This window comes from Arthrobacter sp. D3-18 (assembly GCF_054408525.1).
Map to the genome: position 1 here is coordinate 2,105,513 of NZ_CP096440.1, position 115,343 is coordinate 2,220,855.

General features: G+C 60.8%; 103 protein-coding genes (2 of these 103 running past the window's edge). 75 read left to right on the forward strand and 28 right to left on the reverse strand.

Annotation, left to right across the window (positions count from 1 at the left end):
- Positions 1 to 1,919, reverse strand: the 5' portion of a protein-coding gene (locus tag M1D89_RS11950) for a M3 family metallopeptidase (RefSeq protein WP_498650740.1). 94 nt of this gene lie to the left of the window's left edge; 1,919 of the gene's 2,013 nt are visible here — the first part of the coding sequence; the start codon lies at positions 1,917 to 1,919; its stop codon lies beyond the left edge, outside the window.
- A 73-nt stretch (positions 1,920 to 1,992) separates the two neighbouring features.
- On the opposite strand from M1D89_RS11950, the gene M1D89_RS11955 reads away from it, so the two are divergent.
- Entirely contained in the window at positions 1,993 to 3,258 is a 1,266-nt protein-coding gene (locus tag M1D89_RS11955) for a CapA family protein (protein WP_498650741.1), read from the forward strand.
- A 3-nt stretch (positions 3,259 to 3,261) separates the two neighbouring features.
- On the opposite strand, the gene M1D89_RS11960 is transcribed toward M1D89_RS11955, so the two are convergent.
- Together M1D89_RS11960 and M1D89_RS11965 are read right to left on the reverse strand one after the other, a co-directional pair.
- On the reverse strand, positions 3,262 to 4,020 hold the full coding sequence (locus M1D89_RS11960; RefSeq protein ID WP_498650742.1) for a type 1 glutamine amidotransferase: 759 nt from the start codon (positions 4,018 to 4,020) through the stop codon (positions 3,262 to 3,264).
- On the reverse strand, positions 4,017 to 5,348 hold the full coding sequence (locus M1D89_RS11965; protein WP_026005304.1) for a Mur ligase family protein: 1,332 nt from the start codon (positions 5,346 to 5,348) through the stop codon (positions 4,017 to 4,019). Before M1D89_RS11965 ends, M1D89_RS11960 begins: the two co-directional genes overlap by 4 nt.
- Before the next feature lie 101 nt (positions 5,349 to 5,449).
- Here M1D89_RS11965 and pdxT point away from each other — a divergent pair, with 101 nt between their 5' ends.
- From pdxT to M1D89_RS12010, 9 genes are all read left to right on the forward strand, one after another.
- On the forward strand, positions 5,450 to 6,151 hold the full coding sequence (pdxT, locus tag M1D89_RS11970) for a pyridoxal 5'-phosphate synthase glutaminase subunit PdxT (protein ID WP_498650743.1): 702 nt from the start codon (positions 5,450 to 5,452) through the stop codon (positions 6,149 to 6,151).
- A 3-nt stretch (positions 6,152 to 6,154) separates the two neighbouring features.
- Positions 6,155 to 6,910, forward strand: a complete 756-nt coding sequence (locus tag M1D89_RS11975; protein WP_091467853.1) for a YebC/PmpR family DNA-binding transcriptional regulator — start codon at positions 6,155 to 6,157, stop codon at positions 6,908 to 6,910.
- A gap of 65 nt (positions 6,911 to 6,975) precedes the next feature.
- Positions 6,976 to 7,554 carry a crossover junction endodeoxyribonuclease RuvC gene (gene ruvC, locus M1D89_RS11980; protein ID WP_498650744.1) on the forward strand — a complete coding sequence of 193 codons (579 nt, stop codon included), beginning with the start codon at positions 6,976 to 6,978 and terminating at the stop codon, positions 7,552 to 7,554.
- A 103-nt stretch (positions 7,555 to 7,657) separates the two neighbouring features.
- Positions 7,658 to 8,302 (forward strand): Holliday junction branch migration protein RuvA, encoded by a 645-nt coding sequence (ruvA, locus tag M1D89_RS11985; protein ID WP_498650745.1) that lies wholly within the window; start codon positions 7,658 to 7,660, stop codon positions 8,300 to 8,302.
- A complete protein-coding gene (gene ruvB, locus M1D89_RS11990) occupies positions 8,295 to 9,371 on the forward strand; it encodes a Holliday junction branch migration DNA helicase RuvB (protein ID WP_178992609.1) in 1,077 nt (358 codons plus the stop codon). Before ruvA ends, ruvB begins: the two co-directional genes overlap by 8 nt.
- A gap of 143 nt (positions 9,372 to 9,514) precedes the next feature.
- Positions 9,515 to 9,898, forward strand: coding sequence for a preprotein translocase subunit YajC (gene yajC, locus M1D89_RS11995; protein WP_026005306.1), 384 nt, complete (start codon positions 9,515 to 9,517; stop codon positions 9,896 to 9,898).
- A 114-nt stretch (positions 9,899 to 10,012) separates the two neighbouring features.
- The gene (gene secD, locus M1D89_RS12000) at positions 10,013 to 11,764 is read left to right on the forward strand and encodes a protein translocase subunit SecD (RefSeq protein WP_498650746.1); all 1,752 of its coding nucleotides are present in this window, start codon (positions 10,013 to 10,015) and stop codon (positions 11,762 to 11,764) included.
- The gene (secF, locus tag M1D89_RS12005; RefSeq protein ID WP_178992610.1) at positions 11,764 to 12,753 is read left to right on the forward strand and encodes a protein translocase subunit SecF; all 990 of its coding nucleotides are present in this window, start codon (positions 11,764 to 11,766) and stop codon (positions 12,751 to 12,753) included. Before secD ends, secF begins: the two co-directional genes overlap by 1 nt.
- Positions 12,754 to 12,914: 161 nt before the next feature.
- Positions 12,915 to 15,308 (forward strand): RelA/SpoT family protein, encoded by a 2,394-nt coding sequence (locus M1D89_RS12010; protein ID WP_498650947.1) that lies wholly within the window; start codon positions 12,915 to 12,917, stop codon positions 15,306 to 15,308.
- Here M1D89_RS12010 and M1D89_RS12015 read toward each other — a convergent pair.
- The 3 genes from M1D89_RS12015 to M1D89_RS12025 all read right to left on the reverse strand — a co-directional run bounded on the left by M1D89_RS12015 (position 15,305) and on the right by M1D89_RS12025 (position 18,469).
- Positions 15,305 to 15,913: a hypothetical protein gene (locus M1D89_RS12015; RefSeq protein WP_498650747.1), complete on the reverse strand. Its 609-nt coding sequence runs from the start codon at positions 15,911 to 15,913 to the stop codon at positions 15,305 to 15,307. The genes M1D89_RS12010 and M1D89_RS12015 overlap by 4 nt on opposite strands.
- A gap of 102 nt (positions 15,914 to 16,015) precedes the next feature.
- Positions 16,016 to 17,608 (reverse strand): DUF349 domain-containing protein, encoded by a 1,593-nt coding sequence (locus tag M1D89_RS12020; protein ID WP_498650748.1) that lies wholly within the window; start codon positions 17,606 to 17,608, stop codon positions 16,016 to 16,018.
- A 66-nt stretch (positions 17,609 to 17,674) separates the two neighbouring features.
- Entirely contained in the window at positions 17,675 to 18,469 is a 795-nt protein-coding gene (locus M1D89_RS12025; RefSeq protein WP_498650749.1) for a peptidylprolyl isomerase, read from the reverse strand.
- A 206-nt stretch (positions 18,470 to 18,675) separates the two neighbouring features.
- On the opposite strand from M1D89_RS12025, the gene hisS reads away from it, so the two are divergent.
- The 3 genes from hisS (at position 18,676) to M1D89_RS12040 (ending at position 22,835) form a co-directional block, all read left to right on the forward strand.
- On the forward strand, positions 18,676 to 20,034 hold the full coding sequence (gene hisS / locus M1D89_RS12030) for a histidine--tRNA ligase (protein ID WP_498650750.1): 1,359 nt from the start codon (positions 18,676 to 18,678) through the stop codon (positions 20,032 to 20,034).
- A 110-nt stretch (positions 20,035 to 20,144) separates the two neighbouring features.
- The gene (aspS, locus tag M1D89_RS12035) at positions 20,145 to 21,938 is read left to right on the forward strand and encodes an aspartate--tRNA ligase (RefSeq protein WP_498650751.1); all 1,794 of its coding nucleotides are present in this window, start codon (positions 20,145 to 20,147) and stop codon (positions 21,936 to 21,938) included.
- A 69-nt stretch (positions 21,939 to 22,007) separates the two neighbouring features.
- Positions 22,008 to 22,835: a GNAT family N-acetyltransferase gene (locus M1D89_RS12040; protein ID WP_498650752.1), complete on the forward strand. Its 828-nt coding sequence runs from the start codon at positions 22,008 to 22,010 to the stop codon at positions 22,833 to 22,835.
- Here the strand turns inward: M1D89_RS12040 and M1D89_RS12045 are convergent.
- Positions 22,832 to 23,431, reverse strand: coding sequence for a Vms1/Ankzf1 family peptidyl-tRNA hydrolase (locus M1D89_RS12045; protein WP_498650753.1), 600 nt, complete (start codon positions 23,429 to 23,431; stop codon positions 22,832 to 22,834). The genes M1D89_RS12040 and M1D89_RS12045 overlap by 4 nt on opposite strands.
- Positions 23,432 to 23,472: 41 nt before the next feature.
- Here M1D89_RS12045 and M1D89_RS12050 point away from each other — a divergent pair, with 41 nt between their 5' ends.
- The 14 genes from M1D89_RS12050 (at position 23,473) to nusB (ending at position 37,090) form a co-directional block, all read left to right on the forward strand.
- Positions 23,473 to 24,969 (forward strand): replication-associated recombination protein A, encoded by a 1,497-nt coding sequence (locus tag M1D89_RS12050; RefSeq protein WP_498650754.1) that lies wholly within the window; start codon positions 23,473 to 23,475, stop codon positions 24,967 to 24,969.
- Positions 24,970 to 25,174: 205 nt separating this feature from the next.
- A complete protein-coding gene (gene rpsD / locus M1D89_RS12055) occupies positions 25,175 to 25,795 on the forward strand; it encodes a 30S ribosomal protein S4 (protein WP_011774968.1) in 621 nt (206 codons plus the stop codon).
- Between the two features lie 158 nt (positions 25,796 to 25,953).
- Positions 25,954 to 26,328 carry a DUF948 domain-containing protein gene (locus tag M1D89_RS12060; protein WP_017197541.1) on the forward strand — a complete coding sequence of 125 codons (375 nt, stop codon included), beginning with the start codon at positions 25,954 to 25,956 and terminating at the stop codon, positions 26,326 to 26,328.
- A 54-nt stretch (positions 26,329 to 26,382) separates the two neighbouring features.
- On the forward strand, positions 26,383 to 26,613 hold the full coding sequence (locus M1D89_RS12065; protein WP_208295800.1) for a hypothetical protein: 231 nt from the start codon (positions 26,383 to 26,385) through the stop codon (positions 26,611 to 26,613).
- A gap of 115 nt (positions 26,614 to 26,728) precedes the next feature.
- The gene (gene alaS, locus M1D89_RS12070; RefSeq protein ID WP_498650755.1) at positions 26,729 to 29,407 is read left to right on the forward strand and encodes an alanine--tRNA ligase; all 2,679 of its coding nucleotides are present in this window, start codon (positions 26,729 to 26,731) and stop codon (positions 29,405 to 29,407) included.
- 2 nt (positions 29,408 to 29,409) lie between these two features.
- On the forward strand, positions 29,410 to 30,000 hold the full coding sequence (gene ruvX, locus M1D89_RS12075) for a Holliday junction resolvase RuvX (protein WP_498650756.1): 591 nt from the start codon (positions 29,410 to 29,412) through the stop codon (positions 29,998 to 30,000).
- The gene (mltG, locus tag M1D89_RS12080) at positions 29,997 to 31,721 is read left to right on the forward strand and encodes an endolytic transglycosylase MltG (RefSeq protein ID WP_498650757.1); all 1,725 of its coding nucleotides are present in this window, start codon (positions 29,997 to 29,999) and stop codon (positions 31,719 to 31,721) included. Before ruvX ends, mltG begins: the two co-directional genes overlap by 4 nt.
- Complete coding sequence (locus tag M1D89_RS12085; RefSeq protein ID WP_498650758.1) at positions 31,718 to 32,572, forward strand: shikimate dehydrogenase; 855 nt, start codon at positions 31,718 to 31,720, stop codon at positions 32,570 to 32,572. Before mltG ends, M1D89_RS12085 begins: the two co-directional genes overlap by 4 nt.
- A gap of 26 nt (positions 32,573 to 32,598) precedes the next feature.
- Positions 32,599 to 33,798, forward strand: a complete 1,200-nt coding sequence (aroC, locus tag M1D89_RS12090; RefSeq protein ID WP_498650759.1) for a chorismate synthase — start codon at positions 32,599 to 32,601, stop codon at positions 33,796 to 33,798.
- Positions 33,798 to 34,355, forward strand: coding sequence for a shikimate kinase (locus M1D89_RS12095; RefSeq protein WP_498650760.1), 558 nt, complete (start codon positions 33,798 to 33,800; stop codon positions 34,353 to 34,355). The genes aroC and M1D89_RS12095 overlap by 1 nt, the downstream gene beginning before the upstream one ends.
- Positions 34,352 to 35,443, forward strand: coding sequence for a 3-dehydroquinate synthase (gene aroB, locus M1D89_RS12100; protein ID WP_429329989.1), 1,092 nt, complete (start codon positions 34,352 to 34,354; stop codon positions 35,441 to 35,443). Before M1D89_RS12095 ends, aroB begins: the two co-directional genes overlap by 4 nt.
- On the forward strand, positions 35,440 to 35,961 hold the full coding sequence (locus M1D89_RS12105; protein ID WP_498650761.1) for a tetratricopeptide repeat protein: 522 nt from the start codon (positions 35,440 to 35,442) through the stop codon (positions 35,959 to 35,961). Before aroB ends, M1D89_RS12105 begins: the two co-directional genes overlap by 4 nt.
- A gap of 155 nt (positions 35,962 to 36,116) precedes the next feature.
- Complete coding sequence (efp, locus tag M1D89_RS12110; protein WP_011774957.1) at positions 36,117 to 36,680, forward strand: elongation factor P; 564 nt, start codon at positions 36,117 to 36,119, stop codon at positions 36,678 to 36,680.
- Complete coding sequence (gene nusB / locus M1D89_RS12115; RefSeq protein ID WP_018777735.1) at positions 36,680 to 37,090, forward strand: transcription antitermination factor NusB; 411 nt, start codon at positions 36,680 to 36,682, stop codon at positions 37,088 to 37,090. The genes efp and nusB overlap by 1 nt, the downstream gene beginning before the upstream one ends.
- 73 nt (positions 37,091 to 37,163) lie before the next feature.
- On the opposite strand, the gene M1D89_RS12120 is transcribed toward nusB, so the two are convergent.
- A complete protein-coding gene (locus M1D89_RS12120; protein ID WP_498650762.1) occupies positions 37,164 to 38,447 on the reverse strand; it encodes a PrsW family intramembrane metalloprotease in 1,284 nt (427 codons plus the stop codon).
- A gap of 110 nt (positions 38,448 to 38,557) precedes the next feature.
- On the opposite strand from M1D89_RS12120, the gene pyrR reads away from it, so the two are divergent.
- From pyrR to M1D89_RS12185, 13 genes are all read left to right on the forward strand, one after another.
- Entirely contained in the window at positions 38,558 to 39,142 is a 585-nt protein-coding gene (gene pyrR, locus M1D89_RS12125) for a bifunctional pyr operon transcriptional regulator/uracil phosphoribosyltransferase PyrR (protein ID WP_014921974.1), read from the forward strand.
- The gene (locus M1D89_RS12130; RefSeq protein ID WP_498650763.1) at positions 39,139 to 40,146 is read left to right on the forward strand and encodes an aspartate carbamoyltransferase catalytic subunit; all 1,008 of its coding nucleotides are present in this window, start codon (positions 39,139 to 39,141) and stop codon (positions 40,144 to 40,146) included. Before pyrR ends, M1D89_RS12130 begins: the two co-directional genes overlap by 4 nt.
- Positions 40,146 to 41,471: a dihydroorotase gene (locus M1D89_RS12135; RefSeq protein WP_498650764.1), complete on the forward strand. Its 1,326-nt coding sequence runs from the start codon at positions 40,146 to 40,148 to the stop codon at positions 41,469 to 41,471. The genes M1D89_RS12130 and M1D89_RS12135 overlap by 1 nt, the downstream gene beginning before the upstream one ends.
- Positions 41,471 to 41,992, forward strand: a complete 522-nt coding sequence (locus tag M1D89_RS12140; RefSeq protein WP_498650765.1) for a PH-like domain-containing protein — start codon at positions 41,471 to 41,473, stop codon at positions 41,990 to 41,992. The genes M1D89_RS12135 and M1D89_RS12140 overlap by 1 nt, the downstream gene beginning before the upstream one ends.
- Positions 41,973 to 43,220: a glutamine-hydrolyzing carbamoyl-phosphate synthase small subunit gene (gene carA / locus M1D89_RS12145; RefSeq protein WP_498650766.1), complete on the forward strand. Its 1,248-nt coding sequence runs from the start codon at positions 41,973 to 41,975 to the stop codon at positions 43,218 to 43,220. Before M1D89_RS12140 ends, carA begins: the two co-directional genes overlap by 20 nt.
- On the forward strand, positions 43,220 to 46,528 hold the full coding sequence (gene carB / locus M1D89_RS12150; protein WP_419203425.1) for a carbamoyl-phosphate synthase large subunit: 3,309 nt from the start codon (positions 43,220 to 43,222) through the stop codon (positions 46,526 to 46,528). The genes carA and carB overlap by 1 nt, the downstream gene beginning before the upstream one ends.
- A complete protein-coding gene (gene pyrF, locus M1D89_RS12155) occupies positions 46,521 to 47,396 on the forward strand; it encodes an orotidine-5'-phosphate decarboxylase (protein WP_498650767.1) in 876 nt (291 codons plus the stop codon). The genes carB and pyrF overlap by 8 nt, the downstream gene beginning before the upstream one ends.
- A 97-nt stretch (positions 47,397 to 47,493) precedes the next feature.
- Positions 47,494 to 47,820, forward strand: a complete 327-nt coding sequence (gene mihF / locus M1D89_RS12160; RefSeq protein ID WP_309075522.1) for an integration host factor, actinobacterial type — start codon at positions 47,494 to 47,496, stop codon at positions 47,818 to 47,820.
- A gap of 21 nt (positions 47,821 to 47,841) precedes the next feature.
- Positions 47,842 to 48,414 carry a guanylate kinase gene (gmk, locus tag M1D89_RS12165; RefSeq protein ID WP_011774946.1) on the forward strand — a complete coding sequence of 191 codons (573 nt, stop codon included), beginning with the start codon at positions 47,842 to 47,844 and terminating at the stop codon, positions 48,412 to 48,414.
- Positions 48,415 to 48,453: 39 nt separating this feature from the next.
- Positions 48,454 to 48,714: a DNA-directed RNA polymerase subunit omega gene (gene rpoZ / locus M1D89_RS12170; RefSeq protein WP_017197559.1), complete on the forward strand. Its 261-nt coding sequence runs from the start codon at positions 48,454 to 48,456 to the stop codon at positions 48,712 to 48,714.
- Between the two features lie 27 nt (positions 48,715 to 48,741).
- Positions 48,742 to 49,998 carry a bifunctional phosphopantothenoylcysteine decarboxylase/phosphopantothenate--cysteine ligase CoaBC gene (coaBC, locus tag M1D89_RS12175; protein ID WP_498650768.1) on the forward strand — a complete coding sequence of 419 codons (1,257 nt, stop codon included), beginning with the start codon at positions 48,742 to 48,744 and terminating at the stop codon, positions 49,996 to 49,998.
- 76 nt (positions 49,999 to 50,074) lie between these two features.
- Entirely contained in the window at positions 50,075 to 51,304 is a 1,230-nt protein-coding gene (gene metK, locus M1D89_RS12180) for a methionine adenosyltransferase (protein ID WP_017197561.1), read from the forward strand.
- Between the two features lie 161 nt (positions 51,305 to 51,465).
- Positions 51,466 to 53,562, forward strand: coding sequence for a primosomal protein N' (locus tag M1D89_RS12185; protein ID WP_498650769.1), 2,097 nt, complete (start codon positions 51,466 to 51,468; stop codon positions 53,560 to 53,562).
- A 40-nt stretch (positions 53,563 to 53,602) separates the two neighbouring features.
- On the opposite strand, the gene M1D89_RS12190 is transcribed toward M1D89_RS12185, so the two are convergent.
- From M1D89_RS12190 to M1D89_RS12205, 4 genes are read right to left on the reverse strand one after another with little or no spacing between them, the layout of a single operon-like run.
- Entirely contained in the window at positions 53,603 to 54,685 is a 1,083-nt protein-coding gene (locus tag M1D89_RS12190; RefSeq protein ID WP_498650770.1) for a glycosyltransferase family 4 protein, read from the reverse strand.
- Positions 54,682 to 55,626 carry an alpha/beta fold hydrolase gene (locus tag M1D89_RS12195; RefSeq protein ID WP_498650771.1) on the reverse strand — a complete coding sequence of 315 codons (945 nt, stop codon included), beginning with the start codon at positions 55,624 to 55,626 and terminating at the stop codon, positions 54,682 to 54,684. The genes M1D89_RS12190 and M1D89_RS12195 overlap by 4 nt, the downstream gene beginning before the upstream one ends.
- Positions 55,627 to 55,636: 10 nt before the next feature.
- Positions 55,637 to 56,533, reverse strand: a complete 897-nt coding sequence (locus M1D89_RS12200) for an aldo/keto reductase (RefSeq protein WP_498650772.1) — start codon at positions 56,531 to 56,533, stop codon at positions 55,637 to 55,639.
- 34 nt (positions 56,534 to 56,567) lie between these two features.
- On the reverse strand, positions 56,568 to 57,530 hold the full coding sequence (locus M1D89_RS12205; protein WP_178992641.1) for a sugar-binding transcriptional regulator: 963 nt from the start codon (positions 57,528 to 57,530) through the stop codon (positions 56,568 to 56,570).
- Between the two features lie 122 nt (positions 57,531 to 57,652).
- Here M1D89_RS12205 and M1D89_RS12210 point away from each other — a divergent pair, with 122 nt between their 5' ends.
- The 5 genes from M1D89_RS12210 (at position 57,653) to M1D89_RS12230 (ending at position 65,825) form a co-directional block, all read left to right on the forward strand.
- Positions 57,653 to 59,434: a glycerol-3-phosphate dehydrogenase/oxidase gene (locus tag M1D89_RS12210; protein ID WP_498650773.1), complete on the forward strand. Its 1,782-nt coding sequence runs from the start codon at positions 57,653 to 57,655 to the stop codon at positions 59,432 to 59,434.
- Between the two features lie 169 nt (positions 59,435 to 59,603).
- Positions 59,604 to 60,356 (forward strand): MIP/aquaporin family protein, encoded by a 753-nt coding sequence (locus M1D89_RS12215; protein ID WP_498650774.1) that lies wholly within the window; start codon positions 59,604 to 59,606, stop codon positions 60,354 to 60,356.
- 81 nt (positions 60,357 to 60,437) lie between these two features.
- On the forward strand, positions 60,438 to 61,952 hold the full coding sequence (glpK, locus tag M1D89_RS12220) for a glycerol kinase GlpK (RefSeq protein ID WP_498650775.1): 1,515 nt from the start codon (positions 60,438 to 60,440) through the stop codon (positions 61,950 to 61,952).
- Positions 61,953 to 62,253: 301 nt separating this feature from the next.
- On the forward strand, positions 62,254 to 64,782 hold the full coding sequence (leuS, locus tag M1D89_RS12225; RefSeq protein WP_498650776.1) for a leucine--tRNA ligase: 2,529 nt from the start codon (positions 62,254 to 62,256) through the stop codon (positions 64,780 to 64,782).
- 59 nt (positions 64,783 to 64,841) lie between these two features.
- Positions 64,842 to 65,825, forward strand: a complete 984-nt coding sequence (locus M1D89_RS12230; protein WP_498650777.1) for a DegV family protein — start codon at positions 64,842 to 64,844, stop codon at positions 65,823 to 65,825.
- A gap of 32 nt (positions 65,826 to 65,857) precedes the next feature.
- Here M1D89_RS12230 and M1D89_RS12235 read toward each other — a convergent pair whose 3' ends face one another.
- Positions 65,858 to 67,441, reverse strand: a complete 1,584-nt coding sequence (locus tag M1D89_RS12235; RefSeq protein ID WP_498650778.1) for a ComEC/Rec2 family competence protein — start codon at positions 67,439 to 67,441, stop codon at positions 65,858 to 65,860.
- A 49-nt stretch (positions 67,442 to 67,490) separates the two neighbouring features.
- Positions 67,491 to 68,306, reverse strand: coding sequence for a helix-hairpin-helix domain-containing protein (locus M1D89_RS12240; protein WP_498650779.1), 816 nt, complete (start codon positions 68,304 to 68,306; stop codon positions 67,491 to 67,493).
- 280 nt (positions 68,307 to 68,586) lie between these two features.
- Here M1D89_RS12240 and ocd point away from each other — a divergent pair, with 280 nt between their 5' ends.
- From ocd to M1D89_RS12310, 14 genes are all read left to right on the forward strand, one after another.
- Positions 68,587 to 69,615 carry an ornithine cyclodeaminase gene (gene ocd, locus M1D89_RS12245; RefSeq protein ID WP_498650780.1) on the forward strand — a complete coding sequence of 343 codons (1,029 nt, stop codon included), beginning with the start codon at positions 68,587 to 68,589 and terminating at the stop codon, positions 69,613 to 69,615.
- A gap of 91 nt (positions 69,616 to 69,706) precedes the next feature.
- Positions 69,707 to 70,984, forward strand: a complete 1,278-nt coding sequence (locus M1D89_RS12250) for an ABC transporter substrate-binding protein (protein ID WP_498650781.1) — start codon at positions 69,707 to 69,709, stop codon at positions 70,982 to 70,984.
- Positions 70,981 to 71,736, forward strand: a complete 756-nt coding sequence (locus tag M1D89_RS12255) for an ABC transporter ATP-binding protein (RefSeq protein ID WP_498650948.1) — start codon at positions 70,981 to 70,983, stop codon at positions 71,734 to 71,736. The genes M1D89_RS12250 and M1D89_RS12255 overlap by 4 nt, the downstream gene beginning before the upstream one ends.
- Positions 71,733 to 72,512 carry an ABC transporter ATP-binding protein gene (locus M1D89_RS12260; protein WP_498650782.1) on the forward strand — a complete coding sequence of 260 codons (780 nt, stop codon included), beginning with the start codon at positions 71,733 to 71,735 and terminating at the stop codon, positions 72,510 to 72,512. The genes M1D89_RS12255 and M1D89_RS12260 overlap by 4 nt, the downstream gene beginning before the upstream one ends.
- Entirely contained in the window at positions 72,505 to 73,374 is an 870-nt protein-coding gene (locus M1D89_RS12265) for a branched-chain amino acid ABC transporter permease (RefSeq protein ID WP_498650783.1), read from the forward strand. The genes M1D89_RS12260 and M1D89_RS12265 overlap by 8 nt, the downstream gene beginning before the upstream one ends.
- On the forward strand, positions 73,374 to 74,423 hold the full coding sequence (locus M1D89_RS12270) for a branched-chain amino acid ABC transporter permease (RefSeq protein WP_498650784.1): 1,050 nt from the start codon (positions 73,374 to 73,376) through the stop codon (positions 74,421 to 74,423). Before M1D89_RS12265 ends, M1D89_RS12270 begins: the two co-directional genes overlap by 1 nt.
- On the forward strand, positions 74,413 to 75,807 hold the full coding sequence (locus M1D89_RS12275; RefSeq protein WP_498650785.1) for a M20 family metallopeptidase: 1,395 nt from the start codon (positions 74,413 to 74,415) through the stop codon (positions 75,805 to 75,807). Before M1D89_RS12270 ends, M1D89_RS12275 begins: the two co-directional genes overlap by 11 nt.
- Positions 75,804 to 77,102 (forward strand): type I glutamate--ammonia ligase, encoded by a 1,299-nt coding sequence (locus tag M1D89_RS12280; RefSeq protein WP_498650786.1) that lies wholly within the window; start codon positions 75,804 to 75,806, stop codon positions 77,100 to 77,102. Before M1D89_RS12275 ends, M1D89_RS12280 begins: the two co-directional genes overlap by 4 nt.
- Positions 77,092 to 78,246, forward strand: a complete 1,155-nt coding sequence (locus M1D89_RS12285) for an amidohydrolase family protein (RefSeq protein WP_498650787.1) — start codon at positions 77,092 to 77,094, stop codon at positions 78,244 to 78,246. Before M1D89_RS12280 ends, M1D89_RS12285 begins: the two co-directional genes overlap by 11 nt.
- Positions 78,247 to 78,263: 17 nt before the next feature.
- On the forward strand, positions 78,264 to 79,445 hold the full coding sequence (locus M1D89_RS12290; protein ID WP_498650949.1) for a M20 metallopeptidase family protein: 1,182 nt from the start codon (positions 78,264 to 78,266) through the stop codon (positions 79,443 to 79,445).
- A gap of 109 nt (positions 79,446 to 79,554) precedes the next feature.
- Positions 79,555 to 80,448: a MurR/RpiR family transcriptional regulator gene (locus M1D89_RS12295; protein WP_498650788.1), complete on the forward strand. Its 894-nt coding sequence runs from the start codon at positions 79,555 to 79,557 to the stop codon at positions 80,446 to 80,448.
- A 97-nt stretch (positions 80,449 to 80,545) separates the two neighbouring features.
- On the forward strand, positions 80,546 to 82,114 hold the full coding sequence (locus M1D89_RS12300; protein WP_498650789.1) for a zf-HC2 domain-containing protein: 1,569 nt from the start codon (positions 80,546 to 80,548) through the stop codon (positions 82,112 to 82,114).
- 436 nt (positions 82,115 to 82,550) lie between these two features.
- A complete protein-coding gene (locus tag M1D89_RS12305) occupies positions 82,551 to 82,868 on the forward strand; it encodes an Lrp/AsnC family transcriptional regulator (RefSeq protein ID WP_498650790.1) in 318 nt (105 codons plus the stop codon).
- Between the two features lie 278 nt (positions 82,869 to 83,146).
- The gene (locus M1D89_RS12310; RefSeq protein WP_498650791.1) at positions 83,147 to 83,686 is read left to right on the forward strand and encodes a nuclease-related domain-containing protein; all 540 of its coding nucleotides are present in this window, start codon (positions 83,147 to 83,149) and stop codon (positions 83,684 to 83,686) included.
- Between the two features lie 30 nt (positions 83,687 to 83,716).
- On the opposite strand, the gene M1D89_RS12315 is transcribed toward M1D89_RS12310, so the two are convergent.
- Positions 83,717 to 84,019, reverse strand: coding sequence for a hypothetical protein (locus tag M1D89_RS12315; RefSeq protein WP_498650792.1), 303 nt, complete (start codon positions 84,017 to 84,019; stop codon positions 83,717 to 83,719).
- 707 nt (positions 84,020 to 84,726) lie between these two features.
- Between M1D89_RS12315 and M1D89_RS12320 the strand changes: the two genes are divergently transcribed.
- Positions 84,727 to 85,416 carry a penicillin-binding transpeptidase domain-containing protein gene (locus M1D89_RS12320; RefSeq protein ID WP_498650950.1) on the forward strand — a complete coding sequence of 230 codons (690 nt, stop codon included), beginning with the start codon at positions 84,727 to 84,729 and terminating at the stop codon, positions 85,414 to 85,416.
- A 103-nt stretch (positions 85,417 to 85,519) separates the two neighbouring features.
- Here M1D89_RS12320 and M1D89_RS12325 read toward each other — a convergent pair whose 3' ends face one another.
- The 4 genes from M1D89_RS12325 to M1D89_RS12340 form a co-directional block, all read right to left on the reverse strand.
- Positions 85,520 to 86,251: a hypothetical protein gene (locus M1D89_RS12325; RefSeq protein WP_498650793.1), complete on the reverse strand. Its 732-nt coding sequence runs from the start codon at positions 86,249 to 86,251 to the stop codon at positions 85,520 to 85,522.
- Between the two features lie 93 nt (positions 86,252 to 86,344).
- Complete coding sequence (locus tag M1D89_RS12330) at positions 86,345 to 87,088, reverse strand: matrixin family metalloprotease (RefSeq protein WP_498650794.1); 744 nt, start codon at positions 87,086 to 87,088, stop codon at positions 86,345 to 86,347.
- Positions 87,089 to 87,825: 737 nt separating this feature from the next.
- The gene (locus M1D89_RS12335; RefSeq protein ID WP_498650795.1) at positions 87,826 to 88,266 is read right to left on the reverse strand and encodes a hypothetical protein; all 441 of its coding nucleotides are present in this window, start codon (positions 88,264 to 88,266) and stop codon (positions 87,826 to 87,828) included.
- 224 nt (positions 88,267 to 88,490) lie between these two features.
- Positions 88,491 to 88,823, reverse strand: coding sequence for a PadR family transcriptional regulator (locus M1D89_RS12340; protein ID WP_498650796.1), 333 nt, complete (start codon positions 88,821 to 88,823; stop codon positions 88,491 to 88,493).
- 648 nt (positions 88,824 to 89,471) lie between these two features.
- On the opposite strand from M1D89_RS12340, the gene M1D89_RS12345 reads away from it, so the two are divergent.
- The gene (locus tag M1D89_RS12345; RefSeq protein ID WP_498650797.1) at positions 89,472 to 89,921 is read left to right on the forward strand and encodes a hypothetical protein; all 450 of its coding nucleotides are present in this window, start codon (positions 89,472 to 89,474) and stop codon (positions 89,919 to 89,921) included.
- Positions 89,922 to 89,995: 74 nt separating this feature from the next.
- A complete protein-coding gene (holA, locus tag M1D89_RS12350; RefSeq protein WP_498650798.1) occupies positions 89,996 to 91,012 on the forward strand; it encodes a DNA polymerase III subunit delta in 1,017 nt (338 codons plus the stop codon).
- A gap of 92 nt (positions 91,013 to 91,104) precedes the next feature.
- Here holA and rpsT read toward each other — a convergent pair whose 3' ends face one another.
- Together rpsT and M1D89_RS12360 are read right to left on the reverse strand one after the other, a co-directional pair.
- Positions 91,105 to 91,365 carry a 30S ribosomal protein S20 gene (gene rpsT, locus M1D89_RS12355; protein WP_011774926.1) on the reverse strand — a complete coding sequence of 87 codons (261 nt, stop codon included), beginning with the start codon at positions 91,363 to 91,365 and terminating at the stop codon, positions 91,105 to 91,107.
- Between the two features lie 178 nt (positions 91,366 to 91,543).
- Positions 91,544 to 92,071 (reverse strand): type II toxin-antitoxin system PemK/MazF family toxin, encoded by a 528-nt coding sequence (locus M1D89_RS12360; RefSeq protein ID WP_498650799.1) that lies wholly within the window; start codon positions 92,069 to 92,071, stop codon positions 91,544 to 91,546.
- Positions 92,072 to 92,230: 159 nt separating this feature from the next.
- Between M1D89_RS12360 and lepA the strand changes: the two genes are divergently transcribed.
- Positions 92,231 to 94,084, forward strand: a complete 1,854-nt coding sequence (gene lepA / locus M1D89_RS12365) for a translation elongation factor 4 (RefSeq protein ID WP_026005317.1) — start codon at positions 92,231 to 92,233, stop codon at positions 94,082 to 94,084.
- Entirely contained in the window at positions 94,085 to 95,314 is a 1,230-nt protein-coding gene (hemW, locus tag M1D89_RS12370) for a radical SAM family heme chaperone HemW (protein ID WP_498650800.1), read from the forward strand.
- A gap of 33 nt (positions 95,315 to 95,347) precedes the next feature.
- On the opposite strand, the gene M1D89_RS12375 is transcribed toward hemW, so the two are convergent.
- Together M1D89_RS12375 and M1D89_RS12380 are read right to left on the reverse strand one after the other, a co-directional pair.
- Complete coding sequence (locus M1D89_RS12375; protein WP_026005318.1) at positions 95,348 to 95,761, reverse strand: DUF4870 domain-containing protein; 414 nt, start codon at positions 95,759 to 95,761, stop codon at positions 95,348 to 95,350.
- A 122-nt stretch (positions 95,762 to 95,883) separates the two neighbouring features.
- On the reverse strand, positions 95,884 to 96,735 hold the full coding sequence (locus tag M1D89_RS12380; protein WP_498650801.1) for a DUF3097 domain-containing protein: 852 nt from the start codon (positions 96,733 to 96,735) through the stop codon (positions 95,884 to 95,886).
- 192 nt (positions 96,736 to 96,927) lie between these two features.
- On the opposite strand from M1D89_RS12380, the gene hrcA reads away from it, so the two are divergent.
- From hrcA to M1D89_RS12395, 3 genes are read left to right on the forward strand one after another with little or no spacing between them, the layout of a single operon-like run.
- Entirely contained in the window at positions 96,928 to 97,935 is a 1,008-nt protein-coding gene (gene hrcA, locus M1D89_RS12385) for a heat-inducible transcriptional repressor HrcA (protein ID WP_498650802.1), read from the forward strand.
- A gap of 50 nt (positions 97,936 to 97,985) precedes the next feature.
- On the forward strand, positions 97,986 to 99,113 hold the full coding sequence (gene dnaJ / locus M1D89_RS12390; RefSeq protein WP_017197584.1) for a molecular chaperone DnaJ: 1,128 nt from the start codon (positions 97,986 to 97,988) through the stop codon (positions 99,111 to 99,113).
- 2 nt (positions 99,114 to 99,115) lie between these two features.
- Positions 99,116 to 99,889, forward strand: a complete 774-nt coding sequence (locus M1D89_RS12395) for a 16S rRNA (uracil(1498)-N(3))-methyltransferase (protein WP_498650803.1) — start codon at positions 99,116 to 99,118, stop codon at positions 99,887 to 99,889.
- A gap of 46 nt (positions 99,890 to 99,935) precedes the next feature.
- Here M1D89_RS12395 and M1D89_RS12400 read toward each other — a convergent pair whose 3' ends face one another.
- A complete protein-coding gene (locus M1D89_RS12400; protein WP_498650804.1) occupies positions 99,936 to 100,808 on the reverse strand; it encodes a GerMN domain-containing protein in 873 nt (290 codons plus the stop codon).
- 426 nt (positions 100,809 to 101,234) lie between these two features.
- Between M1D89_RS12400 and M1D89_RS12405 the strand changes: the two genes are divergently transcribed.
- The 5 genes from M1D89_RS12405 to M1D89_RS12425 all read left to right on the forward strand — a co-directional run bounded on the left by M1D89_RS12405 (position 101,235) and on the right by M1D89_RS12425 (position 106,727).
- The gene (locus M1D89_RS12405) at positions 101,235 to 102,317 is read left to right on the forward strand and encodes a PhoH family protein (RefSeq protein WP_402932868.1); all 1,083 of its coding nucleotides are present in this window, start codon (positions 101,235 to 101,237) and stop codon (positions 102,315 to 102,317) included.
- A complete protein-coding gene (gene ybeY / locus M1D89_RS12410) occupies positions 102,314 to 102,787 on the forward strand; it encodes an rRNA maturation RNase YbeY (RefSeq protein WP_498650805.1) in 474 nt (157 codons plus the stop codon). The genes M1D89_RS12405 and ybeY overlap by 4 nt, the downstream gene beginning before the upstream one ends.
- Positions 102,784 to 104,115: a hemolysin family protein gene (locus M1D89_RS12415; RefSeq protein WP_498650806.1), complete on the forward strand. Its 1,332-nt coding sequence runs from the start codon at positions 102,784 to 102,786 to the stop codon at positions 104,113 to 104,115. The genes ybeY and M1D89_RS12415 overlap by 4 nt, the downstream gene beginning before the upstream one ends.
- Complete coding sequence (era, locus tag M1D89_RS12420) at positions 104,099 to 105,061, forward strand: GTPase Era (RefSeq protein ID WP_498650807.1); 963 nt, start codon at positions 104,099 to 104,101, stop codon at positions 105,059 to 105,061. The genes M1D89_RS12415 and era overlap by 17 nt, the downstream gene beginning before the upstream one ends.
- 106 nt (positions 105,062 to 105,167) lie before the next feature.
- Positions 105,168 to 106,727: an LCP family protein gene (locus M1D89_RS12425; protein ID WP_498650808.1), complete on the forward strand. Its 1,560-nt coding sequence runs from the start codon at positions 105,168 to 105,170 to the stop codon at positions 106,725 to 106,727.
- A 73-nt stretch (positions 106,728 to 106,800) separates the two neighbouring features.
- Here M1D89_RS12425 and M1D89_RS12430 read toward each other — a convergent pair whose 3' ends face one another.
- A complete protein-coding gene (locus M1D89_RS12430; RefSeq protein WP_498650809.1) occupies positions 106,801 to 108,753 on the reverse strand; it encodes a M13 family metallopeptidase in 1,953 nt (650 codons plus the stop codon).
- A gap of 249 nt (positions 108,754 to 109,002) precedes the next feature.
- Between M1D89_RS12430 and leuA the strand changes: the two genes are divergently transcribed.
- From leuA to M1D89_RS12445, 3 genes are all read left to right on the forward strand, one after another.
- Positions 109,003 to 110,742 (forward strand): 2-isopropylmalate synthase, encoded by a 1,740-nt coding sequence (gene leuA / locus M1D89_RS12435; RefSeq protein WP_498650810.1) that lies wholly within the window; start codon positions 109,003 to 109,005, stop codon positions 110,740 to 110,742.
- An 84-nt stretch (positions 110,743 to 110,826) separates the two neighbouring features.
- Positions 110,827 to 111,579, forward strand: coding sequence for a DNA repair protein RecO (gene recO, locus M1D89_RS12440; protein ID WP_498650811.1), 753 nt, complete (start codon positions 110,827 to 110,829; stop codon positions 111,577 to 111,579).
- A gap of 2 nt (positions 111,580 to 111,581) precedes the next feature.
- Positions 111,582 to 112,406 carry an isoprenyl transferase gene (locus M1D89_RS12445; protein ID WP_498650812.1) on the forward strand — a complete coding sequence of 275 codons (825 nt, stop codon included), beginning with the start codon at positions 111,582 to 111,584 and terminating at the stop codon, positions 112,404 to 112,406.
- 15 nt (positions 112,407 to 112,421) lie between these two features.
- Here M1D89_RS12445 and M1D89_RS12450 read toward each other — a convergent pair whose 3' ends face one another.
- The 3 genes in view from M1D89_RS12450 to M1D89_RS12460 are tightly spaced (at most 9 nt apart) and all read right to left on the reverse strand, a layout consistent with a single transcriptional unit that may run on beyond the window.
- Entirely contained in the window at positions 112,422 to 113,495 is a 1,074-nt protein-coding gene (locus M1D89_RS12450) for an alpha/beta hydrolase (RefSeq protein ID WP_498650813.1), read from the reverse strand.
- Positions 113,492 to 114,517, reverse strand: coding sequence for an alpha/beta hydrolase (locus M1D89_RS12455; protein WP_498650814.1), 1,026 nt, complete (start codon positions 114,515 to 114,517; stop codon positions 113,492 to 113,494). Before M1D89_RS12455 ends, M1D89_RS12450 begins: the two co-directional genes overlap by 4 nt.
- A 9-nt stretch (positions 114,518 to 114,526) precedes the next feature.
- Positions 114,527 to 115,343, reverse strand: the end of a protein-coding gene (locus M1D89_RS12460; protein ID WP_498650815.1) for an FAD-binding dehydrogenase. 866 nt of this gene lie beyond the right edge of the window; only the last 817 of its 1,683 coding nucleotides appear in the window; its start codon lies beyond the right edge, outside the window — the gene reads right to left on this strand; its stop codon occupies positions 114,527 to 114,529.

The following is a 115,343-nucleotide window of genomic DNA, read 5'->3' on the forward strand; positions in this document are numbered from 1 at the left end:
CTCGACAGCAGCTCGGATCTGAACCGGTCTCCGTTGGGGCGGGTGAGGCCGCCGTTTTCCTTGAACCACTCCACGGTGTCCGCATCCAGCACCTCGCTCCAGATGTAGGAGTAGTAACCGGCCGCGTAGCCCGCGCCAGCGAAGATGTGCTGGAAATAGCCGGTGCGGTACCGCGGCGGGATCAGTGGGTGCGCGATTCCCGCGTCCGCCAAAGCCTTGGCCTCGAAGGCGAGAATATCGTCCGGAACTTCGGACCCGGGCAGCACGTGCCACGCCAGGTCGAGGAGCGCCGCGCCGAGGTATTCGGTCGTTGCGAAACCTTCTCCCCACAACAACGACTCATTGAGTTTGTCCACCGTGTCCTGGGGGAGAGCTTCCCCGGTGGAGTAATGACGTGCGTAGTTGGCCAGTACCTCGGGCCACATGATCCACATTTCGTTGACCTGGGACGGGTACTCCACGAAGTCACGCGGCACGGACGTCCCGGAGAACCGGGGATAGGTGACATCGGAGAAGAGGCCGTGCAGGGCGTGGCCGAATTCATGGAAAACGGTACGGACCTCGTCCAAGGACAACAGTGCAGGCTCGCCGGGCGCAGGCTTGGTGATGTTGAGGTTGTTAATGACTACGGAGCGCGTTCCCAGGAGGTTGGACTGGTCCACGAGGGAATTCATCCAGGCACCTCCGCGCTTTGATTCCCGCGTGTAGTAGTCGCCGAGGAAGAGGCCGAGGCCGCTGCCGTCTTCATTCCGGACCTCCCAGATTCGGACGTCGGGGTGATAGCCGTCCAAGTCTTCGCGCTCATGGAAAGTGACCCCGTAAAGCTGCGTTGCCGCATGGAAGACACCGTGGTTGAGCACGGTTTCGAGGCTGAAGTAGGGCAGGAGTGCCTGCTCGTCCACTTCGAACTTTTCCTTTCGGACAAGTGCAGAATAGTACGCCCAATCCCATGGTTCGAGTTCGTGGCCGGCGGATTCCGCCAAGGCGTCGGCCTCCGACTGGGCGTTTCGCACAGCAGCGGGTGCCAACTGGCCGAGCATGGCCTGTACGTCGCTGAAACCGGGCGCCGTCTGTTGGTCCACCATCAGCTCAGCGAAGTTGGCAAACCCCAGAAGAGTTGCTTTCTCGGCCCGCAAACGTGCAGTGGCCTTCACGAGGTCACTGACGTCCCGGTCGCCGCCATCCGTGCCGCGCGCCAGGGACGCTTCGAACAGACGACGGCGGATGGTCCGGTTCTCCAAGGACGCCATGGCGGGTTGGTTACTGGGTTGGATCAGGGTCAGTAGGTACTTGCCGTCATGCCCGGCCAGCTTGGCTGCTTCCGCGGCGCCTGTGACCACTTCCGGCTGCAGGCCGGCAAGATCATCGGCGTCGTCAAGAAGCAGGGCGGCGGACTTCATGGCTTCCTTGACGCGCTGGCCAAACTCGGTGCCCAATCGGGACAGCTCGGCGTTGACTTCACGCAAGCGTTCCTGCCCGGTGTCATCCAGTTGAATTCCGGACTGCCGGAATTCCTTGAGGTACTCCTGCACCAATCGGGACGATTCTTCATTCAGGCCGGTTGTGTCGATGTCGGCGAACCGGTGGTAGAGCGCGCGGTTCATATAGACGGCATCCTGGTGCGCTGAGAACTTGGGCGACAATTCTGTCTCCAGCGCCTTTATGGCGTCGGAAGCATCCGCTGAAACCAGGGTAAAGAATGCCGCAGCCGCCCTGTTGAGGAGAAGCCCTGACTGCTCCATGGCCATTGCCGTGTTCTCAAAGGTAGCCGGCTCCTGATCGGCCACGATCCGGGAGATTTCCTCGAGGTGCGATGCCAAACCTGCCTCGATGGCCTCCGCATAGTGCTCTGCTGAGATGCCGGCGAAGGGCGGCAGCCCATAGGGCAGGGGGCTGGGGCTCAGGAGTGGATTAGTCATGAAGTGACTCTTTCACGTAAGAATCGTGTCCTCAAGAGCGGCACGCCCGCTTCCGCAAAGCTTCCACCGTAGGATGAAAGCCATGGGCAAAATCACATTTTCCGGGAGATGGATCCGTCCTCGCAAGGCGGTACTCGTGCTGAGTGCCGTGGTCATGTCCCTATCGGTGAACGCCTGCGGTGTCATCGCGGAAAATGATGACGCGAACCGCAACAGCGCTACTTCTGTCCCGTCAACCGAGATTCCAAGCCCAACTCGAACCCCTGCACCCAACCCAACCCCAGGCAAGGGACCCGCTTGCCCCGAGTTACGGTGCACCTCCATCACGGTGACAGGTGACATGTTGGTGCATACACAGCTCTGGCAACAAGCGAGAGCGGACGCTGCGGCAGCTGGTCAACCCGGCTACACATTCGTTCCGCTTCTCGAGGGGCAGCGTCGGTACATTCGTAACAGCGACCTCGCCATCTGCCACCAGGAAACCCCCGTTGCTACCCCGGAAGGGCCGTTCTCCGCCTATCCATCCTTCAACGTGCCACCGCAGATCATCACAGCATCGAAGGATGTCGGCTACCAGGCCTGCACAACGGCGAGCAACCACACCATTGATCGCGGTACCGAAGGTTTGCTTAGGACGCTGGACGCGTTGGACGCGGCGGGCCTGAAGCACACGGGTTCCTACCGGACGGAAGCGGAGTCCAAAGAGATACTCATGCTCCAAACGGACGCTGCCAAGGTGGCGGTGATTATTGGAACGTACGGCCATAACGGGCAGATCCCTGAGTACCCGTGGTTGGTTGACGAACTGGATCCAGCGGCCATGATTGCCAAGGCAACACAGGCGAAGGCGTTGGGAGCCGACATTGTCCTGGGCGTCATGCACGCCGGCGACGAGTACGCCAGCGAAGCCAACGCCCAGCAGCAGGAAGTTGCTCACGCATTGGTGGACAGCGGCCAGTTCACCATGATCTACGGGCACCACACGCACTCGGTGCTGCCGATCGAGAATTACAAAGGCACCTGGATCGTGTACGGGCTGGGCAACGGTGTCACCGAACTGTCCCCGTGGTACGTCCTGAACAATGAAGGGCTGCTGGTCAGGGCGCAGTTCAGCCAGAACGCCGCAGGTGTTTGGACTGCTTCGGACCTCGCCTGGGCTCCGTCAGTGATCATCCGGGATCCCTATCGTTGGTGCTCCGTGGCCAGCGATGCACCGCAGGGAGTCTGCGCTACCCCCGCGGCCGATGCTGAGACCTACCAGCGAACCAAAGCGGTGGTTGAGTCCATGGGCGCAGCAACTGCAGGGGCGCATGAACTGCTGATCACCAAGGAAAAGTAGCGCCTACCGCGGCCGGCGTGCGGCGTGTTCGCGCGCAAGGCGGGCATAACCGTCGTCGGGCATTCCCGGCACGAACCTTCCAAACTTGCGTTCGGCTGCCGTTCGGATCAGGAAGTCCGCAATGGCCGGGTTCTTCGGCAGCAATGAACCATGCAGATAGCTCGCTACGACGTTGTTGTAGCGGGCGCCCTCGTGCCCGTCCTTGCTGTTGTTGCCAGCGCCCTTGGTGACAGTGCCGAGGGGCTCGACGCCGGGCCCCAAGGTTGTCTGTCCACTGTGGTTTTCGTAGCCCAGGATGTCGCCGAACTCGGCAGATTTCATGGTCACGTTGCCAATGAGCCGCTCATCCGTTCCGTGGGTTTCGACGTCAAGGATGCCGATGCCAGGAATGACGGGCCCGGTGCTGGTCTTGAAGAATTTGCCGAAAAGCTGGTACAGCCCACAAATCACCAGCATGGGGGCGCCTTCATCAGCGAGCTGCTTCAACTGGACCGCACGCGCCTGGAGGTCGTCCTGGATGACCAGTTGTCCGCTGTCCTGCCCGCCTCCGCCGACAATAATGTCGACGTCGTCCGGAAATTCGTCACCCACGTTGTATTCGAGCAGCTCCGGCGTATAGCCGTGCCACTTGATCCGCTGCTTTAATACCAGGGCGTTGCCCCAGTCACCGTAGATGTTCATCTCCCGCGGGTAAAGCTGGAGGACGCGGATTGTTCCCTTGCTGGGCTGTGCGTCCATGTGGGGCTGTGCTTCCGAGGTCATGAGACCACCTCAACTATGGTGATTTTGGCCAGTTCACGGCGTATGGCGAGCATGGAGGTGTAAGTGCAGAAAATGCGCTTGGGCTTTCCTCGCGAGCCGTCAATGAAAGTCCGCAGTGCTGCGGTGATATCCGGTTCGACGACCCCGAAGGGCACGTCGTCGTATTGGAGACGGAGCGCCATGTCGTAGGCGCGGACTCCGGTGAGCACCTCCACACCGTCTTCCCGTAGGGAATCGAATTCAACGTCCCAGAGCCAGGACATGTCCCTGCCGTCGGCGTAGTTATCGTTGATGGCAATCATGGTGGCGTATCCACCGGCGGGGAAGGACTTCAGCCCGAGTCGGAAACCACTGGGGTTCTTCACGAGCACCAGTTCCAAGGGCTGGCCGTCCACCGTGAGGCTTTCGCCGCGGCCGAACGCGGGAGCAACTTCTCCCAAAGCCTTCACGAGTTTGGGCGTGTCCACCGGCCCGGTTCCCAGGATGGCCCGCGCCAGCGACAATGCTGCCGCAGCATTGAAGATGTTGTAGACACCACGCAGTTTCATGGATGTGGTGACGGTTTCGTCATCGAACTCAAAGTCAGCGTCCTGGGCACCTACCCGGCGGAGTACGACGTCGGCAGCCGGCAGGTCTACATCGTCACCGGTCTCCGCGGCAACAGAGGTGCCTGACGGGGATGGGCCGATGCCCGTTGTGCGCATTTCGTCGTCGTTGGGGAAAGTGCTCCGCAACGATTCGTCGAGACCGAAGTACCTGATCTCGGGGTGGTGAACGGCATCCAGGGTGTTGAGGGCGGCAGCAATCCGGGCGACGCGGGGGTCTTCCCGGTTGAGGACCACGGTGTCTGTCGTCTTGGAGGCGATGTGCTCCAGCAAGCGGGCGGTCTTGTCGATTTCGCCGAAGCGGTCCAATTGGTCGCGCAGGACATTCAAAAGAAGGCTGAAGCGTGGCTCCACCTTGTTGACGAAGTGCACGGCGTGGGCTTCATCGAGTTCCAGGATGGCGATGTCCGCATCGAGTCGTCCACGCCAATCCACATCGCCCAGGAGCGATGCGGCCACACCTCGGGTGAAGTTGCTGCCGCTGCGGTTGGTGAAGACCTTCAAGCCTTGGCTTTCAAGGAGTTCCACCACCATCTTGGTAGTAGTCGTTTTACCGTTGGTGCCACTGACCACGGCTACACCGAGGGGGAGCGACGCCAGCGTTCGCTGCATGAAGCCGGGGTCGATTTTCTCGACCACCAGACCGGGGAAAGCTGAGCCTCCGCCCCGGAGCCGGGACAGTGTGCGGACCAGCTTGCCGAGGGGAACGCTGAAGGAAAGCATGCTCTGTAATATATCCCAGTCAGGGCATGGAACCCTGACTGACGGCAGCCCCCGACGGTCGAGGCAAGGTTACTGAGGGCTTGGACCACTATGATGGTCGCATGACCAACCCCCTTTCCGACGCTTCGTCACGCGTGGGTTCAGGACTCCGAATCGGCGTGCTGGCCCTCCAGGGCGACTTCCGCGAGCATATCCACGCTGTTGAGGCTGCCGGCGCCACCGGCGTGGGTATTCGCCGTCCCTCAGAGCTCGACGACATCGACGGCCTGATTATCCCGGGCGGCGAGTCCACCACCATAGACAAGCTTTCCCGGATCTTCGAAGTCCGGGACCCCCTTCAAAAGCGCATCGCAGAGGGCCTGCCCGTTTACGGCTCCTGCGCCGGCATGATCCTGCTGGCCAATGAAATTGCAGACCCGGCAACGGACCTGGACGGTAATCCCCAGCAGACTTTCGGCGGCTTGGATATTACGGTCCGCCGCAACGCTTTCGGGCGGCAACGCGAATCCTTCGAAACCGACCTCGATTTCAAGGGCTTGGATTTCAGTGCCGGAGAATCCGGTGTGGATCCCGTTCACGCGGTATTCATCCGGGGCCCCTGGGTTGAACGTGTTGGTCCGGGCGTGGAAGTCCTTGCCCAGGTTGATCCCGACCACGCCAGCCACACGGCTACTTTGCATGGAGTGGCTAGAATTGTTGCAGTGCGTTCCGGCCAACTGCTGGCCACCTCCTTCCACCCGGAAGTGACGGGAGAGAAACGCGTGCATGAACTCTTTATTCGAATGATCAGAGGAGAAGCGTAAAGCATGTCAGGCCACTCCAAATGGGCGACCACCAAGCACAAGAAAGCCATCATTGACGGCAGGCGTGCAAAGTCGTTCGCGAAACTGATCAAGAACATCGAAGTTGCTGCCCGCATGGGTGGACCGGACCTTGCCGGTAACCCGGGCCTTGAGCTCGCAGTCACGAAGGCGAAAAAAACTTCGGTACCTAACGACAACATCGACCGCGCCATCAAGCGTGGTGCGGGCCTCACCGGTGAAGTGGTGGACTACACCGAGATCATGTACGAAGCCCGCGGTCCCCAGGGTTCGGCTTTGTTGATTGAATGTCTGACCGACAACAAGAACCGTGCCGCTTCCGAGGTGCGCCTGGCGATTTCGCGCAACGGTGGCACCATCGCCGATCCCGGTTCCGTGAGCTACCTCTTCGCGCGCAAGGGTGTTGTTGTCTTGCCCAAGAACGGCCTCAGCGAAGACGACATCCTGATGGCTGTCCTTGATGCCGGAGCCGAGGAAGTCAAGGACAGCGGTGAGAACTGGGAAATCCACTCCGAGCCCTCTGATCTCCAGGCCATCCGTGACGCCTTGAAAGAAGCCGGCATCGACTACGAAACTGACGAAGCCGAATTCGTTCCGTCCATGCAGGTCGACTTGGACGTTGACGGCGCCAAAAAGTTCATGAAGCTCGTGGATGCGCTGGAAGACCTGGACGATGTCCAGAACGTTTACAGCAATGCGGACCTCAGCGAGGAAGTGCAGGCTGCCCTCGACGCCGAGTAGTCGGTGGGGCGCAGCGCAACAACTTTGACAACCAACAGGTTTACAGCCATCAGGAAGGCCCGGACTTGACTCTTCGCGTATTGGGAGTCGATCCGGGCCTTACCCGTTGCGGCATCGGTGTGGTGGACATCGAGCGGAACCGCCGGGCCACCATGGTGGCCGTCGGAGTGGTGGGCACGTCCGCCGAGCTGACCTTGGACAAGCGTTTGCTGGTCATTGCCCAGGCCATTGACGAGTGGCTGGACCTGCACAAGCCGGATGTCGTCGCCGTCGAACGTGTTTTTTCGCAGATGAACGTGAGCACGGTGATGGGCGTAGCCCAGGCGTCGGGCGTCGTCATCGTGGCGGCAGCACGCCGTGGTATCCCGGTCGCCTTGCATACACCGTCCGAGGTGAAAGCCGCGGTTACCGGGAGCGGCACTGCCAACAAGGATGCCGTCACCAAATTGGTGACCAAGATCCTGCGCCTGGATGCTCCACCCAAGCCGGCTGATGCTGCCGACGCCCTCGCCCTGGCCCTCACCCATGCGTGGCGCGCAGGTAGTGGCATGGGCTCAGTTAGTGGCGCCAACGGTAAGGGCGGACTCACTCCCGCGCAGAAAGCGTGGGCCGAAGCCGAAGCAAAAGCGCGCCGCAAACGGTGATTGTCAGCCGCCCTTGTTAGGGTATTCGTAGATATGTTCGGATAGTCCGCTTTGGCCGCAGTTTTCACGGTAACGGAGCAGGCAGTATTTCAGGAGCCGGGTCTTGATCAGTTTTCTCCGTGGAACCGTAGCCCACGTTGGTTTGTCCACCGCTGTTATCGACCTCAACGGTGCGGGAATGAGTGTCTTCGCCACACCGCAGACCTTGAGCCACCTCAAAACAGGAACCGAAGCCAAGCTCTTCACTTCCATGATCGTCCGTGAAGATTCACTCACGCTGTTCGGATTTGCCGACGACGACGAACGCGAAGTCTTCGACGTCCTGCTCAGTGTCAGCGGGGTTGGGCCCCGTTTGGCCTTGGCCGTACTCGCCGTGCACGAACCGGAAGCCATCCGGGTGGCGGCTCACACTGGTGACAGCAAGGCATTTACCAAGGTGCCTGGCATAGGTCCCAAGGTGGCCGGCCGTATTGTCCTCGAGCTGGCCGGGAAGTTGGTTCCGCACGGCACCGGCGCAGGTACTGCTCCCGCCGCGGCCCCGAACGCAGAATGGAAGCCACAGGTAGTTGCTGCCATGACCAGTTTGGGATGGTCCGAGAAAGACGCCAACGGCAGTATCGACAAAGCGATGGCCGATTCGCCGGAACTCGTAGACGCAGGAAACGTGGCCCAAATACTTCGGGCTACGTTGCGCTGGCTTGGCCAGGACGGGGCACGCGCCGGCAACCGTGTAGGCAGCCGTGGTTGAGCAGTCACTCGTCAGCGGGGGAGAGGAACCGGAAGAGCGGGTCATTGAGGCTGCTCTCCGCCCCAAGAACCTGCACGACTTCGTAGGACAGCATCGGGTCCGCAAGCAACTTGCCTTGGTGCTTGAGGCTTCGAAGATGCGTGGCCGCAGCGCTGACCACGTGCTGATGTCCGGACCTCCTGGACTCGGTAAGACCACACTTGCCATGATCATTGCGGCCGAGATGAACGCTCCGCTGCGTATTAGCAGCGGGCCAGCCATCCAGCACGCCGGGGATCTAGCAGCCATCCTTTCCTCGCTCTCGGAGGGCGAGGTCCTGTTCCTTGACGAAATCCACCGTATGTCCAGGCCTGCAGAAGAAATGCTGTATATGGCCATGGAGGACTTTCGCGTGGACATCGTGGTGGGCAAGGGAGCAGGCGCAACGGCAATCCCCCTGGAGCTCCCTCCTTTCACGCTGGTAGGTGCCACCACCCGCGCAGGACTTCTTCCCGGCCCCTTGAGGGACCGATTCGGTTTCACTGGGCACCTTGAGTTTTATTCGGTGGCCGAACTCGAACTCGTCCTCCGCCGTTCTGCCGGGCTTCTGGATTTGAAAGTCAACTCCGCAGGTTTCACCGAGATCGCCGGTCGGTCCCGGGGAACACCACGTATCGCCAACCGGCTCTTGCGCCGTGTCCGTGACTGGGCGCTTGTTCATGGCATCGAGCAAATCGATGCCCGTTCAGCCTCAGCTGCCTTGGATATGTACGAAGTAGACGAGCGTGGCTTGGACAGGCTGGACAGGTCCGTTCTTGAAGCCCTCATCACCAAGTTCAACGGTGGCCCTGTTGGCTTGTCCACCTTGGCCATTGCCGTCGGTGAAGAACCTGAAACGGTGGAGACCGTGGCTGAACCGTTCCTGGTACGCGAGGGACTTCTGGGACGTACTCCGCGGGGTCGAATCGCGATGGCGTCCGCTTGGACCCACCTTGGCTACGCCGTACCGGCCGGAGTCTTTGGCCAAGAGACCCTCGCCTTGTTCGGTGAGGACGAAAACCACGCCGAAAGCATAGATACGGTCGGTTAACACGCTCTGTTCAGCTTTTCCCACTAGACTGGTATGACGCTCGGCACGTTCGAGTCCTTGATCCATGCCCGCTATGCGGATCTGCCAGGGACGTTGCCGTGAACCAAAACGTAAGTACAGAACGGAACTTCCCTGTGGATCCAATGACCATATTGCTGTTCGTCATGCTTGGACTCTTTGTCTTCATGATGTTCCGCCGCAACAAGAAGACCCAGCAGCAGCAGGCTGAAATGCAGTCCAAGTTCGCTCCTGGTGTCGACGTCATGACCAGCTTCGGTCTCTTTGGCCGCATCGTGTCCATCGACGAAGCTGAGAACAAGGTCGTCATCGAACTTTCCCCGGGTAACCAGGCAACGGTTCACCGCCAGGCAGTCACCAAGGTGGTCGAAACCACCCCCGAGGAAGCACCGGTTGTCCCGGATGACGCTTCTTCCCTGACCGCCGCGGAGACTGAGGCTCCTGCCGCCGTCGAGACACCGGAAGAAACCATCGCGCGCCTCAACAAAGAGGACAAGAAGGACAACTAGCACCGTCAGTCGCGGCGACACCGCGCAAGGCAACTTCTACGGCAGCGGAGAGCCGCCGGCAGACGCTCACCAGCGTCGGCCGGCGGCTGTCCGGCGATAACAGGAAGATCGATAATGGCACGGACCGGCCCCAAAAACTCAGCCCGCAGGGTGCTGACCTGGCTTGGAGCAATTTTCGTTGTATTAACCGCTGTCCTTGCTGGCGGAGTAGTGACTGGCAACGCCAGTTGGGCTCCGAAGCTTGCTCTGGACCTCGAAGGCGGAACCCAGATGATCCTGGCACCCCGGGTGGAGGGTTCCAGCGAGATCAATGAGGAGCAACTCAACCAGGCAGTTGCCATCATCCGGCAGCGAGTAGATGGTTCCGGTGTTGCTGAAGCCGAAATCAGCACGCAGTCCGGCCGCAACGTGGTGGTCAGCCTTCCGGGAACACCGTCGAAGGAAACCCGCGACCTGATCCAGGCTTCGGCTGACATGAACTTCCGCCCGGTCATCACTTACGGCGACCCGGCAGCTATACCGGCTGAGCAGCGCACTCCTGAGGATCAGCTGAACAAGCCGACCGCGGAGCCGACCAACGCAAGTGATGTCAACTGGATCACCCCGGAAGTCCAGAAGGAATTCGAAGCACTCGACTGCGTCAATCCTTCGGCTGAAAAACGCGATCGGTCAGATCCAGCCAAACCCCTGGTAACCTGCGAGGCTGCCACTGCGACGACTCCGGCCATCAAGTACATCCTCGGGCCCGTTGAGGTCAAGGGGCAGGACATCAGCGATTCCAGCTTTACCCAGGTCCAGGGTGCCCAGGGCTCCGTGACGAATTCCTGGGGTGTGAACATTGTCTTCAACTCGGATGCAACCGCAAAGTTCAAGGCCGTAACCGAACGCCTCAACCAGTTCTATGCTGCAGCGCAGGCCCAGGGTACTGACGATCCCAAGTCACAGTTCGCGATCGTCCTGGACGACAAAGTACTTTCCGCCCCGCGAGCCCTTGCTGTCATCACTGATGGCAAGCCGCAGATCACGGGTAACTTCACCCAGGCGTCGGCGAAGGCTTTGTCTGACCAGTTGCGCTACGGCGCACTGCCCATCAGCTTCGAGATCCAATCACAAGAGCAGATTTCGGCCACTCTCGGTGGCGACCAACTTCGCCTCGGCTTGCTGGCAGGCATGATCGGTCTGTTGCTGGTTGTGGTGTACTCCCTGTTCCAGTACCGCGCTTTGGGTCTTGTCACCATCGCCTCACTTGTGGTGGCCGGTGTGCTGACGTATCTCGCCATTGCCATCCTCGGTTGGACGGAAAACTATCGCCTTTCCCTGGCAGGTGTAGCGGGTTTGATCGTGGCCATTGGCCAGACCGCCGACTCGTTCATCGTCTACTTCGAACGCATCAGGGATGAGCTGCGCGAGGGCCGTGGCCTGGTGTCCGCCGTCGAGAATGGCTGGAAGCGGGCCAAGCGCACCGTCCTGGCTTCCAAGGCCGTCAACCTCCTGGCGGCACTTGTCCTCTACTTCGTCGCCGTCGGCAACGTGCGTGGCTTTGCCTTCACCCTCGGCCTGACGGCCCTGGCTGACCTTCTGGTGGTGTTCATGTTTACGCACCCCATGCTGCAGGTCCTTGCCCGCACCAAGTTCTTTGGCGAAGGGCACCGTTTCTCAGGGCTTTCCCCTGACCGTCTCGGTGCAGTTCCCCTTTACCGGGGCGCGGGCCGCCTCCGTACGCCTGAGGAAAAGCCTGCCGTGGTTCGCGCACGCAACACCGGTGCGGCAGCCGAAGCCGAACGACGCATGACCATCGCCGAGAGGCGCCTTGCCGAGAAGGGCCAGCTCACTGGTACTTCCAACGGCACCAAGGAGGAGAAGTAATGACTACGAGCTTCGCAACCTTCGGCCACGAGCTGTACACGGGCAAGCGCTCGTACAACTTCGTCAATTCCAAGAAGATCTGGTTCATCATCGCCGCGGTCGCCGTGGCACTCTCCATCTTGATTCCGGTGGTCAAGGGCGGCTTCAACCTCGGAATCGAATTCCGTGGCGGCTCCGAATTCACTGTTTCCAATGTGAGCACCACTGATGCCAGCTTGGGCGAAAAGGCCGTCCACGACATCGTGCCCGATGCCATTCCCCGCGTTGCCAACGTGGCAGGCAACACCATGCGGATCCAAACGGATCAGCTGACCGATGACGAGACGAACCGGATCAAGGACGGCCTCACCAGCGCCTACGGCGTGACGGAGAACGAAGTGACGTCCAACTTCGTGGGCCCAACCTGGGGTCAGGATGTCACTCGCCAGGCCCTCATCGGCCTGGTGGTCTTCGTTGCCTTGGCAGCTGTCCTGATGGCGCTGTACTTCAGGACCTGGAAGATGTCTTTGTCGGCACTCGTCGGCATGCTGGTCACCATGTTCACCACAGCGGGCGTCTATGCCTTGAGCGACTTCGAAGTCACGCCCTCGGCAATCATTGGCTTCCTGACGGTCCTGAGCTACTCGTTGTATGACACGGTGGTGGTCTTCGACAAGATCCGTGAGAACACCTCGGACATCTCCACGTCCACCCGCCGCACGTTCAGTGAAGAGGTCAACCTGGCCGTCAACCAAACCTTGGTCCGCTCCATCAACACCATGATGGTGGCCGTCCTCCCGGTGGCGGCAATCCTCTTCATTGGTGCCGGGCTTCTGGGGGCGGGCACCCTTCGCGATCTTTCCCTGGCGTTGTTCGTGGGAATCCTCATTGGTACCGCGGCCACGATCTTCATTGCGGCTCCGCTCTACGCGTGGCTCCGCCAGAGCGAGCCCGACCTCGTCAAGCAAGCCAAGAAGGTTGCCCACCGCAGGACTGAAGCCACGGTCTAGGGCTGTTAGGTACCGTTGTTTGGCCAAGAGCCGGCCTCCGCATCACTGCGGAGGCCGGCTCTTTGACTTGCTTGTGTCATCGTCATGTGCAGCCCGGTTGCAGAAGCATTCGCCAGCGGGAATAGACTGGGAGAATTAAATCGGTTGTGAGGGGTACTTCTGTGGAAGAACGTGCGACGTCGGCACCACCGGCGGGCGGGGATGACGGCCGCAAGACCGTGGCAGTTCCGGCATCGAGTGTGACCGGACGGACTGCGGCTGCGGTTCCGGTCGATGCTCCCGGTGCGCGTCCCACCTTCCCGGGACGGCGGGAGCGTACGCGTTCCCGGCTTGCCCGCTTGACGGGACGGGGCATCGCCCCGTACTCGCCTATTCTCGAGCCACTCCTGCGGACGGTCCGGGCGAACAATCCCAAAGAGGACTTCGACCTGATTCAACGCGCCTTCGCCGTGGCAGAGCAGAGCCACCAGGGGCAGAAACGCAAGAGTGGTGATCCGTACATCACCCACCCGGTGGCCGTGGCCACCATCCTGGCTGAACTCGGCATGACGGGGACAACCCTGGCAGCAGCGTTGCTTCACGACACCGTAGAGGACACCCCGTACACCCTCGCTGACCTGACGCGGGACTTCGGACCCGAAGTTGCCATGTTGGTGGATGGCGTCACCAAGCTGGATAAGGTCAGTTTTGGCGAGGCTGCGCAGTCGGAAACCGTCCGCAAGATGGTGGTTGCGATGGCCAAGGACATCCGCGTCCTGATGATCAAGCTCGCCGACCGCCTCCACAATGCGCGCACCTGGCGGTTCGTTTCCGCGGAGTCTTCATCGCGCAAAGCCCGTGAAACCCTGGAGATCTTCGCACCCCTGGCACATCGCCTGGGTATGAATACCATCAAGTGGGAACTGGAAGACCTTTCCTTCGCAGCATTGTACCCCAAGGTGTACGAGGAAATCGTGCGCATGGTGGGCGACCGCACACCGGAGCGGGAAAAGAGCCTCAGTGTCATCCGCAACCAGATAGCTGATGACCTTCGGACAGCACGAATCAAAGCCACCATCACTGGCCGGCCCAAGCACTACTACTCGATTTATCAGAAGATGATCGTCAGGGACAAAGACTTCGACGACATCAACGACCTCATGGGCGTGCGTGTCCTGGTTGACTCTGTGCGCGACTGTTACGCCGCGCTGGGAACGCTGCATTCACGGTGGAACCCCCTTCCGGGCCGGTTCAAGGACTACATCGCGATGCCCAAGTTCAACATGTATCAGTCGCTGCATACAACGGTGATTGGCCCCGGCGGCAAGCCGGTGGAGATCCAAATCCGCACCCACGAGATGCACCGCCGTGCAGAATACGGTGTGGCAGCCCACTGGAAGTACAAGGACCAGCCCAACCGGACGGCGCAAGGCCCGGGAAGCCCGCGTGACGGGGACATGGGCTGGTTGCGGTCTCTGGTGGACTGGCAGCAGGAGACATCGGACCCCGGAGAGTTCCTGGATTCGCTCCGCTACGAGATCAATGCCCGGGAAGTGTTTGTTTTCACTCCTAAGGGTGAAGTCATGGCCCTTCCGGCCGGATCAACCCCTGTGGACTTCGCGTACGCCGTGCACACGGAGGTGGGCCACCGAACCATCGGTGCCCGCGTCAATGGCAAGTTGGTCCCGCTCAACAGCGAGCTGAACCATGGCGACTGGGTAGAGATCTTCACCTCCAAGGCGGAAGGCGCCGGGCCAAGCCAGGACTGGCAGCACTTCGTCAAGTCGGCCCGTGCGCGCAACAAGATCCGCCAATGGTTCACCAAGGAACGCCGCGAAGAAGCCATTGAACGCGGCAAGGACATGCTGACGCGGGCTATGCGGAAGCAGAACCTGCCTTTGCAACGCCTGATGACGCACGACGCTTTGTCTGCAGTGGCGGAGGACTTCCACTATGTAGACATCTCCGGGCTGTATGCGGGCGTTGGCGACGGGCACACCTCGGCCCAGTCCGTCATGGAAAAGCTCGTGGAGCACCTGGGTGGTCATGAAACACCTGATGAAGACCTCGATGAAGTCAGTATTCCTACCCAGGTTGCGAAGTCGAAGTTCTCGGATTCGGGCGTCATCGTGCGCGGCGTCGGCGATGTCTGGGTCAAGCTGGCCCGGTGCTGCACCCCGGTACCCCCGGATCCCATCCTGGGCTTCGTAACGCGTGGATCAGGAGTTTCTGTCCACCGGACGGACTGCACCAATGTCTCGGGTCTTCGTGACCAGCCGGACAGAATTGTTGAGGTTGAGTGGGCACCCACGCAGTCGAGTGTGTTCCTCGTGGAGATTCAGGTGGAAGCTTTGGACAGGAAGTCCCTGCTGTCCGACGTCACCCGTATCTTGTCCGAGAACCACGTCAACATCCTGGCCGCATCGGTTCACACGTCCAGTGACAGGGTGGCGATCTCGAAATTTGCCTTCGAAATGGGCGATCCGAAGTACCTGCATCACGTCTTGAACGCGGTTCGCCGCATTGATGGCGTTTTTGACGTGTATCGGACTACTGGCAACCGCCGTCGCAGCTAGCCCGGATCGGAGGAAGCCAGCTGGGCCAGCGTTGCCAAAGCGCGCTTCTTGTGTGGCACCCGGGGAGCCGACTCCACCGCCAGAGTAAGCAGCCGGAGCCTGATGAAAAGCTCTTCACGTTCCAGGAGGCGCTTCAACGCCGGCAAAGCGCGATCGGCTTCGACATGGAGGGCGATGTCCGCCGCGGTACGCAGTGGGCTGCTCACCATCATTCCTCCGAGGCTGACGACGTCCATTTGGCCTAGCCGAACCTCATGGAGGCTGCATGCCGTGGATCCCCGCAGGCTGGAAATGCGATGTTTAGCATCGACTAGTAGTGACAGGTGCTCGGGAGGATTGGCGCAACCGTAGATCCACGCTGCCGTGAGCCGCCCAGCCACAACCTTCGTCCGAATTCTTTCCGGGACGGAGAGGGCCGCTGCGCGGGCTCTCAGGCGGTGGGTAACAGCCGCGCCCGGGGAAGCATAACTCTTCCCGTACAGGGGCAGCAGGATGCCATCGAACGCCATACTTTGCAGTTCGTTCCACGTAAAGATGCGACTGGGGGAGTAGAGCTCGGGGATGACCGGCTCCAGCAAATGCGGGGCGTTGACAGCGGGGACCATTCATTGATCATTCCGTGCGGTCACCCTACGAGTACAGGCTCCGTTCTGGTTATGTGGATAACCGGAACGGAGCCTGCAGGAAAGATCCAGCTTCAGAGTCCTCTAGGCGAGGTCGCTTGCCGAGCGTTGGATCTGGTCAAGCCATGCCTGACGAGCCTCCAGAGCCTCGCGGGCCGCCTTGATACGGCGCTGGTCGCCGGCCTTCTCCGCCTTCTCCAGATCGTCCTTGAGGCCAGCAATAGCCGATTCAAGCTGTGACAAGGCGCTGTTGGTGCGGGCCTTGGTTTCCGGGTTGCTCCGGCGCCACTTCTCTTCCTCGGCTTCACGAACCGCATCTTCGACCTTGCGAAGCCCGGCCTCAATCCGGCCCATGTCGGCGCGCGGAACCTTGCCGGCATCTTCCCAACGGTCCCTGATGGACTGGAGGGCCTTCTTGGCGGCGTTGAGATCGTTGATGGGCAGGAGCGCCTGCGCCTCAGCCACCAACTGTTCCTTGACGGCCAGGTTCGCAGTGTATTCCTGGTCAATTTGCTCGTTGGCGGCCTGGCGGTTGCTGAAGAAGACATCCTGGGCGGCGCGGAACCGGCCCCAGAGTGCGTCATCGTCCTTGCGGCTTGCCCGTGGAGTGGTCTTCCACTGGTCCATCAGCCTGCGGTATTCGCCGGCCGCGAATCCCCAGTCGGTAGACGTGGAAAGCGCCTCGGCCTCCGCAATCAAGGCCTCCTTGGCTGACTTTGCAGCGGAGTTGTTGCTGTCGAGCTGCGAAAAGTACGCGCGGCGGTGACGATCAAATACTGTCCGCGCCGAACGGAAACGCTTCCACAGTGCGTCTTCATTACTGCGGCCGAGCCTGACCCCGCTCTTTTGTGCGGCCTTCCAGGTTTCAAACAACTCGTTCATGCGTGCGCTTGAGGTCTTCCACTGGATCTGCGCGGGGTCCTGGCTGGCAATGGTCTCAGCTTCAGCAACAATTGCTTCGCGCGCCGCGAGTTCATTGGCGCGCACTGCCTCGTGGGCAGCCTTCTCGGACTTCTCGAGTTCTTCAATCTGGGCTGACAAGGCGTCCAAGCGGGCCTCAGCAGCACGGATGTCACCCACCATGTTGCGCTCCGCGAGTTGCTCGCGCAGGTGCGTCACCGTCTTCTGCATGTCCGTGGCAGGAGCCTTGGACTCCACGCGGTGGTCCAGGAGAACTACCTGCGCGATGATGTCGTCGAACTTACGGGCAAAGTAGCCAAGTGCCTCGTCGGCGCTGACGCCCGGATACTGACCAACAGGGATCTCTTCACCATCCAGCGTCAGGAAGACGTGGCCATCACCTTCGGCGCGTCCCCACTTGGCTGCCTCGGCGAGCGAGGCAGCGGAGACCGCCGGGGCCGCAGGTACGACGACGGCAGGGGCCTTGGGTCGGGCCGCGAAGGCCGCCGGGGACGGAGCTGCCGAAGGCGTCGGCCGGGGAGCGGCCGGGGCTGCGGACTCTGTGGCCGGCGCTGCTTCCGGTGTTTCCTCGGCGGCGGGAGCTGTTTCGGCGGCTGGGTTGGCCTCCACCGGAGCTGGCTCGGCAGCCGGAGCTGTTTCGTTGGCTGGAGTGGCCTCCGCCGGAGTTGGTGCCTCGGTACCGTTGGTGTCGGTTGCCTCGACTGCCTCTTGGTCGGCCACTACTGCTGTTTCGTCGGATTTCTGACTGTCTGTCACCGCTAAAAGTCTTTCGCTTGGAGGGAACTGCTCAGGTAATGCACCGCAGGCCGGGCCTGGAGTTGGTTACTTCAGAGAAAACGAGTCTATCGTGACAGGTGCCACAGGGGCGCCGTCAGTGGCGTTTTGGCCGGGTTTGAGGCCTGCCGCGGCGATCTTGGCGACTACGTCCAGGCCGCTGGTCACCTTGCCCACCACGGTGTATCCGCCGGCGGTATCAGCGGGAATGGTGGTGTCTTTGTAGACGATGAAGAATTGGTGGCCGTTGCCATAGGCATCGTTGCCGGTGCGGGCAACGGCAATCGTCCCTGCAGGGTAGTTGTTGTCTGCGGGGGTATTTTCCAGTGGCCCCCAACGATAATTTGCGTCGTCTGCGCCGTCTTCGGATTTGGCTCCGCATTGGAGGAGTCCAAACGTTTCTGACGTTGTCAGCCGGTGGCAGAACGCTCCGTTGTAGTAGCTGGCGTCACTCAGGGACTTCAACACGGCAGCAGCTTGCGGCGCGGCAGTCCCGTTGAGCTCTAAGCCGACAACGCCGCTGTTCAAGGCGAGCTCACCGGTGAATGTCTTTCCAGCGGCCGTGTCCGGGCTGGGAATGTCGGCGCTGTTGGAAGCGGAGGGGGACGCCGACGGCGAGCTTAGCCCTGCCTCCGCCGCGGCGAACTCGGCCTCAGTGGGGTTGGAACTAAAGACCGTCAGTTGCAGCACGACGGCCAGAACCACGGCTACGGCAGCTGCACTCACGGCAATGGTGTTGTCACGTTTGCGTCGCTTGCCCTGTTCCTGCCGCAGGGCACGCTTGGCTTCCATCTGCCTGATGCGCCGTTTCGCTTCGCGGTCATCCCGCGACCTTGTTGCCAAGAGTCCTCCTGATTGTGTCCACTTTCGGTGGCTGCCGACAGGAACCGGGCATGCTGCATTAGATGTGCACGCGCGGAAAGCATAAACTGGCTGCCGCACATAGTTTATGCATGACCGGCTGGACGCCCGCCCTGTAAACGCCGAAAGGGTGTTTAAAGCTGCGGTGCAATGCCAGCGTCAGCTTTCTTCGAGGAGACTTTTCCACCATGGCACGTACCGCCTCCCTGTCCGGATTCCCCGAGTGGCTTCCCCAGGAGCGGTTGGTGGAGCTCCATGTGCTGGATACGCTCCGGAAGACGTTCGAGCTGCACGGTTTTTCCTCCATTGAGACCCGCGCTGTTGAAACAGTGGGCCAGTTGCTCCGCAAAGGCGAAATAGACAAAGAGGTCTATGGCCTGAGCAGGCTCCAGGACGATGAGGGCGAGGCTGCGAAGCAGACCCAACCGGACAAGGCTGACCCGAACGCCTTGGCCCTCCACTTTGACCTGACTGTCCCCTTCGCCCGCTACGTGGTGGAGAACGCCGGGTACCTGGCATTTCCCTTCCGCCGGTACCAGATCCAGAAAGTCTGGCGGGGCGAGCGGCCGCAGGAGGGCCGGGCACGCGAGTTCACCCAGGCAGACATCGATGTTGTGGGCGACGGCGAACTGCCGTTCCGCTACGACGTCGAAATCGCGCTGGTCATCGCTGAGGCCCTGAGCGCCCTGCCGATCCCGGACTTCAGGCTCCGGATCAACAACCGCAAACTGGCCGAGGGCTTCTATCGGGGCATTGGACTGACGGACACGGCCGGTGTGCTGCGTAGCATCGACAAACTGGAAAAGATCGGCGCGGCGAAGGTGGCCGAGCTGTTGAAGAGCGAGCTTGGGGCTACTGATGAACAGGCCGGCCTTGCCCTCGAATTGGCGACCATCCGCACGGAAGACACTTCGTTCGTGGACCAGGTCCGCGCACTCGGAGTGAAGGACGATCTCCTTGAAGAGGGCCTCAATGAACTTGAGCAGGTCATTCAGGCGGCAGTCCAGCGCGCTCCCGGCAAAGTGGTTGCAGACCTCAGCATCGCCCGCGGCCTGGATTACTACACGGGGACTGTTGTTGAGACGGTGCTGGTGGGCCACGAGCAGCTGGGTTCCATTTGCTCCGGTGGCCGCTATGACGCCTTGGCCAGCAAGGGCAACCGCAAGTTCCCAGGCGTCGGACTTTCCATTGGCGTGACACGACTTGTCTCCCGCATCCTCAGCCAGGAACTGGCCACAGCGTCGCGTTCTGTGCCCACGGCGGTACTGGTCGCCCTGAACTCGGACGACAGCTGGTCAGCTGCGCAGGACATTGCTGCCCAGTTGCGGGGACGCGGGATTGCCACGGAAGTGGCAGCCAAGGCCGAGAAGTTCGGAAAGCAGATCAAGTTCGCTGATCGCCGCGGCATCCCCTTCGTGTGGTTCACAGACGACGACGGCAATCACCAGGTCAAGGACATCCGTTCCGGCGAGCAGGTTGACGCCGACCCTGCCAGCTGGACGCCCGCTGAAGAGGATTTGTACGTCCGCGTCACCACTGCCGGCTAGGCACCATCGATTGTTCCGTCCTCGTCGCATGAGCTGTGGCCAGGGCGGGTAAACTCGGACGGGATCGTCTTTGCAACGATCCCCTTATATTTCATGCTGAAAGGAATGCTGTGCTGCGCACACATGACCTCGGATCTCTTCGCTCCGAGCACATTGGACAAACCGTTACCCTGGCCGGCTGGGTGGGGCGCCGCCGTGATCACGGTGGCGTTGCATTCGTTGACCTGCGTGATGCGTCCGGTGTAGCCCAGGTGGTTGTCCGTGAGGAAGAGGTCTTCCACGGCTTGCGGAACGAGTACGTCCTGCAGGTGACAGGTACTGTCAACAAGCGTCCTGAAGGCAATGAGAACCCTGCCTTGGCTACGGGTGAGATCGAGGTCATCGCGGACAAGGTGGTCATCCTCAACACCTCCGAACCCCTGCCATTCCAGATCGACGAACACGTGGAGGTTGGCGAGGAAGCCCGTCTCAAGCACCGCTACCTGGACCTCCGCCGCCCCGGCCCCGCCCGCAACATGCGTCTGCGTTCCGAGGCAAACCGGGTGGCACGCGAACTTCTGCACCAGCGGGGCTACATCGAAATCGAAACCCCCACGCTGACGCGTTCGACGCCGGAAGGCGCCCGTGACTTCGTGGTTCCGGCACGTCTGGCGCCCGGTTCCTGGTACGCCCTCCCGCAGTCGCCGCAGCTTTTCAAGCAGCTCCTCCAAGTGGGCGGCTTCGAGAAGTACTACCAGATTGCCCGCTGCTACCGCGATGAGGATTTCCGTGCGGACCGCCAGCCGGAATTCACGCAGCTGGACATCGAAGCCAGCTTCGTGGACCAGGACGATGTCATTGAGCTCGGCGAGGCAATCGTCAAGGCCTTGTGGCAGCTGATCGACGTCGAGATCCCCACCCCGATCCGCCGCATGACGTACTTGGACGCTATGGCCAAGTACGGCTCGGACAAGCCGGACCTGCGTTTCGGTGTTGAACTGACGGAGCTCACAGAGTTCTTCAAGGACACCAATTTCGGTGTCTTCAAGGCGCCGTACGTGGGCGCCGTCGTGATGCCCGGTGGTGCTTCACAGCCGCGCCGTACCTTGGACGGTTGGCAGGAATTTGCCAAGCAGCGCGGGCACAAGGGCCTGGCCTATGTCCTCTTCAAAGAAGACGGCGAGTTGGCGGGCCCGGTGGCCAAGAACCTTACAGAGGCCGAGCGCGGAGGCCTGGCGGACGCTGTTGGCGCCAAGCCCGGCGACTGCATCTTCTTCGCCGCCGGCGAGAAGTCCGCAGCCCGCGCTTTGCTGGGTGCTGCCCGTGTTGAGATCGGTCACCGGACCGGCCTGATCGACCCCAAGGACTGGGCTTTCGTCTGGATCGTGGACGCTCCCATGTTCGAGCCCGCTGCTGCTGCTGTTGCCTCCGGTGACGTTGCAGTGGGCGCTGGCCAGTGGACGGCCGTGCACCACGCTTTCACCTCGCCGAAGCCTGAGTTCCTGGACACCTTCGATAAGGACCCGGAATCGGCTCTCTCTTACGCCTACGACATCGTCTGCAACGGCAACGAGATCGGCGGCGGTTCCATCCGTATCCATGAGCGCGAAGTGCAGGAACGCGTCTTCCAGCTCATGGGCCTGGACAAGGAAGACGCCGAAACCAAGTTCGGCTTCCTGCTCGAAGGCTTCAAGTACGGCGCACCTCCGCACGGTGGAATGGCCCTGGGCTGGGACCGGGTTGTTGCTTTGTTGGCCGGCGTCGAGTCGATCCGCGACGTCATTGCTTTCCCGAAGTCGGGCAACGGCTACGACCCCCTGACCGCGGCGCCGGCACCGATCACGCCGCAGCAGCGCAAGGAAGCGGGCGTCGACTTCAAGCCGGAGGCCAAGCCCGCAGCCAAGCCGGAAACGAAGTCTGAATAAGTTTCTGCCCAAAAGGCTCCTCACCAAGGTGGGGAGCTTTTTGCGTTCCAGCCACAAAAGGAGCCTCGCATGATGGAGCAAGCATTCCTGGAATCGCTCATGGACAAGGCCTGGCCTGCGCTTGAGCGCGAGGACTTTGACGTGGAAAACCTTGACGTGGAAAACCTTGGCCGGGGACATGCGGGGGAGTGGGTCCTCCGTGCTTCGGGCGGAGTGACCCAGAGGGCCAATTCCGTCTGGCCAAGGAACTCAGACGGCGGGCCGAACGGCAACCAGGGCATCACACGAGCCGTGCGAGCAGCAGCTGAGTGGTACCGGCTTCGTCGCCTTCCCCTGATCTTCCAGGTGTTCGATGACTCCCGCAGTTCCGGACTCAATGCCGTCCTGGATGAGCAACGCTTCACGAGGCAATCCGCAACAAGGATCATGGTCCGCAACATGGATGAGCTGCCGGCCAGCAGCTCGGGCCGGAACGTTGAAATGGCTGATGAACCCTCCGAAGAATGGCTGCACGTGTGGTGGTCCGTGGACGGCCGTGGTGGTGACGCAGAGCTGTCAGTCGCCCACAAGATTCTCACCGGCTGTCCGGCGCTATACGCAATGGTGAGGGACGACGACGGCGCGCCCGCCGCCGTCGGACGACTCGCCTTGGTGGACGGTTGGGGCGGCATCTACAGCATGGCGACGTCGGCCGGGCACCGCAGGCGCGGATATGGGACGGAGGCGCTGACTGCGTTGTTGAATGCCGGGGCCCAGCGGAATCTCGAGGGATTCTGGCTCCTTGTCACCGAGGCCAATCGTGGAGCGCAGTTACTTTACTCAGGAGCTGGCTTCGCCGACTACGGCAGCTACCTGTACCGGCAGGCACCCCTGAGGCGTGCGTCCAGCGGCTGTTAGAAGGGCGGATCAGTCACTGTGATGCGCACGGAGCAGGCGTTGGCAGCCGCCTTCGCCAGCACGGCTGTCTTTGGCCCTTGAATGTCCAGGAAGGCCAACCGGGTCCGTCCTGCCACGGCTTTGAGTAACGGCTGGCCAAGAAGCTGATCCACCAGGACGCGGTCGCCGCCCGGGACGATGTACTCAATGCGGTGTTCGTTGAAGATACGGAAGGCCTGTTCTGCTGTGGCCCTGGCTTCGAGGAAGCGACTGCCACTCTTCGAAGCCAGGATCGTGGAACCGCTGGCAGCAGCTATGGCGTAGCCGCCCCTGCGAACAAGGAGCAGGCCAAGCCCCCGTTCCTGGTTCGCAAGTGAAGCCAGGCGTTCAAGCTCAGTTCCTCCCCGTCCCGGACGTCCGTCAGCCGGCCAGGGGGCCTTCAACATTGCAGTTGCACCGTCGGCTGCCCGCAGGAGGAGTCCACCGTCGTGAAGGTCTTCGACAACGGCGCCGTGGCTCGACGCGAACCGGTCGGCCCAACCCTGCAATCTGGCTGCGGGCACCAAAGCGGTCCGGCTGCCGGGAGGCTGGTGAGGGGCAGATGCTCGGCGATCCACGTCAATGTCTCCTTTGCTGAAACTATGAGTAGCCTATCCATGTGGAAGATCTCTTTGGTGCGGGTGCAGTTGACGACGACGAGTCGGAGGATCTGCCCGCGTCAGGGGGGCCGTCCGATGCTCATTGGATGGCTTCCCAACGCAGCCCATTGGCGGTGAGAATGCGTCCCCGGTCGCTGGACGAGGTGGTGGGGCAGCAGCATCTGCTGGGGCAAGGTTCGCCTTTGCGTCAATTGGCAGCGGGTGCTGAGGCTGCCGGCCCGGCGGGTCCCAGTTCTGTGATCCTTTGGGGGCCTCCCGGAACCGGGAAGACCACGCTCGCCCACGTGATCGCGCGCGGACCCGGACGTAAGTTCGTTGAGTTGTCTGCCATCACGGCCGGAGTCAAGGACGTCCGGCGCGTCATGGACGAGGCCTTGACGGCCCGGGACCTGTACAAGAAAACAACGGTCCTCTTCCTTGACGAGATTCATCGCTTTAACAAGGCCCAACAGGATGCACTGCTGCCCGGTGTCGAGAACCGCTGGGTAGTACTGGTAGCTGCAACCACGGAAAATCCCTCCTTCTCCGTGGTGTCGCCGCTCCTGTCTCGTTCACTCCTGCTCACCCTGAAGCCGCTCACCGATGACGACATTTTTGGTCTGCTGCAGAGGGCTGTGGCCGACGCCCGTGGCCTGGCCGGCCGTGTGGAGCTTAGCCCTGAGGCGCTGGACCATTTGGTCCGGCTATCCGGAGGTGATGCCCGACGGGCGCTGACAGCACTGGAAGCAGCTGCCGGCGTCGCCTTCGGTGACTCTGCCACCGTCGACATTTCCCCCGACGCCCCAACAACAGGCGAGGGGGAGAGTGACGCTGACGACGGCGAACCCGGACTCGCGAACGATGGCCTGCCTGACGCGCCGGTGCTGGTGGAACTCCGCCACACCGAGCGCGCCTTGGATGCGGCGGCCGTTCGCTACGACCGCGCCGGGGACCAGCACTACGATGTGGCCAGTGCGTTCATCAAGTCCATCCGGGGCTCCGACGTGGATGCTGCCTTGCACTATCTGGCACGCATGCTCGAGGCCGGGGAGGATCCGAGATTCGTAGCGAGGCGGATCGTGATCTCCGCAGCCGAGGATATCGGCATGGCTGATCCCACAGCGTTGCAGACCGCAGTGGCTGCGGCGCAAGCAGTGCAGTTGATCGGTATGCCGGAGGGGCGCATCGTGTTGGCCGAAGCCGTGGTCCACCTGGCCACAGCGCCCAAGTCCAATTCCGCCTATATGGGTTTGAACAAAGCGGTGGCCGATGTTCGTGCCGGTTTTGGTGGCGGCATTCCCATGCATTTGCGTGACGCGCACTACCCCGGTGCGAAGCAGTTGGGCCACGGCAAGAGCTACAAGTATGCACACGACGAACCCCACGGTGTGGCAACCCAGCAATATCCGCCGGATGACCTGGTGGGTAAGGATTATTACCAGCCCACCAATAACGGAGCTGAACGGGATATTGCTGCCAGGCTGGAACGGCTCCGCAAGATCGTACGCGGGGAGTAGCCGGCAGGATCCTTCCAGCTGCGGCGGCGGGCTCTGCGCGTGGTAGGATAGTTGCTTGTCTGGCATGGCCCGACGCACAATCCCTCTGAAGATTTCTTCAATAGTGCTGTGCGCCCGGGCTAGTAGCAAGAGGCAGCGGTTGGCCGATGCTCTCCCTGATGGAGGCCAGTAACACTGACACACCGCAGTAATTGGAAGGACACAAGTGGCTAACAACACTCGTGCTCGCCGTACCGCACGCCTTTCGCGTGCACTCGGCATTGCTCTGACCCCCAAGGCCGCCAAGTACATGGAGCGCCGCCCGTACGGCCCCGGCGAGCATGGCCGTGCCCGCAAGAAGCAGGACTCCGACTACGCCGTACGTCTGCGCGAAAAGCAGCGTCTGCGCGCCCAGTACGGCATCCGCGAAGCCCAGATGACCCGCGCCTTCGAAGAAGCACGCCGCACCAAGGGCCTCACCGGTGAAAACCTGGTTGAGCTGCTCGAAATGCGTTTGGACGCCCTCGTGCTCCGTGCAGGCTTCGCCCGCACCATCGCACAGGCACGCCAGCTGGTTGTGCACCGCCACATCATGGTTGACGGCATCCGCGTGGACCGCCCGTCCTTCCGCGTTGGCGAAGGCCAGCTCATTCACGTTCACAGCCGCTCCGAGGTTATGCCCCCGTTCCAGGTGGCAGCCGCTGGCGCACACGTGCTCAACAACGTGCCGGCATACCTGGACGTCAAGATTGACGCCCTCCAGGCCCGCCTGGTTCGTCGCCCGAAGCGCTCCGAGGTCCCCGTGATCTGCGAAGAGCAGCTCGTCGTCGAATTCTACGCTCGCTAAATTCAAGCAGCGCATACAAAGAAGCCCGTGGCACACGCCGCGGGCTTCTTTGTATGTAAGGTACCGGTCCAATATAGGTAAGGTACTTGGGGAGGCTTCGGCCAAAGCCGTGAACCGGCTGGTGCGAGGCAGCGAAACGATCCAAGGAGAAGAGTTCTATGTCTGGTGGCGACATCGCCGGCCTCATCGCAGCAGGAGTCTTCGCGCTCCTCGTCTTGCTTTTGGCCGTGCCCATTTTGAAGCTGGGCGGCGTCTTTGACGAGGTGCGGACCTCCATCCGTTCCATCAGCGATGGCGCCACGCCCCTGATGGATGAAGTGACTGCAACGGTCACCACCACCAACCAGCAGTTGAAGAAGGTTGACGGCATCGCCTCCAACGTCTCCGATGCATCGGCCAACATCTCCGCGTTGTCCTCGCTCGTTGCAGCAACAGTAGGCTCCCCGCTGATCAAGGTGGCTGCCTTCAGCTATGGCGTCCGTTCAGCCTTCGCTGGACGCCGCACGCCTTCCTCCGGCCGCCGCAGCCGCTGAACAAGTCAGCCGCCGAACAAGCCAACTGCTGAATTACAGGGAGACTGAAACCTCATGAAGAGAATTGTCTGGATGGGCATCGGCGTCGCTATCGGCGTCATTGCCTTCCGTAAGATCACCGAAGCCCAAGCAAACCTTGGGCCGGAGGGCCTGAATCGTGCCGTCGGCCGAATGGCTGACGGACTGTTCGACTTTGCCGACGCCGTGCGTACAGGGATGCATCAACGCGAAGAGGATTTACGGGCAGCGTTGGGGATCGACGACGCCGGAGCCGCCCGGCGCTAGTGGGAGCGGTTCGCCCCCAAGCCCTCAACAGGGCAGAATGGAAAGCTGCGGAACGGCACCAGCCGGTACCGCGCACATCGTGTGCAGTGAATTGAGAAGGGTAAGTAATCAGCTAATGAAGTCGCAGGAGATCACCAAGCGCTGGGTGGACTTTTTTGTCAACAAGGGCCACACCGCCGTTCCCTCCGCGTCGCTCGTTTCCAGCGACCCGTCACTTCTCTTCACTGTGGCCGGAATGGTTCCTTTCATTCCTTATCTGACCGCGCGCGAAGAGCCTCCCTACAGCCGTGCAACGAGTGTCCAGAAGTGCATCCGCACCGGAGACATCGAGGAAGTGGGCAAGACCGCCCGCCACGGCACGTTCTTCCAGATGTGCGGCAACTTCTCGTTTGGCGATTACTTCAAGGAAGACGCCATCAAGTTTGCTTTTGAGCTGCTCACTACTAGCGTTGACGACGGCGGCTACGGGCTTCCGGCGGAACGTCTCTGGGTGACTGTCTACGAAGAGGACGACGAAGCCAAGGAGCTGTGGCTCAAGAACACCGGAATTCCGGCAGAGCGCATCCAGCGCATGGGCAAGGCTGACAACTACTGGTCAACTGGCCAGCCGGGCCCCGCCGGCCCCTGCTCGGAGATCTACTACGACCGCGGCCCTGCTTACGGCATCGAAGGCGGCCCCCTGGCCGACGAGACCCGTTACATCGAAATCTGGAACCTCGTGTTCATGCAGTACCAGATCGAGAACGTCCGCTCCAAGGTGGACTTCGACATCGTTGGTGAACTGCCGCAGAAGAACATCGACACGGGCTTGGGCATGGAGCGTCTCGCGATGATCCTCCAGGGCGTCGAAAACATGTATGAGACCGATCAGGTCCGTCCGGTCATCGACAAAGCTGCTGAACTGTCCGGCCGCGAGTACACCTCGGCCGAATCTCCGGAAGACCCGCACCACACGGACGATGTCCGCATGCGCGTCGTTGGTGACCACATTCGTTCTGCTTTGATGCTCATCGCTGACGGCGTGGCACCGTCCAATGAGGGCCGTGGCTACGTGTTGCGCCGGCTCATTCGCCGCGCTGTACGCGCCATGCGCCTGCTCGGTGTTGAAAAAGCTTGCCTGCCTGACCTCCTTCCCGCCTCCCGCGACGCCATGAAGGGTGTCTACCCGGTGGTGGAAACTGACTTTGCCCGTATCAGCCGGATCGCCTACGCGGAAGAAAAGGCGTTCCTGCGCACTATTGCTTCCGGTACGGCCCGCCTGGAGGACGCGGTAGCCGAATCGAAGGCGGCAGGCGTTCCCTTGTCCGGCGCGGAGGCTTTTGCCCTGCACGACACGTACGGTTTCCCGATCGACCTGACCCTGGAAATGGCCGAAGAAGCCGGCCTCAAGGTGGACGAGGCAGGCTTCCGTGCGCTCATGCTTGAGCAGCGCCAGCGTGCCCAGGCCGATGCCAAGGGCAAGAAGGGCGGCCACGCAGACCTCAGCGCCTACCAAGAGCTCCTCGGCAAGGGTGAGACGGTCTTCACCGGATACGACGAACTTGAGGGCGAGGCCAAGGTCCGCGGCATCGTCAGCGCTGGCCGTGCGGTGGCGCACGCTTCCACTGGCGACGAGATTGAACTGGTCCTCAACGAAACCCCGTTCTATGCAGAAGCCGGTGGCCAGTCAGCTGACACCGGCCTCATCACCGGCGATGGCTTCGTCGTGGAGGTCCTGGACGTGCAGCGTCCCATCAAGGGCCTGAGCGTGCACAAAGCAATAGTCCGTGAAGGTGAGATCGCTTCCGACGCGCTGGTGCGCGCCGCCGTCGACCGTGAACGTCGCCATGCTGCCGAGCAGGCGCACACCGGCACGCACATTGTGCATGCCGCGCTGCACCAGATCCTGGGCCCGGAAGCTACCCAGCGCGGTTCCTACAACAAGGCCGGATACCTTCGCTTTGACTTCGCCTGGGGTGAGGGCTTGAGCACTGCCACCCGGTCTGAAATCGAAGAGGTCTCCAACATCGCCATCCGGAACAACTTCCGGGTGGACACCAAGGTGATGGGGCTCGCTGAAGCGAAGGCGCTGGGCGCCATGGCTCTGTTCGGTGAGAACTACGGCAGCGAAGTCCGCGTAGTGGAGATCGACGGCGCTTGGTCACGCGAATTGTGCGGTGGTACCCACGTTTCCAACACTTCCTTGATCGGCAGCCTTTCTTTGCTGGGCGAGCAATCTGTTGGTTCCGGAAACCGCCGTGTCGAGGCGTTTGTTGGCCTGGACGCCTTCCGTCACTTGGCAGCCGAGCGTGCTCTGGTTTCCGAGCTCACGGAACTCTTGAAAGTTCCGTCCGGACAACTTGCTGACCGCATCTCCAGCACTCTGAACAAGCTCAAGGCCACGGAGAAGGAACTCGATCGCCTCCGTAAGGAACAGCTTGCAGCAGCGGCCGCAAACCTGGTGGGTACCGCCAAGGATGCCGCCGGTGTTCGGGTCGTAGCTCACGACGCCGGTCAGGTGGGTGGAGCCGACGACCTGCGGAACCTTGCCCTGGATCTGCGCAATCGACTCGGTTCTGAAGCCTCCACCGTGGCTGTTGCCGGTGTGAGCAATGACCGGCCCGTCATTCTGATCGCTACCAATGAGGCCGCCCGCGAAGCAGGCGTCAAGGCAGGCGTGCTTGTCCGCTTGGCCGCGGGCATCCTCGGCGGTGGCGGTGGCGGCAAGGACGACGTCGCCCAAGGCGGCGGCACCGACGCTGGGAAGGTCTCCGAGGCCCTCACAGCGGTGGTGGATGCGATAGCCAAGCGCTGACGGTGAATTCCAGTACTGACAGTGGCGTCTACCCCCACGGCATCAAGCTGGGGGTAGACGTCGGTACCGTCCGGGTGGGTCTGGCCATTTGTGATCCCGACGGGATATTGGCCACGCCGTTCAAGACGGTAGGGCGGGACAGCAAGAAAAACTCCGATGTTCGCGTAGTGGTCAAGCACGCGGCGGAGTTGCAGGCGGTCCAGATTTTCGTGGGTCTTCCACGAACCATGAAGGGTGAGGAACGCGCGTCTGCGCAAATGGCCATGGACTACGCAGACCTTCTTACCAGTGAGCTTCTGCGCGTCGGTTTGGACGTTCCCGTAAACCTGGTCGATGAGCGACTTTCCACTGTTACGGCACACCGCAACCTGCACGAAGCTGGCATGAGCAGCAAGAACCACCGTAAAGTGGTTGATCAGGTTGCCGCTGCTGGAATACTTCAGCACGCAATCGACATGCAAAAAGCCAGAGGAACGGACGTTGGCCGCCGAGTGCAGGCACCGGCGCAGTCCGAGAAACCCAGCAGTGCCCCAACGCTGCGGGCTGCCTCAGGCCGTGAATCCGATTCTTCTAAGAGGGGACTGCAACTGTGAGCCCGGTCAACAACGACCCCTCCAGCGGTACCGCCGGCGGCGGTATGTCGCTAACCCGCAAAGAGTTGCGGGCGCGTGAACGATTCCTCGCCACGCAGAACCACAATGTGGTACCCGTTCCTGAAGCGACTCCGGGAGAGGCGGTTCCCTCAGCGGAAGTTGAGCCGGAATTGCCCCGACCAGTGCCGGCCGTTCAACCCGCGCCCGTGACGCCCCCAGCACCTGTAGCACCCCCAACACCCGTAGCGCCCCCAACACCTGTGGCACCCCCGTCAGCTGCGGCCGCGCCTGTGGCCGAATCCCGGAACGGGAACCCGGCCCAGGCAGAGGCTCCGGCCCATGAGCCCGGCGACTCCGAGGTGCATGCGCCCCAGGTGCTTGGTGAGCACGAAGGTCGTCACGAGGATCTGCACGACGAAAACGTCCCCGTCCACGAGGATGAAGTCGACGTCCACGAGGTCAATGACCACGATCTCAGTGAACACGCCGCTGCTGATCACGGTGATATTCACGAAGGTCATGACCAGCACGAGTTCGCTGTGCATGATGACCACTACCAGTTGGACATCCATGAAGAACTACACGACGACGTTCATCTCCATGATGAGCACCACCATGACCTTATTGCCCCTGTTGCCAGTCCGGCATCGAAGGCCGCCGCGAAAAAGGCCCGCCGTCGTCGTCGAGTCCTGGCTCTCCTGATCACTCTGGGAGTCTTTGTCGCCGCCATCGCCATTGGTGCGCAGTTCCTGAAGCCCTTGCTGGGCATGGATAGGGTTACCGATTACCCGGGCCCCGGAACGGGGTCGGTGACAATCAACGTCCCCGAGGGTTCCGGTCCCAAAGCCGTAGCTAACGAGCTCGTTCAAAACCGCGTGGTTGCGGATTCTGATGCTTTTGTTGAGGCATTCCTGAGTGATGGCGGGGAGTTGTCTCCCGGCGAGTTCACGTTCCGCACCGAAATGAAGAACTCCGATGCCGTTGCTGTCCTCGTCAACAAGGACGCCGGGAAGGTGATGTACTTCGCGCTGAGCGCGGGGCTGCGCATCAATGAGTCGTTGGAGGCCATTTCCAAGGGTTCCGGCATTCCGGTGCAAGAGCTCAACGCTTTGAATCAGGCGCCTGGACAATTCGGGGTTCCTGCCAAGGCCAAAAACCTGGAAGGTTTCCTTGCCCCGGGGGAATACCGTTTTGAGCTCGGAACTCCCGCCAAGGACATCATCCAGAAGTTGGTAACCACCACCCTTGATGAACTCAAAGCCCAAGGTGTTACAGACCCCGCCAAGCAGTACGACACCGTAACCATCGCCAGCATCGTGCAGGCCGAAGGTGGTCAGGCAGATTACGGGAACGTGGCCGGAGCCATTTACAACAGGCTCAAGCCCAACAACATAGAGACCAGCGGACTCATCCAGTCCGATGCCACTGTGACGTATGGCTTGGGTAAGAAGTCGTTCCACCTCACTGAGGAAGAAAAGGCCGACAAGTCCAACGCCTATAACACCTACGCCAATGTCGGGCTACCGGTAGGACCTATTGGCTCGCCGGGAAAGACCGCGATTGATGCGGCAGCCAAGCCGACGCAGAATGACTACCTCTACTGGGTGACCATCAACCTGGACAGCAAGGAAACCAAGTTCTCCAAGACCTTGGCTGAGCACAACACCTACGTTGAGCAGTACAACGCGTGGTGCCAGGCCAACGCGGGACGGTGTGTGTGAGTCGTCGCGCCGCAGTACTCGGGCACCCGATCTCACATTCGAAATCTCCGGCACTGCACTCTGCTGCCTACGCCAAGTTGGGTGTGGATATCGAGTACTCGGCCATCGACGTCACTGTGGAACGCCTTCCTTCATTCATGGACTCGATCCGCGGAGATGAAGCTTGGTGTGGCCTCTCGGTCACCATGCCGCTGAAGTCGGCCATGGTCAAAGAAGTAGATGAAGTCCGCGGCGCCGGTGCCCATCTAGGCGTTATCAACACTGTGGTTTTCGAGCACGACGCCGGACAGGTGCGTCGGGTGGGCTACAACACGGATGTTGCGGGCATAGTTGAAGCGGTCCGCTACGCGGGCGTTGTTGCTGCACCCCACGCGGCGATCCTTGGCGGTGGTGGCACTTCCGCTGCGGCCGTCGCTGCGGTGCAGGAACTTGGCGCCCGTCACGTCGACGTTTTCGTTCGCGACGCGGGACGTGCCGGCGACGCGCAAGCTGCCGCGGCCGCCGTCGGAATTTCCCTCAACATCAGGCCCCTGACGGAAGCGGCAACTGCTGTGGCCGGCACGGATCTGGTGATCTCTACTTTTCCACCGCGTGCCGCTGATTCCTTGGCTGAAGAGCTCGCGGCGTTGCCAGGCACCGGGGCCGGCGTCCTGCTGGATGTCGCCTACGATCCTTGGCCCAGCCGCCTCGCTGAGGTGTGGCATGGTCACGGGGGAGCAGTAGTTCCGGGCTTGGAGATGCTGATGTATCAGGCGGCCGAGCAGATCAGGCGCTTCAGCGGCTGTGACGTTGATGCCGCCGTCATAGATGTGATGTGCGACTCAGTCGGGCTTCCCCGGCGAGTGTTCTAGAAGCCTTACATGGCAGGATTGGTTATATGTTGCGTTGGTTGACTGCCGGTGAATCCCATGGTCCGGCCCTGATCGGAATTGTTGAAGGCGTGCCTGCCGGTGTAGAACTCACCAGCGGGCAGATTCGTGACGCGTTGGCGCGTCGCCGCCTGGGCTACGGACGTGGTGCCCGCATGAAGTTTGAGCAGGACGAGGTCACCATCATGGGTGGCGTCCGTCATGGACTTACCCAAGGTGGCCCTGTTGCCATCCAGGTGGGCAACACCGAGTGGCCCAAATGGGAGCAGATCATGTCTGCTGATCCCGTGGACCCTGAGGTCCTCGCCGACCAAGCCCGCAATGCACCTCTGACGCGTCCGCGCCCGGGACACGCCGATTTCACGGGCATGCAAAAGTACGGATTCGACGAAGCCCGCCCGGTCCTTGAGCGCGCCAGCGCACGCGAGACCGCCACGCGCGTGGCCCTTGGTACCGTCGCTGCACAATTCCTGAAGCAACTGGGCATCGAGTTGGTAAGCCACACCGTTTCCATTGCCAGCGTGACGGTTCCCGAAGGCCGGCCTTTGCCGTTACCGAACGACGTCATAGCCCTCGACGCGGACCCCTTGCGTTGTTTCGACCGCGAGACGTCCAATGCGATGGTGGCCGAGGTGGATGCCGCCCACAAGGAAGGCGAAACCCTGGGTGGCGTGGTGGAAGTCCTGGCATATGGGCTTCCCCCTGGACTCGGCAGCTACGTCCACTGGGATCGTCGCCTCGACTCACGTCTCGCGGCTGCACTCATGGGTATCCAGGCCATTAAGGGCGTAGAAGTGGGTGACGGCTTCCTTACAGCTGCACGCCGTGGATCTGCTGCCCACGATGAGATCCTCAAGGACGGGAATGGCAAGATCGTTCGCCAGACCAACCGGGCCGGTGGCATCGAAGGCGGCATGAGCATCGGTGAAGTTCTTCGTGTTCGGGCTGCCATGAAGCCGATTGCGACCGTTCCACGGGCGCTTCGTACCATTGATGTCAGCACCGGTGAGCCTGCCAAGGCACACCACCAGCGCTCGGATGTTTGCGCGGTTCCCGCAGCAGGCGTTGTGGCGGAGGCTATGGTGGCTTTGGTTCTCGCCGAGGCTGTCGCCGAAAAGTTCGGTGGCGACTCCGTCGCGGAGACCCAGCGGAACCTCCAGAGCTACCTTGAGAGCATCCCGGCCACCCTGGACTCGGTCGGCCGGTAGTGGTTCGCGCTATCCCGGATGGCCGACCCGTTGTTCTCGTGGGCCCCATGGCCGTTGGAAAATCGGCGATAGGCCAGCAACTGGCCCACCAACTCCGTGTCCCGTTCGTGGACACTGACGCAGTGGTGGTAGCTGCGCACGGCAGCATCGCGGACATTTTCGCCGGCAGGGGAGAGCACGCGTTCCGCGAGATTGAAGCGCGGGCAGTGGCGAAGGCCATCGAGTCTGCCAAGGTCGAGCCAGCCATCATTTCCCTGGGCGGCGGGGCTGTGCTTGACTCCGGTACCCAGCAGTTGCTGGGGGAGTGCACCGTTGTCTATCTGGAATGCGATGCGGATACCGTCGCAGACAGGATCGCTCGGAACACCGGGCGGCCGCTGCTGCAGGGTGACGCCATGACCCGCTGGGAAGCGTTGTTTGCCACCCGGCGTCCCGTCTATGAGCGTCTCGCGGACATTGTCATGGATGTCCGTTCCGGATCCGTGGCAGAAATCGGCCTCCACTTGGAGGAGCGGCTGCTCGAGCATGCAGCCTTGAAAGAGGAAGTTGAAAAGTGAGCAACGAAGCAACTGTCATCAAGGTGACCGGCCAGTCGGCTAACGAGAACTACGACGTCGTGGTGGGCCGCGGGCTGTTGGACACGCTGCCTGCCAAGCTTGGCGAACGCGTACGACGCGTTCTGGTGATCCACCCGCGGGCCCTGCGCCTGACCGGCGATACCGTCCGGGACGAGCTGGAGGCCGCAGGGTTCACAGCACTCACGGCCGAAATCCCCGATGCTGAAGAGGGCAAGCACATTCAGGTTGCGGCGTTCTGTTGGCAAGTGCTGGGCCAGAACGATTTCACGCGATCCGACGCCATCGTCGCAGTTGGCGGCGGCGCTGTAACGGACCTCGCAGGCTTCGTGGCGGCCACCTGGCTCCGTGGCGTCAAGGTCATCCACATGCCCACGAGCTTGCTCGGCATGGTGGATGCCTCAGTGGGGGGCAAAACAGGCATCAACACAGCCGAAGGAAAGAACCTTGTGGGTTCCTTCCACCCCCCGGCCGCTGTCCTGGCCGACTTGGACACGCTCCAGACCCTGCCGAAGAACGAGCTCATTTCCGGAATGGCTGAGGTCATCAAGTGCGGCTTCATCGCTGATCCGGCAATCCTCGACCTCGTGGAAAAAAACACCGACGCAGTAATGGATCCCGGATCCGATGTAGTTCGGGAGCTCATTGAACGCGCGATTTCCGTGAAGGCTGAAGTCGTTTCCCAGGACCTCAAGGAATCCGGCCTCCGTGAAATCCTGAACTACGGTCACACCCTGGGCCACGCCATCGAGCTCGTGGAACGCTACTCATGGCGCCACGGTGCCGCCGTTTCCGTGGGAATGATGTTTGCTGCCGAGTTGTCGCGAAGCGTCGGGCGTTTGTCCGATGCTGACGCCGACCGGCACCGCACCATCCTGGAGAGCCTTGGCCTGCCCATCACGTACCGCAGAGACCGCTGGCAGGGTCTTCTGGACGGAATGCGCCGGGACAAGAAGTCACGAGGCGATCTCCTCCGGTTCGTTGTCCTCGACGGCGTTGCCAAGCCGGGCATCCTGGAGGTCCCTGACACGTCACTCCTGTTTGCTGCCTACCAGGAGATCGCATCATGACCGTCACTCTTCGGGAAGGGGTCAGCGACTGGCCAACTGCCGGCTTCCCCGGAGTCCGGATGAACCCGGACACTTTGCTTCCTGTGGTTGTCAATGAGGAAGCCATGGAGTCAGCCCTCGCGGCGTCGGAAGACCCTGCGGATCGCATCATGGCCCTACTGCTGGACAACCAGCCCAACGAAGCGGCCGAGCTGTTGGCCGAGGCACGCTACAAGGATCCGGAGTCGTTCCGGTTGCGGATCTTCGAAGCGGAAGTGCACAGGGCAACCAACCGGCTGGACCGAGCCGTGCAGTTGTTCCGGCACCTGCTGCAGGATGTCCAGGGCACCTCCAAGGAAGCGATCGTGCACCAGTATCTGGGCAGGGCATACTTCGTCAGCGGGAATGCGCTGGCAGCATCCGAGGAGTTCGCAAAGGCGCTGGACCTACGCGTAGCCATGGCCGCCGATGCGGCGTTGATCTACTCTTCCGCTGTTGCCCTGCAGAGGGCCCGGAATGTACTTGAACTGGCTTCCTGAACGCCCTGGAATCGGAGCTCGCAAGCCATAGCCGTATTTGCCGGTAGAATGGTTCTTGGATTTTTGATAAATACGCGCTGGCGGGCCGTTTGGCATGCCTGCTTGGCATAGGCAAACTGGCAGCTTGAACCAGTGAGAGAAACCAGAGGATACGAGTGGCAACCACAAACGACATCAAGAACGGGACCGTACTGAAGCTCGAGGGCCAGCTCTGGAACATCATTGAGTTCCAGCACGTCAAGCCGGGCAAGGGCGGCGCCTTCGTTCGCACCAAGATGCGCAACGTCATGTCCGGCAAGGTGGTCGACAAGACCTTCAACGCCGGCCTGAAGATTGAAACCGCAACGGTTGACCGCCGTGACTACCAGTACCTGTACCAGGACGGCGAAGATTTCGTCTTCATGGACACCCAGGACTACGACCAGATCACCGTGTCCGGTGCCACCGTGGGCGACGCCACCAACTTCATGCTCGAGAACCAGATGGTCAACATTGCCATCCACGAGGGCACGCCGCTGTACATCGAATTGCCCCCGAGCGTTGTCCTCGAAATCACCTACACGGAACCGGGCCTTCAGGGCGACCGCTCCTCGGCAGGCACCAAGCCCGCAACGGTGGAGACTGGCTACGAAATCCAGGTACCACTGTTCGTTGAGCAGGGCACCAAGGTCAAAGTAGACACCCGCGATGGCAGCTACTTGGGCCGGGTCAACGACTAGTGAGCGCACGCGGTAAAGCCCGTAGCAGGGCCCTTGAAGTACTTTTCGAGGCGGAGCAGCGCTCCGTTTCGGCTTTCGACGCGATGACAGCGCGCCGGGAGAAGACCGATCTTGTCATCAACCCGTACACGGTGGAAATCGTGGAGGGTGTTGTTTCCATGCAGGCAACCATCGATGAATTCCTGGAGACCTACGCCCAGGGCTGGACGTTGGAGCGTATGCCGTCGGTAGACCGCATCATCCTTCGTATTGGCGCTTGGGAACTTCTCTACAATGACGAAGTTCCGGACGGCGTAGCTGTCAGCGAAGCTGTGGCACTTGCCAAGACGATGTCCACGGACGAGTCACCGGCTTTCATCAACGGGCTGCTTGGCCGCTTGCAGAAGCTCAAGCCGTCGCTGCTCGCTTAGGCATTCATGACAAAAAAAGGACCCGCATCCACAGGATGCGGGTCCTTTTTGTGTTACTTGCAGGTCCTTTGCACTACTGGAGCACCGCCGCCCTGAGGGACGGGATGCTGCGCAGGTGCTCCAATTCATCGTGTTGGTGAACGTGGACGTCGCGGCCACTGAGGATCCTCTGCCGGGTAAACGCCAATGCTGTGGCCCCTTTGATAAACGATTTCATTTGGTTGCCGCGACCGCGCGAGGACGCCCAACGAACAGCCTGCCGCCTGCCTCGTGACGTGGCCAGCATCTCCACTTCAGCTGGGGTGAACCAGCCTGCCCGGGCATACTCGAGAAGCCGCTGGCGGGTGAGTTTTCCTTCGGCGTAGCGTAGAAGGATGATGCCCGCAGCAGCGATCAGGAAGATCGGCACCTGGACCACGAAGTACTCCACCAGGAAGTTCTGCCCCATGCTGTTCCAGCGGTTGTGCAGGAACATTGCAGGCAGCAAACCGACGAAGAACGCCAGGACGGCATAGCCCGAGTGCCACTTCCGGGCTGCGAAGCCCATGATCAGTCCGGTTGTCCCCGTGAACACCGCGTGGGCGAACGGCGACATAACGCCTCTTAGGATGAAAATTCGGACCAAGTCAGTGCCGGGATCGGTGGAGGAGGCTATTTCACGTCCAAAGTAGAGGATGTTCTCCGTGAAGGCGAAGCCCGCGGCGATGGTGAAGGCGAAGACCACCCCGTCTACCGGTCCGTCAAAGTACTTGCGTGCTGCCAGGATCAGGACCAACAAACCCAGAGACTTGGTGAACTCTTCAACGATGGGGGCCTGGACCGTTGCCATGAAGTAGGTGAAAGCTTCTTCGCTGGACGTGGGTGCTGCAAGCGCGAAGATCGGCTGGATGAGCAGCGTCCCGGCAATGGACACCGCGGCACCCCACGTGAACGCGAACCATAAGAGCCTCCTAGGCTCGGGCTCCCAACGATCGATCAGGCGTACGGTCAACAGCACTACGGACAGCGGAATAAGGGACGCGATGAAGCCGATCACGAAACCGGCAATGCCCGTATTTCCCAGAAGGAACGGCACCACCAGCAACAGGCTGCCGAGGACCAGTACGGTTCCCACAACGAGTAGTGGCAGCATGCCCCAGGACTTGCGACCTTGCGGCGCGGGTGGCATCGCCCAGGTTTGCCGGGGGAGGGATGTTGGATTACCAGGGGCCGGTTGATAGTTCCCCGGCTGCACGCGGCCTATCCAGGTGGGGTTGGCACCAGGTTCCAGATATGGCCGCGGATAGGGTTGGCCGTGGTGGTTCATGGTCATGGGAAAGAGCCTATTCCACAGCACGGAGTGTGAGCTTAAACTCACGCTTCTCTACCGTCCTCGGTGAGGTGCGGGAGAGGCGCTGTGGTAGTTTTGAAAAGCAAATATTCCTTTTTTAATTCCGTCCCGTGAGGCGGGGAAAGGGGAGACGAGCGATGACTGAAGTCACTTCAGCGCACGTGCCGTCGCGGGTTGTTCTCAATCAGGCAGACATTGATCGTGCGCTCACTCGTATCGCCCACGAGATCCTCGAAGCCAATAAAGGCTCCCAGGACCTGGTTCTTTTGGGCATTCCCAGCCGCGGCTATCCTTTGGCCGTACGGCTTGCCAACAAAATTGCAGCGGCCGACCCCACGGTGAACGCCGAGACGATGGTCGGCCAGCTGGATGTCACCATGTTCCGTGACGACCTCTCCCACCAGCCCACGCGGCCCCCACGTCACACACGGCTTCCGCTGTCCGGGATCGATAACAAGGTTGTTGTCCTGATCGATGACGTTCTTTATTCGGGCCGGACCATTCGCGCCGCATTGGACGCTTTGGTTGACCTTGGCCGCCCGCGGATCGTCCGGTTGGCTGTGCTGGTGGACCGGGGACACCGCGAGCTTCCCATCCGTGCAGACCACGTGGGCAAGAACCTGCCCACTTCCTCCTCCGAAAAAGTCCGGGTTCACCTCGAGGAGATCGACTCCGTGGACGGCGTTCCCGTCAACGAGGTAGTAATTGAGGCCGGCAAGTGAAGCACCTCCTTTCCACCGAAAACCTCAGTCTCTTCGACGCCATTCGTGTTCTGGACACAGCTGAGGAAATGTCCGCAGTCGGCGAGCGTGAAGTAAAGAAACTACCGGCACTGCGCGGCCGTACCGTGGTTAACCTATTCTTCGAAGACTCCACCCGTACCCGTATTTCCTTTGAAGCCGCAGCCAAACGCCTGTCAGCCGATGTCATCAACTTCGCCGCCAAGGGGTCCTCGGTTTCCAAAGGGGAATCCCTCAAGGACACGGCGCAGACACTCGCAGCCATGGGCGCGGACGCCGTCGTCATCCGCCACTGGGCTTCCGGCGCGCCGCATCGGCTCGCTGCCACTGACTGGATTGACGCCGCTGTCATCAACGCCGGCGACGGCACCCACGAGCACCCGACCCAGGCACTCCTGGATGCCTTCACCATGCGTCGGCATTGGTCCCAGGTCAACGGCATCGAATCCACCGGAGCAGACCTCAAGGGCATGCGGGTAGCAATTGCGGGGGATGTCCTGCACTCCCGTGTCGCCCGTTCCAACGTTTGGCTGCTGAAGACTCTTGGCGCTGAGGTCACCCTGGTGGCGCCGCCTACATTGCTGCCCATCGGCGTCGAGCACTGGCCTTGCAAGGTCAGCTACAACCTGGACGAGACGCTGGAGGCCGGCATCGACGCCATGATGATGCTGCGTGTCCAGGGCGAGCGGATGAATGCGTCGTTCTTCCCGTCGACCCGCGAGTACTCGCGCCGCTGGGGTTTCGACGACGCCAGGCTCCGAACACTGGACGATCTCGGCATGAAGGACACCATCATCATGCATCCCGGCCCCATGAACCGGGGTTTGGAGATATCTTCTGCCGCCGCAGATTCGCCGCGTTCCACCGTGCTCGCGCAGGTGCGGAACGGGGTCTCGGTCAGAATGGCCGCCCTTTACCTGCTGCTCTCCGGGGACTCCCGTGAAGCTGCCCCGAACGTAAGCCAGTCCAGCAAGGAGACCAACTGATGGCCGAGAACACCTACCTGATTCGTGGGGCCGCCATCCTCGGCGGCGGAGCTGAAGACCTCTTGATCCGTGACGGCGTTATCGAAGCACGCGGCAAGGACCTGTCAGCTGATGACGCAACAGTCATCGACGCCCAGGGCCTCGTCGCCCTGCCTGGCATGGTGGACGTTCACACCCACTTGCGCGAACCCGGCCGCGAAGACGCCGAAACAGTGGAAACCGGTACCCGGGCCGCTGCGCTTGGAGGCTTCACTGCAGTCCACGCCATGGCCAACAGCAACCCGGTGGCAGACACTGCGGGCGTCGTGGAGCAGGTTCACAGCCTGGGCCGTGCCTCCGGTTGGGTTGATGTGCGCCCTGTAGGTGCAGTGACCGTGGGCTTGGCGGGGGAGCAGCTCGCCGAGCTGGGGGCCATGGCGGATTCCCGTGCCCAGGTCCGGATGTTCTCCGACGACGGCATCTGCGTCCACGATCCCGTCCTCATGCGCCGGGCGTTGGAATACGTCAAAGCGTTCGACGGCGTGGTGGCCCAGCATGCTCAGGAACCGCGCCTTACCGCTGGTGCGCAGATGAACGAAGGTGCTGTTTCCGCGGTGCTGGGACTCACCGGCTGGCCGGCTGTCGCCGAGGAAAGCATCATTGCCCGCGACGTCCTGCTTGCCCAGCATGTTGGTTCCCGTCTCCACGTATGCCACGTCTCCACGGCGGGTTCCGTGGAGATCGTGCGCTGGGCGAAGGCGCGTGGAATCAACGTCACTGCCGAGGTCACCCCTCACCACCTGCTCCTCACTGATGAGCTGGTCCGTAGCTACGACCCCGTCTACAAGGTCAACCCGCCGCTGCGGACCGACGCCGACGTTCAAGCGCTCCGTGAGGGCTTGGCAGACGGCACCATCGACGTCGTGGGAACCGATCATGCCCCGCACCCCAGCGAGCACAAGGAATGTGAATGGGCGCAGGCAGCCATGGGCATGACCGGCCTTGAAACCGCCCTGTCCGTGGTCCAGGAGACCATGATCGAAACCGGCCTCATGACCTGGGCCGACTTCGCCAGGGTTACCTCGTTCACGCCGGCAGTCATTGGCCGTGTTGCCGATCAAGGCCGTCCGCTTGAGGTTGGCGAGCCCGCCAACGTCATCCTGGTGGACCCGGCTGCGCGTTGGACCGTTGACCCCCATAAAATGGCAACCATGGGCCGCAATTCACCGTTCAAGGGCAAAGAGCTGCCCGGCTCCGTGGTGGCTACTTTCTTCAAAGGCCATCCAACCGTTCTCGGCGGACAGCTCAACACGCCGTACAGGTACCCGGCAGTCAGCAGCAACTAATGGACAACCAAACACTGACCGTGCTCATCACGGTGCCGTTGATCGTCGTCGTCCTGGCGATGATCTGGCTGGGGTGGCGGAACCGGCTAAGGCGACAAGCCGACGTCGAACGCCTTCCCGAGGTGCCGGAGCAGCTGACACCGGCATCGGTGGTCGCAGACGGCCAATACGTGGCCACCACCACGGCGGGCGACTGGCTGGATCGGATCGCAGTGCAGGGCCTGGGTATCCGGACCAACGCGGAACTGAGTGTTCACGCTGAAGGCGTGCTGTTCGACCGATCCGGTGCCGCCCCTGTTTTCATCCCGCGAGCCGCCCTGGTGGACAGCCGCGAAGCCAACGGCATGGCCGGGAAATTCGTCGAAAAGGACGGACTCCTGGTCGTCAACTGGAAGCTTGGTGCCCGGGAACTCGACACCGGATTCCGTTCCAGGCACGCAACCGACAAGCAGCTCCTCCTCGAAGCCCTCCAAGAATTGATCTCCGCAGCCCCTCAGGCAGATGCCGATAGTGGAAAGTAATAAAGTGACGGATAGTAAAGCAGCCACCACCCCCACCCCCTCAGCAGCAATACTCGTGCTCGAAGACGGCCGCATGTTCCGCGGCCGCAGCTACGGAGCCCAGGGAACCGCTCTCGGTGAGGCCGTCTTCGCCACCGGCATGACCGGCTACCAGGAGACCATCACCGACCCCTCGTACGCCCGCCAGCTGGTGGTCCAGACTGCGCCGCACATCGGCAACACCGGCGTCAACAGCGAAGACGCTGAGTCCCGCCGCATCTGGGTGGCAGGGTACATTGTGCGCGACGCCGCCCGGCGCCCCTCAAACTGGCGCTCCGAACGAAGCCTCGATGATGAACTGGTGGAGCAGGGAATCGTTGGCATCCAGGGCGTAGACACCAGGGCCATCACCCGCCACCTCCGTGAGCACAAGACCATGCGGGCAGGTATTTTCTCCGGCGAGGCCGCGCAGGCCACCGACAAGGAACTCCTGGATGCTGTCCTGGCCAGTGCGCCCATGGAAGGCGCAGCGCTTGCTGAGGAAGTCTCCATTGACGAGGCCTATGTCGTGGAGCCCAAGGACCACGGCTGGGAAGGCGAGCCGCGCTTCTCCATCGCAGCCGTTGACCTTGGTATCAAGGCAATGACTCCGGTGCGCTTCGCTGAGCGCGGCGTGCGCGTGCACGTCCTGCCGGCCACTTCCACCCTGGAGGACGTCAACGCGGTCAAGCCGGACGGCTTCTTCATGTCCAACGGACCCGGCGACCCCGCTACGGCCGACCACCAGGTTTCCCTGCTGCGCTCGGTGCTGGACGAGAAACTCCCGTACTTCGGCATCTGCTTCGGTAACCAGATCCTGGGCCGTGCCCTGGGCTTCGGCACCTACAAGCTCCGTTACGGCCACCGGGGCATCAACCAGCCGGTGATGGACCGCCGGACCGGCAAGGTGGAAATCACCTCGCAGAACCACGGCTTCGCTGTTGACGCGCCGCTGAACGGTTCCACCGTGGCACCCGAAGAGCGCTTTGGCCGCGTGGAAGTCAGCCACGTTTCGTTGAACGACGACGTCGTTGAAGGACTCGCCTGCCTCGACATCCCGGCGTTCTCGGTCCAGTACCACCCCGAAGCGGCGGCCGGACCGCACGATGCTGCCTACCTCTTCGACCGCTTCATCGACCTCATGGCCGATACCAAGTCCAAGGCCACAGGCGCCAACTCCACCGACTCCAAGACTGAGGACAAGAAGTAATGCCCAAGCGTACAGATCTCAAGAGCGTCCTTGTCATCGGTTCCGGCCCCATCGTCATTGGCCAGGCGGCCGAATTCGACTACTCCGGTACCCAGGCACTTCGCGTCCTCAAGGAGGAGGGCCTGCGGGTCATCCTCGTAAACTCCAACCCGGCCACCATCATGACGGACCCCGAGTTCGCCGATGCCACCTACGTTGAGCCCATCACCCCTGAGGTGGTGGAGAAGATCATCGCCAAGGAGCGTCCGGACGCCATCCTGCCCACCCTGGGTGGCCAGACGGCTCTGAACACTGCCATCGCATTGGACAAGAACGGTGTGCTGGAGAAGTACAACGTGGAACTCATTGGCGCGAACATTGCTGCCATTGAGCTCGGGGAAGACCGTGAGAAGTTCAAGGGTGTTGTGGAGCGTTGTGGCGCGGAGTCCGCACGCAGCCACATCATCCACACCATGGAAGAGGCCTTCGCTGCTGCTGAGGATCTGGGCTACCCCATGGTGGTCCGGCCGTCCTTCACCATGGGTGGCCTGGGCTCAGGCTTGGCTTACAACGAGGACGACCTCCGCCGCATCGTCGGCCAGGGCCTCCAGTACAGCCCCACCACCGAGGTCCTGCTCGAAGAGAGCATTCTCGGCTGGAAAGAGTACGAGCTTGAAATGATGCGCGACAAGAACGATAACGTCGTTGTTGTCTGCTCCATCGAAAACTTCGACCCCGTGGGCGTCCACACCGGTGACTCCATCACGGTTGCACCGGCACTGACCCTCACAGACCGCGAGTACCAGAAGCTCCGCGACGTCTCCATCGCCGTCATCCGCGAAGTGGGCGTGGACACCGGTGGCTGCAACATCCAGTTCGCCATCGACCCCGCCACGGGCCGCGTTGTGGTCATTGAAATGAACCCGCGCGTCTCCCGTTCCTCCGCGTTGGCGTCCAAGGCAACGGGCTTCGCCATTGCCAAGATCGCAACCAAGCTCTCCCTCGGTTACACACTGGACGAGATCCCCAACGACATCACCCAGAAGACTCCGGCGTCCTTTGAGCCCACCTTGGACTACGTAGTGGTCAAGGTTCCGCGTTTCGCCTTCGAGAAGTTCCCGGCGGCTGACAACACGCTGACCACCACCATGAAGTCCGTGGGTGAAGCCATGGCCATGGGCCGCAACTTCACCGAAGCCCTGCAGAAGGCCCTTCGCTCATTGGAGCAGAAGGGCTCGCAGCTGGACTTCAGCTCCGTGCCGGAGTACGAGGTTGCCGAGCTCATCGAGAAGGCCAAGCGCCCCACCACGGACCGCCTGCACCAGGTGCAGCGTGCGCTCCTGGGTGGCGCCACGGTGGAAGACCTTTTCGAGGCCACCAAGATCGACCCCTGGTTCTTGGACCAGCTGCAGCTTCTCAACGAGACCGCGCAGGAGATCCGCAAGGCCGGGGTGCTCACCGAGGAAATGCTGCGCAACGCCAAGCGCCACGGCTTCTCCGACGAGCAGATCGGTGCCTTGACGCACAACAACGAGGCAGTGGTGCGAGGCGTTCGCCAGGCCTTGGGCATTCGTCCGGTCTACAAGACAGTGGACACCTGTGCCGCTGAGTTTGCCGCCTACACCCCGTACCACTATTCGTCCTATGACGAGGAAGATGAGGTAGGCCTGCACGCCAAGCCCTCCGTCATCATCCTGGGTTCAGGGCCCAACCGCATTGGCCAGGGCATCGAGTTCGACTACTCCTGCGTGCACGCCTCCATGGCGCTCCGCAAGGCCGGCTACGAAACCGTCATGGTCAACTGCAACCCCGAGACCGTCTCCACGGACTACGACGTTTCCACGCGCCTTTACTTTGAGCCGCTGACCCTTGAGGACGTCCTCGAGGTCATTGCCGCTGAAGAGCGCACCGGTGGCGTGATGGGTGTCTTCGTGCAGCTCGGTGGCCAGACCCCGCTGAAGCTCGCACAGCAGCTCGCCGACGCCGGTGTTCCGATCCTGGGTACCTCGCCGGAAGCGATCGACCTCGCCGAGCACCGTGGCGCCTTCGCCCGGGTCCTGGACGAAGCCGGCCTGACTTCCCCGAAGAACGGCACCGCTGTCTCCTTCGAGGACGCCAAGAAGATCGCTGACGAAATCGGCTACCCGGTGCTGGTCCGCCCGTCTTACGTCCTGGGCGGCCGTGGCATGGAGATCGTCTACGACGAAGCAAACCTCTCCCGCTACATCGCCAACGCCACCGAAATCACCCCGGACCACCCGGTGCTGATTGACCGCTTCCTCGAAGACGCGGTCGAAATCGACGTCGACGCACTCTTCGACGGCACTGACATGTACCTCGGCGGCATCATGGAACACATCGAGGAAGCCGGTATCCACTCGGGTGACTCCGCTTGCGTGCTTCCTCCGATTACCTTGGGCAACAACGTGATCGAGCGCGTGCGCACGGCAACCCGGGCCATTGCCGAAGGCGTGGGTGTCCGCGGCCTCATCAACATCCAGTTCGCACTGGCTTCCGACGTCTTGTACGTCCTTGAAGCTAACCCGCGCGCTTCCCGCACAGTGCCGTTCGTCTCCAAGGCAACGGGCGTGCAGATGGCCAAGGCAGCTGCCCTCATCGGTACGGGCGTGACCATCAACCAGCTCCGCGGCGCCTACAAGATGCTGCCGGAAACGGGCGACGGTTCCACCCTCCCGCTGGACGCCCCGGTTGCCGTCAAGGAAGCGGTCCTTCCGTTCAGCCGCTTCCGTACTCCTGAGGGCAAGGTTGTAGATTCCTTGCTCGGTCCGGAAATGCGCTCCACCGGTGAAGTCATGGGCATCGACAAGCACTTCGACACGGCCTTCGCCAAGAGCCAGGCCGCTGCGAACAACGCGTTGCCCACCGAAGGCAAGATCTTCGTCTCGGTAGCCAACCGTGACAAGCGTTCGGTGATCATGGGCGTCAAGCGCCTCTCGGACCTGGGCTTCGAGATCGTCTCCACCGGTGGTACGGCTGACGTCCTGCGGCGCAACGGCATCCAGGCGACTCCGGTCCGCAAGGTTGCCGAAGGCAGCAGCGCCGAAGGCGAAGGCACCATTGCGGATCTGGTCATTGCCGGCGAGATCGACATGGTCTTCAACACGCCCTCCGGCGGCGAAGCCCGCAGCGACGGATACGAACTCCGTGCCGCGGCAACGTCCATCGGCATTCCGTGCATCACCACCGTTGCCGAGTTCAACGCGGCAGTGCAGGCGATTGAGGCCCTTCGCACCTACGAATGGTCCGTGACCAGCCTGCAGGAGCACGCAGCCAACCTGGCAGCCGCAATGGAAGCAGCCAATGCCTGAGTCTGCTTCACCTCAGCAAGAGCAGCAGCCGGCCCGGGAGTCCTTTGGCTCCCGGCTGGCTGCGGCCATGGCCTCACGCGGTCCGCTGTGCGTTGGAATCGATCCGCACCCGCAGCTTTTGGCTGAATGGGGATTGAACGACGACGCCGCGGGACTGGAGCGCTTTTCGCTGACAGTGGTGGAGGCCGTGGCTTCCCTCGCTGCCGCCGTCAAGCCGCAAGTGGCACTCTATGAGCGTCACGGCTCCGCCGGCATGGCAGTCCTGGAGCGCACCCTGGCAGCCTCTACGGAGGCAGGTGTGCTTAGTATCGCTGATGCCAAGCGCGGGGACATCGGCTCCACCATGGCGGCGTATGCGGATGCCTGGCTGCGGGATGGTTCGTCCTTGGCTGCTGACTCCGTGACCCTGAGCCCGTATCTTGGCTTTGAGTCGCTGCGCCCCGCTTTGGATCTTGCTGCGCAACACGGCAGGGGAGTGTTTGTGCTTGCACTGACATCAAACCCTGAAGGAAAGTCTGTCCAGCATGTCGGCGGAGGCGACTCCGTGGCGCGCAGGATCGCGGCGGCGGCTGCAGCCGAGAACCAGCGGTACGAGGGCTCCCTTGGGTCTGTGGGCTTGGTTGTTGGGGCAACCATTGGTTCTGCCCTGGATGACTTGGATATCGATCTCGGGCCGGTCCGCGGGGCGATTCTGGCACCTGGGCTTGGTGCGCAGGGAGCCACTCCTGCTGATCTTCGAGCGACGTTCGGAAGTGCCTACCCCACCGTTCTGGCCACCTCCAGCCGGGGGATCCTGGCTGCTGGTCCGTCCCTGGCCGGCCTCCGGGCCGCAACGGAAGAGACTCTCGCAGGGCTTCGCTCCGAGTAACTTGGCTACCCTCATTGCGCAACGCGGCCCCTGCCGGTAGGTTCAGGATCAGTCCGCGTGATCTGGATCACAATCGCGATCTGACAGGGGTTTGGCAGTGGGCCTTAAAGAGCTGACACCGCAGGAGCGTTCCGACGCGCTTGAAAAGGCTGCCAAGGCGCGGGCCGTGCGTGCCGCTGCCAAGGAAAAGCTTAAGCGCGGCGAAGTGAGCGTGGCGGAGCTGATTTCTTCCGGCTCAACGGATGAAGCGATTGCGCGCATGCGGGTAGTGGAGTTGCTGGAGGCCCTGCCGGGCATCGGGCCCGTCAGGGCTGCCGGGATCATGGCGGAGATTGGTATTGCGGGATCCCGGCGCATCAGGGGCCTGGGAATTCATCAGGCCCGGGCGCTGGTAGATTTTATGGATACCCAGCAAAGCGTTTGACGCATCTCCCCGAAGGAATCCGTGAGCAAGAAACCCGGACTGACTGTCCTTGCAGGCCCCACTGCCGTTGGCAAGGGAACCGTATCCACCTACATCAGGGACAACTATCCGGAGGTTTGGCTCTCGGTCTCGGCAACCACCCGGGCTGCACGTCCGGGCGAAAAGGATGGCGTTCACTACTTCTTCAAATCCGCCGAGGAGTTCGACTCCCTGGTAGCTGAGGGTGAACTGCTGGAGTGGGCTGTTGTGCATGGCCAGAACCGCTATGGGACGCTCCGCAGTACCGTGGACGCGGCCATCGCCGACGGGAAGTCGGTGTTGCTGGAGATCGACCTCCAAGGCGCTCGGCAGGTCAAAGCTGCCGTTCCGGACGCGAATTTTGTGTTCCTGGCACCGCCCAGCTGGGACGAAATGGTCCGTCGCCTGGTGGGCCGTGGCACGGAAACTCCCGAGGAACAGCAGCGCAGGCTGGAAACCGCTAAACTGGAACTTGCTGCTGAACCGGAGTTTGACCACACCGTCATCAATGACGACGTTCGCCGGGCAGCGGACGAGCTTGTTTCACTCATGGGGCTTACCCCGCACCAGCGCTAAGCGCTTGCATTTGTTGGCCCGCTAAAATTTGGAGAATTCGTGTCCACGAACCTTGAAGGCATCATCAACCCGCCGATCGATTCGCTGCTTGAGGCTGCTGATTCCAAGTACGGCCTGGTCATCTTCGGCGCCAAGCGCGCCCGCCAGATCAATGCCTACTATGCACAGCTGCACGAGGGCCTGTTCGAGTACGTCGGCCCGCTGGTCGACACCAAGCTGAACGAGAAGTCGTTGTCCATCGCACTCCGCGAGATCAACGAAGGCCTTCTGGTTTCCACGCCGATCGAGCCCGCCGAATAACAAAGACTGCCTGTTGACGGAGGTCACGTGCGCATAGTCCTCGGAGTCGGGGGAGGGATCGCAGCCTACAAGGTTGCATCGCTCCTCCGGCTTTTTACTGAAGCCGGTCACAAGGTGACGGTCATCCCCACGGAAGCCGCAACCCGATTCGTCGGAGTGGCCACGTGGGAAGCCCTCTCCGGCAACCCCGTGAGCAACAGCGTCTTTGACGACGTTGAGAAGGTCAACCATGTCCGTTTGGGGCATAAGGCTGACCTGATCGTGGTTGCTCCTGCCACGGCGGACCTCCTGGCCAAAGCGGCAACCGGACAAGCCGGCGACCTCCTCACCAACACGCTCCTCATGGCCCATGGGCCGGTTCTGTTCGCTCCCGCGATGCACACCGAGATGTGGCAGCATGCCGCCACCCAAGCCAATGTTGAGACGTTGCGCAGCCGTGGCGTCACGGTGCTCGAGCCTGCCTCGGGTCGCCTGACGGGTACTGACTCCGGTCCAGGCCGTTTGCCCGAGCCCGAAGCGATCTTTGCTGCTGCCATGGCGCTGGCCGAGGCCTCGGTGGATGGTGCAGCGAAGGCCGAACCTGCCACGCACGCATCCTTGGCAGGCCGTACCGTCACCATTTCCGCAGGCGGGACCAGGGAAGCGCTGGATCCTGTCCGCTTCCTGGGTAACCGGTCCTCGGGAAAGCAGGGGGTCGCCCTGGCTGCTGCAGCCCTGGCTGCCGGGGCAACTGTGAGATTCCTCGCAGCACACATGGACGTCGAGCCGCCTGCGGGCGTCGAGCTTGTCCGCGTCGAATCAGCTTTGGAACTGCGCGACGCTGCGCTGAAAGCGACGGCGGACTCCGACGTCGTCATTATGGCCGCTGCCGTGGCTGATTTCCGTCCGGCAGAGGTGTCGGACACCAAGATCAAGAAGGTCGACGGCGAGGATGCGCCTGTTGTGCGGTTGATCCGCAACCCGGACATCCTGCATGAGCTCGTGGAGCGCCGCAACGCCGAGGGCGGCCAGCAGCTGATTGTTGGCTTCGCGGCCGAAACGGGCGACGCCCAAGGCGATGTCCTGGAACATGCAGCGGCCAAGCTCAAGCGCAAGGGCTGTGACCTGCTGGTGGTTAATCAGGTGGGCAGCGGCCGGGTGTTCGGCCAGGATGACAATTCCGTGGTTATCCTCTCCGGTCATGGAGCCGAACCTCAGTCGGCCGCCGGCTCCAAAGCCGACGTCGCCGCCGCCGTGATTGATCGCGTGGGCGCCGAGCTTACGCGGGTCTTCCCGGCTTTGTAACTGAGCCCACACCCGAATTCTTAGCAAAGGGACACGCGGCAGATGCTGCCGTCCCGCAACCCAGTAAGGTGGACGAGTGACTTTACCGCTGCACCATGAACACCATGGCACCCCGTCCAAGCTCCGGCTCTTCACTTCCGAGTCGGTCACTGAAGGGCACCCGGACAAGATCTGTGACCAAATCAGCGATGCCATCCTGGATGCGCTGCTAGCCGCTGATCCTGAATCCCGCGTGGCCGTTGAAACCATGGCCACCACCGGCCTGGTGCACGTGGCGGGTGAGGTCACGACTGACGCTTATGTGGAAATTCCGCAGATTGTCCGCGAGACCATCCTTGGCATCGGATACGACTCCTCCGCCAACGGCTTTGACGGTGCCCGCTGTGGCGTGTCGGTTTCAATAGGCCAGCAGTCCAACGACATCGCCGGTGGCGTGTTCAACTCACTCGAGGCCCGTGAAGGCCGCCAGGAGGACGACTACGACCTCCAGGGTGCAGGCGATCAGGGCATTATGTTCGGTTATGCCAGCGATGAGACGGCGTCCTATATGCCCACTCCCATCTGGTTGGCCCACCGTTTGTCTGAACGCCTCACCGAAGTCCGCAAGAATGGCGAGCTGGCCTACCTCCGCCCGGACGGCAAGACCCAGGTCACGGTAGGGTACGACGGCGACCGGCCGGTTTCCGTGGAAACCGTGGTCATCTCCAGCCAGCACGCAGAAGAAGCAAGCCTCGAACAGCTTCGTGCGGACCTCGCCAGCTACGTGATCGACCCCGTGATGTCGGCGTCCAACTTGGACATTGCCCGCACGGCGAACATCCTCAATCCTGCCGGCGCCTTCGTTATCGGCGGCCCGGTAGGCGACGCTGGCCTCACCGGCCGCAAGATCATCGTGGACACCTACGGTGGATTCTCCCGCCACGGCGGTGGCGCCTTCTCCGGCAAGGATCCGTCCAAGGTGGACCGCTCGGCCGCCTATGCCATGCGCTGGGTTGCCAAGAACGTGGTGGCCGCGGGACTGGCCAAGCGCGCTGAGATTCAGATTGCCTACGCCATCGGCCAGGCGCGCCCTGTTGGAACATACGTTGAGACTTTCGGCACCGAAACTGTTGACCCGGCGCGCATCAGCGAGGCCATCGACGAACTGTTCGACCTCCGTCCCCGCGCCATCATTGATGCCCTTGACCTCAAGCGGCCCATTTACACCAAGACGGCGGCGCACGGTCACTTCGGTCGCGACGAACCCGATTTCACGTGGGAACGCCTGGACCGGGTGGCCGACCTGAAGGAATACTTCAACGCCTGATCTGTTTTGTCTTTGGCCACTGTTTTTGTCGGTGGCCCGTGATTGGCTGGTGCCAGAGAGATGCCCGCAGCGGGTCGATCCCGCTGTGGGCATCCTGCGTTGAGGGTGTGTAGAAGCGTTCCCTTGGAATGAGCTTGTGCAATGACTGGGAGGTGACGAGCATGACAGGACACGAGGCCCAACCGTCCTTGCTTCAACCTTCGCTGCTTCAAGGATTTCCGGATAGGGTACCGGTCAACGGACCGCCCCTGGCGTCGGAGAATCCGGTGGCACGTGTGGTGCTGGAGTCATCCGTGCCGCACCTCGACAGGCCCTTTGACTACAGTGTTCCCGCCGAGCTCGCCGAAACTGCGGTCCCCGGTGTCCGCGTGAAGGTGAAGTTCAACGGCCAGGAACTGAATGGGTACATTGCTCAGCGCCGCGCGGATTCCGACGCGGCCCACCCGCTGATTCCGCTCCATAAACTCGTTTCCCCCGTAGCGGTCCTGACTCCTGTCACTATGGAGCTTGCCGGGACTGTCGCTGCCCGTTACGCCGGGACGTTGAGCGATGTCCTCAGAACGGCTATCCCCCCACGGGTAGCGAAGGTGGAGAAGGAACTGTTGGCTGGCGATTTTGATGCCGACATAGTGGACCTGAAGCCGGCCACGGATGCCCATGCCTGGGGGGCCTATACGAACGGGGCGGCTTACCTGCAGCACCTGGCCAGCGGGGGTTCGCCCAAAGCCGTCCTCACTGCTCTTCAGGGTTTCGGACCTGATGGTTGGCCGGCCCTCGTGGCGTCTGCTGTGGCTACTGTGCGGGCTTCCGGGCGCGGCGCAGTGGTGGTGGTACCGGATTATCGGGATCTTGAGCAGTTGGAGACCGCGCTGGCCAAGGTCCTGCCGACGTCCGACGTTGCGCGTCTAACGGCAGATGACGGACAAACCCCCCGTTACAGGAATTTCCTGCGGCTTCTGAGCGGTGCCGCAGGAGTTGCTATCGGCACCCGCTCGGCGGCATATGCTCCTGTGCGCGACCTTGGGCTGGTGGTGTGCTGGGACGACGGCGACGACCTTCACATCGAGCAGAGGGCTCCCTATGCACACAGCAGGGAGGTCCTTCTGCTTCGGGCCGAGCAGGAGAATGCCGCCTGCCTTATGGCGTCCCATAGCCGCAGCACCGAACTTCAACGCCTCGTTGAGATGCAGTGGGCGGTGCCCATTGAAGCGCCGCGCACCATTGTCCGCGCCACAGTGCCCAGAGTTCTGAACACGGCTGACAGTTTCGAGCAAGAACGTGATCCGCTGGCCCGCATTGCCCGTTTGCCCGGTGCGGCGTGGCGGGCGGCCAAGGAGGGCCTGGAACGCGGGCCTGTCCTGGTTCAGGTGGCCAGGGCCGGGTACGCCCCGTCCTTGGTGTGCGAGACGTGCCGGGAACTGGCACGCTGCAACGCCTGCCAGGGCCCCCTGGCCGTGTCCAGCAGTTCCGCCATGCCGGCATGCCGGTGGTGCTCCACCCCGGCTCCTCAATGGCGTTGCACCCACTGCAGTGGGACAAAGCTGCGCCGTGGAGCGGCTGGAGTCATGCGGACTGCAGAGGAGCTGGGGCGGGCCTTCCCCGGCAAGGCCGTGGTGACGTCCTCCGGCGAACACATCAAGGCAACAGTCCCGGATGCTCCCGCGCTGGTTGTCGCTACGGTGGGTGCCGAACCGGTTGCGGCAAACGGTTATGCGGCTGCCCTGCTGCTGGACGGCAACTCGCTGCTCCGGCGGGAGAACCTGCGTGCAGGGGAGGACACTGTTCGCCGGTGGTTCAATGCCGCCTCCCTCGTGAAGCCGGCAGGCCAAGGTGGCCTCGTGGTGATTACCGCGGACGATACCGCTGCGACCGGGGCACTATTGAGGTGGGACGCTTCCGGCTACGCATCACGCGAACTGGCCCTTCGGAAGGAACTCCAGCTGCCCCCAGCGGTCAGGGTGGCTTCCGTGACCGGCGCAAGGGCCGACGTCGTGCATTTCAGTGACGCGCTGGAAGCGAACGCCGAGCTGGCATCGGCTGCGAAACTTCGCAAAGCCGGACCTGCGCCCGTGCAGCTGTTCGGCGGTGCCCAGTCGTCAGCTGCTGAGACCGATGCAGAGGTAAGGACGCTCTACTTCATTCCCTACGCTGAGGCCGCGGAGACCACGCGTGCCATGCGGGCCGTGAAGGTGGCAAGCGCCGCCAAACGAACGTCGGGCCCGGTGCAGCTGCGCCTGGATGGGGTTGACGTCCTCTAAGCCTGGTTTGACGTCCTCTAATCCTGCCTGGAGCCCGCGGCTACGCCTTTGGTTGGCGCCGGGCCACGACTTCTTCCGCCGCAGCCAAGAGCTGCCGTGCAGACTCGTCCCAGTTGAATTCTGCAGCGCGTTCTACTGATTTGCGGGAGCGTTGCTGCCAGAGTGCGTCGTCGGCAAGGGCTGTGACAGCGCCCGCGAATTCTGTGGGCGATTCGGGGTGTACGTAACTGACGGCGTCGCCGCCCACCTCACGGAAAATCGGAATATCGCTTGCGATAACAGGGGTACCCAAGGCCATGGCCTCCACCAGCGGCAAGCCGTATCCCTCGGCGCGTGACAGGCTGATGAGCGCCGTTGCTTTCATGAGGAGGGCGTCGTACTCGGCGTCAGTGACACCGTTGTGGAACAGGACTTTGGCTCCGTCGGGGACCAACGCCTCCAACTCAGCTTTGCGCTCAGGGCTAATCCGGCTGAGCAAATGCAACGTGTAATCGTGTAGTCCGGACATGCCCCGGATCATGGTTTCCACGTTCTTGTAGGGCATGAACGAACCCATGTAGAGGAGGGACTTGTCTGCACCGGCTTCAGGATCGCGGGGCGTTTGGCCGGGTTGGGGTGCGTTGCCCACAATGCGCACTGGACGCTTGGTGAGTTTGTACTTGGCCATAAGGGCTTCAGTCGTGCGGCTGATGGTAGCCACGATGTCTGCGCGGTTAAGGAGGACACGCTGCGGCCAGAACGCCTTGTGGTAAAGCCGCCATAGAAGGCGCACAGGGGCTGGCAGGAAGCCCGGGGGAGTCGGGTGCTCATAGTAAATGAGGTCGTGAAGGGTAAGCACCAGTCCATAGCGGCGGCCCAAGGTGCCCATGGTTTGCATGGGACACACCACCACGTCAGCACCAAGGGGGTTGACCTTGCGGGCAACAAACAATTCCAGGGGAGACAGTGGGCTGTTGATCATCACGAACGGGACGTCCGGCAGAAGTGCCAGTTGGCGCTTGTCGCTGATGAGCATGGTGACATCGGCGATTTTGGATGTTGCGGCTATGAGGCTGGAACCGTAGCGGCTAATGCCATCGTGATGGTCCGTTCGGGTAAAGCGGGCGTCGATGACAATTTTCACGCGGGATGTTCCTCCAGGAAGGTACGGATTGCTTCAGCGGCCGGAACCGGCGTCTCATAGTGGATGAGATGCCCGACGTCGGCAATCACTTCCAGTTTGGCGTCAGGTAGTCGCTTCATGAGTTTGTGTTGGTTGGGAAGAGTGGCGATCTCATCTTTTTCGCCGGCGATCAGCAGCACGGGAAGTGTTAGTTTCCCGGCGACTTCGGCCACGTTGCCCGAAACGGAGGCCTTGAACGATTCGAGCAGGCTTTTTCTGTCAGCGAAGGCACTGAAATAGGAATCATGCTGGCCGTGGATGAAACGGCGCAGGGCTTTGTCCTTGGTTTTGGCCATGGTGATGCTCATGATGCGAACGATCACGCGATTCCGAAGGACCGCTAGTCCAAGCTGGCGGGGAAGCTTGGCAGACGTCTGGTAGTACAGCACCGCGAGCTTGGTCATGATGCCTTTGGGGCCCTCCAACGCGGGCGCAGCAATGGGGTTGATCAGGATCAAGGGGTAGATGGCTCCGGGATTCGCGGCGGCGAAGTGGCTGGCGACAATTGAGCCGAAGGAGTGGCCCAGCAGCACAGTCTCGTCATTTAAGTCGAGCGCGGCCATAAAACCGGAGATGAACTTTCCATAGCGCTGAACGCTGTGTTCATCCTGGACGAAGGGCTCCGAGCTTCCGAAGGCCGGCAAGTCCGGCATGATGATCCGCATCTCGGGAAGTTGGTCGGCTACGCGCAATAACCCGTGGTGGTCACCCCGGAAGCCATGGATCACCAGGATGGTGCGAGTCATGGGAGTGCGGGTGACCGGTTCATAGGTCCAGTACGCTACCTTGCTGCCATCTACCTCAACGTCCGAGGCATGGGTCCGCCCCGGCAAGGATTCGCTGAAGAATTCGCTGGGGGCCTGCGCACCCTGCGGGGAGTGCGCGGTGTCCACGTTGTCCATTCGTCTATTCCTAGTTCACATTGTCCGGGTGGGACCCGGTCCGGTGGTGGCGTTCCAGGGCGGCTATGCCGTCCATATCCGCTGCGTCCAATTCGAAGTCGAAGACAGCGATGTTTTCCTTGATTCGTCCCGCTGAGCTTGCCTTGGGAATGACCAGGTTGCCCAGCTGAAGATGCCACCGCAGAATAACCTGAGCTGGAGTCCTGACGTACTTTTCTGATAGCGAGGCGATTGCAGGGTCCGCCAGGACCTGCCCGCGGCCGAGGGGGCTCCACGCCTCGGTACGGATTCCCAGTTGCTCATGCAGTGTCCGCAATTTGGTCTGCTGCAACCAGGGGTGCAGTTCTATCTGGTTCACTGCCGGAACAACCTCTGCCTTTTGCATGAGCTCCTCCAGGTGTCCGGGCTGGAAATTGGAAACACCTATGGCCCGGATTTTGCCCTCCCTGTAGAGGGTTTCCATGGCTTTGTAGCTTTCCACGAACAATCCCCGGCCTGCACACGGCCAATGGATGAGGTAGAGGTCCACGTAATCAAGTCCAAGGTTCGCCATGGACGTGTCGAAGGCCCGTAATGTCGCATCGTAGCCCTGATCATCGTTCCAGACCTTGGTGGTAACGAAGAGGTCTTCGCGTGCCAGCGTGTGTACCGACTCGCCGGAGCCACCGGTACCTCTGTTGGCTTCCGCGGCGTCACCGATGGCACCGCCGAGAGCGCGGCCCACCCCGACTTCGTTGCCGTACATCGCGGCAGTATCAAACCGGCGGTAGCCCTCACCCAAAGCGGTGGCAACCAAGGCTTCTGCGTCTTTGGCGGGAACTTTATAGAGTCCGTATCCCATGCGATCCATCTGTACGCCGTTGTTTAGTGCCAGCCTGTTCGATGTCAGCTTGGATGGGGATCTCATAGCAACGACTCTACCCATTCCTTGCACGATTGCTTCAGGAATGGCCATTGAAACTCACCAGGCGTCGGGCTGAGGCTTCGTCCAGAATGAGGTCCGTCGCCAGCCCGGCTGCCAGGGCTCCTTGGAGGCCATTGATCTTGGACGCCCCGGAGACCACGCAGATCCGTCGCCTGACTTGCCGCAATTGTTCATGGCTGGGACCGGTTGACCTTTCATTCAAGGTGATGCCGTCAGAGGAACCATCACTCCGGAAGAAGACCGTGGCTACGTCGCCCACCACATCGTCGGCGGCCAACATTGTGAGGTCGTGTTCATCAAGGTAACCACCGGCATAGACATGGCTCGGGTAGTCCGAATCCACGGATCCGACGCCGAAAATAGCGATGCTCATCCGTGCTTGCAGGTCCAGGATGCGTTGAACGCTTCGCTCATTCCACATGGCGGTCTTCGTGGAGGCATGATCAAAAAACGCCGGAACAGGGAACTGTTCCACGCGGGCACCGTAGGCACTGCCGAAGCGGCGCATGATGTCACTGGCATAAGTAATGCCGGTGGTTTGCATGTTGCCGGCACCGTTGAGCTGGACCACGATGCTGTCGTGGGTCACCTTACGCGTGAGGTGCCTGCTGACCGCGCTGAGCGTCGCACCCCAGGCCACTCCGATGATGGCATTCGAGTCCACCAAAGGTCCGATTGTCCGTGCAGCCTGCATGGCTACGCGGTCCAGGGTCTCTGCTTCGTTGAGCGTGTCCAGTACTGGAACCACGTGAACATCCACGCCGTATTGGTTCCGGATCTGGCTTTCCAGCTCAGGGCCGGTATCGAAAGGGCTTCGAATCTGGACCTGAACCAGCCCTGTTTCCCTCGCCGAAGACAACAGCCTGGACACCGTGGACCTGGATGTCCTCAGCTCCCGGGCAATCGCATCCATGGTCAGGTCCTGCAGGTAGTACATCTGTGCAGCCCGAAGCGCATCCGAGTGACGTGATCGTCCCATCTCATTTCCTTACTGCACGTTTGTGCAAATAGCTTGACTCCATTTTCCACCTTCGCCAGATTAGTGGTGAACGGTGCAGCAGCGAGTGGCGCGGCGCACGAACCAAGCCCAAGGGAGCAGTTTTGGGACACAACAGGATTTCCGGTACCTCACAGCACACACAGCGCGACTCCGTCGTCGCACTGCAGGAGCGGCCTTCGGCCAAGGTACTCATCGTCGGCGGTGGCATCAATGGTGTCGGAACGTTCCGCGATCTCGCCCTCCAAGGTGTCGACGTCGCACTTGTTGAACGCGGTGACTACTGCCAAGGCGCCAGTGGCGCCTCCTCCCACATGATCCATGGCGGCATCCGCTACCTCGAAAACGGCGAATTCCGCCTGGTCCAGGAATCCGTGGTGGAACGCAACAGGCTCCTGCGGATCGCGCCGCACTACGTGAAGCCACTGCAGACCACCATCCCGATCTTCAGTACTTTTTCCGGCATCATGTCAGCACCCATGCGCTTCCTCACCCACAAGCAAGGCAAGCCCAAGGAACGCGGCGCTTTCCTGATTAAGGTTGGCCTGAGCATGTACGACTTCTTCTCCCGCGATGGCGGCAGCGTACCCCGCCACCAGTTCCGTGGCCGGACCAAGGCCCTGGCCGAGCTTCCCAAACTCCACTCCGGTATCAAGTACGCGGCTACGTACTTTGACGCTTCGGTTCACAACCCGGAGCGTCTGACCCTCGACGTCTTGCAGGATGGCGAGAAAGCCGGCCGCGGCGGGGGACTCCCGGGAGGCAGTGCCCGCGCCAGCAACTACGTCTCGCTCGTATCCATGGGATCGGATGGAGTCCGGCTCCGTGACGAACTGACCGGCAAGGAATTCGACTTCCAAGCCGACGTCATCGTGAACACCACGGGCGCGTGGGTGGACCTCACCAACCAGGCCATGGGCGCCGTGAGCAAGTTCATGGGCGGCACTAAGGGATCGCACATCGTCCTGGACCACCCCGAACTGCTCGCAGCGTGCAACGGCCGCGAAATCTTCTTCGAACACACGGATGGCCGCATCGTACTGATCTACCCCATGGGGGACCGGGTACTGGTGGGCACCACGGACGTGGACGCTGACATGTCCGAAGACGCCGTGTGCACGGAAGAAGAAATCGACTACTTCTTCGACCTCGTAGGCCACGTGTTCCCCACTATCAAGGTGCAGCGCGAACAGATCGTCTACAGTTTTGCCGGCGTCCGTCCGTTGCCCCGCCACGACGAAAAGCAGCCGGGATTCGTCTCACGCGACTATCGCATTGAACGCAGCGTCCGCACTGGCAGCGACTCCGTCGCAACCCCAGGCGGTAAGGCCGCCGTCGTCCTCAGCTTGGTGGGTGGCAAGTGGACCACATTCCGCGCCCTGGCTGAGCACATGACCAATGATGTCCTCCGCGAGTTGGGCATGGAACGCAAAGTCTCGACGGCGAAACTCGCCATCGGCGGCGGCGCAGGCTTCCCTGCCACTGAACAAGGCGAGCAGGAATGGATCAAGAAGCACATGGGGCCTGGCCTGGATGCAGACCGCGTGGCCGTGCTGCTGACCCGGTACGGAACGCGTGCAGATGCAGTCATCGATTACCTGAACGCCGGACACGACGCGCCGTTGCGCTCCACTCGTGAACTGAGCGTCCGGGAGCTGGCATTCATGGCCGAGCACGAGCAGATCGGGCACCTGGTGGACGTCCTCATCCGCAGGACGTCGCTCGCGTTCCGCGGCCTCGTTACCGGGGAGTTGCTCAATGAGATAGCAGCAGCGTTGGCCGAGCCGCTCGGTTGGGATGCTACTGCCCGCGAAGCAGAAATCCGCCACGCCCAAGAAGTACTGCAACGGTTCCACAAGGTTGACGTGCACAGTCTCGTAGCCTGACACCAAGCAGCGGAAACAGCTTGACCGTCCCAATGTGCGGCAGGGGCGGAATGGGGTAGGTGGGCCCGCCAGGGGACCACCACACCGGGACGGTTCCGGAGACAACGGAACCGTCCCAACAGCCTCTTCACCCGCGAGGAGGCTGACAACAGAAAATGAGGAGTCAAAGATGTCTCTTGGAATTGTTTTCCTTTCCGAAGTATTCGGAACCATGATGCTGACCCTGCTGGGTTGTGGCGTTGTGGCAAACGTTGCGCTCAAAGGCACCAAGGGCAACAACGGTGGATTCTTGATGGTGACGTGGGGCTGGGGTATTGCGGTCTTCGCGGGCGTTTTCGTGGCCGCAAAGTCCGGTGCGCACCTTAACCCGGCCGTCACCTTGGGCCTGCTGGTCAACGGCAAAGCAGAATACGCCCCCGGCGTTCCCGTGGATTTCGCCTCCACGTTGACGTACTTCGGTGCTGAACTGCTCGGCGCTTTCCTGGGTGCTGTTGTTTGCTGGCTCGCCTACAAGCAGCACTTCGATGAAGAGCCTCTTGCAGCGAACAAGCTGGGCACCTTCTCCACCGGGCCGGCCATCCGCTCTACACCGTGGAACCTCATCACGGAAATCATCGGCACGTTCGTCCTGGTCTTCGTCATCCTGACCTTTGGCGGCACCCCCTCGGGCCTCGGTCCGCTGGCCGTGGCACTGCTCGTTGTTGGTATCGGCGTCTCCCTCGGTGGCCCTACCGGTTACGCCATCAACCCTGCCCGTGACCTCGGTCCCCGCATCGCCCACGCTCTCCTCCCCATCAAGGGCAAGGGCACCAGCGACTGGGCCTACTCCTGGATCCCCGTCGTCGGACCGTTGGTTGGCGGCGCGCTGGCAGGCCTCGTAGCCATCTGGGTACCGGACATCATGCCGGCAATCGCCGGCTAGTTCTGCGCGACCTCGCATCACCTCTCCGCACGTTGTAGATAAACCACTTGAGTACCTAACAACAAAGACAAGGACGTCACCATGAATCAATACGTCATCGCCATCGACCAAGGCACCACGAGCTCACGCGCCATCGTTTTCGACCACACGGGCAACATCGTGTCCACTGGCCAGATGGAGCACGAGCAGATCTTCCCGCAGGCTGGTTGGGTGGAGCACAACCCCGCCGAAATCTGGAACAACACCCGGGAAGTCATCGCCTCCGCACTGTCCAAGGCGAACCTGACACGCCACGACATCGCCGCCGTCGGCATCACCAACCAGCGCGAAACCGCTGTGGTCTGGGACAAGACCACCGGCGAGGCCGTTTACAACGCCATCGTCTGGCAGGACACCCGAACCCAGCCCATCGTGGATGAACTGGCCCAGGACGGAGGAGTGGAGCGCTTCAAACAGAAGGTCGGCCTGCCTTTGGCCACGTACTTCTCGGGAACCAAGATCAAATGGATCCTGGACAACGTGGATGGTGCGCGCGAACGTGCTGAAGCCGGCGACCTCCTGTTCGGCAACACCGATGCCTGGGTTCTCTGGAACCTGACCGGCGGTGTTGACGGTGGCGTGCACGTCACCGACGTCACCAACGCTTCCAGGACGCTGTTCATGGACCTCGAAACGCTGCAGTGGGACCAGGAGATCCTGGACGTCTTCGGTGTCCCGGCCTCCATGATGCCTGCCATCAAGTCCTCCTCCGAGGTATACGGCCACGTCCACACCTCCCAGTTGCTCCGCGAAACGCCGGTAGCCGGCATCCTCGGAGACCAGCAGGCAGCAACCTTCGGACAGGCCGCTTTCCAGCCTGGGGAAGCCAAAAACACGTACGGCACGGGCTGCTTCCTGATCTTCAACACTGGCGAAGAGATTGTTCACTCCAAGAACGGCCTGCTCACCACCCTTGGGTACAAACTGGGCGACGCCAAGCCGCACTACGCCCTCGAAGGCTCCATCGCCGTCACCGGGTCCCTGATTCAGTGGCTCCGCGACAACCTGGGCATGATCAGCTCCGCACCTGAGGTAGAGGATCTGGCCGCCGGTGTTAAGGACAATGGCGGCGTCTACATCGTGCCGGCCTTCTCCGGGCTGTTCGCACCGTATTGGCGTGCAGACGCACGCGGCGCCATCGTCGGACTCACCCGCTTCGCCAACAAAGGCCACATTGCCCGCGCAGCACTGGAAGCAACTGCATTCCAGACGCGTGAAGTACTCGACGCCGTCAACGCCGACTCGGGAGTTCCGCTCACCGAATTGAAGGTCGACGGCGGCATGGTGGCCAACGAGGCACTCATGCAGTTCCAGGCTGACATCCTGGGCGTACCTGTAGTCCGTCCGAAGGTGGTGGAAACCACGGCCCTCGGTGCTGCCTACGCGGCCGGCCTCGCCGTCGGCTTCTGGAAAGACCTCGGCGAGCTCAGCGCAAACTGGAACGAAGACAAGCGCTGGGAGCCGCAGCTTCCGGCAGAGGAGCAGGAGCGTCAGCTGCGGCTCTGGAAGAAGGCCGTAACCAAATCCATGGATTGGGTCGACGAAGACGTTAAGTAGTCTGACCTGACGTTGATGGCAGCCGCGCCTGCCCCGCCCGCTTCGCGGTGCCCACCACACCCGGGCGAGGCGCGGCTGCCATCAACTCAATCGTCAGCTCCATAAGCCGTTCGTTGCGACTGGAGCGTTTGATCGTGCGCTATTGTAGATCTATGCGTGCGATCCTTCTGCTTAGCTAGCCGCTCGGCTTTCAATAGCCGTGCGGCCGCCCCTCCATTGTTGAGGGGCTTTTGTGTGTCCGGGACTTTCCGGTGCCATAGCAGGAGTCAAAACCGCCATCGAAGAACAGAAGAGGGCAGCAGTGAGCGTTCAGCCGGAGACAGAGACCGGAACAGCACAAACAGCCGCAGCCGAAGCGCCCGAAGAAGGCGTCTACAGCTTCGCTGCGATGGAAGCCAAGTGGCCGCAGGTCTGGGAGGACCTCAAAGTCTTCACGCCTGCCGACGACGGTTCGCGGGAACGCCGCTACGTGCTGGACATGTTCCCGTACCCCTCCGGCGACCTCCACATGGGCCACGCCGAAGCCTTCGCGATGGGTGACGTCGTGGCACGTTACCTTCGCCAGAAGGGCTTCGACGTCCTGCACCCCATCGGCTGGGACTCCTTCGGACTTCCTGCTGAAAACGCTGCAATCAAGCGCAACGCCCACCCCAGTGAGTGGACATACGCCAACATTGACACCCAGGCGGCGTCCTTCAAGCGCTACGCGATCTCCGCCGACTGGTCCCGCCGCCTCCACACCTCCGACCCGGAGTACTATCGGTGGACTCAGTGGCTGTTCAAGCGCTTCTACGAGCGCGGCCTGGCGTACCGCAAGGACTCGCCCGTCAACTGGTGCCCCAAGGACCTCACCGTGCTGGCCAACGAACAGGTCGTCAATGGCGCTTGTGAACGTTGCGGCACGCCTGTTACCAAGAAGTCCCTGAACCAGTGGTACTTCAAGATCACGGACTACGCCGATCGTCTTCTTGAGGACATGAACCAACTGCAGGGTCACTGGCCCGAGCGCGTTCTGGCCATGCAACGCAACTGGATTGGCCGCTCTGAAGGCGCCCACGTGCGTTTTGTCATCGAAGCCACGGATGACCGTGCCGAGCGCGAAGTCACCGTGTTCACCACCCGGCCTGACACCCTCTACGGTGCAACGTTCTTCGTCGTTGCAGCGGACGCTCACCTGGCACTGGATTTGGTGACCCCGGAACAGCACGACGAACTCATGGCCTACCGCGAAAAGGTCAAGGCGCTCTCGGAGATCGAGCGCCAGTCCACCGAACGCGAGAAGACCGGCGTCTTCACAGGACGCTACGCCATCAACCCGCTCAACGGGGAAAAGCTCCCGGTGTGGGCCGCGGACTACGTCCTGGCCGATTACGGTACGGGTGCCATCATGGCCGTGCCGGCGCATGACCAGCGCGACCTCGACTTCGCCAAGACCTTTGGACTGCCCGTCCGTGCAGTATTGGATACCGGTGACGAAGATCCCGCGGAGACTGGCGTTGCCACTGCAGGTGAAGGCACGCTCAAGAACTCGGGTGAGTTGGACGGCCTGTCCAAATCCGAAGGCATTCCTGCGGCAATTGACATTCTCGAGAAGCTGGGAACAGGCGAAAAATTCGTCAACTTCCGTTTGCGTGACTGGCTGCTGAGCCGCCAGCGCTTCTGGGGCACGCCCATCCCCATCATCCACTGTGGCGAGTGTGGCGAAGTGCCCGTTCCAGATGATCAGCTGCCGGTCAGGTTGCCCGACAACCTGCGCGGTGAGGCGTTGTCGCCGAAGGGGACCTCCCCGCTGGCCGCCGCCGTCGAGTGGGTCAACGTTGAATGCCCCAACTGTGGCCGTGCAGCGCAGCGTGATACTGACACCATGGATACGTTCGTGGACTCGTCCTGGTACTTCCTGCGGTTCGTATCGCCGGATTACACCGAAGGCCCGTTCGATCCCGAAAAGATCAACAACTGGATGCCCGTCGGCCAGTACGTGGGCGGCGTTGAACACGCCATCCTGCACCTGCTGTACGCCCGTTTCTTCACCAAGGTCATCAAGGACATTGGCCTGATCGACGCCAACGAGCCGTTCTCCGCGCTGCTTAACCAGGGCCAAGTGCTCAACGGCGGCAAGGCCATGAGCAAGTCGCTCGGGAATGGCGTGGATTTGGGCGAGCAATTGGACAAGTTCGGTGTCGACGCCGTTCGCCTCACCATGGTCTTCGCCTCCCCACCTGAGGACGACGTCGACTGGGCGGACGTTTCGCCGTCGGGTTCGGCCAAGTTCCTGGCTCGCGCCTGGCGCCTGGGCCAGGACGTCAGCGGCGTACCGGGCGCTGATCCGGCTACTGGTGACCGTGCCCTGCGCACTGTGACACATAAGACCATCGCCGACGCCGCTGAACTGCTGGACAACAACAAGTTCAACGTCGTGGTTGCGCGCCTCATGGAGTTGGTCAACGCCACCCGTAAGACCATCGACTCGGGTGCAGGCGCCGCAGATCCGGCCGTTCGTGAAGCGGTGGAAGCCGTTGCCGTGATCCTGAGCCTCTTTGCGCCCTACACGGCCGAAGACCTTTGGAACACGCTCGGCCACCCTGCTTCCGTTGCGAATGCAGGCTGGCCGAAGCATGACGATGCATTGCTGGTGCAGGACACCGTCACCGCCGTGGTCCAGGTACAGGGCAAGGTTCGGGACCGTCTCGAGGTTTCGCCTGACATCACCGAGGACGCGCTGCGTGAGCTCGCCTTGGCATCGGAAAATGTCCAGCGTGCCTTGGACGGCCGCGGCATCCGCACCGTCATCGTACGGGCACCTAAACTGGTGAACATCGTTCCTGCCTAGCAGGGATAGTGCGGCCGCCGGCATTCTGCCGGCGGCCAGCCATCATCTTTGGAGGTTGCGTGCCTGAGCGAGAACCACCCGCATGGATATGGCTCAAGGAAAGAGTGGCGCGCCTCCGGCAGCCCACGGCGCCGGTTCCTGTCGCTGACGTGCCGCTGGCCGCCGTCGTCAAAACTGCGGTTGTCACCGATTCCGCCGCCGCCCTGCCGCCGGACTGGGTGTCTGCTTTCACCGTAGACGGCCGACTCGCCGTTGTTCCGATGCCAGTCATGGTGGGAAGCGAAATTTACGGCGAAGGCGAAGACGATATCACGCAAACCCTGTCTTTGGCTCTCGCCTCAGGCGCCTCGGTGAAAACTTCACGGCCGTCGCCGGGTCAGTTTGAACAGGCGTACCTCGCTGCGCAGCGCCACGGTTTCGAGGCTGTGGTGTCCATCCACATTTCTTCCGAGCTCTCAGGAACCGCTGATGCCGCAAGGTTGGCTGCAGCACGCGTCACCATACCGGTTGAAGTCGTGGACTCGCGCACTGTGGGGATGGCGCAAGGCATGGGTGTCCAGAGTGCAGTGGTGGCAGCAGCCGATGGTCAAGGAGCGGCAGAAGTACGCGGCTTTGCTGAGAAGCGCATGGAGCGCACCAAGGTCTACTTCTACGTGCCCAGCCTCGAACAATTGAGGCGAGGCGGGCGCATCGGGGCGGCAGCGTCGCTGTTCGGTACTGTCTTGGCCATCAAGCCCATCCTGGCGGTCGACGGCGGCAGGATCGTGCCGCTGGAAAAGGTCCGTTCCGCTGTGCGAGCCGTGGCCCGCCTGGAGGAGATCGTCGCCGCGGACGTAGCCTCCCGACCGCCGGGCCAGCAACGCTTGGCTGTACACCACTTTGGCAATCAGCTGGAGGCCGAAGCCCTGGCAGCCCGCCTGAACGAAAAATGCCCCGACTGTCCGGCACCCCAAATCAGTGCTCTTCCGGCTGTGTTGGCAGCACATGCAGGATTGGGTGTTCTTGCAGTCATCGTTGGGGAGAGCAGTACCCCAACGGATTGATGGTTGACCGCCCGTGGCACATGGGACCCACGTTATGTTTTCTTGGATGATCCGTGCCTGCCCGCGCGTTTCCCCAGCCAGCGATCAAGGAGCCTCACCACGGCATCATGCAGCCCGGCGATCCCTGCCATAGCTTGCGTAAAGTGGAGCACTGCCCAGACAACCAATAAGGTCATCATCGAGAAAGCCGCCATGGACACAAGCCCGGCCGGTCCTTCGGCCCATGGAAGGGCTGCCCCGGGCAAATGCGCGAAGAACCTTGCCACACCGGCTACCACTCCCGCGCAGGTGCCGGCGATGGCTATGGGAACTGCTGCCAACCATGGCAAACCCACCGATAGGGGAACGGCAAGAGTCCCGAAGATCGTCACGGGCGCCACCAAAATGCCGGCCACCACGTTAGCGATGAGCGCATAAGGAGTGAACTGCGGTTGAAGAGCCGCTATCACCGGGCCGCACAACAGCTGCGCAGACAACGGAACGGCAACCCCCGCGGCCAACCATCGTGGCACCCATACAGGCATCCATGATGCAACGCGAGTGGCCAGCAGGACAATACCCAACGTCGCCAGCACGGACAGCATGAACCCGACATTCGCCGCCATACTCGGATCAAGCAGCAGGAGAACAATGGTGGCCAGGCAGAGGAACGTCAAGGATCGACCTCGCAGGCCCCCGATCAAGGCCGCCAGCCCCACAGTCCCCATCACTGCAGCCCGGAGCACACTCGGATCCGGACCAACCATCACAACAAAAGCCACCAGACCGCATGCAGCAAAAACCCCGGCTGCGGGGCGTGTCAACCTCAGGCATCGCGCTAACAGAATGAAGCCTCCCAGTACCAAGCTGCAATTGGCACCGCTGACCGCGGTCAGGTGTGTCATTCCGGTTGTCTTCATATCCGCCTCCAGACTTTCCGGAAGAGCGCTGGTGTCGCCTGTGACCATGCCCGGCATCAGCCCGGCCGGGTCGGGCGGCAACCAATTCGAAGCTGCGATGAAGTGCCTCCGTACGTCGGTGGAGGATTGTCGCAGATCAAGAGTCGACGCGACGAGAACGGGCGCGGAGGACGACGACAACAGAGCTGCCTGCGTTTGTCCCTCCCGCACAGCCTTCAGCGTTCCCGAAGTTCTGACACGCTGCCCGGGCCGCACGCTTTCCCAGCCGTTGCCACCCATAACCATCAAATCTGCGGAACCTCGAATGACGGAACCCTTGGAGGTGACCTCAACCAAGGTTGCAGCTACTGACCACCTGTTTCCACTTGATTGGCCCGGCACGCGGACCTCAGTAGGAGCCCCTGTGATGAGCACTTGGATAAGCACACCGCCACCCTCTGCCACTGCCTCAGCCAGAGGCCCCTCTTCCCGGGTGTTGGCCATGACAGCACAATGAACGGCTACTGCAGCCCCAAGAATGCAGGCAAGGGCAATGGTGGCGGGGATCGTTCTGGCATGGTGCAGGGATGGCCGATGACGCCGCGCCCGAACCAACAGCAGAGCCGCAGCCGAGGCCAAAACCCCCGCTACTGCTGCGGACCACGCTGCATCGATAAAAGCCCCGGCAAGGGCAACGGACCACGTCACCAGCACAGCGGGAACCAGTCTCAGATCCATGCGCTTCGATCGCGGTGAAACTGCACTGATCCTTGTCACCTCAGCCGAATTAGCCACCTTGGACCGTCACCAGGTCCTTGAGTGATTCCATGAGCTTGGGTCCTATCCCGTCAACGGCGTCAAGTTCGTCGACGGAGGCAAAAGGTCCGTGTTCTTTCCGCCAATCAATAATTCCTTGAGCAGTCACCGGCCCAACTCTGGGAAGCGTTCCCAGTTCTTCCAGGGACGCAGTGTTGATGTTGACCTTGGCCCCTGCCACGTCACCTCCGGTACCGCCAGCAGCGCCGGAGCTTCCAGCAAGTGGGGCAGGCTGCGGCACCTCCCCGACCACCGGGACCTGAATCTTGGCCCCGTCGCTCACCACCTCTGCAAGGTTGAGGCCATTGAGTTCCGCGTTGGAAACAACTCCGCCCGCAGCCTCAATCGCTTGGAAAATCCGGCTGCCCACCGGCAAGGAAACAACACCAGGTTTCTGTACCGCACCGGCCACGTGCACGAGCACGCTCCCTTCCGTGTCCTCCGACTGAGGGGATTTTGAAGTATCAGGCAAGCCGGGCCCCGCAGACAAGGAAGAAGCGAGGGGTTCTGTTGTTGGTTGCCCCACGGCCGATTGCCACAAGTGCCAGGCAATAATGCCAACTCCTACAACGGCAAGGAGGGCAGCCACCCGCCAGGGGGTTCGCCAGCGGGTCCGCACATAACGCATCCCGGATTGCAGATCCGAATCTTCAGGCGTCGGATCTGGTTCGACGGGCAACTGCAACAGAGGAATGGTCTGAGTGTCCGTACCCAGGCGGGACGCAAATCGCTGCCGGACTGCCTGCGCTGCGGCATCTGGGGAGGCATCCCGGTTCCGGCGTGGCATAGAACGAGCCTATGGCTTCCGCTGCTGTCACAGCGGGGACGAGGTGCTCTATGTGGATAAGACGAGGGAAGGAACAATCCGTGTGCGGAAAGACCCCCCGCCAAGGTGAATTTTGCTCCGACAGCGACCAACCACCTCGCTGCGTACCGCGCTGTCAGGTAAGGAATCTTGAAAGAAACATAACAAATTCTAGAAAAGTAGTGACTTTGAATGGTTTGTAACGCATGATTGATTCAGCCGGCCCAAAGACGTGAACGGCACAAACCAGAAGGGAGCGCAGATGACGCGCTTTGTTGATGTAGGCAACATGATCCGCTGGGTCAGATCCCAAGGCCCCGAAACGATCATCAATGACCTGATTCACTACATGGAAGAGGACTTCCGACGCTGGGCGCGGTTTGATAAGACGCCGCGCGTCGCCAGCCATACGCCCTACGGCGTTATCGAACTCATGCCCACGAGTGATCACGAGACCTACGGCTTCAAATATGTGAACGGGCACCCCTCCAATCCAGCCCGTGGCTACCAAACCGTCACGGCTTTCGGCGTCTTGGCAGATGTCCACAACGGCTACCCGACGTTCCTGGCGGAAATGACGATCCTCACGGCGCTACGCACGGCAGCCACATCCGCCATGGTCGCCAAGGCCTTGGCTCGACCCGATTCCCGCGTCATGGCCCTGATTGGAACGGGCAGTCAGGCAGAATTCCAAGCACTGGCAATGAGGACGGCACTGGGCGTAGCGAAGCTTCAGGTTTGGGACACCGATGCCGCGGCTGTGAACAAGTTCATCCGCAACATGGTTCCCCTTGGATTCGAAATAGATGTCGCTTCATCTGCTCTGGAAGCAGTTCAGGGCGCCGACATCATTACAACGTGCACGGCAGACAAAACCCAAGCAACGATCCTTAGCATTCAGCACATTGCTCCTGGAATCCATCTCAACGCGATCGGCGGAGATTGTCCCGGAAAGACGGAACTGGACCCGTCGATCCTGGAGATCGGTGACGTCTTTGTTGAGTATGAGAGCCAGACGCGCAGTGAAGGTGAAATTCAGCAGATGCCCGCCGACTTCGCCGTCACAGAATTCTGGAAGGTCCTCCTCGGCGCGGCCCCCGGGCGTACATCAGACGATCAAATCACCATCTTCGATTCCGTTGGATTTGCTGTGGAAGACTTCTCAGCCCTGCGATACGTGCGGGACGCCGTGGACGGTTCCGAGTTCTTTGAAGATATAGACCTCGTTGCCAATCCGGACGATCCCAAGGACCTGTTCGGTCTTGTCGGTGCTTTATCGCCCGTCGGATAGACGACTTACCCCATCGTCGTCACCATCCACCAAATGTCTTCAGATATAACTTCCAAACCCGGACCAAAATCCCCATCTCCTACGGAGCGCTATGTCCACCTCAACCAAGCCCCGATTACGTTCTCCACTTCTTCTTTCCGTAGCCACCCTCATGGCCATCTCGATGGTGAGTTGTACCGTCCCCACCGGCGAAGGCGGTGACTCCGGGAGATCCGGAGAGGCCATCACGCTCGGTCTTTTGGCCCCGCTCACGGGTGTGGCAGCTGCCGACGGCAAGCTCATGGAACAGGGCGCTCGACTTGCAGTCGACGAAATCAATGACAAGGGCGGCATCGATGGCAGGAAGATTGAACTCAAAGCCCTTGACGTACGGGACCAGAAATCGGATGCGGTCTCGGCCGCTGTGACGCAACTGACCTCAGACCCCGATGTTGCTGCAGTGCTCACCGGCTACGCCAGCACCACCAACTTTGAAATTGATCAACTGGCAGAAGCGGGAATTCCGTACCTGCTGAGCGGCAACAGTGCCCAGACGCAGGACATCATTTCCAAGGATCCCGAAAAGTATCCTGGAGTTTGGTCGCTTGCCCCTTCTTATGAGGGCTACAGCACCGGCATCCCTGAACAATTGGATGCATGGAACGCCGATGGCACGTTCCCGCTCACTAGCCGCCGCGTTTACATCATCTCCAGCGACAATGCGTACTCCAATGGCATAGCTTCCGGGTTGGACAAGAACTTCAGGGCGAAGGGGTGGGAAGTTACCGGGCCCGACACTGTTCCTTTTGGGGAAGTGGACGACTGGACCACCCAGATAACCAAAATCCGGCAGGTCGATCCGGCCGTGATCATCAACCTCGATTACCTGACTGCAAATGCGTCAAAGTTCCTCACCCAATTCCGTCAGAATCCTACTCAGTCATTGGTGTTTTCGCAGTACGCTCCAAGCGTGCCGGAGTTCACTGAGCTTGCAGGCAAGAACGCTGATGGCGTGCTTTACAACCTTCCGTTCGCTCCGTTGCCGGCATTGCCGGAAACCAAGGACCTCACCCGGCAGCTCAGTGAGGCATACGAGAACGAACCTAGCCTGTATAGCTACGGCCTCTACGAACAGGTCCATTTATGGGCCGACGCCGTCAAGGAAGTCGGTGATCCTGACAAGCGCGAGGAAGTCGGCGCTGCGTTGGGCAAGCTGGATAAGCAAACCACGCTGGGTCGTGTCCATTTTGATCCCAAAACGCATCTGGCCGTCGCTGGCAAGGACGGCATCCCGATGACGTATTACCAAATTCAAGCCGGCCAACGCCTGAACATCGCTCCCCAAGAGTTCGCCGACGGCACGTTCCACAGACCTGAGTGGATGAAATGAGAATCGCCGAGTCATCTGCCCACGGCACTTCCAACGGTCACCTTCTGGAAGTACGGCAGGTCAGTCGCCGCTTCGGTGGATTCGTGGCCGTGGACAACGTCACGCTGAACGTTGACGCGGGGGAGATCCTGGGGATTGCCGGTCCTAACGGTGCCGGAAAGAGTACTCTCTTCAATTTGATCTCCGGGGTCCCGTTCGGCCCCACAGACGGAGGGATTCTCTTCGACGGAATCCGGATCGACAAGCTCCCTGCGCACAGAATCGCTCGTTTGGGAATGCGTCGAACCTTCCAAGCAGAACAGCTGTTCCCGTCGTTGAGCGTTTCGGACAACATCGCCGTGGCCAACCACTACCTCGGCGGGCGCGGGCGCACCAAGGACGTGGAAACTGCCTTGGAAACCGTAGGAATCACCAGATACAGGGACGATAAGGCGGCGGATATACCACTGCTGGCAAAAAAGAAACTGATGATAGCGGGCGCCCTTGTCTCACAGCCGCGGCTCCTGATGCTGGATGAACCAGCCGGTGGCCTCAACGATGAGGATCAGGCTGAGCTCATCCTGCTACTGAGGAAACTTCAGAAGGGCGGCCTGACATTGCTGATCATCGAGCACGTACTCAGTCTTATCCGCGATCTTGCCAAGAGGATGATCATCATGTCATCCGGTGAAGTCCTTGTCGAAGGAACCCCCGACGCTGTTCTTTCGGATCCGCGGGTGATGGAGGCATATCTGGGGAAGGCCGCAGCATGAACCAGCATCAGCAGACGGTTAGTCCACTGCTCAGCGTGGATGACCTTCAGACAGGATATGGCCGCCTGCCTGTGGTCCGGTCATTTTCCATCGAGGTCTTGCCGGGTGAAGCACTGGCCCTGTTGGGTCCCAACGGTCATGGAAAAACGACCGCCCTGCGCGCCATCTCAGGCCTGGGCAGGACCTCGTCAGGTCAGGTGGTCTTCGATGGCAGCGATATCACGGGGATGCCCGCCTACAGGATAGTCAACCAGGGAATGATGCATGTGCCCCAAGGAAATCAGCTCTTTCCGAGGCTCACTGTCAGGGAGAACCTGGCATTAGCAGGCGGGATCCCGGCAGCGAGGGGTCAGCGGGAAGAGACTCTGGAAATGGTCCAGGGACTGTTTCCGAAGCTCCGGCAACGTCGCGGTCAACTTGTGGGCACGTTGTCCGGAGGAGAACGCCAAATGGTGGCCATCGGAATGGGCCTGATGGCCAAGCCCAAGCTTCTGGTACTGGATGAACCGACTCTCGGGCTGGCTCCAAAGATCCGTTACGAGATCCTTGAGACACTCCACGAAGTCCGCCGATTGGGTCTTTCGCTAATAGTCGCCGATGGCGATATTGAGTTCCTCTTCGAACTCGCGGACCGCTGGCATCTTGTGGAGCTCGGTCGGATCGTCTCCAGCGGAACCACAGACGTCAAGCCCAGCCATGAGGAAGTCATGGACATGTACGTCGGCTCCCACGCGTCAACATCCACCAACACCATTGAAGGAGACAAGCATGTCTGACGCGCTCCTTTCCATCCTCGTCTCAGCCCTCGTGCTCGGGTCGCTTTACTCTTTGATGGCCAGCGGACTGTCGCTCATATGGTCCACGTTGGGAGTCTTCAACTACGCTCACGGTGCGCTCCTGCTGATGGGTGCGTACTTCATTTGGACGTTCTCAGAGAAGGTCGGGCTTCCGGTTCTCCTCGCTTTCGCCGTTGCGGTTCCCTTGCTGGCTTTACTGGGCATGCTCCTGGACCTCGTCGCGGTCCGGCCATTCATTAGCAGGCCAAACGGAACACTCTTGGTCATGGTTTCCACCCTCGCAATTGCCAACGCAGTGGAGGGTGCAGCACAACTGATCTGGGGTCCGCAGAACAAGCAGATAAAGTCCGTGAGCACCTCAACGTTTGCCATGGGCGATGTAAAAATCGCAAGCTCCACGCTCATCGCGCTGGGCCTTGCCTTAGTCCTGGTCATAGGACTGATTACGTTGCTCCGCAAGACGGAGTGGGGGATGGCCGTCCGGGCAGTGGAACAAAACAGGGACATGGCGATGCTCGTCGGAATCAGGCCAGCACACATCTACGCCGGAGTCTTTGCCGTGGCATCGATTCTGGCCTGTGCCGCTGCCTTCGTCTACGGAACGACCACCACTATTACTCCCACTAAAGGCTTTGAACCCCTGCTGACTGCCTTTGTCGTTCTGGTCTTCGGCGGGTCGGCCACTTTGTGGGGAACTTTGGTCGGCGCCTTCACCATAGGCCTGTTGGAAGCGGGCACGACGTACTGGCTCGGACTGCAATGGAGCCCTGTCGCCGTCTTCCTCGTCCTGGTCCTCATCATGCTGGTCCGCCCCCAAGGCCTAGTGAAAGGACGTTCGTGATGAACAGTCTTGGAACCGTCAAGCGCTTCGCTACGTGGCCGTTACTCTTGCTTGCCGCCGCCTTATTGCCGTATGTCGTCATCAGCGGCTCTGCGCGCTTGCTGGCGGCGACAGCGCTCATTTACGCGCTGCTAGCCGCCAGCTGGAACCTGACGCTTGGTATCGGCGGTATCTTCAACTTCGCCCACATTGGCTTCTTCGGCGTCGGAGGCTACACGATGGCCGTTGCCACGGTTACATGGGATGTAAATCCGTGGTTCGGACTCCTTCTGGCAACGGCTGCGGGAGGGCTGGCGGGTGCCCTGGCTTACATCCCAGTGATACGCATGCGCGGCATCTACATCGCACTTATCACCTTCGTCTTCGTGCAGTTGTGCTACTACCTGGTTCTGGCCATTCCAGGGATCACCGGCGGATCCAGTGGTCTGACAGGCGTGCCAGCACTGACCATAGGAGATTTTTCTTTCGCCAAGTATTCGGGGTTGGGTTACTTATGGTTGCTCGGCGGGGCAGTGGTCCTGCTCCTCGTTCTGCTTCGGGCGTCCCTACGCAGCCCGTTCGGCAAGAGCCTTATTGCACTGCGTGACAATGAAAGCCTCGCAGTGAGCCGCGGTATGAACCGCATCAGGCAGCATCTTTTGGCCTTCATCCTCAGCGGTGCCGTTGCCGGCGTTACAGGAGCCCTCTATGTTGCCTACTTCCGCGTTGCGGACGTCACGCTCTTCAGCTTCGGATTCGTCACCCTTGGCTTGAGCATGATCTTCCTCGGCGGCACCGGTCATATCTGGGGTCCGGTCTTGGGGGCGCTGATAGTCACAATCATCGACCGCCAACTCACGGACCTGGGTCCTGCGCGTGCGATCATCATCGGCGTCGGGACCTTGCTGGTTCTTATTTTCCTTCCGAGCGGCATCTCGGGCCTCCTCGAAGACGCACTGGACAGAACGCGGAGGCTTCTTCGAAGAAACCGGAACAAATCCGCCGAGAGAGCGAACCAATTACCCGCAAGCCAACATTCGGAAGTCGAGGAAAACACACATGTCCGTTGATGCCATGGCTACAACTGAGGAGAACCAGCGTAGGGCAGTCCTTGACGCAGTGGATCGTTTGGCACCCAGGATCGTCCAGTCTGTCGCGGACGCCGTCAAGATCCCGAGCATAAACCCTAAGTATCCGGGGCAGGACTACGGGAAGCTTGTGGGCGGCGAGGGTGAGGTCAGCGCGCTTATGAATGATCTTCATCGCGAAGCGGGGGCCTCGACGGAACTCGTGGCAGTTGAGAAGGGCCGGGACAATGCTTGCGGGCGGATTGCCGGTACAGGTGGTGGCCGCTCGCTCCTGCTCAACGGGCACGTGGATGTGGTGCCGCCAAACCGGGAAGGTCTTTGGGACAAAGCGCCGTTCTCTGGCCTGATCACCGATGAGGCCGTCCATGGCAGAGGAGCTACGGATAATAAAGCCGGCACAGTCGCCGCAGCATACGCCGCCATCGCTTTAGCCGCCGCAGGTATCCGGCTCCAAGGAGATCTTGTACTGCAGGCGGTCGTCGGAGAAGAAGTGGGTGACCACCTTTCGGGCACAACGGCAGCCTTACAGGCAGGATACGGGGCCGAGGCGGCAATCGTCTGCGAACCGTCGAACTTCGCCGACGCATCCCCGAATCTGGTTCCCACCACGCCCGGCCTGTTGTGGTTCTCGCTGTCCCTCGTCGGCAAAGCCGCGCACTCCGGTTTGCGGGGTCTTACCATCCACCCCACCCTCGAAGGCGAAGCCTTGGGCGTCAACACCATCGACAAGTTCTGGATCATTTATCACGCCCTCCGGCAATTGGAAGATTCGTGGGCGTTGCGTGACAGGCACCCCCTGTTCCAGCCGGGCTACTTCAATCTCTTGCCAGGGGTGATCCGTGGAAACCCGGAGGGCGTCCTGGTCCCGTTCTTCCTTGCCGACACACTCACAGTCGAATACTGCGTCTATCACCATCCTGAGCGAAGCAACGACGAAGTCATCGATGAGATCGAGAAAACCGTGCGTCAAGCTTGCGCCAACGATCCTTGGCTGAGCGCCCACCGTCCCGAATTTGACTGGAAGCTCCTATGGCCGCCATATACTGCGCCAGCCAGCCATGAACTCATCCCCGCGGTTATGAAAGCGCACAGTGATTCTGTCGGCGGGTTTGACCTCGCCACGCCACCCAAACAAGAGGGGTTCCTCGGTGTTTGCGATCTCACATGGATGGATGCCCAAGGCATCGACGGGCTCGTTTACGGTCCCGGGGTTGGCCGAACCGCGCACGCGGAAAATGAGTACGTGCCGATCCACCAGATCATCACCGCAGTAAAGACATACGCCCTATCTGCAATGGACTATTGCGGCGTCTCGGGTACTGAATCCAGCATCAACTCACCAACGACTGGCCGGAGGCGCCCGTGAACACCCCCGACATATTTATTGCTACCTGCGATCTCGCTGGGCAGGTCAAGGGGCGGGGTGCTCCTGGCGAAGCCTACGGGTCTGTTCTTCGCTCCGGGCTGGGTTGGGTGCCGGCGAACCTTGGTATTTCGGCTTTCGGCAGCATTGCGCGGGGCAGCGCCTTCGGCTCAACCGGCGACTTGCGCTTGATGCCGGACGAGGCCACGGAAATCACTATTGCCGACGGACCCGACACGGCTCGACTCAGGGTTTTGATGGCGGACCAAACACAAGCTGACGGAACCGACTGGGACTGCTGTCCCAGGACCTTCCTGCGCCGGGCCATCAGCGACTTTCGGGAGCGAACGGGCCTGCGCGTTATTGCCACCTTTGAGCACGAGTTCGTTTTGGAGGGCCTGCCACAATCGGCTCCGTTTTCCTTGCGAAGGCACCTCGACGCCGATCCGTTCGGACCAGACTTGCTGCGTCTCTTAACGGATTGTGGTCTCGCACCGGAGAACTGGTTGCCTGAATACGGGGCGAACCAGTTTGAAATAACGGTGGAACCAAGCGATCCGCTCACTGCCGCAGACAGGGCGGTGCTCTTACGCGAATTGGTCCGCGATTTGGCACTCCGACGCGGCCTGAGAGCATCTTTCGCGCCGCTTCAGGAACCAAACGGTACAGGTACCGGTGTCCATGTCCACATCAGTTTGGTGGACGACGGCGGTAATCCGGTTCTGTTCGACACCACCCGTCCGGGCCGCTTATCCAAGGTTGGATCCAGATTCAGTGCAGGAATCCTGCGTCACGCCGAAGCACTGACAGCGTGGACAGCGCCGAGCCCGGTTTCCTTCATGCGCCTGGCTCCGGATCGATGGAGTGTAGGCGGCATCTTCCTGGCGGAACGAAACAGGGAGGCTCTTCTCCGGATCTGTCCAACCAGTTCGGCAGGTGGATCTGCGCCGGAGCACCAATTCAACCTTGAGTACAGGGCAGCCGATGCAACCGCCAACCCGTGGCTCACGCTTGGTGTCCTGCTGAGGGCGGGTATGTCCGGGATCGTAGGCGGTGACGAGTATCCAGAGCCTGACGTCTTCCCGGAGACGGCAGGGCCGGCTGAATTGAACGACGTGCCTCGGCTCCCAGTGACACTTCAGGACGCACTTTTGGCCTTGGAAAAAGACCAAAGCGTGACGTCGTGGTTCCATCCGGATTTGTTGGCAACCTACTTGGCAGTCAAACGGCATGAACTCGCTCATGTGGCTGCCCTCGACGATGCTGCCCGAATCAAAGCGGTATCCGATGTCTACTAACCCCATCGAAAGGCTCCTGTCCGCCATCGAGGAAATGCCTTTGGTGGACCACCATGTCCACGGAGCGCTGAAGGATGACGTTGATCGCTCCTCTCTGGAAGAACTGCTGACGGAGTCCGACAGGCCCATTCCCGAATGGATGACGCAATTCGATTCCCAGCTGGGCTTTGCCATTCGTCGTTGGTGTGCGCCGTTGCTGGGCCTTCCTGCCCATGCGAGTGCCGACGCGTACTTTGAACGGCGTGTGGACCTCGGGACGCCCGAAGTAACCTCACGCCTGCTCACGTCTGCAGGAATAGGCCATTTCCTGATTGAAACCGGATACCGCGGTGATCAAATCCACGGCCTTTCGGGGATGGAACGTATCAGCTCAGCCCCAGTGGGCGAAATTGTCAGGCTCGAATCCATAGCGGAGTCTCTGGCTTGGGAAGGCGTATCAGCCGCCGAATTCGCAGACGCCTATACGGACCGGCTGGCACTGGCAACGCAGAACGCGGTGGGAGTCAAGAGCATCATCGCCTACCGTCATGGGTTCGACTTTGATCCAATACGGCCGTCTAAAGAAGAAGTGGGTAAGGCAGCTGCTTCCTGGCTCCGGCTGGTAGCAGCCGGTTACTCGCTCCGTGTCTCTGATCCTGTGCTTTTGCGCTTCTTTCTCTGGTCGGGCGTCGACCGCGGCCTGCCCATTCAAATGCACACCGGATACGGCGACCCGGACTTGCGTCTGGACCGCTGCGACCCGCTGCTGTTGGTTCCCTGGTTGAAGCTGATTGAGCCTTTGAAGGTGGACGTTCTTCTCCTCCATTGTTATCCGTTCCATCGGCACGCGGGTTACCTTGCGCAGGTATTCCCTCACGTCTACTTCGATGTCGGGCTTGGGACCAACTACACAGGCGTTCAGTCTCTGGAACTGATCAAAGAGTCTTTCGAGCTGGCACCGTTTTCCAAGATCCTGTTTTCCACGGATGCATGGGGACCTCCGGAACTGCATTACCTCGGGGCGAAACTATGGCGCGAAGGAATGAGGAAAGTCCTGGGAGCCTGGGTTCGCGATGGAGACTGGGCCGAGGAGGACGCCATTCGAGTAGTTCACATGGTCGGAAGGGATAACGCGGTGCGCGTTTATGAGTTGGGGGAGAAGTGAATTCTGAACTGTTTGAAGTGCTCAGGAGTCGCATTGATCAAGAAATCCCCAGTGCAATAGAACTTCGCCATAAACTGCACAGCATGCCGGATCTATCCGGTTCCGAGGGGCCGACCCTTGATCTGGTCTTGAACGCTTTACCTGGGGGCCTGCAAACCAGGTTTGTGGCCGGAACAGGGGCTGTACTTCGAATTGGCGGGCCGGGCAAGGCGATCGCTATCCGTGCTGAGCTGGATGCGCTGCCTGCCTTGGAAGAGTCCCAACTCGATTGGGCTTCCGAAAGACCTGGTATCATGCACGCCTGCGGGCATGACATTCATCTGGCTGCTGTCGTTGCCTTGGCCAGGGCCGTCTACTCAACACCAGGCGCAGCCCCCATGGCGCTGGTCTTCCAGCCCAGGGAAGAAACGTACCCGTCCGGGGCGAAGGACATCTGCGCAACAGGAATACTCGCGGAAGAAGAGGTGCGGGCCACAGTCGCGGCCCATGTTCAGCCTCTGCTCCCCGGAGGGACAGTGGCGTGCACACCGGGGGCCGTGAATGCCTCATCGGACGAGTTCGTCATCAACATTCATGGACGGGGTGGTCACGCTGCCTACCCGCACATTGCAGCGGACCCTGTTTTGGCGCTATCCCACGTTGTGGTCTCGTTGCAAAACATCGTGAGCCGGAACGTGGACCCCATGGATTCGGTCGTCCTCACGATCGCCACCCTTCAGGCTGGTACCGCGGCTAACGTCATACCCGGTACTGCCGCTGCCCGCGGAACGGTCCGCACTATGTCCACACCAGTGAGGGCGGAAGTGCTGCGGCGACTTGCCGAGACGGTCCGCCTGGTTGCAGCGGCCCACGGCTGCAGTGGTGAAGTAACCGTCATCGAAGGCGAACCAGTCCTGGAAAATGATGCGCACATCGTCAAGGCGACGGCTCCACTACTGCTGGCTCTCGGCATGGAAGTGGACAGTAATCTCAGGTCTGCGGGTTCCGATGACTTTTCGTATTTTTCGGAAAAGATGCCTTCACTGATGATGTTTGTGGGTACCAGCGGCACTGGGGAACGGTTGCACTCAAGCACTTTCGTGCCCCACGACTCTCATGTCCATGATGTAGCGCATGCGCTCCTGGCTGGATACGTTGGCGCCGCCAGAACGTTACTGACCGCCCATGAATTGCCTCTGGTTGTCGCCCCAACAAGCTGACCGCATGCTACCGGTCAAGCCGTTTTGGGTTTCCTGATTGAATGGGGATCAAAAGCGGAGGACTTCACAACTACTTCTAGCTTTGCTGCTTATGCAAGAAAGGAATGCCATGCCGCAGTCCGGACAATTTGAACAGTCTGAGAACCAATCTGCCCGTTTGACCCTGGCGGACCGAATCCGTCAAATTCAGGGTTCGCTCTCCCCGGCAGAGCACAAGCTCTCGCGAGTGTTCCTCGCCAACTACCCGACTGCAGGGTTGGAGTCCACGGTTGAATTTGCCAAGAAAGGCAATGTCAGTGCCCCCACCGTGCTCAGGTTCGTCAGCAGACTGGGCTTCAACAAGTACCGGGACTTCCAGGATGCCCTCCGTGAAGAAGTGCAAGCGCGGAGGGCATCCCCGCTGACCCTTCAGGGCAAAATACGCGCTGATTCAGCTGCTCCGGAACTGGCCCGATCAGTGGCGGAAACGGCCGTCGAGGGCATCGAGAGCACCGTCGCTTCGCTGCCGGAGCATGAGTTCGACCGCGCCGTTGCACTTCTATGCAATACCTCACTTCAAATTACTTCGATCGGCGGCAGGTTCTCTCACCTCCTGGCCACCTACTTGGACTTACACCTTCGTCTTATGCGGCCCAACACCTTGGTGCACGCGCAGCATCCGAACAATGACTCCACATTCATAGCTGACCTCAGCAAGCGCGATGTCTGCGTCTTCTTTGATTTTCGTCGCTACCAGAAAGACACCGTTGACCTGGCAAAGGCAGCCCGGGCGAGTGGGGCCAGGATAATCCTCATCACGGATCCGTGGCTCTCACCGGTTTCATTTACTGCGGACGTTGTTCTGCCGGCACGGGTGGAGTCTGCGGGTTCGTTCGACAGCATCGTTCCGGCGACCGTTTTGGTGGAAGCCCTCATCGCAGCGGTTCACGTCAAACTTGGGCCGGCGGCCGAAGACCGTATGCGGACTTTGGAAGCTGGCTATGGCACAGTGCTCGCCGATTAAGCCCGGTTTCCTTCTCGCCGGCCATCTTGCCCAAGGTCAAAGTGATGCAGAACTTGTTGAGCAGGTACGCTCCGGACAATTAGCCTCTTTCGAGAAATTGTACGATCGACATCGTGCGGCAGCCCGCCACGTAGCCTCAGCGCAGGCCGACAACGCGGCCGATGTTGACGACGTTGTTGCAGACGCCTTTGCGTATATTCTCCATTCGCTCGCTGCTGGTAAGGGGCCGGATACATTCTTCCGGGCATATTTGCTGACGGCAGTTCGTCGCATAGCCCATAAGCACAACCAGGCGGCGACCCGCGCGAGTGTCACAGGTGACAACTTCGTGCTGGATAGCACGCATGTGGATATCGATCAGGTGATCTCGGAATTCGAATCTTCAGCTATCGCCGGTGCCTTCGCGACGTTACCTACACGTTGGCAGGAGGTTCTTTGGTATGTCGATATTGAGGGGATGAAACCTGCTGCGGCGTCTCCACTGCTTGGTGTGACGCCTAATGCCATATCCTCCCTGGTCCTGAGGGCCCGCGAACGACTTCGCCAGGCCTATTTGCAGAACCACGTTGGTTCCGCGGTGGGCGAGGTCTGCGAGGAATATTCAAACCAACTGGGCGCCTACGCACGCAACGGGCTGGGGTCGCGGTCGATGGGCAAAGTTCGGGCTCACCTGGACACCTGCGCGAAGTGCACGGCACTTTTGCTGGACCTCAACGACATGCAGTCTGCGATGCGGGGTGTGATCTTTCCCTTAGTTGCCGGCATAGCGTTCACAGGGGCAATACCGGATCTGTCCGTAGGTGTGGGAGTGACCGCTACCAGCGCGGTTACGACTCACAGCGCCCACGGAAGCATGCCCCTGTTGCTGAAGGTGGGTGCCGGCGTGCTGGCGGCATCAGTTGTTGCTGTTGGAGCTGCCGTCGCAATGGGCGGGACCGGTGCACCGACCGCCGATGTTCCTGTCGCGGAGGCATCACTGGCACCCGGGCCCACCATTGTGCCTAGCCAACCGACGGCGACTGCGGAGCAATCGCCGATGGTCCCGGCCGCGGAGGGGACTGTCGGGCGGCAGAAACGGTTGCATCCAACGGTTCCAGCCTTGGTCAGGCCGTCGAGTCCTAGGCTGGTTAGTCCTGATCCGATCCTGTCACCGCGGCAAGCTTCTCGTGCGCACCGCAGCTCGCCCGTGGTGTCAACGCCGCCGCTGTTCCCGGGGTTTCCAGATCCTGTCGATCCGATCCCGACTATAGCTCCGTCCGTGTTGCCGACACCCGGGGCTACACCAACCGTCACAGGTGTACCTTCGCCAGGGTCAGAGGTTGCTGCGACATTTCGCGTCGATCCGGGCACGAGCGCCTCGGAAGTGAACATCATCATCACCTTCATCCTTCGAGAAGGAACAGCACCTGCCACAGCTGAAGCTGTCTTCAGTATCTCTGCCGGAGCTCAGATGATCCCCGGAAAGCTGATTGAGCCGGCCGGGTGGACATGCAGAACCGACAACGCAGTGAATGATCAGTTCCGCTGCACCAGCGACAACATTGATTCGGACAGGTTGGTCTTCTCCATGGGTGTGTACAAATCAGACTCCCCTCAGACGCGAACCATGGACTACACGTTCAGTGGCGGGGGCAATGAAACAGCCCATTTCTCCAACGATTTCTAGCTGGGGCGTTGTCTGGGCGGCAAGGGATCACATAAACGTCGGCCCGTTGGCCAAGCGGGCCGCCAACTGGCATTGGACGCCTAGGGACGAACAGAAGCCTTCATACGTGGCAAAGAAGCGGCGGACTATTCGAACCGGGGCGGTCTGTTTCATGTCATTAGGTACCGCGCTGGTACTTCTCGGTCTGCTGACAGGACTCATAAACGGTCGATGGGCGTAGAGCTACCTCGCTCGCCAGTCTGTGTGCGAGAGCATCCGGACGACGGACCGGCACCGCCGTGCCATCGGGCTCAAATAGGTGATCCTGCAGCTACGGCAGCTCGGTGCGTTCTCAAAAACGTGCGCTTCCTCCGCCAAGATGCCTTGACGCTGGATAGGGACATGATCATGATGAGTCATGGCAAGGTATAGCGGTGGTCCAACTGTTCATCGGGCGATGAAGGGTCCCCGATTGACCGGGGTGTCCCGGTCGAGCCCAGAGGGCTGGAAAGCAGAAGTAGTCACAACGCTAAGTGCTATTCAGGAGGTGCGCCAGGCCTGCGATAACACTGAGGTCAGAACCGTCAGATATGCGCGGAAGGCTGGCTTCTCGTGGGCGGAGATCGCCACTGCTCTCGGGGTATCCCGCCAAGCGGTATGGGAACGATGGCACGAGCTTGACGAGACCCTGCCCAAGAACGATGCGTGGGGACCGGCTGCGCTGATTGACCTGGAGCCGGGCAGCACGGCAGCACCGGATAGCAAAACTGCATGAAGCGGATGAGGCTCCGGTATTCCGGGGTTTGCCGGGAGTGCAGTGCCTCCATCGCGGCCGGGTCGGAAGCGATCTACGAGAGCGAAACTAGGACCGTCCGATGCCTGGCGTGTGCCACTGAGCCCGAACAAGCACTTTCTCCGGGTCCGGAACCGACGCATGACGGGTTATTGTCGCCTGCAGCCGGCACGGCAGGATCATCTGCCCGACGAGAGTATGAGCGACGCAAAACTAAGGACCAGGATAGGCTCCGCGAGAAATGGGGACGGTTCGGGGCCTTGGCTGTCGCGCTGTCTGATGAGCGGCCGTCCACCCAGTCTTGGGCTCAAGGCGCCATCGGCGAGGAACGTTTAGGCGCTCGGCTGGATGCAGTGTCCTCAGATAGCCTGGCTATCCTCCACGACCGGCGCTTCCCTGGATCGAAAGCCAACATCGACCACATCGCTGTTACGCCAGGCGGAGTCTGGGTGATCGACGCCAAAAGGTACAAGGGCCGGCCTGAACTGAAGATCGAGGGTGGCTTCCTTCACCCACGGGTCGAGAAACTTCTCGTGGGCAGGCGCGACTCCACAAAGTTGGTTGATGGTGTGCTCAAACAGGTCGACGTCGTGCGGGAGCATGCCGGCGCTGTTCCGGTGAATGGCGTGCTGTGCTTCATCGAAGCGGACTGGCCGCTGGTTGGGGGAGCCTTCACGACTCGTGGCGTGCACGTACTCTGGCCCAAACGGCTCGCAAAAGTACTTGCAACGCGGGCAGCCGGCGATGTTGATGTGGCGAGAATGACGGAGTTGCTAGCCACGAGGTTCAGATCGGCGTGACGACACCGGCTGGCTGACGCAACCTTGCTTCTACTGCGGCTTGAACGATGACAGCCGGTTAATCCCCTGTCGTGCAGCGGCTATCAAAGGCCGTGCCGCCAGAGATCCTGCCTTCAGAGAACCAAGAAATTTGCTGATGCTGCCGCTGAATAGTTCTTTGCTAGTCCAGTTTTGCGTCAGTTCCCAAGTTATGCGGGTGAAGTGCACGGCCAGCACGACAATAAAGAGCGAGATCACCAGGCCGGCAATTGAAGCGGCCACGATCATCACCCCTGTGATGTGCACTAGGAGGACGGCAGAGATCACGACTGTGTGGGCGTCAAGAAGTTCCATATTTATTTTCTCGTTTGATGCGGGCTGGTAAGCGGGTCCGCGCCGGTCGTTGAGACCGAATGGCGGCAATCAGCGGGAGATACGGCGGTCTGGAGTGATCAAAGGCCTTGTCACAGATGTGCCTTCCAGGAGCTGGACACCAGGGGGCGCTGCGCAGTTGGCCTGGAGCTCGATGTAGTCGAACTCCTTTGTAGCGCGGTTATCAAGGACGCTTCCGGGGCCCAGAAGTGTCCGCCGGTCTGGGCGGACACGCTCCAGGCAGCCTTGAACTGGATGTTAGTTGTTCCCCCGGGTACGTCGTCACGATGGCAGCATATCTGCGGTAGGGACGGGGCGCACAGCGTTACGGTACTGTGGCGCGTTTGCCGGGGAGTGATTGCCTCTTGCCTGTGCAACATGTCCTATGACCTTGCCGTGTACCGGCCGTACCGCACCCAACCGGCCGTGACATTGCTTTCATCAATCTCTCCGAGAATTCAGGCACTGGGGCGTCCTGCTTTCCACCATTGCTCGTCATGCACTGAGGCTTTTCTCATAAGGATTGGTTGCTGGAAGGCACTCTGTCTGCAAAGAAAGCCGCTGCCGTTGAGCGTAGCTGGTGACGCATGTCCGCCCCTGGTGGATGGCTTTGGTGGCATGCGCCGAAGGAAACGACATCGCTTTTGATGCGAAGGATTTCGACGTTGCCCCGAAGCGTCAATGGGCAGATGTTCCAGGATTCCTTTGTGCATGGGGAGCAACAGCGGACATTTGCGGGCATCATTGGTGATCACATGAACACCGGCACAGTCATGGCGGGGGAGAAGCTCACTCGTGAGCAGCGCTACGAGTACCTACAGAAGTTCGGTATCGGCCAGAAGACCGGTATTCAGTTGCCTGGCGAATCTGCTGGTTTGCTGGCCCAACCGGAAGAGTGGGACTCCCGGCAGGAGTTCTCTGTGTTTGTTCGGACAGGGGGTGTCGCAGACACCGCTGCAACAGCCATGGCGTTTCGGGCAATTGCCAATGATGGTGTGCGGCTGAAACCCCAGCTGGTTGAATCCACGGTGAATAAGGACGGCGTCGAGCAGGTTTCGGAGGTGGGGGTAGGCACGAAAGTGATCAGCCCGGATACAGCCCGGAAAGTGCGCGACATTCTTGAAAGTGTGGTTACCGCCGGCGGTGCCAAGGACGTGAAAGTTCCCGGATACCGCATAGGTGGCAAAACGGGAACGGCTGAAGCCGTTGCCGACGACGGAGCCGGCTTTGATGGGTACGCGGCCTCTTTCGTTGGTATGGCTCCCATGGAAGATCCGCAGTACATAGTGCTGGTCAATGTGCAGCGCCCGAAGGTGCTGTCCCGGTATCAGCTGCCTGCGTCGACTACGCCGTCTGTGAGCCTGGCTCAGAAATACTAAAAAACTGGTTGCTCGGTGGGTCGTTGAGTCAAAGAGATGCCCCTCAGGCTTGGAGAGTCTGAGGGGCATCGTCAATTGGCCTCATTATTGAGAATCGTGGTGGCTAGGGAAGCTTCACGAAACTGTCAAGGCGCTCCCATGTTTGTGTGTCATTGTTGAGTACGGTTGCTTCGGTGCCGAGCCCTTTTACTTCTCTTAGCCCATGCTGATATCCGGTTATTGAGTACTCTCTTACTGCTCCGTCCTGGCCCTTTTGGGGCAAGAGAAAGACGAGATACTCCTTACCTGTTTCGATGTCGATGTCATCAGTGATCATCGCCTTGATGAACTTCGCATCCGAAGGTTTCGATCCGCCGTTCAGTCTTAGGATCTTTTCCTGTTGGGCTTTGTTGAGGCTGTTCCAGTAGTCGTCATAGATCACAGTGCCACCAACCCGCGAATAGTTCACTTGCGTGCCTGTCTCAATGTCACCTTTGTAGACCTCTCGGACAGTCATTTTTCCAACGGTTTGAGGGAAGACATATTGATTGGCAACGGGGCTGAACGTGCGCCCACCGTCGATTGTCTCGATGTGGACACGCGCAACTATCGGAAATTTGTTGAATCCGTAGAAGGGATCCTTTGGTTCCCAAATATAATCAAGATCCGTGCCGGCCGTTTCAATCTGATCGGCCGGGATATTGTCGTAGGCATTGTTGGAGCCTTGCAGAGCCGTCTGCTTGGCTGACTGAATAGGCCCTGAACCGCCGGCGTCGGTCGTTCCGGAGGCGCAAGCTGACAAACCGCCCAGCAGCAGCACTGCGGCGATCAGCATGGGCGTTTTCAACTTGTGCATGATGTAGACACTCCTCCTTGTGTTTTGAGGTTGATAGGGAGTGGGAACCTGACCGTCGTCGAGTCGTTGCGGAGTCGCGGAGGTAGCACAAGATCAGTACAAGTAGTTGATCGCATCGTTATCCACTCCTGCCACTCGTTGCATGATCCGTCCGGAGCCTGTCTGGCACATGATGCTGTAGCGATTGGTGTTGTAATGAGCAAGCCCGAATGCGTGGCCCATCTCGTGAATAGTGGTTCCGAGGGCAGCGTCGTTGCTGACACTTGCCGAGCTGTAGACGGAGTCGTTTATGTGCACTTCTGCGTACGTCCAGTTTGATGACGCTGGATTTATTGCGCCGCCAGTCGCGGAGAAAAACGAGGTATGGGCCAAGGTGTTCATGCCCCCGCCGAAGTAGGCATCATTATGTTGATGGAAGTCCATCGTAGAGCCCACATTACTACCAACAAAGCTGACGTAAATTGGGTTATCCCAGCCGGGGTACATCCAGTTATTTGCTGCACCGGTGATGAGATGTTCCCAGTCACCAACTCCGGACGAGTAATTAAGCCATGCTGTGATGTTACCGACGCCATTTTGATAGCGGTAGCCGAAAGTAGGTGTTGCTGCCTGGGCACTTGTGGCCGGCAGTATGACCATCATCATTGCCAGCAAAATTGCCACTAACGGTCTTCGAGCTCTCTCAAACAGCATGGTGGGCTTACGCCTGCCCATTGCATGGGCATCCACGTCCATGACCGCGGTCGTGTTCGGGTCGGCAGTGTCCGTGATCCGGTGAGATCGCCCAGAATGAGTCCCGGAAATTTGCCTGCCATTCGGTATGCGAGTTTCAATCACGTTGTCCCCCTCATGACATTTTGAACGTCATTGTTCTACTGTGCACACGAGGGTCATCCCTCGCGCAAAACCGAAGTTATGAGCTTCGGAACGCATCGGCCGATTGCTTAGCCGAAAATGCAACTTCGGTCCGTTTGTGCAGAGTATAGGAGGCGGGCGCTGTTGTCAGCATTTGCATAAATGTTTTCTAGGTATTGCTTGCAACTCGCTTTAAATACCGGAGTTTATGACTTATTGGAAGTTCATGGAGAAATATATGAGTTTTGGCGTCACGAATCTTCTGTAGGTGTCTGTGAGGGATCTTCAGTTGCAATGCGCGTCTGAAGGGCGCTGACCCGGCAGGGTTGATGGAGAGGGGCAGTCAGCGAAGGGCACTTGGGCCAATTGGTATGGCGATCGTGCTGTGCTGCGATGGGGCGAGGTCCGTGGACTCAGCGAGGCGGAGCCCACGGCTGCTGCTCTAATGTCGTAGAGCAGATCCCCGTTAGCGCTGCTCCCCCTGATCTGGCTCCGGAGAAACATTGCTAATTCTTGGGCTTGAATGCTACCGCCACGGGTGTGGTGAATCTCTAGCTGAGGTCTAGTGCGGAGGTAGTAGTGAAATGCAGGCCTTGGATCGGCGAAGGCCTGCATTTCTTTGTGGCGATGCTACCTCGATGATTTTCGCGGTCATAAGTTGCATGCGAGGCCCGCCCAACGTGTGCGCTATCTCTGCCGTCACGCTATTGATCAGAAGGTCATCCGATGAATTTCGAGCCGTCTTCGCGTGTGTAGATGACCCGACCCTTTTCGTCCACGGGGAAGTCCTCAATGACGTGTCCTGTGGATGTGTCGATGATGACGATCGAGCTGGCTGGCCAGGTCGGATCCGGGACGACGTTGTAGGTGGCATCTCCGGCTGTCACCACTTGTCCGGCAGCGTTCTTCGCCCAGTTGGAGTAATCGACGATTTTTCCGGTGTTCGTGTTTACAGCCACGGTCTCCAAAGGACCTGCCGGGGTCCCGTCCAAGTGCGATGAGTTCCACCACCCTTCATAGCCGCCGATAGGCCGGTCTGCCACCGGCCCCTTGAATGAAAAGGCGTCATCCTGGCCAGTTGTTGCGTTAGCTTGGACGCTTACCGCGACTGCACCAGCCAAGACCACTGCCGTACCCAATGCGCCTAGTACGAGTTTCATGTTTTCCCCCTTGGTAATTTGCGACAGGATGGTTCCGCCGCGTCGTGTGAGGTCGTAAAACCTTGATGTCACTGATGAGCATGCAGCCCCAAACAGCAAAGTGGCAGGAGATATGCCCATGCCTGGACCGTCCAGGAGGTCAGCTCGCCACTGTTCTTCCCGGATCGACCGAAGCCGTGCGGGGGTCAAAGCGAGGCATACAGCAAGCAGCGCCTCTTGTGGCTTCATAGAGCGCTCCATGCACTATCGCCGAAAGCGGGCGATGGGCGCTCAGCACGAGAAGTTCTTGATTTTTGCGCTCTCACAAACTCCTGCGCCAGTGGACGGGCGTCGGCAAGGAGACGGTAGTAACGCCGTCGTGGTCCTTTGCGTTCTTCCGAAGTTTCCCATTCCCCTTGCACCCACCCAGCGGCTTCGAGGCGCTCCAGGATGGGATAGACAGTACCGGGCTTTTTGCCCGTATCCTTGACGATCTGCAGCCCCCACACGCTCTCCGCCGACAACAGCGCTTCTAGGACAAGTGCGGTGGCCGGGGTGATCCGTCCCAAGTTCTCCATGCGCCTAATCTAGCTATATAGATTTAGAAGTCAAGTCGCCGCTTGTTGTGGCGTGGTCTGCATTGGGCGGATGCCCAGCATGAACCTGGCCCCTGTGGGGACCCCAATTCGAAATCCGCATCGGGGCTTCCGCTGCGGACACCAGGTCCCTTGGGGATCGAGAGGCGGTTCCTTGTGGCATGCGCGTTGGATCGGCCGTTGGCGGGCTGCCGGGTGAGCTGGATTCCGGCCCAATGGTCAGCGTCGCGATCTTTTTACGGAACACCAGCGCTGCCAGCGGTACTGTCAGCAGGAAAACACAGACGACGAGGAAGGCCGCCAGGGCAGTCACCAGGACAATCAAGCACATCAGGCCAATGTGAATTTCGGTGGAGCCAATCTCGCCTATGTCATCAACTTCTTGGATGCGCGCTAACTGGGTACTGACTAAGGGGAGTGCCATCTTTCGCTCCTGTGGATTCTGATTTATGAGTCAGAAGTAAGTACGGAGCAGGTTCATCCTGTGGCGCAGGTCGGGGAGAAGGTTATGGTCTTGTGATGTGTCTCATGCGCCGCCGCAATGGCGACGGGTCTTCCGTGGCAATGATTGGGCTTCCCGGAGTCCGAGTAAATATGGGACATTAGCGTCATAAGCCTTGGGGGAAAGTGATGAAGCGTAGACATCTGGCCGACATCGCAATTGCGGCCTCTCTTCTCGCGGTCTCGCTCACGGGATGCGCGGGGCAGCAACCAGCAAGCAAAGACCTGCAGTCTTTCAGCTCCATGGATGAGGCTTTCGCTGCCGTCGATGAGATCCTGGAATGCGACTCTGCGGCCGCTGGCAACCCGATTGTTCCTATGGGCGACGGCGGCCGACTCGCTTCCGCGCAGAGAGTCTGTTCGGAGAACGTGCAGATAGACCTGTACCCGAATCAGGGCGCCCTTGAGGAAAGCTACCAAACGTGGGCTGACTCAAATCAGGGCAAAATCCCCTTGGTTCGCGGCGCCAACTGGATGGTTGTCGATCTCAGCAACATCGCGGGCGGCCAGTCGTCAACAATGGACCTCCAAGGCGTGGCCGACAAACTGAAAGGCGAGTACGCCGTCGTCGGCACCTAGCTCGAGGCGGCCGCACGGTCACCAAACATGGCAGACTTGAAGCCTGCAAAATAAACGTCCGGAAGGAACCACTAGTGGCTGCTGCCCAAAACACCCGGGCCAAGAACGTCGCGGCGAACACCGTTAGCTGGCGTGACGCGGCACCGGCCGCCGTAGTCCTGATCATGGGTCCGGAAGAGTACCTCGGAATTCGCGCCATGGATGGGATCCGAACCCACGTGCGGGCCAGCACTCCGGACGTTGAGCTCAGTCGACTGAACGCTGGCGCCTACGAGTCCGGGTCGTTGGCGATGACTGTCACCCCGTCGCTCTTTGGCGAGGGCAAGCTTATTGAGGTCGAGGGCCTCGAAGCTATGAATGATGCCTTCCTGGCTGACGGGTTGGCCTATCTCCACCATCCGGACCAGGATGTCGTCCTTGTCCTTCGCCATGCCGGGGGAGTGCGTGGCAAGAAGCTGCTGGACGCCGTGAAGTCCGCCGGTTGGCCCGTCATTGATTGCCAGCCCCTGAAGAAGGACTCCGACAAGACGGCGTTTGTCGTCTCCGAGTTCAGGGCTGCGGGACGCCGAATTGAAGGCGAAGCCGTCCAAGCTTTGGTGAATGCCGTGGGTGCCAATCTGTCGGAACTCGCGGCGGCATGCAGCCAGTTGATTGCCGACGCCACCACGGCTGTCACAGCCGAAACCGTGGAGCGTTACTACGGTGGTCGGGTGGAAGCTACGGCTTTCAAAGTGGCCGATGCTGCCATGGCCGGCAACGGACCCGTGGCATTGTCCACCCTGAGGCACGCCCTGGCCACCGGTGTGGATCCGGTTCCTTTGGTTGCGGCGCTGGCGGCCAAACTGAGGACTCTGGCAAAGGTTGCGGGAGCCAATGGTTCGCCGGCCACCATCGCCAAGAACTTGGGAATGCAGCCCTGGCTAGTGGAGCAGGCCCAGCGCGATGTCCGCCGCTGGACCCCGGAAGGCTTGATCCGCTCCATTCAAGTCATCGCCGAGGCGGATGCCCAGGTGAAGGGCGAGTCGCGTGACCCTGTCTACGCGGTGGAGCATGCGGTCACGGTTATCGCCATGTCGGCCAGCCGCCGCTGAAGCTGGCGCGTTCACCGCGGCTTGAGGTTAAACCCAAAGGCCGGCACCCAATGGCGCCGGCCTTTTGATCAGCTCAGTCGAACTGGAAAACCTTAGAGTGCGTTGACCTTCTTGGAGATCGCCGACTTGCGGTTTGCAGCGTTGTTCTTGTGAATAACGCCCTTGCTGACAGCCTTGTCCAGCTTGCGGCTGGCAGCAACAAGTGCAGTTCCAGCAGCATCCTTGTCGGCAGACTCAACGGCGGTGTTGACGGCGCGGATGGCCGTCTTCAGCTCAGACTTGACGGCGTTGTTACGCAGGCGAGCCTTCTCGTTGGTGAGGATGCGCTTCTTCTGGGACTTGATATTAGCCACGTATGAACTCTCTTTTTAATGCGGAAATGGTCTAGAGGGTTTTCAGGTTGGCCATCGACTGAGCGGCGTGGGGATGCCTATGGCAGCCAACCATGCATGGCCGTCGACCTGCACGGACACACAGCTATAAAGGATAGCAGAAACTCGGGGGTCACGCAGAACCAGGCGTTTAGTCCGGCTAGTGCCGGGCTTGGAGAGCCCGGGCTACCTCGTGGAACTTCGACTTTCCCAGAATGGCGCCTTCCCGCCGGATCGCATTGGGATTCAGCCGAATGACGCGCCCTACGTTGATCTCGCTGGGCCTGCCTTGCCGATCCCAGGCGCCGGTTCCGATGTCGACATACTCGCCTGCCCGCGCGCCGTTGTCGTGGTCCTTGGACGTCAGCATGAGGCCCAACAGCCACTCACGGTCCCGGCCCACCAGAAGTACGGGTCGGTCCTTGCCTTGCGTATGGTCCTCTTCATAGGGAACCCAGCTCCACACAATCTCACCAGGGTCCGGGTGGCCATCGGGCTTGGGGGAGTAGCCGACCTTAACTGAACCGCGGAAGTCGCCGGGGTAGGGGCCTGGCTGATGCACGACGTCGGATCGCCGGGTCTGCGTCCTTCGGGCACCTGCCGGGGTGGCCGTCTTGGTGGTGTTGCCTCCCAACGACTTGAGGGACCGCAGGATGAGTTTGCCCAGAGGGCGCAAGTCGAAAGCCATGTGACAACGCTACAGCTGGCTCCTGCTAATGCCCGGCACGCAATGTACGGCGAAGCGCCGGTTCATGGGAGACTAGAGGATCAGATGCGCGGCGTGTTCCCGCTGGCCTATGCCCAGTGGCAGGAATTACCGCGCGAGTGTCGACAGTAAGGATCCTGCGTGTCTCCCATGGCCCGCACCGCACCGGTGCCCGCCGCAACAGATCCGGCCATCATCCGGAACTTCTGCATCATTGCCCATATCGACCACGGTAAATCCACCCTGGCCGACCGCATGCTGCAGTACACCGGCGTCGTTAAGCAACGCGACATGAAGGCCCAGTATCTGGACCGCATGGATATCGAACGTGAGCGCGGCATCACCATCAAATCCCAGGCTGTTCGTATGCCGTGGGAACTCGATGGCAACAGCTACGCCCTGAACATGATCGATACTCCTGGCCACGTCGACTTCACCTATGAGGTATCCCGTTCCCTGGCGGCCTGTGAAGGTGCAGTGCTGCTGGTGGATGCTGCCCAAGGCATCGAGGCCCAAACCCTTGCCAACCTGTACTTGGCGATGGAAAACAACCTCACCATCATTCCGGTTTTGAACAAGATCGATCTCCCGGCCGCACAGCCCGAGAAGTACGCGGCTGAGCTTGCCAACCTGATTGGTGGCGACCCGGATGATGTGCTCAAGGTTTCCGGTAAAACCGGCGTGGGCGTAGAAGCGCTGCTGGACAAAATTGTCCGCGACCTCCCCGCGCCAGTTGGCGATCCCAATGCTCCGGCCCGCGCCATGATCTTCGACTCCGTCTATGACACCTACCGCGGCGTGGTCACCTACGTCCGTGTGGTTGACGGCATGCTGCACCCCCGGGAACGCATCCAGATGATGTCCACCCGGGCCACGCACGAGCTCTTGGAGATTGGTGTCAGCTCCCCGGAGCCCACACCGTCCAAGGGCTTGGGCGTCGGTGAAGTGGGTTACCTGATCACCGGTGTGAAGGACGTCCGCCAGTCCAAGGTTGGCGATACAGTCACCAACCTGGCCAAGCCGGCATCGGAGTCGCTCAGCGGCTACGCGGACGCCAAGCCTATGGTCTTCTCCGGTCTCTACCCGCTGGATGGAACGGATTACCCGGTACTCCGCGACGCCCTCGAAAAGCTGATGCTCAACGACGCAGCGTTGGTTTACGAGCCTGAGACGTCTGCAGCGCTGGGCTTCGGTTTCCGTGTTGGGTTCCTTGGGTTGCTTCACCTCGAGATCACGCGTGAGCGCCTCGAGCGTGAGTACAACCTGGACCTTATCTCCACGGCTCCCAATGTGGAGTACGAGGTGACGCTGGAGGACAAGAAGGTCATCCACGTGACCAACCCCAGCGAGTACCCCACGGGCAAGATCTCCGAGGTCCGCGAACCCATGGTGTCCGCCACCATCCTGGCACCCAACGAATTTGTTGGTTCCATCATGGAACTCTGCCAAAGCCGCCGTGGCCAGATGCGCGGCATGGACTATTTGTCCGAGGATCGGGTGGAGCTCCGCTACTGGATTCCGCTGGCCGAAATCGTGTTCGACTTCTTCGACCTCCTGAAGTCCAAGACACGCGGCTACGCCTCGCTGGACTGGAAGGCCGACGGCGAACAGGTGGCCGACCTCGTCAAGGTGGACATCCTGCTCCAAGGCGAACAAGTGGACGCATTCAGTGCCATCACCCACCGTGACAAGGCCTACGCCTACGGTGTGATGATGACGGGGAAGCTCCGCGAGCTTATTCCCAGGCAGCAATTCGAGGTGCCCATTCAGGCCGCCATCGGATCACGCATCATTGCCCGCGAGAGCATCCGGGCCATCCGCAAGGACGTTCTTGCCAAGTGCTACGGCGGTGACATCACCCGTAAGCGCAAACTTCTGGAAAAGCAGAAGGAAGGCAAGAAGCGCATGAAGATGGTGGGACGCGTGGAGGTGCCCCAGGAGGCATTCATCGCAGCGTTGACCACTGACGAGTCCAAGGACAAGGCCAAGAAGTAAATGCCCAGCGTCCTACCTTTGGGCGACCCTGCACCTGCGGATGGCATGTTGCCTCCGCAGGTGTTGGCCGGCGTCGAGCACCGCAACTTCGGGCTCTACGTCCATATCCCGTTCTGCGCCGTTCGCTGCGGCTACTGTGACTTCAATACCTATACGGCCACCGAGCTTGGCGGTGGGGCCTCGCAGGATGCTTACGCTACTACGGCGGTATCTGAGCTCGACTTCGCGGCGTTGGCATTGGATGCTTCCGGTTTGCCTCGGCGTCCACTTAGCACCGTTTTCTTTGGCGGTGGTACTCCCACGCTCCTCCCGGCCGAAGACCTGGCGCGGATCCTGCGCGCCGCCGTCGGCCACTGGGGCTTGGAGCCCGGCGCTGAGGTGACAACGGAGGCTAATCCTGATTCTGTCACCCCCGAATCCCTGAAGGTGCTGGCTGATGGCGGATTCACTCGGGTCTCTTTCGGCATGCAATCCGCCGTCCCGCACGTTCTGAAAGTACTGGACCGCACCCACACCCCAAGCCGCGTGCCACTCGTTGTGCAATGGGCACGTGAAGCCGGCCTTGCAGTGAGCCTGGACCTCATCTACGGCACGCCCGGGGAATCCATGGCGGACTGGCAGCTGTCACTCGAAACTGCGCTCTCGTACCAGCCTGATCACATCAGCGCTTACGCGTTGATTGTGGAAGACGGCACCAAACTTGCCGCACAGATCCGACGCGGCGAAGTACCCGGAATCGATGACGACGACCACGCCGCCAAGTACGAGCTGGCAGACAAAATGATCTCCCAAGCAGGCTTGAACTGGTACGAGGTCAGCAATTGGTCCCGGACGCCGGAACAGGCTTGCCGGCACAATCTTGCCTACTGGCGCGGGGATGACTGGTGGGGCATTGGACCCGGAGCGCACTCCCACGTGGGAGGTGTCCGGTGGTGGAACGTCAAGCACCCCACTGCCTATGCGGGACGGTTGGCTGCAGGAAGTTCGCCGGCTGCCGGCAGGGAAACCCTCGACGCCGAAACCCGCGAAGTCGAGCGCATCATGCTCGAAGCGCGGCTCGGAACAGGGTTGTCCGTGGATGCCTTGGACGCGATCGGGCGTCATGCGATGGCCGGGCTGATTGCTGACGAGCTGGTGGACCCCGTTCAGGCGTTCAAAGGCCGCCTCGTCCTTACGCTGAAGGGGCGCCTGTTGGCTGACGCCGTGGTTCGCAGGATCCTTCCGGACTAATCGCAGTGCCCGCCCGGGAGTGGCGGGTGGAAGCTACTTAATCCAGCGCAGGTTGACCTTGTAGCGGTGAGGTTGCCCGTGGTTTACGCGGATTCCCGCCGAGACGGAGAAGCACGTCAGGGCCACCCAGATGGCTGTGGCGATGACGGCGAAGATGTTGCCCACAACGGGTAGCAGCACCAGGATGTTGGCCAGCACTGCGGCGATAGTGGGAGGCAGCGTAAAGTTCAGTGCTTCCTTGGATTCCTGCGCCGTAAATGGTCCGCGATCCCGAAAAATCAAGTAGATCAGAAGGGATGGCAGGCATCCCAGGATGCCGCCAAAGTGGGCCAATGTAGCCCACTGCCTGTCTTCGCTGGCCGTCAACGGGAGTGCGTTGGCAGGCGCGCCATGGTACTGGGGCCGGCCTGCGGCGCTACCCGGTTCTTCAGGAGCGTTATCTGCCACGGTGTCTTCCCTTTGCTGTAAAGATGCTGCGGTATTGCTGTCCCAGAATACCGGCCCCAACGTACTTCCCGGGACCAACGCCCCGTTGACACGGTAGTTGCTGTTCCTTCATGGACCTTGCCTCAAGGAACTGTCAGGAAATCGATGACTTCTTCAACACGGCCCAGGAGTGATGCTTCGAGGTCGGCATAAGTTCGAACCGCCCCGAGGAGCCGCTGCCAGCCCAAGCCTATGTCCTCCGCGGTTTCGTGGGGCCAACCGAAGGCCGTGAGGATTCCTGTCTTCCAATCGATTCCCCGGGGTACGGCGGGCCACGCGTCGATGCCCAGGACCTTTGGGCGGATGGCCTGCCAGACGTCCACGTAGGGGTGGCCGACAATCAGAACATTTCCTGCTGCTCCGGGCACGTTCATTGCATCGGCTGCGATGCGCGACTCTTTGGACCCGGAGACAAGGTGGTCCACCAAGATGCCAAGGCGGCGGCCCGGGCCGGGGTTGAAGGCGGCGATGGCCGACTTCAGGTCGTCAACGCCATGCAATGGCTCCACGACGATGCCCTCCACACGGAGATCGTCACCCCAGACCTTCTCGACGAGCTCGGCGTCGTGCTTTCCTTCCACCCAAATGCGGCTGGCTTTGGCCACCTGGGCACGTTGGCCTTGTACCCTCACGGAGCCGGACGCTGTCCGGCTGGAAGGAGCGGCAGAGGCGGCAGGGCGAGTGGCAGGGGGCATCAGCCGGATGGCCTGCCCTTCCAGAAGGAACCCGAATCCCAGCTGGAATGACTTGGTCTTTCCACGCCTGTCTTCAAGGGAGACAACGTGCATTCCACCTGATTTCTCCACACGGGTGACTTCGCCCACCCAGCCCGACTGCACGTCTTCGAGGACCATTCCCCGCTGTACAGCCACTTCCGGCAGCTGCTTTTTGCCGGGAGCGGACAGGTCCTGCGGACCCCAATTGTCGAAAGCCAAGGGATTCCTACCTTTTGTGCTGGTTTATGGCGCGGGCGGAACCCGTCCACGGGAGGTTTCAATGCTAGCAACGGGGTGGCTCATACTAGACTTGTTAGCACTTGGGCATGTTGAGTGCTAAGTGTGGAGGTCCGATTGAGATCCCGCGTAGACCGGTCGTAGGGACCAAGGCAGTCGTCAGGAGGTGGAGCAATGAGTGAGCCGCGCAAGCTTGAGGTGCTGCGTGCCATCGTTGAGGATTACGTGCATTCCAGGGAACCTGTTGGATCGAAGGCCCTCGTGGAGCGTCACCATCTCGGCGTTTCCAGTGCCACCATCCGGAACGACATGGCTGTCCTGGAAGAGGAAGGCCTGATTGCAGCACCCCACACCAGCGCGGGCCGCATCCCAACGGACAAGGGCTACCGCTTATTCGTTGACCGCATTTCCCAGGTAAAACCGCTTTCGGCGGCCGAACGCAGGGCGATCCACTCGTTGCTTGAGGGCCCGGATGATGTTGATGACATCCTGGAGCGCACCGTAAGACTCCTGTCGCAGCTGACCAACCAGGTAGCCGTGGTGCAGTATCCGCATTCGAATCGTGCGCTGGTCCGGCACGTGGAATTCGTCTTGTTGGCTCCAAAGCAGGTGCTTGTTGTCCTCATTGCAGATACGGGCAGCGTTGGGCAGAAGGTCATCGACGCCGGCTCTGACGTGAGTAATGAGGCGCTGATGCTCCTGAGGTCCCGCTTCCTTGGCAGCATCGCCGCCACCCAGATGGCTCTTTTGCCGCAAGTGCTTCCATCGGTAGTCGCCCTGTGTCCACCTGACCTCCGCAGCTTGGCGCAGACGTTGGCTCAGGGGCTGCAATCACTCAGTGACACCAGCCGCGAAGAGCGCATCCTGATGGCAGGAACGGCCAATCTGGCCCGCTCCAATGTGGACTTCCCCTTGAGCATCGGCCCTGTGCTGGAGGCACTCGAGGAACAAGTTGTCATGCTCCGGTTGTTGTCTGACATGGGGGATGATCCCCGCGGTGTCACCGTGAGCATTGGACGTGAAAATCCGTACGACGGCTTAGCTGAGGCGTCCGTCGTGGCTACCGGCTATGGCTCCGGCGCCAAGGTGGGGATTCTCGGTCCGACACGCATGGACTATCCCACCACCATGGCAGCCGTCCGCGCCGTGGCCCGTTACCTTTCCCGCATTCTCGGCGGCTGAAAACCGGTCCGAGGAAACATCCGCAGTACAACAAGGAAGAGATACCGACTTTGAGCAGCCACTATGACGTTTTGGGAGTCTCGCCGGAAGCCACCGGGGAAGAGATCAAAAAGGCGTACCGCAAGTTGGCGCGGAAACTGCACCCCGACGTAAACCCCGGTGAAGATGTCGCGGAACAGTTCAAGGCCGTGACCCACGCTTACGAAGTGTTATCCGACCCCCAGAAGCGCCGGGTCTACGATGCCACTGGCAATGAGAACGGTACCGACAACGGTTTCGGTGGCGGCTACTCCGGTCAGGGTTTCGCGTTCCAGGACATCTTCGACACCTTCTTTGGTGGCGGTGGCGGCCACGGTGGTCCGGCCTCGCGTGTCCGTCGCGGCCAGGACGCACTCATCAGCGTCCGCATCGACCTGAAGGACGCCGTGTTCGGCGTCAACAAGAAGCTTGAAGTGGACACTGCCGTTGTTTGCCCCACCTGTGACGGCAGCTGCTGCCGACCGGGCACCCACCCGGAACGTTGCGACATATGCGGTGGCAGCGGCCAGGTACAGCGGGCTGTCCGATCCATACTCGGCCAGGTCATGACCACCGCGCCGTGTGGTTCCTGCGAAGGATTCGGCACGGTCATCAAAGACCCCTGCAACGAGTGCAATGGACAGGGCCGAATCCGCAGCCGCCGTTCCCTCACCATCAAGGTACCGGCCGGTGTCGCAACCGGTACGCGCATCCAGTTGTCCGGGCAGGGCGAAGCAGGTCCCGCCGGTGGTCCCGCCGGTGATCTTTACGTCGAAATCCGGGTCAACAACGATTCCATGTTCATGCGTGAAGGCGACGACCTCCATGCCACCCTGAGCGTTCCCATGACGGCGGCGGCACTTGGCACGGAGCTGCAGCTGGACACCTTCGATGGCGCGCAGGACATTGACGTGAAGGCAGGTACGCAGTCGGGCGAAGTCATTACCCTCCGCGGCTTGGGCGTCACGCACCTCCGTGGTTACGGACGAGGCGACCTCAAGGTGCACCTGCACGTGGAGACGCCAAGCAAGCTCGACCCCGCCCAGGAAGAACTCTTGCAGCAGCTTGCCAAGCTGCGCGGTGAGCAGTTCACCGAAGGAAAGCTTGTGGCAAGCGGCGGCATGTTCGCGAAGCTGCGGGACAAGCTCGGTAACCTGTAGCGGTGAGCAACCCCGTTTTCTTCACAGCGTCGGGCAGCCTCGGCCAGGTGATCCCGGGTTCCACCTTCGTGCTCGAAGGTCCTGAGGCCCGGCATGCTGTAACGGTCAAACGCCTGGCTGCGGGCGAGCCCGTGGATATAGCGGACGGCTCAGGCGCGCGCCTGATAGGCACCGTGGTGGACGCCGGATCCAGCAGCTTGACTGTGAAGGCATCTGAGGTGCTTTTCGAGGATCGGCCGGAGGTCCGGTTGGTGCTGGTTCAGGCCCTGGCTAAAGGCGACCGTGATGAACTTGCCATCGAGACGGCCACGGAACTCGGAATAGATGCTGTCATTCCATGGCAGTCAGAACGAGCTATCGTGCGTTGGAAGGGCGAAAGGGCTGCCAAAGCCCATGCAAAGTGGCAGTCGGTGGTCACGGCGGCAGCCAAGCAGGCGCGGCGTGCCTGGATTCCTGAGGTCCGCTCCATCGTGGATACCGCCAACTTGGCGAAGGTCGTCGCGGCCGCGGACCTGGCCATCATCCTGCATGAAGACGCCAAGAACCCCTTGCGGACTGTCCTTGAAGAGTCGGATGCGATGCCACATGACGGTGCGGGGACGCCACGGGAGGTCCTATTGATCGTTGGACCGGAGGGCGGGATCTCACCGCGTGAAGTAACACGCCTCAGCGACGCGGGTGCGGTAACGGCCCTGTTGGGTCACCATGTCTTGCGGTCGTCGACGGCGGGACCCGCCGCCGTCGTCCTGGCCAGTGACGTGCTGGGCCGCTGGTAACCAGCCCCGGTGGTAGCCGGCCTCGCAGACTATCCGAGGTCGCACGCTATCCGACGTTGAACAGGCGGGTATCGGTGCTCGTTTCGATGGTGGCGCCGGCTTCATCGACTTGTGTAACCCGCAACTCATACTTTCCGGTCTTCAACGTGGCGCTGAAGGTGAAAAGTCCGTATTGGCCGGGTTCACCGGTCGCCTTGGTCTGACCGGTGAGCAGGCCGGTCTTTTCGCCCTTGTCGTTCTCTTGGAGGATTTGCCAGCTGACCGGCCTGGAGCTGTCAGTGCTGCGGCCATTGAACTTGACAACGCCTGCCGGCAACGACGTTTCTTCCTGCGGATCGATAATCCAGAGCGGCGCCACCAAGGATGCATTCCGTTCCATGGGTTGTCCGAGCTGCACCTGCCCGAACGCCATGTAGTCCTTGTGTCCGTCAACCAAAATGACAACCTGGATTTGCTGGCCCGAGTTTATGAGGCCGGAGGACGAGGCTGCTGCCGTAGCCGTGTAGACCAATTGCTGGACGGCGCGATGCGCCATTCCGGCGTCGAGGTTCGAATTGAAGGCGTCCCGCGAAATATCGACGGTAATCACATTCTTGCCCGAGATGGACGTAGCAAGACTCTCGGGGTCCTGCCACGGCGTGAAGAAGTCATGGTCCAGGGGCTTTTCGGCCATCATGATGCGGAGCGCAGTGGTCACAGGATTTTCGTCGCTCGAAATGTCCCTGAACTCGCGGTAGAGGTAAACCTCCTCCTTGCTGCGTCCAATCCAATACACCGGGATTTTGGTGGAAGCCTGCGTGGTCTCCAGCGGGGCGTGGCTGGCAGGTGCGTCCTGGACGGTAATTGGTGGCGGGCTCGTGCTTGTTTGGCCACCGCCGCCATTGGCGATGCAACCGGTCAGTAGCAGGACAGCAAGCATCGCAGGCACCGCGATGACGGACTTCGTCCGACTGCGCGCGCCATTCCCGATGATTACTGGTTTCGTGATGGGTTTCCTGCCTTAACGTGTCTCTTGGTGGCCGCAGCCGCCAAGGCCGGACCGCAGGGTGCTGATCCCACCCGCTATGCCAGCTTGGCACATCGTCGACGACGGCCGGCCGGGATCGGGCCGCCAGGCGCCAACTGAAACATGATTGATACCGGCTCGATGCAGAGTTGAGACAAAATGTATGACATGACGGGGCGGGCCCTGAGGATGCCGTCCGTTGAGGTTCATCGCGGGCCGGGCTGGCGTAGGATTGAAGACATTCCGGCATCCGGGCGGGCGCCTTTCAGCGGCCACGAATGTCGAATCGATGGCGTTAATACGACCAACCGGAGGAGAAAAGGCCCTAAGGCCAACACTATGAGTGAATCTTTGAACGGGCGGCTCAGGACCGGAAACGGCAACCAGCCGCCCACCGAGTTCCCGCACACACTACCGGGTACGCGCACGGAAGTTGTCACGTTCGACAACTCCGACCAAATGGTTCACTCGTTGGGAAGCCACGACGAAGCCTTGCGATACATCGAGGAACAGTTCCAGGACGTCAATTTCCACGTCCGTGGCAACGAACTCTCCATGACCGGGCCTTCCACAGTCATTCCACGCATTATGCGTCTCTTGGAGGAAGTCCGGGGGCTGGTGGCGAAGGGGACGGTGGTCACTCCGGACATCCTGCAGCAGCTCGTGTCCCTGTTGAGGACGCAGTCCGTGCAGAATCCGGCGGATGTCCTGACGCACAACATCCTCTCCAGCAGGGGTAAGACCATACGGCCCAAGACGCTGAACCAGAAGAACTATGTTGACGCCATTGACGACAACACCGTGATTTTTGGTATCGGTCCGGCTGGTACTGGAAAGACCTACCTGGCAATGGCCAAAGCAGTGCAGGCGTTGCAGACGAAGGAAGTCAGCCGAATCATACTGACCCGGCCCGCCGTGGAAGCGGGGGAGAGGCTGGGCTTCCTCCCCGGCACGCTGAGCGACAAGATCGACCCCTATCTTCGCCCGCTGTATGACGCCTTGCACGACATGATGGATCCTGAATCCATCCCGCGTTTGATGGCTGCGGGGACCATTGAGGTCGCTCCTTTGGCTTACATGCGCGGACGGACGCTGAATGACGCCTTCATCATTCTCGACGAAGCGCAGAACACCACCCCGGAGCAAATGAAGATGTTCCTGACCCGCCTCGGTTTCGGATCGAAGATGGTGGTCACAGGCGATGTCACGCAGATTGACCTGCCCTCCGGTTCAACATCGGGGCTGCGGATCGTCAGGGAGATCCTGAAGGGGATTGACGACGTCAATTTCTCTATCCTGGAGGCCGCTGACGTGGTAAGGCACCGGTTGGTTGCCGACATCGTCTCTGCCTACAGCACATGGGACGACGCACACCGCACCGACGCCGCAGGCGCACAGTACCAACGTGGAGAACGTAAATGAGCATTGAAGTAAACAACGAGTCCGGTGTAGCGGTGGACGAAGCGCAGCTGGTGACGTTGTCACGCTTCATCTTTGAGCGTCTGTACATCCACCCCCAGGCCGAACTGTCCATTCTCCTTGTCGATGAACCGGCCATGGAAAAGCTGCACATCGAACTTATGGACGAGCCCGGAGCTACTGACGTGTTGTCGGTTCCGATGGACGAATTGACTCCGGGCACTCCTGACAAGCCCACGCCGCAGGGCATGCTGGGTGACATCGCCATCTGCCCGCAGGTGGCCGAGGTGCAGGCACGCAACGCCGGGCATGCCACCCAGGATGAGATGCTTCTCCTGACCACCCATGGCATCCTCCACCTGCTTGGTTTTGACCATGCGGAGCCGGAGGAAAGGGAAGAGATGTTTGGCTTGCAGCGGGAACTGCTGTCTGAATTCCTGGGCAAGGATGCCCCCATGGAGACCATGCAGTGACCTCGATCATCCTGGTCGGCATGGCACTGGTTTTCCTCAGCTTCGTTGCGCTGCTGACCGCAGCCGAGGCTGCCTTCAACTTCCTGCCCCGGCATGAGGCCGAACAATCGATAGTCCGCAGCAAGGGCAAAGCGCTGGGGGGCATTCTCAAGAACCCGATTGCACACATGCGCGCCCTGCGCTTTTGGCGCGTGTGGTTCGAGATGGCGGCAGCAGTTGCCGTCGCCGTGGTCCTGCATAGTTTGCTGGACAATGTGTGGCTGGCGGGTCTCGCGGCTACGGGCATTATGGCGGTGATTGGCTTCGTACTGGTGGGCGTGTCACCCAGACAGTTGGGCAGGGCCCACTCCGGTCCCGTCGTTCGCTTCACTGCACCGCTGATCCGGTTCCTGTGCTGGATATTGGGCCCCATTCCCGGCTGGCTGGTGGCCTTGGGGCAGGCAGTTGCGCCCGGCGCCCCGAGCGGGGACGACGCCTTCGTCAGCGAAGAAGAGTTCCGTGAGTTCGTGGATCGAGCCGCGGAGTCGGACATGATCGAAGACAATGAGGCTGAACTCATCCATTCAGTCTTCGACTTCGGTGACACTTTGGTACGTTCCGTGATGGTTCCCCGCACGGACATTGTCAGCATCGGTACGGGCTCGGACCTCGAGACTGCAATGGGCCTTTTCCTGCGTTCGGGCTATTCAAGGATCCCGGTCATCGGTGAGAACACGGATCAAATCCGTGGAATCCTTTACCTCAAGGACGTGGCTGCAGCCATGCATCGCAGCGAACCGGGACTGCAAGCCCATGACGTTGACTCACTTGCAAGGGATGTCCGTTATGTTCCGGAATCCAAGCTAGTGAGCGACCTCCTGAGGGAACTGCAAAAGGAGTCCACACATGTAGCGATCGTGATCGACGAGTACGGCGGCACCGCTGGACTGGTCACCCTTGAGGACCTCATTGAGGAGATCGTTGGCGAGATTGTGGATGAATACGACGCCGCCGCCGAGGAAGCGGTTGACCTCGGCGATGGCACGTACCGCGTGAGCGCCCGGATGAGCATCGATGACCTTGGCGAGTTGTTCGACATCGACCTCGATGACGACGAAGTGGATACGGTAGGTGGCCTCCTCGCGAAAGCCCTTGGTCAGGTTCCCATTGTTGGCAGCTCCGTTGAAGTGAACGGTATATCACTCCGGGCAGATAGGCTGGAGGGTCGCCGAAACAGGGTCAGCCACATCATTGCGGCAGCCATGCCAAAGGAAGACACTGACTTTGAAGACCTACTCGATGACGCCGACTCAACGCAACAGGGAGTTCCACGTGAGCAAGCAAAATAAGAAATTCGATGCCGATGCCGATTTCGGTGGCTTCCACGCTGGCTTCTCGGTGCTTGTCGGCCGACCCAACGCGGGAAAGTCGACTCTGACCAATGCCTTGGTTGGCCAGAAGGTTGCCATCACCTCGGCCAAGCCGCAGACCACTCGTCACACTATCCGCGGTATCGTTCACCGCGATGATGCCCAACTGATCCTCGTGGACACCCCGGGCCTTCACCGTCCACGCACCCTGCTGGGGAAGCGTCTCAACGAGCTTGTGGCAGACACCCTGGCGGAAGTCGATGCCATCGGTTTCTGCCTGCCGGCCAACGAAAAAATCGGCCCGGGCGACAAATACATCGCGGCGCAGCTGGCCGCCGTCGGACGTAAGCCGATCGTGGCGCTGGTGACTAAAACGGACCTTGTGGACCGTCAGGCGTTGACGGAGCAACTGCTCGCAGTCGCCGGTTTGGGACGCGACGTCCTTGGTGAGCAGGGCTGGGCTGACATCGTGCCTGTTTCCGCTGCCGATGGTTTCCAGGTTTCTACGGTGGCAGATGTGCTGATCAGCCACATGCCGTCGTCGCCGCCGCTTTATCCTGATGGCGAGCTGACTGACGAGCCAGAGGCCGTCATGATCGCTGAGCTTATTCGAGAAGCGGCCCTTGAGGGCGTCCGTGATGAACTTCCGCACTCCCTCGCAGTGGTGGTGGAGGAAATCGTTCCCCGAGAAGGCCGTACCGAGGACAACCCGCTATTGGATGTTCGAGTGAATCTTTATGTCGAGCGGCCTTCGCAGAAGGCCATCATTATCGGCAAGGGGGGAAGCCGGCTGCGTGAGGTGGGAACCAATGCCCGCAAGGGAATTGAAACGCTGCTCGGTACCCGGATTTACCTGGATCTCCACGTCAAAGTGGCTAAAGACTGGCAGCGCGATCCAAAGCAACTGGTCAAACTCGGGTTCTAATTGGCATCACTGGATCCGGCGTGGCTTCGGGTCCGATAAGGAACTTCCCAGAAACGGCAACTATGATTGCGGGGATCCAGCTGTTTGATGAAAGGTAAACCAAATAGTGCGACGTCGTGACGCCCGCCCGCAGGGCACCGGCACCGCTGTCCCCGGTGGGGCACGCCATGGAGAGGATGCCGACGGTACCCCTCGCCATATGAAGGCGCCCAAAGGCCTGCCGCTTTGGTTGAAAATTGTTACCGGCGTGGTCTCCGTTGCGCTGGTCGCAGGCGTTGCCTTTGCTGCATTTTGGTTTATCCGGTTGCAGACCAACATCACCAAGGCTCCCTTGAGTGCCGGAGAGACACGCAATGCCGGTGATCCGCTGGTCGATGACAAGACGGATCGGCTGCAGATCCTGATCCTTGGCTCCGATACCCGTGATGGTAAGAACGCCGAATACGGCAGCACTGAAGACTCCACCGGCTATGGACACTCGGATGTCATGATGCTCCTGGATATCTCCGCGGACAATAAACGCGTAAACGTCCTGAGTTTCCCGCGAGACCTGTTGGTGGACGTGCCGCAGTGCACGGACCGCACCAATAACCAGACATTTCCCGCCCGGAGCGGCGTGATGATCAATGAAGCCATGGCAGAGGCCGGAATCGGTTGCGCCGTGGATACGGTCAATCAACTGACGGGCTTGGAAATCGACCACTTCATGATGGCGGATTTCAACGCCGTCAAGGAGCTCTCCCACGCTGTAGGCGGCGTCAACGTTTGCGTCAGTGATCCGGTCTTTGACCCGGATTCCCGGCTCCGCCTGGCCAAGGGTGATTCCCTGGTGGAAGGCGAACAGGCTTTGGCATTCCTCCGAACCAGGCATGCTTTCGGTGACGGAGGCGACCTCGGTCGCATCAAGGGCCAGCAAGCCTTCCTCTCATCCCTCACCCGGAAGCTCAAGGACGAGGGGACTTTGGGCAACCCGCAGAGGCTGTTGCAAATCGCGGATGTGGTGACGCAGAACCTGACAGTGGATGAAGGCCTGGCGTCAGTTCCTTCATTGTTGACCATTGGTGGGCGGCTCAAGGATATTGATGTTTCCAAGGTGGCGTTCGTGGCTGTGCCCACACAGCAGGCGGCGGTTGACCTTAATCGGTTGGAGCTGGTGGAGCCTCAGGCATCACAGCTGTTCGCGGCACTACGTGCCGACCTCGACCTCACAACACCCGGCGCGACGTCCACTCCTGCACCCAGCGAAAGCCCGGCTCCTCAGCCAACGGCCATCACGCCTGCCGCACCCGCGTACGACAAAGCGATCCAGCCGGTGGCCGTTGCCAACGGCAGCGGCGTCGCTACCCGGGCGCAGGAGCTCATGACTGTGCTCACTGGGAACGGATTTGCCCAGACAGTGTCCTACTTGGCTAATCCAGTGGATCAGACTGTGCTTTACTACGGACCCGGTTTTGCGGATGTGGCTGCCGACGTGGCCGCACTGTTCGGCATCCCGGCAGCGCAAGTTCAGGAAGCCCCTGGGGTAGCGGGCGTGCAGCTTTACGTAGGCACGGACTTCGGTACCGGAACCGCCTACGGTGCAGCCTCAGTACCGTCAGATGTTGTCAACCAAACGGCCAGTGATGCCGTTTGCCAACAGGTGAATCCCCTCTACATCGACCAGTAGTAGATCCCCTGCTTGAGAACACAGCAACGGCCGGCCAGTTCTTTGAACTGGCCGGCCGTTGCGCTTCCGGGTACTACCAGATGCTGACGCGTTCCCCGGGGTCCATCCACATGCCATCGGCTTCCGTCACGGCGAACGCTTCATGGAAGGCGTCGAGGTTGCGGGCTATGGCGTTGGTGCGGAATTCGTTGGGGGAGTGCGGGTCCGTAGCCAGTCTCCGGATCGCTTCTTCGGTGCGGATCACCTGGCGCCAACCCGCAGCCCACGACATGAAGAACCGCTGGAAGCCCGTGAAGCCGTCAAGGACCTCCGGCTCAGCCCCGTTAAGGCTCAGTAGATAGGCCTTGTAGGCAATAGTGAGGCCTCCGAGGTCGCCGATGTTCTCGCCCAGAGTTAGCTTGCCGTTGACCTTATGGTCGGGCGCTGCGTAGGGGGACAGGGCGTCGTACTGGGCAACCAGTTTCGCAGTCAGGGCTTCGAAGGCTGTACGGTCGTCCTCCGTCCACCAATTGCGGAGCGCGCCGCTGCCATCGAACTGGGACCCTTGGTCGTCGAAACCATGGCCGATTTCGTGACCGATCACCGCGCCGATCCCGCCATAGTTCACAGCGTCATCCGCGTCTGCGTTAAAGAAGGGTGGCTGAAGGATAGCAGCGGGAAAGACGATCTCGTTGAGCATCGGATGGTAGTAGGCGTTCACGGTCTGCGGCGTCATGAGCCACTTTGTCAGATCAACCGGCTTACCGATCTCGTCCAAGTGCCGGTCCACATCCGCATCATGGGCACGCTGCACGTTGCCAAGAAGATCCGTCGGGTCAATTTCCACGGCGGAGTAATCGATCCACTTGTCAGGGAAACCGATCTTAGGACGGAACGCGTCCAACTTCTTTAGTGCCTCTTTCTTGGTCTCCTCGCCCATCCATCCAAGGGAAGAGATACTCTCCCGATAAGCTTCGATCAGGTTTGAGACCAGCGTCTCCATCCTTGCTTTGTGGCCGGCAGGAAAGTGCCGATCAACGTAGATTTGGCCGACTGCCTCGCCAAGGGCCGCTTCGACGACGGCTACTCCTCGCTTCCACCGTTCTTTGTTCTGTGGCGTACCACTGAGAGTGGTGCCGTAAAAGTCGAAGTTCGTGGAAACGAACGCGGACGAAAGATAAGGCGCGGACGAACTGAGAACCCGGAGGGTCAGCCACTCCTTCCAAGTTTCCAGGGGCTCGGATTCCAGCAAAGCTGCCGCGCCCGCAAAGAAGTCCGGCGTGCTCACCACAATTTCACTTCGCTTGCCTGGCTCCACCCTCGCCGCCTGGAACCAGGTGTCCAGCAGGGGGAACAGTTCCACCGCTTCAGCCGAGGTCCTGAGGTTGTAGGTCTTCTGGGGATCCCGCAGAGTGACGTTGTCCCAGTGATGGGATGCCAAGGCGGTTTCGAGTGCGACGATGCGCTGGGAGGCAGCTTGCGCGTCGGGGATGCCAGCGAGGTTGAACAGCTTGGCAATGTACTCACCATAAGCCGCGACGATGGCCGCGAACTTTTCTTCGCGGTAGTAGGACTCGTCCGGCAGGCCCAAGCCGCCTTGTCCGATATAGAGGAGTATGCGTTCCGGGTTGCCTGCGTCCGGTGCGGGGTAGATGGAGAAAAGTCCGGAGACGTCCGCGCGGAACAATCGTCCGATCAGGGCAGCCAGTTCCGCCGGGGAGCCCACCTCGCGAACCTCATCAAGACGGCCTCGCACGGGCTCCATACCTTTCGCCTCGGCTGCTTCTTCGTCCATGAAGCTGGCGTAGAGTCCGCCAACTTTCTGTTCGACGCCGGTGGCTGACTCGCCTTTGGCGGCTGCCTCTTCGATAATCGCCTTCACGGCCAGCTCCGCGCCATCGCGCAAAGCCGTGAAAGTGCCTTCAAGCGGCCTGTCGTCCGGAATCGTTGTGCTGTTGAGCCACGCACCATTGACGTGCTGATAGAGGTCGTCCTGGGGCCGGACGCTGTGATCGATGTTGGAAAGAGAGATCCCCGACTGTGGCACTGTGGCTCCTTGTGTGGACACTGCAGTCGGCGTTTCCACCGTCGCGGCGTCTGCATAGTGGACGTTGCATGAGGTGTTGCACTGTCATCATACGCATCGTGTTAGTGTGAATTTGTGCGTACGGCGATGCTTCTTCTTAGCTGCCGCGGCGAGGCCTGAAAGCTATCTGAAGCTGGGCCATCCTCGCCGCGGAGTTCCGTTGTGTCCGGCTAAGCTTTCATTTAGTTCTTAGAGAAAAGGCCACACGTCATGCGTAATGCACAAAAGCCCTCCGGTATGCCGATTCACCGCTACCTGCCGTTCCAGGACCAGATCACCGTCGAGGTTCCGGACCGCACTTGGCCGGATAAGGTCATTACCAAGGCTCCGCGTTGGTGCGCAGTTGACCTGCGCGATGGCAATCAAGCACTGATCGACCCCATGAGCCCGGCCCGCAAGCTGAAGATGTTCCAGCTGCTCGTCAGGATGGGCTACAAGGAAATCGAAGTTGGTTTCCCCTCAGCGTCGCAGACCGACTTCGACTTTGTTCGCCAACTCATCGAGGGCGGCCATATTCCGGACGACGTCAGCATCCAGGTTCTGACGCAGGCGCGTGAACACCTGATTGAACGGACCTACGAATCCTTGGTCGGCGCCAAGCAGGCAATCGTGCACCTGTACAACTCCACATCTGTACTGCAGCGCCGCGTTGTGTTCAACCAGGACGAAGACGGCATTCTGGATATTGCCTTGCAAGGCGCGCGCCTGTGCAAGAAGTATGAAGAGACCCTGACAGATACGCACATCACGTATGAGTACTCACCGGAGTCATTTACGGGCACCGAACTCGAGTATGCCGCCCGCGTGTGCAACGCCATCGCGGATGTCTTTGAGGCCTCGGCCGACAAGCAGGTCATCATCAACCTGCCGGCCACGGTGGAAATGGCAACCCCCAACGTCTATGCAGACTCCATCGAGTGGATGCACAGGAACCTGCACCCCCGAGAGGGAATCATCATCTCCCTGCACCCGCACAACGACCGCGGCACGGGTGTAGCTGCAGCTGAGCTCGGTTACCTGGCAGGCGCCGACCGTATTGAAGGGTGCTTGTTCGGCAACGGCGAACGTACCGGCAACGTCGATTTGGTGACGCTGGGCCTCAACATGTTCGTGCAGGGTGTAGACCCCATGATCGATTTCTCCGACATTGATGAAATCCGCCGCACTGTGGAGTACTGCAACCAGTTGCCGGTGCCGGAGCGTTCGCCCTACGGTGGCGACCTCGTCTTTACCGCCTTCTCCGGTTCACACCAGGACGCCATCAAGAAGGGCTTTGAGGCGCTCGAGAAAGACGCTGCCGCTGCGGGGAAGCCGGTTGACGACTTCACATGGCAGGTTCCGTACCTGCCCATCGATCCCAAGGACCTCGGCCGCAGCTATGAAGCTGTCATCCGGGTTAACTCGCAGTCCGGCAAGGGCGGCGTGGCCTACCTGCTGAAGAACGAGCACAACCTGGATCTGCCCCGCCGGGCACAGATCGAGTTCTCCGGAGTCATCCAGAGGCGTACCGATGCCGTGGGCGGCGAGGTCAGTGGTGCCCAGCTGTGGCAGATCTTCCAGGATGAGTACTTGCCCTCGGAAGAGGAGCAGGCTCAGTGGGGTCGCTATGGGCTGGGTAGTGTGAGCACTGAGACGGATGAAACCGGCGCCATGACCATGAACGCAAACCTCCGGATCGACGGCGTCGAAGTCCGCCGAACCGGCCACGGCAATGGCCCCATTGCGGCCCTGTTGGACATACTCCACCACGACGGCGTTGACGTGCGGGTGCTCGATTACAGCGAGCACGCCCTGTCCGAAGGCGGCAGTGCCAGTGCTGCGGCATACGTTGAATGTGCTGTCGGAGAGCGCGTTTTGTGGGGCGTCGGAATTGACCCCAGCACCACCACGTCCTCCCTCAAGGCCCTGATCTCGGCAGTGAACCGGGCCGTCCGGGACGCTCAGGCTTAAGCCGCCGCCGTGTGGTGACGGGAAATACCGTCACCACACGGTCCGGCGAACACTGCCGGATCAGGCATAGTGGGAAGATTAGTTGTGGTCAATCCGTCGTTTGCAGCGCGGTCCTATCGGGACGATGCCGTGGTGCTTCGTACCCATAAGCTGGGCGAGGCGGATCGAATCATCACTTTGCTGACCAAACACCATGGTCAGGTTCGTGCCGTTGCCAAGGGTGTTCGCAGGACCAGTAGCCGCTTCGGGGCGCGGCTGGAGCCCTTCATGGTGGCGGACCTGCAACTGGTTTCGGGCCGGACGTTGGACATTGTGACCCAGGCCGTGGCGAAGGGCGCGTACGGAAGTAGTATCGCGGCCGACTATGGGCGGTTCACTGTGGCTGCAGCCATGACTGAGACTGCCGAGAAGCTCACGGATGCCGATACCGAATCAGGGACCGCCCAATACAATCTGCTGGTTGGTGCGCTGGCTGCCCTGAGCCGTTCGGACCATCCGCCCGAGCTCATTCTTGATTCTTATCTTTTGCGGGCGTTGGCCACCGGTGGCTGGGCGCCCAGCTTCACTGATTGTGCGCGTTGTGGCCGTCCCGGTCCTCATACAGCGTTTGCCGCCCCAGTTGGCGGCATGGTGTGCGGCGACTGCAGGCCCCCGGGTTCTCCAGCGCCGGCGCCGGAGACAGTGCTGTTGCTGGGGGCCTTACTAACTGGCAATTGGAGCGTAGCTGATGCTTCGGATCCGCGGCACAGGCGGGAGGCAGCCGGCTTGGTGGCCAGTTACCTCCAGTGGCATCTTGAACGGGCCCTGAAATCACTCAAACACGTGGAGCGAAGCTGACAGTGGTACTTGGAAAGAAGAGTAAATCAACAGCGGCAAGGACTGCCCCCGTGGTTGCCCCTTACGGACACCCTTCCGGGGCCCTGCCGCCGAGCATTCCAAGTGAGCTCATTCCGCAGCACGTGGCCATAGTCATGGACGGCAACGGGCGTTGGGCTAATCAGCGAGGCCTCCCTCGGATAGAGGGGCACAAGGCCGGCGAGCCGGCGCTCTTGGACGTTATGGCAGGAGCGATCGAACTCGGGATCAAGTACGTCAGCGTGTACGCGTTCTCCACCGAGAACTGGCGCCGGTCACCGGAAGAAGTTCGATTCCTCATGGGATTTAACAAGGATGTACTACGCCGCCAACGCAACCAACTGGATGAGTGGGGTGTCCGCATCCGTTGGGCTGGCCGCCGGCCCCGTCTGTGGGGATCGGTCATCAAGGAGTTGGAAGAGGCAGAGGACTACACCCGGGCCAATGACACCTGCACGTTGACCATGTGTGTTAATTACGGTGGACGGGCAGAAATAGCCGACGCCGTTTCCGCCATTGCGCACGACGTCGCCGCTGGAAGGTTGAAGCCAGGATCGGTGTCGGAGAAGACCATTCAAAAGTACTTGGATGAGCCGGACCTTCCCGATGTGGATCTCTTCCTGCGGAGTTCGGGGGAGCAGAGGCTATCAAATTTCCTTCTGTGGCAGTCGGCTTACGCGGAGTTTGTCTTCATGGACACGCTGTGGCCGGACGTGGATCGGCGGACCCTCTGGGACGCCGTCGAAATTTATGCCAAACGCGACCGGCGCTATGGAGGGGCAGTGGACGCGGCCCCGGTTGTCAAATAGCACGTTTGCGTTAACTCAGTAGGGATAGGCCGCCAGCCACACGGCAACGTCACGGTAGGCCTGTTGGCGGACCGTGCGCCTTGACAGAAACACGTCGTGCAGGGCGCCGGGATAGCGGAAAACGGCGGTCCTCCGGGCAAGCCCAAGCGCCCGCCGCGACGTTTCTTCAACGTCGATGACGGCATCGGCACGCATGAGGTCAGCAGTCCATTCGGCTTGGATCCTGGTCCTCCCGGACAAAAGCACCAGCACCGGGGCGTCTATGTTGAGCTTGCGCTCCACCGTGGCGTGGCCCGCTAGAACTGCTTTTGTCCATCCCGCGCGGATAGGAAACGAAGCCCGCGGACGCCACACCGGATCCAGCATCCACTCGCCATGTGCCTCGTTGCTGACACTTTCCCAATATGCGGGCATTTCCGGGAATCTGAAAGGACGTTTTGGATCGGTCCGGGCAAAGGGTTCCACCAGGTGCATGGCGATACTGCGGACCAGGCTGCTTCCCTGGAGTTCGAGCCACGGTGAATTCAGGACCAGGGTTCCCAAGCGACCGGGATTCCGGTCCGCCCACAGGGCCGCGATCAAGCCACCCAAGGAATGGGCGAGCATATGGATAGTGGGCGGCGTTGCGTTATTGGTCCTTACGGCTACGTCCCGCTCGATCTCACGTAGGGCTGCGGCGATGTCGTCGTCATAAACGCCAAGATCGGATGTGTAGCCGGGCGTCTGTCCCGGTAGCAGGCTGCGGCCGAATTTCCGCAGGTCCAGGGCATAGAAGTGAAAGCCTGACGCTGTTAGGTACTCTGCCAGTTCGGTCTGCAGAAAGTAGTCCGCCCATCCGTGCAGGTAAAGGACCACCCTCGGTGCTCCGCCGGGATCAGATGGGGAGGGGCGTCGTTTGCGTTTGGTAAAGGTCGCCAGGAAGTCAAGCACGCCTTGCTGGGATGGATGGGCCAGGGGCGGTGCATGCCTGACGAGGGTCGCTTTTACCGGCCCCTCCTCGTCGGCTTTCAAAGGCAAATCCATACGCTCGTAGCCGTGGCCGAGGACGTCGGGCTGCCATAGCGAAACCGACTCCTCCGTGGTGGTCATGCGTCCCCTTCCCGCCGACGATCCTGCTCATTGTTGTCCATAAAACCGTTGACCCACCGGGCAAGTCGTGAATATGCGTCCTTCCTTACTGCCGGAGCTGAAAGGAAGACGTCATGGAGGGCTCCGTCGATGCGTTCCAAAGTAACTGTTCGGCCTAAGGCCATGGCCCGCAGTGCAATGACGCTGACGTCCAGTACGGCATCCGAACGGCGCATCGATTCCTGCCACACCATGCCATTGGCGCTGGTGGTTGAAGTCAGCACAAGGACAGGCATCTCCAGCTTCAAGCCGCGAGCCACTTGCGAATGACCTGCGAACACAGCGCTCAACCAACCTGCCCGGACAGGGAAAGCGAGCGGAGGCCTATAGTTCTCATCCAAGGTCCATTCCCCTTCAGCAGTGCTGCTGATGCTCCGGAAGTAGAAGCCCCGCTCCGGCAACTTCAAGACCGTCTCCGGGCGGATCTTTGCGATCGGCGACACCATGGCTTGCGCGGCGCGCCGCACCAGTGAACTACCGTGCATCTCCAGCCATGGACTGTCGAGAATCAGGTATTGGATGTCGTCCGGGTGGCGGCTGGCCCACAGCGCTGCAACCAACCCTCCGGTTGAATGGCCCATCAGGGTCAGGCTTCCCGCTGAGGAGTCAGCGTGGTCGTGGCGGATGAATTCGATGGCCTTGTCAATCTCGGCATCGTAGTCAGCCAGGTTGGCCACGTAGCCGCCGGGCATATCGGCCTGCAGGCTCCGGCCGTGGTTGTGCATGTCCAGGGCGTAGAAGTCGTAGCCTTGCTGTGCCCAGAAGCGGGCCAGCTCGGTATTGAAGAAGTAATCGCTCCAACCGTGCAGGAAAAGTACGGCACCGTAGCGCCTCGGAGCTGAGTGCGCGTCGCCGTCAGCTTGATCTTTGGACTGGACCCTGTGCCGAATCAAGGTGGCATGCCGGACCACGCCATCCGGTCCTGGGGCGTCCACCCCGCAGGATTGGAAGTCGGATCCCAGGATGTCAGCCGTCCACTCCATGGCTTTAGCTTAGACACTGGCTGCGGCGTCCCGGCCCGCGGCCCTCCCGGTGAAGAGGCAACCGCCGAGGAATGTTCCTTCCAAGGCCCGGTACCCATGGATACCGCCTCCACCGAATCCGGCAGCTTCTCCGGCTGCATAGAGGCCTGGGATGTCCTTCCCTTCGTCGTCCAGAACCCTTGAGCGCAAATCTGTTGTGAGACCGCCCAAGCTCTTACGTGTCAGTACTGACAGCCGAACGGCAAGCAGGGGTCCGTGCGCCGGGTCCGTCAAACGGTGCGGGGGAGCCACCCGCATGAACTTGTCGGTTGCAAATCGCCGCGCTGCCCTGATGGCTGCCAATTGCGGATCCTTGCCCAGCCCGCTGGCTACCTGGCTGTCCCTGGCCCGAATCAGTGACTCGAGCCCGTGGGCGTCGATCAAGGAGCTTCCTGTGAGCTGGTTCATTCGTGAAGCAAGCTCTATAGGCGTTGCAGCCTGGAGAAAATCAACACCCCTTTCTATGAAACGCTGAATAGGCGTGTCGCTGTTAGGCCGGAGCCTCGTTGCGAGCAGCCGAATATCCTTACCTGTGAGATCCGGGTTCTGCTCGGACCCGGAGAGGGCCAGTTCCTTGAGCGCGATGGTGCGGTTGAGGACAAACCATGAATACCCGTGTCCCGTCCCGATTATGTGCCGAAGCGCTCCCTGTGAGTCGAAGCCAGGGAAGAGCGGCGCCGGTAACTGACGTCCTTCGGCGTCGAGCCAAAGTGACGATGGACCGGGCAGGATGCGGATTCCATGGTTGGGCCACACCGGATCATAGTTGTGGATTCCCTCGGGGTAG

Coding starts and splice junctions, on each gene's coding strand:
- yajC (WP_026005306.1), top strand. CDS start 9,515: ATGACCATATTGCTGTTCGTCATGCTTGGACTCTTTGTCTTCATGATG.
- pyrR (WP_014921974.1), top strand. CDS start 38,558: ATGACTGAAGTCACTTCAGCGCACGTGCCGTCGCGGGTTGTTCTCAAT.
- M1D89_RS11965 (WP_026005304.1), bottom strand. CDS start 5,348: ATGCTTTCCTTCAGCGTTCCCCTCGGCAAGCTGGTCCGCACACTGTCC.
- secF (WP_178992610.1), top strand. CDS start 11,764: ATGACTACGAGCTTCGCAACCTTCGGCCACGAGCTGTACACGGGCAAG.
- M1D89_RS12275 (WP_498650785.1), top strand. CDS start 74,413: ATGTCCGTTGATGCCATGGCTACAACTGAGGAGAACCAGCGTAGGGCA.
- M1D89_RS12450 (WP_498650813.1), bottom strand. CDS start 113,495: ATGACCACCACGGAGGAGTCGGTTTCGCTATGGCAGCCCGACGTCCTC.
- pyrF (WP_498650767.1), top strand. CDS start 46,521: ATGCCTGAGTCTGCTTCACCTCAGCAAGAGCAGCAGCCGGCCCGGGAG.
- ybeY (WP_498650805.1), top strand. CDS start 102,314: ATGAGCATTGAAGTAAACAACGAGTCCGGTGTAGCGGTGGACGAAGCG.
- M1D89_RS12285 (WP_498650787.1), top strand. CDS start 77,092: ATGTCTACTAACCCCATCGAAAGGCTCCTGTCCGCCATCGAGGAAATG.
- M1D89_RS12195 (WP_498650771.1), bottom strand. CDS start 55,626: ATGGACAACGTGGACACCGCGCACTCCCCGCAGGGTGCGCAGGCCCCC.
- M1D89_RS12240 (WP_498650779.1), bottom strand. CDS start 68,306: ATGCCACGCCGGAACCGGGATGCCTCCCCAGATGCCGCAGCGCAGGCA.
- M1D89_RS12400 (WP_498650804.1), bottom strand. CDS start 100,808: ATGCTTGCTGTCCTGCTACTGACCGGTTGCATCGCCAATGGCGGCGGT.
- aroC (WP_498650759.1), top strand. CDS start 32,599: ATGTTGCGTTGGTTGACTGCCGGTGAATCCCATGGTCCGGCCCTGATC.
- M1D89_RS12340 (WP_498650796.1), bottom strand. CDS start 88,823: ATGGAGAACTTGGGACGGATCACCCCGGCCACCGCACTTGTCCTAGAA.
- M1D89_RS12265 (WP_498650783.1), top strand. CDS start 72,505: ATGTCTGACGCGCTCCTTTCCATCCTCGTCTCAGCCCTCGTGCTCGGG.
- M1D89_RS12360 (WP_498650799.1), bottom strand. CDS start 92,071: ATGGCTTTCGACTTGCGCCCTCTGGGCAAACTCATCCTGCGGTCCCTC.
- M1D89_RS12315 (WP_498650792.1), bottom strand. CDS start 84,019: ATGGAACTTCTTGACGCCCACACAGTCGTGATCTCTGCCGTCCTCCTA.
- M1D89_RS12335 (WP_498650795.1), bottom strand. CDS start 88,266: ATGAAACTCGTACTAGGCGCATTGGGTACGGCAGTGGTCTTGGCTGGT.
- M1D89_RS12065 (WP_208295800.1), top strand. CDS start 26,383: ATGAAGAGAATTGTCTGGATGGGCATCGGCGTCGCTATCGGCGTCATT.
- M1D89_RS12295 (WP_498650788.1), top strand. CDS start 79,555: ATGCCGCAGTCCGGACAATTTGAACAGTCTGAGAACCAATCTGCCCGT.
- M1D89_RS12325 (WP_498650793.1), bottom strand. CDS start 86,251: ATGCACAAGTTGAAAACGCCCATGCTGATCGCCGCAGTGCTGCTGCTG.
- alaS (WP_498650755.1), top strand. CDS start 26,729: ATGAAGTCGCAGGAGATCACCAAGCGCTGGGTGGACTTTTTTGTCAAC.
- leuA (WP_498650810.1), top strand. CDS start 109,003: ATGCGTAATGCACAAAAGCCCTCCGGTATGCCGATTCACCGCTACCTG.
- M1D89_RS11960 (WP_498650742.1), bottom strand. CDS start 4,020: ATGACCTCGGAAGCACAGCCCCACATGGACGCACAGCCCAGCAAGGGA.
- M1D89_RS12140 (WP_498650765.1), top strand. CDS start 41,471: ATGGACAACCAAACACTGACCGTGCTCATCACGGTGCCGTTGATCGTC.
- carB (WP_419203425.1), top strand. CDS start 43,220: ATGCCCAAGCGTACAGATCTCAAGAGCGTCCTTGTCATCGGTTCCGGC.
- M1D89_RS11975 (WP_091467853.1), top strand. CDS start 6,155: ATGTCAGGCCACTCCAAATGGGCGACCACCAAGCACAAGAAAGCCATC.
- M1D89_RS12040 (WP_498650752.1), top strand. CDS start 22,008: ATGATGGAGCAAGCATTCCTGGAATCGCTCATGGACAAGGCCTGGCCT.
- M1D89_RS12250 (WP_498650781.1), top strand. CDS start 69,707: ATGTCCACCTCAACCAAGCCCCGATTACGTTCTCCACTTCTTCTTTCC.
- M1D89_RS12455 (WP_498650814.1), bottom strand. CDS start 114,517: ATGGAGTGGACGGCTGACATCCTGGGATCCGACTTCCAATCCTGCGGG.
- M1D89_RS12135 (WP_498650764.1), top strand. CDS start 40,146: ATGGCCGAGAACACCTACCTGATTCGTGGGGCCGCCATCCTCGGCGGC.
- carA (WP_498650766.1), top strand. CDS start 41,973: ATGCCGATAGTGGAAAGTAATAAAGTGACGGATAGTAAAGCAGCCACC.
- pdxT (WP_498650743.1), top strand. CDS start 5,450: ATGACCAACCCCCTTTCCGACGCTTCGTCACGCGTGGGTTCAGGACTC.
- M1D89_RS12060 (WP_017197541.1), top strand. CDS start 25,954: ATGTCTGGTGGCGACATCGCCGGCCTCATCGCAGCAGGAGTCTTCGCG.
- M1D89_RS11955 (WP_498650741.1), top strand. CDS start 1,993: ATGAAAGCCATGGGCAAAATCACATTTTCCGGGAGATGGATCCGTCCT.
- M1D89_RS12205 (WP_178992641.1), bottom strand. CDS start 57,530: ATGGGACGATCACGTCACTCGGATGCGCTTCGGGCTGCACAGATGTAC.
- M1D89_RS12255 (WP_498650948.1), top strand. CDS start 70,981: ATGAGAATCGCCGAGTCATCTGCCCACGGCACTTCCAACGGTCACCTT.
- M1D89_RS12215 (WP_498650774.1), top strand. CDS start 59,604: ATGTCTCTTGGAATTGTTTTCCTTTCCGAAGTATTCGGAACCATGATG.
- M1D89_RS12200 (WP_498650772.1), bottom strand. CDS start 56,533: ATGAGATCCCCATCCAAGCTGACATCGAACAGGCTGGCACTAAACAAC.
- glpK (WP_498650775.1), top strand. CDS start 60,438: ATGAATCAATACGTCATCGCCATCGACCAAGGCACCACGAGCTCACGC.
- hisS (WP_498650750.1), top strand. CDS start 18,676: ATGGCACGTACCGCCTCCCTGTCCGGATTCCCCGAGTGGCTTCCCCAG.
- hrcA (WP_498650802.1), top strand. CDS start 96,928: ATGAGTGAGCCGCGCAAGCTTGAGGTGCTGCGTGCCATCGTTGAGGAT.
- M1D89_RS12015 (WP_498650747.1), bottom strand. CDS start 15,913: ATGGTCCCCGCTGTCAACGCCCCGCATTTGCTGGAGCCGGTCATCCCC.
- M1D89_RS12345 (WP_498650797.1), top strand. CDS start 89,472: ATGAAGCGTAGACATCTGGCCGACATCGCAATTGCGGCCTCTCTTCTC.
- M1D89_RS12320 (WP_498650950.1), top strand. CDS start 84,727: ATGTTCCAGGATTCCTTTGTGCATGGGGAGCAACAGCGGACATTTGCG.
- M1D89_RS12185 (WP_498650769.1), top strand. CDS start 51,466: ATGACAGGACACGAGGCCCAACCGTCCTTGCTTCAACCTTCGCTGCTT.
- M1D89_RS12105 (WP_498650761.1), top strand. CDS start 35,440: ATGACCGTCACTCTTCGGGAAGGGGTCAGCGACTGGCCAACTGCCGGC.
- M1D89_RS12405 (WP_402932868.1), top strand. CDS start 101,235: ATGAGTGAATCTTTGAACGGGCGGCTCAGGACCGGAAACGGCAACCAG.
- M1D89_RS12260 (WP_498650782.1), top strand. CDS start 71,733: ATGAACCAGCATCAGCAGACGGTTAGTCCACTGCTCAGCGTGGATGAC.
- ocd (WP_498650780.1), top strand. CDS start 68,587: ATGACGCGCTTTGTTGATGTAGGCAACATGATCCGCTGGGTCAGATCC.
- secD (WP_498650746.1), top strand. CDS start 10,013: ATGGCACGGACCGGCCCCAAAAACTCAGCCCGCAGGGTGCTGACCTGG.
- M1D89_RS12270 (WP_498650784.1), top strand. CDS start 73,374: ATGAACAGTCTTGGAACCGTCAAGCGCTTCGCTACGTGGCCGTTACTC.
- hemW (WP_498650800.1), top strand. CDS start 94,085: ATGCCCAGCGTCCTACCTTTGGGCGACCCTGCACCTGCGGATGGCATG.
- M1D89_RS12305 (WP_498650790.1), top strand. CDS start 82,551: ATGAAGGGTCCCCGATTGACCGGGGTGTCCCGGTCGAGCCCAGAGGGC.
- M1D89_RS12235 (WP_498650778.1), bottom strand. CDS start 67,441: ATGGATCTGAGACTGGTTCCCGCTGTGCTGGTGACGTGGTCCGTTGCC.